Origin of the sequence: Pseudomonas sp. URMO17WK12:I7 (assembly GCF_003269045.1) — a bacterium.
Lineage (GTDB): Bacteria > Pseudomonadota > Gammaproteobacteria > Pseudomonadales > Pseudomonadaceae > Aquipseudomonas > Aquipseudomonas putida_J.
On record NZ_QLTL01000004.1, the window covers coordinates 225,016 to 337,891 of the forward strand.

Genomic DNA, 112,876 nt, shown 5'->3' on the forward strand with positions numbered 1-112,876 from the left:
ATCACCTGCAGCTCGAGGCCGGAGCCGGCGTTAGGGTCGGCAGCTTCCAGGCGCGAAATCTGAAACAGCGCAGCCAACCCGGCGAGCAGCCCCATCAGGGCAAACACCAGCACCTTGTACGGGCGCGGGTCGATACCGGCCAGGCGCACGGCCTCTTCGTTGGTGCCGATGCCGATCAGGTAACGGCCGAACACGGTGCGGGTCAGCACCAGCTGGGCCACCACGATCACCAGCAAGGCGATGATGAAAGCCGGCGAGATGCCGAATGCCACGGGGTTGGAAAACCAGGCGTAGGCGTCGCCGATATAGGCAGTACGCGAGTCGGTGAACTGATAGGCCAGGCCGCGAGCCATCTCCAGCACACCGAGTGAGACGATGAACGAAGGGATGCGCCAGGCCACTGTCACGCCGCCGGTGATACTGCCGGCCAGGGCGGCGACGGCCATGCCGAGCAAGGCTGCGGGCAGCACGCCCCAGCCCCAGCCGAGGATCGCCACACTGACCGTGGATGCCGCCAGGGCCAGCACCGAACCGACCGACAGGTCGATGCCGCCGATGATCAGCACGAAGGTCATGCCCACGGCCAGCACCATCAGGTCTGGGATCTGGTTGGCCAAGGTACTGAAGGTGGCGTACGACCAGAAGTGGCTGCTCAGGAACGAGAACAGCACAATCATCGCCAGCAATGCACCGGCCAGGCCCAGGTAGGTGCCCAGGCCGTAGTAGCTACCGCTGCGGCGCACGGGCGCGCCGCTCGGGGTGTCGAGGGGTGTGGTCTTCATGCATCCATCCTGGGCGCTGCTTCGTGCAGCAAGGCATCACGTTTTTGATAGCCGGCGAAGGCGGCAGCCAGGAGCTGGTCCTGGCTCCAGTGTTCACGGTCGAAGGTATCGATCAGGCGACCGGCAGAGAGGACGGCGATGCGGTCGCAGATCAGCATCAGCTCGCGCAGGTCGCTGGACACCACCACCAGGGCCTTGCCCTGGCGCGCCAGTTCAGCCAGCAGGCCATAGATGTCGAATTTGGCGCCGACGTCGATGCCACGGGTAGGCTCGTCGAACAGCAGCACCTGGCAGTCGCGTTCCAGCCACCGACCGATCACCACCTTCTGCTGGTTGCCGCCAGACAGCTCGCCAACCACCTGTGCCGGGCTGGCACTGCGGATGCGCATGGCGCTGATCTGGCGTTCGGCCAGGGCCCTTTCCGCGTCGCTGTCGAGTACGCCAGCACGCGACACTGCAGGCAGATTACCGAGGGCGATGTTGGCGCTGATCGATTGCGTCAGCAGCAGGCCCTCGCCCTTGCGGTCTTCGGTGATCAGGGCAATACCGGCCTTTACGGCAGCCTTGGGCGAATCGATGGACACCGCTTTGAGTGGCTGGCCGATCTCGATGCTGCCGCTGTCGGCCCGGTCGGCACCGTAGATCAGCCGCAGCAGCTCGGTGCGCCCGGCGCCGATCAGCCCAGAGACGCCGAAGATCTCCCCTGCCCTGACCTGCAGCGACACATCACGCACCTTGTCGCCGCGGCACAGTTTGTCGACCTTGAGCAACGGCGCGCCAATGCTGCGCCGACCCAGGTCGATATGTTCGCCCAGCTCGCGCCCGACCATCAGGTTGACCAGTTCGGCGCTGCTGTAACGCTGAATGGGTTCGTCGCACACCCGCTGGCCGTCGCGCAGCACGACAATGCGCTGGGCCACGCGCTGCAACTCCTCCAGGCGGTGGGAGATGTAGACGATGGCCACGCCGCGCTGGCGCAGGCGCTCAATCTGCGTGAACAGCAACTCCACTTCGCGGGCGGTGAGCATGGCCGTAGGTTCGTCGAAAATCAGCACATGGCAGTCGCCAATCAGGTTGCGGGCGATCTCGACCATCTGCTGATGGCCAATGCCCAGCTCGCCAACCGGGGTGTCTGGGTCGATGGCCTCCAGGCCGACCTGGGCCATGGCAGCCGTGGCCAGCTGGCGCAGGCGCTTCTGGCTGATCCAGCCGAAGCGGCTGGGCAGGTTGTCGAGGAACAGGTTTTCCGCCACGGTCAGGGTCGGCAGCAAGTTGAGCTCCTGCATGACCATGCGCACGCCGAGGCGCTCGGCCTCGCTGCGGCTGGTGGGCGCGTAAGCCTGGCCGCGGTAGGTCATGTGCCCGGTGGTGGGCGTTTCCAGGCCACAAATGAGCTTGGACAGGGTGCTCTTGCCCGCGCCGTTCTCGCCGGTCAGCGCCAGCACTTCACCGGCGCGCAGGGCCAGGCTGACCTCCGCCAGCACTGGCTGGGCGTAGCTTTTGCCCAGCGCGCTGGCGGCAAGCACCACTTCATTGGCCGAAGCAGACATGGCCACTTCTCCTGCTGGGGTCAGGGCTGGGTGATGAGTTCGACCGGGGTCTGGATGACGTTGTCGGCGTCCACGTCCGGCTTCTCGCCCTTGAGCACTTTCAGCGCTGCCTGGATACCGTACACCGCCTGTTGGCTAGCAGCCTGGTCGAGGGTGGCGAGCACGCGGCCATCCTTGAGCATCGGTTTGATGGCATTGATGTTGTCGTAGCCGACCACCTGCACCTGGCCTGCCTTGCCGGCGGCACGCACGGCCGAGACGGCGCCCAGGGCCATGCTGTCGTTACCGGCCAGCAGCGCCTTGAGGTCAGGGTATTCGTTGAGCATGGAAGCGGCGACGGCATTGCCCTTGTCGATCTCCCAGTTGCCGGACTGCACCGAGACGATCTTCATCTTCGCGGCGTCCATTGCATCCTTGAAGCCAGCGGTACGCTGCTGGGCGTTGGTGGTGGTCGGCACGCCCTCGATGATGCCGACCTGGTCACCGGCCTTGAGTTTTTCCTTGGCCAGGTAGTCGCCCACCATGCGCGCGCCTTTGCGGTTGTCGGGGCCGACGAAGGGCACGCTGATGCCCTTGCTCTTGAGCAGTTCAGGGTCCAGGCGGTTGTCGATGTTGATGACGATGACGCCCTGGTCCATGGCCTTCTTCACCGCCGAAACCAGCGCCTTGGAGTCGGCCGGCGCGATCACCAGGGCCTTGGCGCCCGAGTTGACCATCTGCTCGACGATGCGGATCTGTTCACCGGTATCGGTTTCGTTCTTGATGCCGTTGGCAACCAGGTCGAAATCGCCAGGGTGGGCTTTCTGGTAGTCCTTGGCGCCGTCTTCCATGGTACGGAAGAATTCGTTGGCCAGTGACTTCATCACCAGCGCGACCTTGGGTTTTTCCTCTGCGTGGGCGGCAGACAGCGGCATGGCGAGGGACAGCGAGGACATGACGGCGAGCGCCAGCAGACGACCGGGGAACGGCAGCTTCATGAAAGATGACTCCGAATCTTGTGATTTTTATCGGATCGCAAACGTTTGCGTTGCGTAACTATGGAAACAAGACCTGGTTTTGTCAAATCCGTTTCGCTTGCGGGGTCAAGACGCTGCTGGTGCAGATTATCCGGAATTTTTCCGAAAAACCGAACACCTTTTCCTATGCTTGTTCGGGGTTCCGAATGGAATACGCCCTTGTAGGTGCGGCCTTGCGTCGCGAAAGGGCCGCAACGCGGCCCCGGCAATTCAAGCGGCGAAGCTGAAATCCTGGGGGTGCTTCGCACCCCTTTCGCGACGCAAGGCCGCTCCTACACACCTGGCCGCATAGGAGTGGTACGAAACCTGCCTACGCACTTGTGCGACACAGCAACCACCTCATCAGGAAGAGAGAGAACAATAATTATGAATGCTGCACTGAAGTCCTTCGCCCCCAGCGCCCTGGCGCTACTGCTGATCCTGCCCGCCACTGCCTCGGCGAAGGAAGCCGAAACCCAACAGAAACTGGCCAACGTGGTCATCCTCGCCACCGGCGGCACCATTGCCGGCGCCGGCGCCAGCGCTGCCAACAGCGCCACCTACCAGGCCGCAAAGCTCGGCGTCGACAAGCTGATTGCCGGCGTGCCGGAACTGGCCGACCTGGCCAATGTGCGCGGCGAGCAAGTGATGCAAATTGCCTCCGAAAGCATCACCAATGACGATTTGCTGAAACTGGCCAAGCGCGTCGCCGAGCTTGCCGACAGCAAGGACGTCGATGGCATTGTCATCACCCATGGCACCGACACCCTGGAAGAAACCGCCTACTTCCTGAACCTGGTGGAGAAGACCGACAAACCGATCGTGGTAGTTGGCTCGATGCGCCCAGGCACGGCGATGTCTGCCGACGGCATGCTCAACCTGTACAACGCCGTGGCGGTGGCCAGTGACAAGCAATCGCGCGGCAAGGGCGTGCTGGTGACCATGAACGACGAGATCCAGTCGGGTCGCGATGTGAGCAAGTCGGTAAACATCAAGACCGAAGCCTTCAAGAGCGCCTGGGGCCCGATGGGCATGGTGGTGGAAGGCAAATCGTACTGGTTCCGCCTGCCAGCCAAGCGCCACACTACCCAATCAGAGTTCGACATCAAGCAGATCAGCAGCCTGCCGCAGGTGGACATCGCCTACAGCTACGGCAATGTCAGCGACACGGCCTACAAGGCGCTGGCGCAGGGCGGTGCAAAAGCGATCATCCATGCCGGTACCGGCAATGGCTCGGTGTCGTCGCGGGTAGTGCCGACGCTGCAGGAGCTGCACAAGAACGGCGTGCAGATCATTCGCTCTTCCCACGTCAACCAGGGTGGTTTCGTGCTGCGTAATGCCGAACAGCCTGATGACAAGTATGACTGGGTGGTGGCGCATGACCTGAACCCGCAGAAGGCACGGATCCTGGCGATGGTGGCGATGACCAAGACCCAGGACAGCAAGGAGCTGCAGCGGATCTTCTGGGAGTACTGATTCTGGTATGACGTGGGCAGGTGCGCTGCTTGCCCCGGCCCTTTCGCGGCTACAGCCGCTCCTACAGGTACCGCATAACCCTGTGGGAGCGGCTTGCCCGCGAAGAATCCAGCACCGAGCCAGTTGCGAAATATTTTGCCTTGAAATACTGTACGCACATACAGCACAACAAGGAATCGCCCCCGTGGCCAGCACCGACTCCGCAACCGCAAGCAGCTATCAACAACTGGGCCTGCGTATCCAGAAGATCATCAACAACCCCCTCGCCCAGCGCAGCCGCGCCGCACTGATCTTCCGCCAGGAACACGAGTCGCCCGATGACTGGGAAACCCTGCTCGAGGAAATCGCCGAGAACGACAACGTCACCCTCGCCCACCGCGACGATGGCGGCGTGCAGATCTTCTGGACCGTGCCGAAGGAAGATTGAGGCTCAGGCCAGCGCCTGCAGGTAGGCACTGGCCTCGCGGTAACGGGCCAGTCGCGCCAGGTCGGCAGGGCCAGGAACGGGTATGCGCGAGAGATCACTGTTGTCGGCCAGGTCGGCCAGCTTGACGGTACGCGCCAGCGGGTCGCTGCCCAGGCGCACGACGAAGTCATGGTAGCTCTCGCCCTGATGCCGGCTCAGGGCCAGCAAGGCGGCGAGAATCTTCAGGGGAAAGCCCTCTCGGGCCAGATCGGAAACGGTCAGCGTCGTATCTTCGATCACGTCATGCAGCACTGCGACAATGCGCTGCTCTGGCGTGCTGACCCGCATCATCACCCGCAGCGGGTGCAGGATATAAGCCGCTCCACCCTTGTCGTATTGCCCTTCATGTGCTCTGGCGGCCACAGCAATGGCCCGCTCCAGCGTAGACATGAGGCCCTCCCCCGTTTGGCTTGTCTCAGGCCAAGCATAGCCGGGGAAGACTACAGATAACAGTTAGCGCTGCGCACCATGCTGGATGACGACCGAATCGGTACCCAGCTTGGCCATCACCTCAGCCCTGCGCGCGTCGGCTTCAGCCTTGCTCGGGAACGGCCCCATCAACACTACCGGTTTGCCGTCGCGGTATTCGACCGAGGACGGGATACCCTTCTCGATAAGGCGTGCGGTCATGTCGCTCAGCGCGCCCATGTTGGCACCCTGGATCACTTCGACATCCCACCCTTCAGGTGCAGGCTGACCCGCCAGCGCTTCGGCGCGACGCTGCAGATCGGCACCGCCGCAATACTCCCGGATGCGCAGGTTGTTGCCGCCGTCATCGACGATGATTTCGTATTGGCCATCGGCACCTTTGATTGCCACGTAGCTGCGGTAAGCCTCGTACTGGCCAGCATCGTCCTTGCCGCGGACCTGGCCGCAGATGGTGCCCTTGGTGTCGATCCGCACGTTGCCGAACTTGGCGGTCTTGGGGTTGTGCAGGTGCTCGGCAACCTGCTTGTGCACACCCTCGACCTCGTTCTCACAGCCCGCCAGGGCCAGCACTGCCAATACCACTGCCAGTTTGCGCACGCGTGTACCTCCAGATTCGAAGGGGCGGATTCTACCACGGCCGCCCAGGGCACCGCCCGCGACCAAAGGTTACACGCTGCTTCGATGGCAATTCAGAATACAAAAAGGGCGACCCTTTCGGATCGCCCTTTCTGATGCCCGGAAACCGGGGCTTTGTTTGGTAGGCACAATTGGACTCGAACCAACGACCCCCACCATGTCAAGGTGGTGCTCTAACCAACTGAGCTATGTGCCTGTCGTGTGGTGCGCATTCTACGCATTCCAAAAACCCTGTCAACACTTTTTTTCGCGCTAACTCACTGAATCTTAAACTGTTTATAGAGAAGTGCCGACTGGAGGCCAGTAAAGGATTTTCAACAGACGACTAGCGGGTGTTTATTATTATTGATAGCATCGGTACATTCGTTAAAAATATAAAACACAGAGGTTTCTGCAGCATGGCTAACACCCCCTACCCCCAGTCCTACTACGCCGCCTCGGCCAACCCGGTGCCGCCACGTCCGGCGCTGCAGGGTGAGGTGGAAACCGATATCTGCATCATTGGTGCCGGCTACACCGGCCTGTCCAGCGCGCTGTTCCTGCTGGAAAACGGCTTCAAGGTGAGCATCGTCGAAGCGGCCAAGGTCGGCTTCGGCGCATCGGGCCGCAACGGTGGCCAGATCGTCAACAGCTACAGCCGCGACATCGACGTCATCGAACGCACTGTCGGCCCCAAGGAAGCACAGTTGCTGGGCAAGATGGCCTTCGAAGGCGGCCGCATCATCCGTGAGCGCGTGGCCAAGTACAACATCCAGTGCGACCTGAAGGACGGTGGCGTATTCGCCGCCCTGACCAGCAAGCAGATGGGCCACCTGGAGTCGCAAAAGCGCCTGTGGGAACGCTTCGGCCACACCCAGCTGGAGCTGATGGACCAGAAGCGCATCCGTGAAGTGGTCGCCTGCGACAACTACGTGGGCGGCATGCTGGACATGAGCGGCGGCCACATCCACCCGCTGAACCTGGCCCTGGGCGAAGCGGCCGCGGTCGAATCGCTGGGCGGCATCATTTATGAGCAGACCCCGGCCATCCGCATCGAGCGTGGTGCCAACCCGGTGGTGCACACCCCGCAAGGTAAGATCCGTGCCAAGTTCATCATCGTTGCCGGCAACGCCTACCTGGGCAACCTGGTACCTGAGCTGGCGGCCAAGTCGATGCCATGCGGCACCCAGGTGATCACCACCGAACCGCTGGGCGATGAACTGGCCCGCACCCTGCTGCCGCAGGACTACTGCGTGGAAGACTGCAACTACCTGCTCGACTACTACCGCCTGACCAGCGACAAGCGCCTGATCTTCGGCGGTGGCGTGGTGTACGGCGCGCGCGACCCGGCCAACATCGAAGCGATCATTCGCCCGAAGATGCTCAAGGCCTTCCCGCAGCTGAAGAACGTCAAGATCGACTACGCCTGGACCGGCAACTTCCTGCTGACCCTGTCGCGTCTGCCCCAGGTCGGCCGTATCGGCGACAACATCTACTACTCGCAGGGTTGCTCGGGCCACGGCGTGACCTACACCCACCTGGCGGGCAAGGTGCTGGCCGAGGCGCTGCGTGGCCAGGCCGAACGTTTCGACGCCTTCGCCGGCCTGCCGCACTACCCATTCCCGGGTGGCCAGATGCTGCGTGTACCGTTCAGCGCAATCGGCGCCTGGTACTACAGCCTGCGCGATCGCCTGGGTTTCTGATATAAGCAGGCCCAAACTCTTCGCGGTTAAACCCGCTCCCACAGGGACCGCACAAGGTTCAAAACCAGTGCAGTACTTGTGGGCGCGGGTTTATCGAGGCGTCGAACCGCCGCGAAAGGGCCGGCACTGACAACACTATTTGTTCAGGCTACGCACGGCTTGTTTTGCCGCAACCTCCTGGCCCGCCCGGGCCAGTTCGTCGGCAGCCTGCAGCCAACGCTGGCGGTCCACCTGGGCCGGCAGCTGGCGCGGTGGCTGCACCAGCACTGCCCAACTCCCCTCCTTCGCCCACGCCGAGGCAAAGTCGTCGAACGCCATCAGCTGGCGCCGATGCATCCCCGAGCGCAGCAGCACGCGCTTCTTGAAGCTGTCATAGCCGATCAGCACCGCATAACGCGGTTCGCTCCACCACGCCGAGCCTTCCTCGTAACGCAACAGCACCGGATTGCCAGCAGCCACCTGGGCCAGCAAGGCATCCAGCTGCTTGTCCAGCGGGTACACGACCATGCCGTACTCACGCGCCACACGCGGGATACTGGTTTCCAGCGCCTCGACCCCCTTCGGCAGGTTCAGCGGCTTGTCCAGCAACCCGGGGGTAATCGGCGCGCCTTGCTGCGACAGTAGCGCGGCCAGGGCCATCGCCCCGCTGTGGTTGGCATTGCCGCGGTAGAACGGCACGCTGCTGATTTCGACCCGCTGCGGCATGCCCTTGAGGCTGGCAGGTGGTGCGCTGGCACAACCGCCCAGGGTCGCGGCCACCAGGCAGGCGGCCAACAGCTGACGTGGGATGGTCAACCAGCTCTTGCAGGAATGTTGCTCCATGGACACTCGCTTGTTCCGATGCCAGGCAGGCAGCGCCCGGCTCTGGCCACCGATCATAGGGCGCTGCGTTGCGCGGGTATAGTCCGACAAGAGAACGGAACCAATCGGCTTAAGCAATCAACCTTTGGTCAATGGAACGTCACGGGCGGGCAGCTAGACTAAAGCAGTGTCTGGAGGGCAAACCTCAGGTTGCCCAAGAGAAGGAGGCACACATGAGCCTGACCATGGCAATCCTCATGCTGGTAGGTATGTGGCTGAGCGTCGCGGCCGCCATGCTGTGGGGTGTTCTGCGTATCGTGCGGCGTCATTCCCAGCATCACCACCTGCCACCGCAGGCCCCGGCCAAGGCGCAGCCTGTACGCAGGGCACGGCGGCATGCCGGGGTGCATTGAGGTTTCTTCACCTGTATGCGAACGGGGCGCAAAGAGCGCCCCGTTTTTTTTACATCAGCCTTCAGCTGCTTCGCGCTTGAGCCGCGCCCGGCGAGCCAGGATGTTGAGGATCTCGATCACCGTCGAGAAGGCCATCGCCGCATACACATAACCCTTCGGTACATGGGCGCCAAAACCTTCGGCGATCAGCGTCATGCCGATCATGATCAGGAAGCCCAGGGCCAGCATGACCACTGTCGGGTTGTCGTTGATGAAATTGGCCAGCGGGTCGGCAGCGACCATCATGACGATCACGGCGGTAATCACGGCAATGATCATGATCGGCAGGTGCTCGGTCATGCCCACGGCGGTGATGATGCTGTCGACCGAGAAGACGATGTCCAGCAGCAGGATCTGGAAGATCGCTGCAGCGAAGCCCAGGGTAACCGTGGAAGAGACCTTGGCTTCTTCCTTGGCACCGTGCGGGTCGACGTTCTCGTGAATCTCTTTGGTGGCTTTCCACAGCAGGAACAGGCCGCCGGCAATCAGGATCACGTCCTTCCAGGAGAAGGCGTTGCCGAACACCTCGAACACCGGGTCGGTCAACTGCACGATCCAGGCCACGGTGCTGAGCAGGGCCAGGCGCATGACCAGGGCCATGCTGATACCGATACGGCGCGCCTTGGAGCGGTACTCCACCGGCAGTTTGTTGGTCAGGATCGAGATGAAGATCAGGTTGTCGATACCCAGTACCACTTCCATGGCCACCAGGGTAGCCAGGGCGACCCAGGCGGTAGGGCTAGCGGCGAGTTCCAGCAAGTATTCCATTGTTCAAATCCTGCAGCGGCGGTTAGGGTCAGATTTCCTGGGTGTGTGCTTTCTTTTCGGCATCCTTGGGCTTGTGGCCCTCACTGCCGATGGCCTCGCTCAATGCCTGCTGGGCGGCCTTGTTGGTGTCATCGATGGCTTGCTTGGCCGACTGCGCGGCCTGGTCGAGCATCTGCTGGGCAGACTTCTCGGCCTGGTCGCAACCGGCCAGGGTGAACAGCGCCAGGGCCAGCACCAACGGTGTGCCAATGGATTTGAGATGCAGCATGGTGTCCTCGCTTGAAAAATCCCGGCGGCGCGTAGCGCCATGGGGTCGCATTCTAAAGACGCCAATACCTCAGGAAAATTCGTATTTTCAGCGTGTATACTTCGGTTTTTTCGAATCGGGACCTGCGTTCGTGCTCAACTACCGCCAGCTCCACTACTTCTGGGCCGTGGCCAAGACCGGCAGCATTGCCCGCGCCAGCGAACAGCTGAACCTGACCCCACAGACCATCAGCGGGCAGATCAGCCTGTTCGAACAGACCTACGGGCTGGAGCTGTTCCAGCGCGTCGGCCGGCAACTGGAGCTGACCGAGACCGGCCGCCAGACGCTGGTCTACGCCGAGCAGATGTTCCAGATCGGCGGCGAACTGGAGGCCATGCTCAGGGCTGGCCCGCAAGAGCAGATCCTGTTTCGCGTGGGGGTGGCCGATGTGGTGCCGAAGTCGATCGTCTATCGCCTGCTGGCACCGACCATGGAGCTGGACGAGGTGCTACGCATCAACTGCCGCGAAGACAAGCTCGAACGGCTGCTGGCAGACCTGGCGATCCAGCGCCTGGACCTGGTGATTTCCGACAGCCCGATGCCTAGCCACCTGGATATCAAGGGCTACAGCCAGAAGCTCGGCGAATGCGGCCTGAGCTTCTTCGCTACCCCGGCCCTGGCCAGGCAGCATGCCGGCCCCTTCCCCGCCTGCCTGCAGGATGCTCCGCTGTTGATTCCCGGCCCGGAAACCGTGGTGAGCAGCCGCCTGCTGCGCTGGCTGGGCGAGCAACAGGTGCAGCCGAGGATTGTTGGCGAGTTCGATGACAGCGCACTGATGCAGGCGTTCGGGCAGTCGGGCAGTGGCGTTTTCGTCGCGCCCAGCGTAATTGCAGAGGAAGTGTGCCGCCAGTATGGCGTCGAGTTGATTGGCCAGACCGAGGCGGTGCATGAGTCGTTCTATGCCATTTCGGTGGAGCGCAAGGTCAAGCACCCGGGGATCGTGGCGATTACCGAGGGGGCACGGCGGGAGCTGTTTCATTGGTAGTGGTGGCGCCCCGACTTGCCCGCGAAGAGGTCGGACCTGCCCACCAAGGGTCTATGGTAAAATCGCGCCCTTTATGCAAACGCCGAGATACCGCTGTACATGACTCCTGTTTTCCGACTCCTCAACCGCACCAGCCTGGTGACCCAGATCGTCATCGGCCTGGTCGCCGGCATCGCCCTGGCCCTGCTGGCACCTGCCATCGCCCGTGACCTGGCATTCCTCGGCAAAGTGTTCGTCAGCGCCCTCAAGGCGGTCGCGCCGGTGCTGGTGTTCATCCTGGTCATGGCGTCGATCGCCAACCACCGCCACGGCCAGGAAACCCACATCCGCCCGATCCTCTGGCTGTACTTGCTGGGTACCTTCGCCGCCGCCGTGGTGGCTGTGGTCGCCAGTATGCTGTTCCCTTCGCAGCTGGCCCTGAGTACCGGCGAAGCGACGCTCAGCGCGCCGGGCGGCATCGCCGAAGTGATGCAGAACCTGCTGCTTAGCGCAGTCGACAACCCGGTCAACGCCTTGCTCAATGCCAACTTCATCGGCGTGCTGACCTGGGCCATCGGCCTGGGTGTGGCCCTGCGCCACGCCGGCGAAACCACCCGCACCGTGGTCGAGGACCTGTCCAATGGCGTGACCCTGATCGTGCGTGTGGTCATCCGCTTCGCCCCACTGGGCATCTTCGGCCTGGTCAGCTCGACCCTGGCCCAGGCTGGCTTGAGCGCCCTGCTCGGCTACCTGCACCTGCTGGGCGTGCTGATCGGCTGCATGCTGTTCGTGGCGCTGGTGATGAACCCGCTGATCGTGTTCTGGAAGATCCGCCGCAACCCTTACCCGCTGACGTTGCTGTGCCTGCGCGAAAGCGGCATCACCGCGTTCTTCACCCGCAGTTCAGCGGCCAACATTCCGGTCAACCTGGCACTGTCGGAGCGCCTGGGGCTGCATGAGGACACCTATTCAGTGTCGATCCCGCTGGGCGCGACCATCAACATGGCAGGCGCAGCGATCACCATCACCGTGCTGACCCTGGCGGCGGTGCATACGTTGGGCATTCCAGTCGACTTGCCGACCGCCGTGCTGCTGAGCGTGGTGGCGGCGGTTTGTGCCTGTGGTGCTTCGGGCGTGGCCGGCGGGTCGTTGCTGCTGATTCCGCTGGCGTGCAGCCTGTTCGGCATCCCCAGCGAGATAGCCATGCAGGTGGTGGCGGTGGGCTTTATCATCGGCGTGCTGCAGGATTCGGCAGAGACGGCACTGAATTCGTCGACCGATGTGCTGTTCACAGCGGCGGCCTGCATGGCTGAAGATCGTCGCAGCAGTTGAGCTAGCCGGGGCCGCCATGCGGCCCCAATTGCCTTACCTCGCGGCATTACCTACGCTAGTGGCCTTTCCCCAGTAATGAGACAGGGCCATGTCAGAACACGAAACCGCAGGTGAAGGCCGCTTCAGCAGCATCGAGATCCGCATTCTTGGCGCGCTGATCGAGAAGCAGGCCACCAGCCCGGAAAGCTACCCGCTGACCCTCAACGCCCTGGTCCTGGCCTGTAACCAGAAGACCAGCCGCGAGCCGGTGATGAACCTCACCCAGGGGCAGGTCGGCCAGGCCCTGCGCGCCCTCGAAAGCCAGGATATGACCCGCCTGCAAATGGGCAGCCGCGCTGACCGCTGGGAGCAGCGGGTGGACAAGGCCCTGGAGCTGGTACCGGCGCAGCTGGTACTGATGGGCCTGATGTTCCTGCGCGGGCCACAAACCCTCAACGAACTGCTGACCCGCAGCAACCGCCTGCACGACTTCGACGACACCGAACAGATCCAGCACCAGCTCGAGCGCCTGATTTCCCGCGGCCTGGCCCTGCACCTGCCACGCCAGGCCGGGCAACGGGAAGACCGCTATACCCACGCTCTCGGTGACCCGGCGGAAATCGAGGCGATTCTGGCGGCGCGCCAGCAGGAAGGCGGTGCTCGCAGCAGTGGCACCAGCGTGTCGGAAGAGCGTATCGAAGCGTTGGAAGCGCGAATCGCCGCGCTGGAAGCACGCCTGGCCGAGCTGGAAGGCTGAAGGCGCTACTGCTCAGGGTCGGGGAAGTTGCGACAACTCTTGCGCTCGGCCAGCTCCCGCTCTGTCGGGCGCTGGTCGACGAACACGGTGCGGCCGTCGGCGTAGATCTCGAGGTAGCCCCAGTGCAGGTCCTGCTCTTTCTGCCCGGGCTTGGGGGGGACTAGCCACCAGGGTTCGCGGCTGATCAGGGTCATGGGTCAGGTTCCTGAGGGTGTCTGCAGTAATCATAGACACCCTCAGTTTTTGCATTGCTGGTACCGGCCCTTTCGCGGCTAAAGCCGCTGCTACAGGGGAATCACTGCCCATAAGGCGTGCGCTGTACCTGTAGGAGTGGCTTTAGCCGCGAACAGGCCGGTACAGGCTTACGCCGGCGCCGAAGTGCGGATCAGGTGATCGAACGCCGCCAGCGAGGCCTTGGCGCCCTCGCCCACCGCGATAACGATCTGCTTGTACGGCACAGTGGTCACGTCACCCGCGGCAAACACACCCGGCACACTGGTCTGGCCCTTGGCGTCGACGATGATCTCGCCACGCGGCGACAGCTCGACAGTGCCCTTGAGCCAATCAGTGTTCGGCAGCAGGCCGATCTGCACGAAGATGCCTTCCAGCGCCAGGTCATGCACCTCATCGGTGGTGCGATCCTTGTAACGCAAGCCCGTCACTTTTTCACCATTGCCGACCACTTCGGTAGTCAACGCACTGGTGATCACCTTGACGTTCGGCAGGCTGTGCAGCTTGCGCTGCAGCACTGCATCGGCACGCAGCTGGCTGTCGAACTCGATCAGCGTCACCTGGGCGACGATACCTGCCAGATCGATGGCCGCTTCCACACCCGAATTGCCGCCGCCAATCACCGCCACACGCTTGCCCTTGAACAGCGGGCCGTCGCAGTGCGGGCAGTAGGCCACACCACGGGAGCGGTATTCCTGCTCGCCCGGCACATTCATTTCGCGCCAGCGGGCGCCAGTGGCGAGGATCACCGTCTTGGCCTTGAGCGAGGCGCCGCTGGCCAGGCGCACTTCATGCAGGCCGCCGTCGGTAGCCGGAATCAGCGCTTCACCGCGCTGCAGGTTCATGATGTCGACGTCGTACTGCTTGACGTGCTCTTCCAGTGCCGTGGCCAGCTTCGGCCCCTCGGTTTCCTGTACCGAGATGAAGTTCTCGATGGCCAGGGTGTCGAGTACCTGGCCGCCAAAGCGCTCGGCAGCCACACCGGTACGGATGCCTTTGCGCGCGGCGTAGATGGCCGCTGCAGCACCGGCTGGGCCACCACCCACCACCAGCACGTCAAAGGCGTCCTTGGCGTTGATCTTCTCGGCCTGGCGGCTGCCGGCGCTGGTGTCGATCTTGCCAAGGATCTCTTCAAGGCCCATGCGGCCCTGGCCGAACAATTCGCCGTTCAGGTAGATGCTCGGCACCGCCATGATCTTGCGCGACTCGACTTCATCCTGGAACAACGCACCGTCGATAGCCACGTGCCGCACGTTGGGGTTGAGCACGGCCATCAGGTTCAGCGCCTGGACCACGTCCGGGCAATTCTGGCACGACAGCGAGAAGTAGGTTTCAAAGGTGAATTCGCCTTCCAGCGCCTGGATCTGCTCGATCACTTCGGCACTGGCCTTGGACGGGTGGCCGCCGACTTGCAGCAGTGCCAGCACCAGCGAGGTGAATTCGTGGCCCATGGGGATGCCAGCGAAGCGCAGGCTGATATCGGAACCCGGGCGGTTCAGCGAGAACGAAGGGCGACGCGCATCGCTGCCATCCGCGCTGAAGGTAATGAGGTTCGACAGGCCGGCGATTTCCACCAGCAGGTCGTGTAATTCGCGGGACTTCGCGCCGTCGTCGAGGGAGGCAACGATCTCGATCGGCTGGGTGACCCGCTCCAGGTAGGTTTTCAGTTGCGATTTAAGCGTGGCGTCCAACATACGGGCGATTCCTTTTTCAAAACTCGGATACAAAAACGCCCAGGCGCGTTCGCCCGGGCGTTCTTACGGGGCGGTGGGTACTTCAGCTTTGGCGGCTGCGCACCGCCCGCCACTGGCGCATGACCGGATTTTCGTTCGAGAAGTGCCTGCGCGGGATGGTCGTTGCGCAGGCGCTTATCGGGCGAAAATTTAGATCTTGCCGACCAAGTCCAGGGAAGGAGCGAGAGTAGCTTCACCTTCTTTCCACTTGGCCGGGCAGACTTCACCTGGGTGAGCGGCAACGTACTGGGCAGCCTTCACCTTGCGCAGCAGTTCGGCTGCATCGCGGCCAACACCACCGTCGTTCAGTTCGACGATCTTGATCTGACCTTCCGGGTTGATCACGAAGGTACCGCGATCCGCCAGGCCGGCTTCTTCGATCAGGACGTCGAAGTTGCGCGAGATGACGTGGGTCGGGTCACCGATCAGTGGGTACTGGATCTTGCCGATGGTGTCCGAAGTGTCGTGCCAGGCTTTGTGGGTGAAGTGGGTGTCGGTCGAAACACCGTAGATTTCCACGCCCAGCTTCTGGAACTCGGCGTAGTTGTCGGCGAGGTCACCCAGTTCGGTCGGGCAGACGAAGGTGAAGTCGGCCGGGTAGAAGAACACGACGGACCACTTGCCTTTCAGGTCGGCTTCGCTGACCTGAACGAACTCGCCCTTGTGGTAGGCGGTGGCGTTGAACGGTTTGACCTGGCTGTTGATGATTGGCATGAGAGACGCTCCTTCATGGGGTTGGAATCAGTTGATGGAGAGAATCCTAACCGCTGGTCCCCGTAAAGGCTCATTGGCAAAGCTCATGCTTGTGATTGGTTTTGGCTATAACCGCACATATTTAATAGAAGGGAATGGGCTGAGCAAACGATGTCGACGATGGCGCCGTGCCCTGTAGGAGCGGCCTCGTGTCGCGAAAGGGCCGCATAGCGGCCCCAGCAACATCAGCTTTGACGCCGATATCCTGGGGCCGCTATGCGGCCCTTTCGCGACACAAGGCCGCTCCTACAAAGGCACAGCGCCAGGCTTGATCAGCGGGTGACGGTGCGCATGGTGACAAACTCTTCGGCAGCGGTCGGGTGCACGCCGATGGTCTCGTCGAACTGCAACTTGGTCGCGCCAGCCTTCAAGGCAACACCCAGGCCCTGGATGATTTCGCCGGCATCCGGGCCGACCATGTGGCAGCCCAGCACCTTGTCGGTCTCGGCATCCACCACCAGCTTCATCAGGGTCTTTTCCTGAATGTCGGTAAGGGTCAGCTTCATGGCGCGGAAGCGGCTTTCGAAGATCTGCACCTTGTGCCCAGCTTCCAGTGCCTGCTCTTCAGTCAGGCCGACGGTACCGATCGGTGGCTGGCTGAACACGGCAGTCGGGATGTTCTGGTAATCCACCGGGCGGTATTGCTCAGGCTTGAACAGCCGCCGTGCCACGGCCATGCCTTCGGCCAGCGCCACCGGGGTGAGCTGCACGCGGCCGATCACGTCGCCAATGGCGAGGATCGACGGTGCGGTGGTCTGGTACTGCTCGTCGACGCGGATGAAGCCGCGGGCGTCCAGCTCCACGCCGGTGTTTTCCAGGCCCAGGTTGTCGAGCATCGGGCGCCGACCGGTGGCGTAGAACACGCAATCGGCGATCAGCTCGCGGCCGTCCTTGAGGGTGGCTTTCAGGCTGCCGTCGTCAAGCTTGTCAATGCGCTGGATGTCGGCGTTGAACTGCAGGTTCAGGCCGCGCTTTTCCAGCTCTTCCTTGAGGTGGGTACGCACCGAGCCGTCGAAGCCGCGCAGGAACAGGTCACCGCGATACAGCAAGGTGGTATCGGCGCCCAGGCCCTGGAAGATGCCGGCGAATTCGACGGCGATGTAACCACCGCCGACCACCAGCACGCGGCGCGGCAACTCGTTGAGGTAGAACGCCTCGTTGGAGGTGATGGCCAGTTCCTTGCCCGGAATGTCCGGCACCTGTGGCCAGCCGCCGGTGGCAATCAGGATGTGCTCGGCGCTGTAGCGCTGGCCGTCCACTTCCACTTCATGGGCGCCGGTGATGCGGGCATGGCCTTGCAGCAAGGTGACGCCGCTGTTCACCAGCAGGTTGCGGTAGATGCCATTGAGGCGCTCGATCTCGCGGTTCTTGTTGGCAATCAACGTGCCCCAGTCGAAGTGGCCCTCTTCCAGGGTCCAGCCGAAGCCTGCGGCCTGTTCCAGCTCATCGGCGACATGGGCGCCGTACACCAGCAGTTTCTTAGGCACGCAACCGACGTTGACGCAGGTGCCACCCAGGTAGCGGCTCTCGGCCACTGCCACTTTTGCACCGAAGCCCGCAGCGAAGCGCGCCGCACGCACACCGCCGGAACCGGCGCCAATCACGAACAACTCAAAATCGTAGGCCATGTATTCACTCTCCTAGGCAGGCGCCCAGCATACCGCCGTTGCCCGCCGCAAACAAAAAAGCCACCCCGAAGGGTGGCTCCTTGAACCCGCATGGGCGTATCAGTACGCCTTGCCGGCCTTGTAGAAGTTCTCGAAGCAGAAGTTGGTCGCCTCGATGTAGCCTTCGGCGCCACCGCAGTCGAAACGCTTGCCCTTGAACTTGTAGGCGATCACATCGCCATTGGCAGCCTGCTTCATCAGCGCATCGGTGATCTGGATCTCGCCGCCTTTGCCTGGCTCGGTCTGTTGGATCTTGTCGAAGATGTCCGGGGTCAGGATGTAGCGACCAATGATCGCCAGGTTCGACGGTGCATCTTCCGGCTTCGGCTTTTCGACCATGGAGGAGACGCGGAAGATACCTGGCTTGATCTCTTCACCGGCGATGACGCCGTACTTGTTGGTTTCCTGCGGGTCGACTTCCTGGATGGCGACGATCGAGCAGCGGTATTTCTTGTACAGCTCGACCATCTGCGCGAGCACGCCGTCGCCTTCGAGGTTGACGCACAGGTCGTCGGCCAGCACCACGGCGAACGGCTCGTCACCGATCAGCGGGCGGCCGGTCAGGATGGCGTGGCCCAGGCCCTTCATTTCGGTCTGGCGGGTGTATGAGAACGAGCACTCGTCGAGCAGGCGACGAATACCGACCAGGTATTTTTCCTTGTCGGTGCCCTTGATCTGGTTTTCCAGCTCGTAGCTGATGTCGAAGTGGTCTTCCAGGGCGCGCTTGCCGCGACCGGTGACGATGGAAATCTCGTTCAGGCCAGCATCCAATGCTTCTTCAACGCCATACTGGATCAGTGGCTTGTTGACCACCGGCAGCATTTCCTTGGGCATGGCTTTGGTAGCAGGCAGGAAGCGAGTGCCGTAACCGGCTGCCGGGAACAAGCATTTCTTGATCATAAACATCCTTAAACATAGGCGAGGCCTGTGGAATTCGGCGCAGTCTAATCAGGCGGCATGCAGCTTACAATGCCCTTCCTGTGACGACAGTTGCCATCATAGAGATAACCCAGTGTAGATAGTTCCAAAAAGTTCGTGAAAATCCCGTCATCCGGCCCCTGCGCGGCAGCCGCGAAAAGGCCGGCGCAACGTGCTTTCAGCGACCGCTGCCCTGCCCGACCAGCACCCCGTCTACCTGCTGGCCATACAGGTTGACGCCGTCGTTGGCGTGGAACTTCAGCCGTGTCTTCTCGATGGAACCGTCCACCAGGCGCGGGTCCTGGGGGCGCTCGTGGCGGTTCACCCAGGCGGCCACGTCCCAGGCTTGCTGATCGCTCAGGCTGCCCGGCTTGCCCAGTGGCATGTTGTACTTGATGAAGGATGCGGCGGTATTGATCCGGTGCATGCCTGCGCCCCAGTTGTAGGAGTCCTTGCCCCAGAGTGGCGGCATCACATACTCACCGGCCACCTGCTGCCCCTCGCCGTTGTCACCATGACAGATGGCGCACTGTTCGCGGTAGACCTGCTGGCCGCGCTTGAAGTCGTAGCCGCCTTTTGGCTGTGGCACCTCGGGGTAGCCGCGACCGGCGATTTCCACACCGGTGGGCGCCTTGGTCGAAAGCCAGTAGGCGTAAACCGACAATGCGGTCATCTGCGGGCTGTCGGCAGCTGGCGGATTGCCATTCATGCTGAACTGGAAGCAGCCCTGGATGCGCTCGGCAAAGGTATTCACCTTGTCGTTCTTCTTGCGGTAGGCCGGGTACATCGGATAGGCGCCCCACAGCGGCGCTGAATGCGCCAGGCGGCCCTGGTCGAGGTGGCAATTGCTGCAGTTCATGCCATTACCTACGGCCTCCGGCATCAGTCGGCGGGTATCGACGAACAGCGCGTGCCCCTCGCGGACCATCTTGCCAAAGGCATTGTCCGGCAGCTCGCTTTCGGCGGGCGGTGCGAACTGTGGCGCGGCCTGGGCACCGGGGACCTTGAGTTGCGACTGGTCCTCCATGGCGATGGGTGCCTGATTGGCTAAGGTATTGCTCGCAGCCAGCAGCAGTAACGTTGGCAACAGGGTTCTCATGGCTTGACCTCCGGGCTGGCGGGTTGGGCGAAGTACTCGGCAATCGCCTTGACTTCGGCGTCGGTCATGGCCTTGGCCACGCCTGCCATCAACTGGTTGGGGTCATTGCTGCGGCTGCCATCGCGCCAGCCGTTGAGCTGTGCCATCAGGTAGGCAGCAGGCTGCCCGGCCAATGGTGGGAAGTGCTCACCGACGCCGCTGCCGCCTGGGCCATGGCACTGCACGCAACCGGGGATCTGCCGGCTCCAGTCACCATAGAGGGCCAGGCGCTCGGTGGGGTTGCCTGCGATCTGCTGGCGGCGCAGGTCTGGGGCAGGATCACCAGGCAGCCCGGCCAGGTAGTGGCTGACGGCCTCGATCTCATCGGTGCTGAGGGCTTTGGCCAGCGGCGCCATGACCGGCTGTTGGCGGCTGCCATTGCGCCAGTCATGCAATTGCTTGCTCAGGTATCCGGCCGGCAGGCCAGCCAGGCGGGGGAACCCTGCGGCGGCAACCCCTTTGCCGTCTGGACCATGGCAACCCAGGCAGGCCATGGCGGCGGGGTTGACCCCACCCTGGGTAAAGATTTTCTGACCATCGGCGGCATGCGCCGCGGGCCAGGCCAGGATCAGCAGGCTGCCGATCACGACGCGACTCAACGGTGTCATCACGAATCTCCATTTCTTTTGTTATAAGCTTAGGCTTAAAAAACATAAGCAAATGGATACTAGCCCTGTAAGGGAATTCGCAACAACGCTCAAGCCGACCAAGTGATGGCTATTAGCCTTTTAACCGAGCATCCGTTGAGCCAGATCAACTACCAGAGATGCACGCGGTCGTCGCCTCGCGTACATCACCCGGGCGCAGCGGAAAATTGTTCATGCGCTCATGCAGCTTGATACTGCTGCCGCTGCCGCGTTTGTGGATGTCGAGCAGCGCTGCCGGCCCGGAACCTGCCGTGAGCTTTTGCGGCACGATCAGACGCACGCCATCATCTCGTTGCTCCTCCACCAATGGGTCACGGCTTTTGGCCAGGTGCGCCTTGATGCAATCGGCATATTCGCGCGGCGTCTTGCCAGACATGACATCCATGGTTTCATGGGATTGCTCAAGTTCCGACACGCTGACACAACCACCCAGCGCAAGGAGCAACGCCGCCACCGTCCACTTCATTTGACGCACCTCGAATGACAAGAGAGCGTAGGACAACAACCAGGCAGTTTTGCTCCCCGTCTTGGCCGTTTTATCTGCCTGGTGCCATCAGGCGCGGCAGCGTAAGCCGACATCGTGGTATCTTTCGCGTTTGCAGAACCAATCCTTGCGGAGCACCCCATGAAATTCGTACACCAGCGCGAGCACCTCAACGAGGACGATATCGTCGTCATCGAGTGCTCCCAGCGCTGCAACATCCGCCTGATGAACGACGCCAATTTCCGCAGCTTCAAGAACGGCGGCCGGCACACCTACCACGGCGGCCACTTCGAGCGCTTCCCGGCCAAGATCACCGTACCCAGCACCGGTTTTTGGAACATCACCATCGATACCGTGACCAGCCGCCCGATCTCGGTAACGCGCAAACCGACCCTGACCCACAAGATCAAGATCATCCGCCGCTCGTCGTCGAAACTCGGATAAGGCCCACCATGACCCAGAACATCAAATACGTCATCAAGTACAAGCTCGACGGCCAGCGCCGCTGGGACTTCGCGGTGATGGCAGACGCCTCCCACGAACAGGCCATGGAAGCCCTGCGCAAGATCCACGGCGAAGACGCCGAGAAGATCAGCGACATCCAGGTGAGCAAAGCCCTGTAAGGCAGCAGCAACAAGGAGAAGCGCATGAGCAACTGGCCCGACCGTCGTATCCTCGATCTGCTGGGCATCGAGTTGCCCATTCTCCAGGCGCCAATGGCCGGTGCCAGCGGTTCGGCCATGGCGATTGCCGTGGCCAGCGCGGGGGGCCTGGGCGCCCTGCCCTGCGCCATGCTCAGCGGCGAGCAGCTGCGTGGCGAGATCGAAGCGTTTCGCGCCGCCTGCCCTGGCCTGCCACTGAACCTGAACTTCTTCTGCCACCAGCCACCAGCCCCCGACCCCGAGCGGGACGCCCGCTGGAAGCAGGCATTGAAGCCGTACTACGCCGAAGTCGGCGCCGACTTCGCCGCGCCTACGCCCGTTTCCAATCGCGCCCCCTTCGATGAACAGAGCTGCGTGCTGGTCGAGCAATTGCGGCCGGAGGTGGTGAGCTTTCACTTCGGTTTGCCGCAAGCAGCGCTGCTGCGGCGGGTAAAGGCCAGCGGTGCCAAGGTGCTGTCCAGCGCCACCACGGTAGAAGAAGCGCTGTGGCTCGAAGCCAACGGCTGCGATGCGATCATCGCCATGGGCTATGAAGCCGGTGGCCATCGCGGCATGTTCCTCAGCGACGACATCACCAGCCAGATTGGCACCTTCGCCCTGGTGCCGCAGATCGCCGATGCGGTGCGATTGCCGGTGATCGCTGCTGGCGGCATCGGCGACCATCGTGGCCTGGTGGCGGCCCTGGCACTGGGCGCCAGCGCGGTGCAAATCGGCACGGCCTACCTGTTCTGCCCGCAAGCCAAGGTCTCCCCTGCCCACCGCCGGGCATTGGACAGCGCACCGGCCAGCGACACAGCGTTGACCAACCTGTTCACCGGGCGCCCGGCGCGTGGCATCAACAACCGCATCATGCGCGAGCTGGGGCCGATGAGCGAACTGGCGCCGCGCTTCCCGCTGGCCGGCGGCGCCCTGATGCCACTGCGGGCAATTACCGATGCCCAGGGCAACAGCGATTTCAGCAACCTGTGGTCGGGGCAGGCATTGCGCCTGGGCCGGCATATGCCGGCCGAGCAACTGACCCGGGAGATTGCCTCAAAGGCATTGGCGCAGATTGCTCGATAAGGTTTTCATCCAGTGCCGGCCTCTTCGCGGCGGTTCGACGCGAAGAGGCCAGCACTGCCAATACCTGACTCCCAGGTTATAACTCCTCCTCCAGCCCCTTCCCGACAAATGGCTTATCGCTATATAGTTCACACCATAACGATAACCACCTCAAGGAGCTGTCTTCATGCGTATCCGCCCGTTCCACCTGGCCGCCCCTGCCCTGGCCAGCCTGATCTCCCTCAACAGCGCCTGGGCCGACGAGGTGCAGGTCGCAGTCGCGGCGAACTTCACCGCGCCGATCCAGGCCATCGCCAAGGACTTCGAGAAGGACACCGGCCACAAACTGGTCGCCGCCTATGGCGCCACCGGGCAGTTTTACGCGCAGATCAAGAACGGCGCGCCGTTCGAAGTGTTCCTCGCTGCTGACGACAGCACCCCGAAGAAGCTGGAAGAGGAAAAGGAAATCGTCCCGGGCTCGCGCTTCACCTACGCCACCGGCACCCTGGCCCTGTGGTCGGCCAAGCCGGGCTACGTGGACAGCAAGGGTGAAGTGCTGAAGAAAAACCAGTTCCAGCACCTGTCAATTGCCAACCCCAAAGCCGCGCCTTACGGCCTGGCCGCCACTCAGGTACTGGACAAGCTGAAGCTGACCGAGGCCACCAAGAGCAAGATCGTCGAAGGCCAGAACATTACCCAGGCCTTCCAGTTCGTCTCCACCGGCAACGCCGAACTGGGCTTCGTTGCCCTGTCGCAGGTCTACAAGGATGGCAAGGTGACCGAAGGTTCGGCCTGGATCGTGCCCGCCAACCTGCACGAGCCCATCAGGCAGGACGCGGTCATCCTCAACAAAGGCAAGGACAACGCTGCCGCCAAGGCCTTGGTCGACTACCTGAAAGGCCCGAAAGCGGCTGCGGTGATCAAGTCCTACGGTTATGAAATCTGATGCCACTGGACGCCAGTGACTTCGGCGCCGTCTGGCTGACCATCAAACTGGCCAGCCTGACCACGTTGATCCTGCTGATCGTCGGCACGCCCATCGCCTGGTGGCTGGCGCGCACACGCTCTTGGCTACGCGGGCCGGTGGGCGCGGTGGTGGCGCTGCCACTGGTGCTGCCGCCGACGGTGATCGGCTTCTATCTGCTGATCGCCCTCGGCCCGCACGGCTGGCTCGGCCAGGCGACCCAGGCATTGGGCCTGGGTACCGTGGTATTCAGCTTCACGGGCCTTGTGATCGGCTCGACGGTGTACTCCATGCCGTTCGTGGTGCAGCCGCTGCAAAACGCGTTCGCGGCCATCGGCCAGCGCCCGCTGGAAGTGGCCGCGACCCTGCGCGCCAGCCCCTGGGACACGTTCGTCCACGTGGTGCTGCCACTGGCCCGCCCCGGTTTCGTCACCGCCAGCATCCTCGGCTTTGCCCACACTGTGGGTGAGTTCGGCGTGGTGCTGATGATCGGTGGCAACATCCCCGACAAGACCCGTGTGGTCTCGGTGCAGATCTTCGATCACGTCGAGGCCATGGAATATTCGCAAGCTCACTGGCTGGCCGGTGCCATGCTGGTGTTCTCGTTCCTGGTGCTGCTCCTGCTTTACGCTGGGCGCCGTAGCAAGGCAGGCTGGAGCTGAAATGACCGGATCCATTGTGGCGCGCCTGCAACTGGCGCGCGACGACTTCACCCTTGATGTCGACCTGCAACTGCCCGGGCGCGGCATCAGCGCGCTGTTTGGCCACTCCGGCTCGGGAAAGACTTCGTGCCTGCGCTGCCTGGCCGGCCTGGAGCGGGCGGCCAGTGCGTATATCGAGGTCAACGGTGAGGTCTGGGAAGACAGCGCCCGTGGCCACTTCCTGGCACCGCACCTGCGCCCGGTGGGCTACGTGTTTCAGGAGGCCAGCCTGTTCCCCCACCTGTTGGTGCGCGGCAATCTGGAGTTCGGCTGGCGGCGCATTGCCGTGGCCGAGCGCAAGGTCAGCCTAGACCAGGCATGCCAACTGCTGGGCATCGGCCACCTGCTCGAACGCAAACCGGCCACCTTGTCGGGCGGCGAGGCACAACGGGTCGGCATTGCCCGGGCATTGCTCAGCAGCCCGCGGCTGCTGTTGATGGACGAGCCGCTGGCGGCGCTCGACGGGCCACGCAAGCGGGAGATCCTGCCGTACCTCGAACGCCTGCACGACGAGCTGGATATCCCGCTGGTGTATGTCAGCCATGCCCAGGACGAAGTGGCGCGGCTGGCCGACCACCTGGTGCTGCTGGAGCAAGGCCGGGCCATGGCCAGCGGGCCAATCGGCGAGACTTTGGCCCGCCTTGACCTGTCACTGGCCCAGGGCGAGGACGCCGGGGTTGTCTTCGAGGGCGTCGTCGTCGGCCATGATCCGCACTACGACCTGCTCGACCTGCGCCTGCCCGGCAGTGACGCGCCGCTGCTGCGCATCGCCCATCCGGCGCACAGCATGGGCAGCACCTTGCGGGTCAAGGTCCAGGCCCGTGATGTGAGCTTGGCTCTGCGCGCCGACAGTACCTCTAGCATTCTCAACCGCCTGCCGGTGCGGGTGCGCGAAACGCGCCCGGCGGACAACCCGGCGCATGTACTGGTGAGCCTGGATGCCGGCGGCAATGCCTTGCTGGCACGCATCACCCGCTTCTCGGCAGACCAGCTTGACCTGCACACGGGCCAGGCGCTGTTCGCGCAAATCAAGTCGGTGGCCCTACTGGGCTGAGCATCATCGAAGCGGCTGTTGTCCATTGATCAATGACCTGATCGAGGCCTGCCGCCGATGCTCGACTGCCCTTTGCCACCCAGCCTGCACTATGTCGACGACAGCCAGCCGGGCCTGACCCGGCGTCGCTGGCGCGACCGCTTCATCTACCTCGACGCCCAGGGGCAGCGCGTGCGCGACAGCGAAACCCTGGCGCGCATCGCCGCGCTGGTGATCCCGCCGGCCTACACCGATGTGTGGATTTGCAGCGACCCGCAGGGCCATCTGCAAGCCACCGGCCGCGACGCTCGCGGTCGCAAGCAGTACCGCTACCATACCCAGTGGCGCGAACTGCGTGACCAGCACAAGTACGGGCGCATGCTGGCCTTTGCCCAGGCCCTGCCAAAACTGCGCGCGCAACTGCAAGTGCACCTGGCCCGCCCGGGCCTTGATCGAGAGAAAGTCATGGCGCTGGTGGTGAGCCTGCTCGACCACACGCTGATCCGCATCGGCAACCAGCGCTACCTGCGCGACAACAAGTCCTATGGGCTGACCACCTTGCGCAATCGCCACGTTCAGGTACAGGGCAGCACCGTGCGCTTCCAGTTCCGCGGCAAGCGCGGCGTGGAGCACACCGTCACGCTGCGTGATCGACGCCTGGCCAACCTGCTCAAGCGCTGCCTGGAGCTGCCCGGGCAGGCGCTGTTCCAGTACCTGGACGACGACGGCCAGCGGCACAGCATTGGTTCCAGCGACGTCAACCAGTACCTGCAACAGCTGACCGGCGCCGATTTCACCGCCAAGGACTACCGCACCTGGGCCGGCAGCAGCCTGGCGCTGAGCCTGCTCAGGCCGCTGGCCTGGGAGCCGGAGAGTGAGGCCAAACGCCAGGTCGCGAGCATCGTCAAACAGGTGGCTGCACGCCTGGGCAATACCCCGGCGGTGTGCCGGCGCTGCTATATCCACCCTGCCGTACTTGAACATTATGCCCTTGGGCGCCTGGCCGACTTGCCTGGGCGCCGCGTACGCAAGGGATTGGATGCCGAAGAGGTGGCCTTGTTGCTGTTTCTTCAGGCCTTGGAAGCAAAATCAGATGATTGAGCCGAACTATGCAGCCCATCATGCAGAGAAATTTCCCATTAAGGCCGAAGCCCCCTATTCTTGCCATCGAGCACCTTCGCCGACACGCTTAACAGCATTTACCTCGGCACCTGCGACTAAAGACACGCAACAGAATTTGTCTTTCGGGGAATTACTATCCGCCGAAAGCGTCTTTAATGAGAAGGAAGAGGGACAAGCTCCCACCGTTGCGGCCCAATGGCCCGACGGTTTTCTACATCACCAAGGAGAACTACATGCTGATACTCACCCGTAAGGTTGGCGAAAGCATCGTCATCAACGATGACATCAAAGTCACCATTCTGGGCGTAAAAGGGATGCAGGTGAGGATTGGCATCGATGCACCAAAGGATGTTCAGGTGCACCGTGAAGAGATCTTCAAGCGCATCCAGGCCGGCAGCCCGGCTCCGGAAAAGCACGACGACCAACACTGACCTGAGCGCCTCGCTTCAAGCCGCACGGACGCGCTTGATCGAATGGCCGGCGCAAGCCGTTACCTGAACCTCAGGTGCCGAGCAGCTCGCGCACCTTGGCGATCAACTTGTCCATGTCGAACGGCTTTTCGAACACTGCAGCGAACAGCTCGGGGCGCCCTTGGCTGGCCTGGGCGCCGCTCATGAGGATCACCGGCAAGTCAGGCAGCTCCAGTTCGTCGCGAATCGCCCGCACCAGTTCCTCACCATTGAGTACCGGCATCATGTAGTCGGTGATCACCAAGTCCACACGCTTTTCCTTCAGTGCCTCCAGGGCCTTGCGCCCGTTGCTCGCCTTTTCCACCAGAAAACCTTCGTCCTCCAGAGCAAAGCCGAGGATATCGGCGATCAGGTATTCGTCATCGACGATCAGGATTGTGTTCATCGGCAGGCTCCCTCAGCCACCCCCTTGCGGCACAGGAGTACCCGAAAGCACGCCGCTGGCACCCTCGAACGCCTTGCGCAGGCTGATGCCCTGCGGCCCGATATGCAGCTCGTGCAACGCGGGGTCGTGATGACTATCACGCACTTTCAGGATCGACAGCATGCGCCGCAACTGCGAGTCCAGCTCGACGAAGCGCATCAGCATGAGGTTGTCGACGATGCTCGACAGGTCCGGCGCCGGGGCGGTGATTTCCGATCCGAAGAGATCGCGCATTTCCCAGGTGAGCATGACGCTGACATCTCGCGCCCGCAGTTCGCCTGCCAAGGCCCGGAAGAACGCATTGAGCCGCGCCGGGTCGGTCGCCAGGCGGCTGAATGCCCCCAGGCTGTCGATCAGTACGCGCTTGCTGCCCTGCTGCTCGACATGCTTGAGCAAACGCGCGCCGACCTGGTCCAGCAGGCCTTCGGTGGTCGGTTGCCAGCACAGCTGCAACGCACCCGTCCGTTCCTGAGCGGCAAAGTCGTAGCCCAGTGATGCAGCCTTGAGCCGCAGCCTGGCGGGCGTTTCGTAAAAGCCAAAATGCAAGGCCGGCTGCTCGGCGCTGGCTGCCGCCAAAAACGCCAGGCCCAAGGAGGTCTTGCCGATCCCCGAGGGCCCCATCAGCAGGCTCACCGAGCCCTGCGTCAGGCCCCCGCCCAGCATTTCGTCCAATGCTGCGACACCCGTGGACACCCGGCTCGTGGAGGCGGAGCCCAGATGGCTGGGGTGACTGTATAGCGCCTCCAGACGCGGATATACGTGCATCCCTGATTCATCAATCAGGCACTCGTGACGCCCGGACAATGCCCCGCTGCCCCGCGTCTTGCGCAACTGCACGTGGCGCACCGCTCGGCTACCAACCAACTGCTCGCCCAGCTCGATCACGCCATCGACCATGGTGTGTTCCGGGCTGTTGTCATCCAGCCGGGCACTGGTCAGCAATAGCACGGTACAACCGGCAAAGGCCGCATGCCCCTGCAGTTCCGAGACGAACTTCTTGGTATCCAGGGCAGTTTCCGCGCGCACCCGAGCATTGAGCACACCGTCGACGATCAGCAGGCTGGCCTGTTGCCTGCCGATTTCCTGGCGCAGCAACTTGACCACTGCATCGAGCCCCTCCTGTTCCAGGGTATCGAAGGCACTGACGAACTGGATCTGGTCACCTATCAGGGCCGGGTCGAAGAACTCGAGGGTCGACAGGTACTGGAACAAGCGCTCGTGGGACTCGGCGAGCAAAGTCGCCACCAGCACCTTGCCACCGTCGCGCACATGGCTGCAGGCCAACTGGTTGGCGAGGATGGTCTTGCCCGCTCCGGGCGGCCCCTGAACAATATAGGAAGCACCCGCCACCAGGCCGCCCTTGAGCAGCGCATCGAGCCCTTCGATCCCCGTGACCAGCCGCTTGAGTGCCTGCACCATGGTAGCTACCTGTCGTCTTGTGCGCCCGAACTGGGCTGATAGGCCGGCAGATACAGGCGCATGCACGTGCCTTGGCCGAGCCTGCTGTCGACACTGATGGCGCCATTGCTCTGCTTGGCAAAGCCATAGACCTGGCTAAGGCCAAGGCCAGTGCCCTTGCCGAAAGGCTTGGTTGTGAAGAATGGCTCGAAGATCCGCGGCAGTACCTGAGGGTCGATACCGTCCCCGCTGTCACGGATTTCGAAGCATACGAATGTGCCGTGCAGCCCCTCCACCTCGCCCGCCAGCTCCAGCGCGCAGACCGCCAGGCCTATTGTGCCGCGCTCGCCGATCGCATCACGGGCATTGAACAGAAGATTGAGCAGCACCATCTGCAATTGCCCGGTATCCACCTCGATCAGCGGCAGATCGGGCTGCACGTTCTCCTGCAGTACGATTTCACGCGGCAAGGCGTGCTCCAGCAAGCCACGCGTGGACTCCAGCAGCTTGGTCGGGGCGATGAGCGAGACATCGAGCTGCCGGTAGCGGGCGAAACTGAGCAATTGCTGGGTCAGCTCGGTGCCGCGCTGACCGGCATCGAGAATATGCTCGAGCATGCGCAGCACCCGCGCCGGGTCTTGGCTGGCCTGCGCCAGGCGCGCCGAGTTGATGATGATGGTCAGCAGGTTGTTGAAGTCATGTGCCAGGCCACCGGTGAGCTGGCCCAGCGCCTCGAGCTTCTGCGCCTGGAACAGCTGGGCCCGCACGGCGTCGAGCTGCAGCGCAGATTCGCGCCGATCGGTAATATCACGGGTGACCTTGGCCAGCCCGACGATTTGCCCTTGTTCGTCGCGGATCACATCGAGCGCGGCCAGGGCCCAGAACTGCGTGCCGTCCTTGCGCACACGCCAACCTTCGTCCTGTGCCACGCCCTGCTCCAGAGCCTGCTTGAGCAGGCGCTCCGGGCGCGCTTCGGCGCAATCCTGCGAGGTGAAGAACAGCGAGAAATGCTGGCCGATGACTTCTTCGGCGCGGTAGCCCTTGATCCGTTGGGCACCTGCGTTCCAGGACACTACATGGCCGGTGGGGTCGAGCATGTAGATGGCGTAATCCACCACAGATTGCACCAGCTGCTCATAGCGGCTGGCGGGCATGACAGGGTGATCGATGCAGTCGGCTGAAACCATGCAAACTCCACAGGCACAGCGAAAGGGGCCTGATTAGCTTAGCCAAGCGTACTCTTCTGCAACAGCGCACGCTGTAACAGATTATCAACGCTCAGGTTCGATCAACACCGGGCTGACACGCCGCGGCATCGCCACTTTCAGCAGCCACAGGCCCACCACCATGATCAGGCCGCCACCTGCCAGCGCCATCAAGCGCTGCGGTTGCGGGTGTTCGGCATCGAAACCGAGCATCAACAGGTAGCCACCGAGGCTGATCAGGCTGAGGTACAGAAAAGCGCCCACCAGCAAGACCTGCGCAAACAACAGGCGCCAGCACCACCGAGGGCGGACAGTGCGCCCGGGAACAGCCTGAGACATGGCTCAGCACCCGTTGGATCCAATAAGGTGGGCAACAGTGGCTTAATGATAGCAAGGTGTCAATTACCCATTCGATCGACCCCCTCATGCCTTTGATCATGGGTGCTGCAATTCACCTCATATAAATGACCTCCACCTCTTTACAGGCGTGTCCGAACAGCCAGGCTCGAGACATGAGCGATGAAGATCGGTTGAGAATACGCCAGGAGTTGGCAGTACCTATTATCAAAGCACTGCATGAGTGAATGTTGGCCCAGCGCGACCTGGCGCCCAACGGATCAGCCACGGCCAAAGCTCTCGACTACAACAGCCGGAACGCTGTGTAGCGCTAACGCGCCACCTGGACGATTGCCGCCGTCGATTTGATGGACGGGAAGGTCCGTGGCCGATTGATTGTCGACGTAAACCGCTAGATCGGCTACCTCACACTCGGCAAGCGCCCCTACTTTGGTTGGATCGGTTTACGACAGCCAGGCCAAATAGCGGCGCGTGCTCTTCCAACCACGGGTGCAGCTAATCACGATAGTACCGGAGGTCATCCAGGGAGCCCATAGGGCCGATGTAGCTATCGTAGGCCTTCGTATAATCGCCAATAGTGCTTTTAGCACGCGTAGCTTTATTAGCAATCATTGATTTAGCCTCATTAACAGTAATGCTTTCCCCCAGATCCTTTTATATGCGCCTCAACCAAAATCACATCGCGGTTAGCGTAGGTCTTTTCCGCAACCGCTCTAATAACGGGTCGTTTCGTAGACGTGTAGTCGAAGACGTCAATCTTGCGCCGCTGATCGTTGCCGTTGACCTTTCGGATGACATAAAAGGTTTTTCCACCGGCTTTAGTGACGCGTACAGCTAGGCCTTTTGTATGAGTGTCATACACATAAATCTCAGACTTACCCTCCGGGCAAGCCAGGTTTCTAAGCGCATCCTTGGTAAAATTGATCTTCAATGCCACGCCCACACTCCTTCCCATCGTCTAAACCGTTGATTTCCGCATGATTTTCGTGTCTAATCGCGTTCTTAACATCGCGCCCCGATGGTGAAATTGGTAGACACATCGCACTTAAAATGCGCCGCCGAAAGGTGTGCCGGTTCGAGTCCGGCTCGGGGCACCACGAAACACCCCCCTCCCTCGCAATACCAAGCCGTCAGCGCCACACACCCACTGATCTGTCTTTCATGCCTCAGCTATGTGGGCCTTCACATGCCTTGAGGCTGCCTAAATAACGATCAATGCATCCCACTCGATAGCTTGGTAGCTCTTGTGGTAGCTGGCTTGGTAGCTACGCCGGCAGCTCAACTCAGCTTCCAACAGGCCTGCTCAGCCCTCACAAGCCCTCGGCGCGGTGCGATACTCACCTCAAGGCCTTGATTTTCAGAGCTTTCAGCTCAAGCAAGCCAAGCTCAGCTCTTGTAAGCGGAGCGTTGGGCAGCATGACTTGAAATCTGTCGGCGTGAGCCTTGCGGGTTCGAGTCCCGCCACTCGCACCAAACTTCTTCGAAAAGGCGCACTTGCGGCGCCTTTTCGCTGCTCGGCAGCAATTCTCTGCGCAACTGCTAGAGTGGAGTTTGTCTACATCCACCGGTATGCCGCCATGCGCTACTCCTTGTTCGATGGTCAACGCGACATCATCCTGCTGCTTGCCCGCGTGCTGCTCATGATCCTCTTCGTCCTATCGGGCTGGGCCAAGCTCACCGGCTTCGAAGGCACAGTCGGCTACATGACCTCGCTCGGCGCGCCTGCGCCGATGCTGGCGGCAGCGGTTGCGGTGATCATGGAATTCATCGTAGGCATCCTGCTGATCCTGGGCTTCTACACACGCCCGCTGGCCTTCCTGTTCGCCTTGTTCGTGCTGGGCACTGCGCTGCTTGGCCATCCATTCTGGAACATGGTCGACCCGGAGCGTGCCGCCAACATGACCCAGTTCCTGAAAAACCTCAGCATCTGCGGCGGCCTGCTGGCGCTGGCAGTCAGTGGCCCAGGGCGCTTCTCGATCGACGGGCGCTGATTCAGTCGTCCAGGTCGTCGTGCCAGGCTGGGTGATCGCGCTCTTCGTCATCAAGATCATCCAGCAACTCTTCGTCCTCCTCGACTTCGTCCTCGGCGCCTTGGGCGTCAGCTTCAGGGGCGAAGTCCTCATAGAGGAATTCGTGATCAAGCAGATGATCGTGCTCGGGTTCGTGCAGGTCGTCTTCGTCGCGCATGGTGGCTCCTGAAAATTTGGCACGCCTGTATAGGCGCATCGTAGGTCGCGGTCAATGGGGCAAGGTTAATGCTGACTTAACCGACCGGCCTCAGGCTCAAATCTCTCCCTTCAAAACGTTCATTGCCCGCCTTCATGGCGGGCTTTTTTTGCTCATGGAGGTTGCCGACACACCTTCAACGTGAAATTCACGAGTTCATCACAAGCACTGCGGCACTCTGACACTGCTCCGTACGTTCTTTAGACCCGCCACTGGTTGGCGGGTTTTTCTTTTTCCGGGTACAGGAAATGTGTACGAAAAGTTGTCGCATCACTTGCCTTCGCACACGCGAACGAGGCCGCCATCGCAAGAAAACCTGAGCAAAGCCCGGCCCTGAGCCGGGCTTTTCTTTGGCGGCTACCCACAGACCCAAGCCTCTTTCTTACCCGTCATCACGCTTTACGCAATTCCAGGGGTTGAAAAAAGATCGGTCAGAGATACTGTATATCCATACAGATAAAGCCTATTCACCGCGCTTCAAATCATCCGCCTGCGCATTCACGAGTGCCCAACCGGATGCGGAGGAACGCATCAGGGTTGGAAGGCAATCGTGCCAGGCCAATGATTTTATCGTCAGGAGCATTTATGACTGTAAACATCAGCAATCTAACGATCGCTACCCCAGTGGCAGTCTCTTCAACGAACCCCGTCGCACTTGAGCTCAACGGCGCCGAAGCGATCGCCCAGTACCCGAGCGTGGTGAAAGTGCTCAGTGACGGGTCGATCCAGTTTTCGGCACCGACCAAAGGGGCTTCAAGCAAGAGCACCCACAGAACGCGTTGCGAGTGGTCCGAGACACAGAACTGGACGCTAGGCAGCGCCCCCGATCACTGGAATCGCCAGACCATGGCGCTGACCAAGGTCAACTCGGCGCAAAAGGTGGTGATCAGCCAGATGCACGTCAGGGGGGATGACAGCCCGCCGGTGAAGGTGTTCTGGAACAAGGGCAACATCACCCTAGGCTTCCGGGCGTCTTACAACCAGACCAACCCGGTGAACAGCACCCTCTTGCAGGGCGTGCCACTCGGCACAACGTTCGACGTGATCATTCACGCCACCGCTGCGGGCGTGGTGAAGGTGACCGCCAGGTGCAATGGTGTGTCCAGAACCTCAAGCGAACTGCAGCTTGATGACACCTGGGATTCGCGCCTGCTCGAGTTTCATGGCGGGATCTACAACCAAGTGGACTACACCGACGCGACGCCGGCCACCGATGGCTCTGTGTGCATCATCAGCGAACTGTCGCTAAGCCATGGCTGAATGCCGCGCAAAATGAAAAACCCCGCAGATTTTCATCTGCGGGGCTTTCGAATGGTGGAGGCCGAGGTCGGAATCGAACCGGCGTAGACGGATTTGCAATCCGGAGCATAACCACTTTGCTACTCGGCCTCAAAGTTCGGATCTAGCTGCTTACGCTTCGCTATCTCCTTGAAACACCGCACCTTTTCAAAGTTTGCTGCGTTTCGATGGGCGCCATTATGTCTGCATTCCTTCAACCTTGCAACCCCCTGAACATAAAAAAATTTCAGTGGGTTCAAGGTGTTAGCGCAAGCGACCGAGTTTGCTCCACAACCCAACCACTGCATTCTCAACAGTGCCGCTGGCCGCCATGCCGATACGCTCCTGCAAGCTCTTGCGCTCGGCGTAGTGCAGGTGGAACAGATTGGCCGTGCGGGCGCGGTCACTGAGGTATTCGTCACTGGTCTGCAGCTCATCGACCAGCTTGCGGTTCAGTGCGGCAACGCCGAGCCAGACCTCACCGGTGGCCACCTCATCGATGTGCAACTGCGGGCGGTAGCGGGACACAAAATCCTTGAACAGCTGATGGGTGATGTCCAGGTCTTCCTGAAACTTCTCCCGGCCCTTCTCGGTGTTCTCGCCAAACACGGTCAGGGTACGCTTGTACTCGCCGGCAGTCAGCACTTCAAAGTCGATGTCGTGTTTCTTCAGCAGGCGGTTAACGTTGGGCAACTGTGCCACCACACCGATCGAACCCAGCACGGCAAACGGTGCACTGACAATCTTCTCGCCGATGCACGCCATCATGTAGCCGCCGCTGGCCGCGACCTTGTCGATGCACACGGTGAGCGGGATGCCAGCCTGGCGGATGCGCGCCAGTTGCGAAGCCGCCAGGCCATAGCTGTGCACCAGGCCGCCGCCGCTTTCCAGGCGCAACACCACTTCGTCACGTGGGGTGGCCAGGGTGAGCAGGGCGGTGATCTCGTTACGCAGGCTTTCGGTAGCGGAGGCCTTGATATCGCCATCGAAATCGAGCACGAACACCCGGCCCTTCTCATCGGCCTTGCCCTTTTTCTGCTGTTTTTCCGCCTTGGCCTGCTGCTTGCGCAGGGCCTTGAGCTGAGCTTTGTCGAGCAGGCCGCTTTCCAGGCGCTCGCGCAGCTCTTTATAGAATTCGTTGAGGCGGGTGACCTGCAACTGCCCACCGGCCTTGCGCCGCCCCTTGCCACGCAAACCGGCGATGGCGGACAACACCACCAGGATGGCTATCACCAGGGTGGCGGTTTTGGCGAGAAAGCTTGCGTATTCTGCAAGAAACTCCACGTTGACTCCTTATGAACCTGCGCCCAGATCGGCGCGAAACTGTTGCAAGCATACCGTTGCGCCCGTGCCCTCGCCAGCCGAGGTAAACGCTGGCAACACAGTTCAAACAACCTTTTCAAACGCTTGTATGTTTTTTCGTTGACAGCCTGTGTAGCGCATCCTAACCTCGCAGCAACCTTCAACGCCGGATACCTCAGTGGGCAATCTCTACCTGATCCGACATGGCCAGGCCTCCTTCGGTGCAGACGACTACGACGTCCTCTCCCCTGTCGGTGTGCGCCAGAGCCAGGCCCTCGGCGAACATCTCGCCCAGCTCGGCCTGCGCCTGGACCGCTGCGTGGCCGGTGACCTGCGGCGCCAGCAGGACACTGCCCGGCACGCGCTGCAGGCGCTGAGCACAGGTGGTTGCGCGGTGCCGGCCATTGAGACCGACCCGGCCTTCAATGAGTTCGATGCCGATGGCGTGATCCGCGCCCTGCTCCCCGGCCTGTTGGCCGATGAGCCGCACGCCCGGGATATCCTGCGCAACGGCGCGCAAAACCGCAGCGAGTTCCAGCGCCTGTTCGCGCTGATGGTGCAACGCTGGCACGCTGGTGAACATGCCGATGACGGCCTGGAAACCTGGCAAGCGTTCACCGACCGGGTCGAAGCCGGCTTGCAGCGTGTACTGGGCAGCGCTGGCAGTGGCGACAACATCGCCGTGTTCACCTCCGGCGGCACCATTGCCGCCCTGCTCCACCTGATTACCCGAATCACCCCCAGCCAGGCCTTTGCGCTGAACTGGCAGATCATCAACACGTCGCTAAGCCAGCTGAAGTTCCGCGGCCGCGACGTGGCACTGGCTTCCTTCAACAGCCAAGCACATGTGCAGCTGTTGAGGGCGCCGGAGCTCATCACCTACCGTTGAGCCCGGCCCATAGTGTCCCTGCGGACGCGACTATCACTTAACAAGGAAAACACCATGAGCGATGTAGCTAAAGCCGTCGAGGCGATGAAAGCAAAATTCAACCCAGCTGCTGCGGCTGGCCTGGACCTGGTGTTCGGCTTCAACATCACCGACGAAGACAAGCACTATGCGCTGCTGGTCAAGGACGGTACCTGCGAGATCCAGGAAGGTGAAAACCCGGATGCCAACTGCACCCTGGTACTGGACAGCGAAACCCTCAAGGGCATCGTCAGCGGTGAAACCGACGGCATGCAGGCCTTCATGGGCGGCAAGCTGCGCGTCGAAGGCGACATGATGCTGTCGATGAAACTCAGCGAGCTGTTCCCTTCCTGAGTGATGGGCACAACCCATGATGAGAAAACCGAAGCCTGACCGGCTTCGGTTTTTTTTTGCCCGGCATTCGGTGCAGTGATCGACCAGCAACACCCTCACCTATATGGCACTTGGCACGCTTGTTCCACAGCGCCCTGGCCATTAGATTAGCCAATAGTCCTTGCGCCACATAATAAGGAAAACGCATGACGCTTACCGACCAGTCCACCCAGGTACGCCCCGGCGAAGAACTCGACGCGGCCGTCATCGATCCTTACCTGAAGGGCCATATCGCCGGCCTTGATGGCACCCCGAGCATCAGCCAGTTCCCTGGCGGCGCGTCCAACCTCACCTACCTGGTCAGCTACCCAGGCCGCGAGTTCGTGCTGCGCCGCCCACCGTTCGGCCAGAAGGCCAAGTCGGCCCATGACATGGGCCGCGAGTTCCGCATCCTCAACCAGCTCAACAGCGGCTTCCCGTATTGCCCCAAGGCCTACGCCCACTGCACCGACGAGACGCTGATCGGCGGTGAGTTCTACGTGATGGAGCGAGTGAAGGGTGTGATTCTGCGTTCGGACATCCCGCCCGAGCTTGGCCTGGATGCCAGCCGCACCGAAGCCCTGTGCAAAAGCTTCATCGACCGCCTGGTCGAGCTGCATCAGGTGGATTACCGCGCTTGTGGCCTGGCTGACCTGGGCAAGCCAGAAGGTTATGTGCAGCGGCAGATCGAGGGCTGGACCAGCCGCTACGAGAAAGCCCTGACTCCGGATGCCCCCCGCTGGGAGAACGTGATCGCCTGGCTGCGCGAGAAGATGCCGGCCGACCACCCGCGCCCGGGTATCGTGCACAACGACTACCGCTTCGACAACGTGATCCTCGATGCCGACAACCCCATGCGCATCATCGGCGTGCTCGACTGGGAGATGGCCACCATCGGCGACCCGCTGATGGACCTTGGCAACAGCCTGGCCTATTGGATTGAGGCGAGCGACCCGGCACCCGTGCAGCTGATGCGCCGCCAGCCAAGCAACGCCCCGGGCATGCTCACGCGCCGCCAGTTCGTCGACTACTACGCCGAGCGCGCTGGCATCCGCCTGGACAACTTCGATTACTACTATTGCTATGGACTGTTCCGCCTGGCCGGTATCGTCCAGCAGATCTACTTCCGCTACTACCACGGCCAGACCCAGGACAAACGCTTCGCCCAGTTCATTCACATGAACCGGTTGCTGGAGCAAATGAGCCTGCAGGTTATCGGCAAGTCCACGCTCTGACGCCAGACAACAAGGAAAACAGCATGTCCAAGACCCAACTGTTCGACCTCGACGGCAAGATTGCCTTCGTCTCCGGTGCCAGCCGCGGCATCGGTGAGGCCATTGCCCATCTGCTGGCCCAGCAAGGTGCCCACGTGATCGTCTCCAGCCGCAAGCTGGAAGGCTGCCAGCAGGTGGCCGACGCCATCACCGCGGCAGGCGGCAAGGCCACGCCAGTAGCCTGCCATATCGGTGAGATGGAGCAGATCCAGCAGGTGTTTGCCGGTATCCGTGAACAGTTCGGGCGCCTGGACATCCTGGTCAACAACGCAGCCACCAACCCACAGTTCTGCAACGTGCTCGACACCGACCTGAGTGCCTTCCAGAAGACCGTCGACGTGAACATTCGCGGCTACTTCTTCATGTCGGTGGAAGCCGGCAAGCTGATGCGCGAAAACGGTGGCGGCAGCATCATCAACGTGGCCTCGATCAACGGCGTTTCGCCGGGCCTGTTCCAGGGCATCTATTCGGTGACCAAGGCTGCGGTGATCAACATGACCAAGGTGTTCGCAAAAGAGTGTGCGCAGTTCGGCATTCGCTGCAATGCCTTGCTGCCAGGCCTGACCGATACCAAGTTCGCCTCGGCGCTGGTGAAGAACGACGCCATCCTCAATGCCGCGCTGCAGCAGATCCCGCTCAAGCGGGTGGCCGACCCCAAGGAAATGGCCGGTGCCGTGCTGTATCTGGCCAGCGACGCTTCCAGCTACACCACCGGTACCGCACTGAATGTCGACGGTGGTTTCCTGTCCTGATCAGAGCTTGAGGGCCCTTTCGCGGGTGAACCCGCTCCCACAGGTTCTGTGTGGTTTTGTGGGAGCGGGTTTACCCGCGAAGAGGCCGGTAGCGCAAAGACATTACAGGCAGGTCGCCGCTGCTGCACGGCGCTGCAAGGCCATGCCGTCATTCTTCTGCGCGTAGTAATCCACCCGCGTTCCGCCCGCCTGCGGATAGACATCGACGAACGACTCCGCCTCGCGGGTGTAAACAGTCAACCCGCCCTGCTTGCGCGGCTGCAGATAGCCACTGGCATCGTCGCCGAACACATCCTCCTTCTGCCAGCTGAACTGGATGCACTGGGCCACCTGTTCCGGCGCCTTGCGCGAATCGAGCTGGGCCGTCGGCTTGCCACCGCGCGCCGCATCCATGGTCGCGCTCGCGCAACCGACCAACACCAGCGCCGCAGCCATCGGCAGAATTGCTCGCATGTTCCATCCTCGGGGCAAAAAGAAAGCGACTCTAGCATTGCGAATGAATTGTCCCAAGCGGGCCGCTGTCGCAGATAGGGAATGCAACCAAGGAGAGCCCCATGCAAGCCAGACACCTGTTACCTGCACTGCTGATTGCCAGCCTGCCCGCGCTGAGCTTCGCTGCCCCCTCGGCAGAAGAGAGCATCAAGGCGCCCGAAACCCACAACCGTGAACTCAAGGTCGGCGACAAGGCCCCCGACCAGTACAAACGCGATGACCAGGCCATCAGCGACTGGAAAGCCAAGGGGCTGCCCGCCCCGGAAAAGGAAAGCCACTGGGTGCGCATGGGTGAGCATTATGTGCTGATCCAGATCACCAATGGCGTGGTGCTGGCGATCCATCCCGTGTCCTGAAGCCACCCGTCGTTGGGCCTGAGCTGATCCACTCCCGCCGTGCAAGCATGCCACTCATCGCTCGCACGGCATTTTTTTGCCCGCCGGGGAAACCAAATGGATCGATCCCAGTCTGAGTGAGTGCCCCGTAAACTTATGCGGATCAAGGACCTATATACAGATGACCCGCTTTGCAAGCTTTTCGCTGATCGCCGCCTTCCTGCTTTTGTCGGGCTGCTATCACGACCACTACCGTGATGACGGTGGCTGGCGCGATGACGACCGCGGCCACCGTCACCACCACCGGCATGATCGCGACGATGACGACGACCGCCAATGGCGCGGTGACCGTTACGACCGCTGACGCGTCTCCCCTACCCTGACCCGCCGCCCGACCGTGCGGCAACTTAACCTGATGATTCCTTTGAGGTTCAAATCATGCGTCTGACTCTGCCTTCCATTGCCCTCGGCCTGCTGCTGTGCCAGGGCGCTTTCGCCGGTGACGGTACTGCCGCCATTGGCGGTGGCCTGGGTGGTGTGCTGGGCAACGTGGTTGGCCAGCAACTCGGCGGCCGCACTGGCGCGGCCATCGGCGCCGGTGTCGGCGGCGCAGCCGGTAGTGCGGTAGGCGCGAAGAAAGGCAACCGTACCGAAGCTGCCATCGGCGGTGGCCTGGGCTCGGCTGGTGGTTCGCTGCTGGGCGGCGCAGTAGGTGGCAAGACCGGCTCCACCGTCGGTGCCGGCCTGGGCGGTGCAGCCGGTGGTGCCCTGGGCAACCACCTGGGCGACAACGGTGGTAGCAAGAAGCACCGCCATCACCGCCATCACTGAGTAATGACAGTAAATAGGGCCGCATCTTGCGGCCCTTTTCTTTTGTGCCAGGGTGCAAACACTGCAGCACATCAACACCACCTTCACCGCAAGCTGCCACACTGACTGCTACTGTCTTCCGTGCCCCTTTGAGTGAAGGAACACCCCCGCCCCATGAACCAGGAACTGCTCTGGGTCCTCGGCCTGCTGGCTGTCGTCGTCGTCCTCTTCGTCATCAACCGCCCGCGCATGGACGTGGTCGCCTTGCTGGTGATTCTCGCCCTGCCGCTGTCGGGCATCCTTACCGTGGAACAGGCCCTGGCCGGTTTCAGCGACCCCAACGTGGTGCTGATTGCCGCGTTGTTCGTGATCGGCGAAGGCCTGGTGCGCACCGGCATTGCCTACCGCATTGGTGAATGGATGAGCGAACGGGCCGGCAACAGTGAGGCCCGCCTGCTGGTGCTGCTGATGGTTTCGGTGGCCGGGCTGGGTTCGGTGATGAGCTCGACCGGCGTGGTGGCGATCTTCATCCCCGTGGTGCTGAGCATTGCCGCACGCCTGAAGCTTTCGCCCAGCCGGCTGATGATGCCGCTGAGCTTCGCCGGCCTGAGCAGCGGCATGCTCAGCCTGGTAGCCACGCCACCCAACGTGGTGGTGCACAGTGAACTGGTACGCCATGGCGCGCCCGGCTTCAGCTTCTTCAGTTTCACCCCGTTCGGCCTGGTGGTGCTGGTACTGGGCATCGGTTACATGCTGCTGACCCGCCACTGGCTCAATGGCGAAGTGCGCAAGGACGGCCGTGTGGAAAGCCGCCGCACGCTGCTCGACCTGGTGCTCGATTACAAGCTCAATGGCCGCGAACGGCGCCTGCGCATTCGCCCGCACTCGCCACTGATCGGCCATACCCTGGGCGAACTGGAGCTGCGCACAAAGCACGGCGCCAACGTGATCGGCATCGAACGCCAGCACAAGTTCACCACCCGGGTGATTGCCGCAGACTCGAACACCGTGCTGCACCAGGGTGATGTGCTGCTGCTCGACCTGTTCGCCAACCGCGACGACCTGCGCACCCTCTGCCAGACCATGCAGCTGGAGCCGTTGCACTTCAAGGCGGCCTACTTCATCGATCAGTCTCAGGAGCTGGGCATGGCCGAAGTATCGCTGCCGCCGGGCTCGCAACTGATCGGCAAGAGCATTCTGGAGTTGGCCTTTCGCACCCGCTACGACCTCAACGTGGTCGGCCTGCGCCGCGAACAGGCGGCCATCGACGAGCAACTGGTTGAAGAGAAGCTGCGCCTGGGCGATACGCTGCTGGTGGTCGGCCCGTGGAAGGCCGTGCGCCAGTTGCAAAGCCAACCCAAGGACTTTCTGGTGCTGAGCCTGCCGGCCGAAATCGACCAGGTTGCGCCAGCCCGTACCCGCGCGCCGTATGCCCTTGTGAGCCTGGCGGTGATGGTCGGGCTGATGGTCAGCGGCGCCGTGCCCAATGTCATCGCCGCGCTGATCGGCTGCCTGCTGATGGGCGCCGGGCGCTGTATCGACATGAACAGCGCCTACCGGGCCATTCACTGGCAGAGCCTGGTACTGATCGTCGGCATGCTGCCATTCGCCCAGGCGCTGCAGAAAACCGGCGGCATCGACCTGGCCGTGGGCGGGCTGGTCAGCCTGCTGGGCGGCGCCGGGCCGCTGGCCATGCTGGCCTGCCTGTTCACAGTAACGGCTGTCATCGGCCTGTTCATTTCCAACACCGCCACCGCCGTGCTGATGGCGCCGGTAGCAATCAGCACGGCAACGCAACTGGGCCTGTCGCCCTACCCGTTCGCCATGACCGTGGCGCTGGCGGCATCGGCGGCGTTCATGACGCCAGTCTCGTCACCGGTCAACACCCTGGTACTTGGCCCTGGCCAGTACCGTTTTGGCGACTTCGTCAAGATCGGTGTGCCCTTCACTGTACTGGTGATGCTGGTGACCCTACTGATGGTGCCGTGGTTCTTCGGCCTGTAAGCAATCTGGCAAGGAATAGAGGCTATTTGCCACCAATTTGCACGATTACGGCAGATTGACATCAAGCACCCCGTGCCAACACACTGACGCGTCAACGCCCCAGGTGCTCATTGCCGTTGTCCTGGATTTCGTTTCCGCTTGTCGGTCGAGCCTATGGTATTTCCAGCACATTCGCGCTTTTTGCCCTATATCGCCTTGTTCGGCCTGACCTTTGCCCTGACCCTCGGCGGCATCCTGGCTCGGCCTATCGAATCGTTGTCGCTGTTCTGGCCAGTCAATGCGGTGCTGGCCGGCGTACTCTTGCGTTATCCACGCCAGGCCAACCTCATGGGCTTTAGCCTGGTGTGGCTGGCGATGGTCGTAGCCGACCTGGCGTGCGGCAGTGCCTGGGCACCCGCCCTGTGGTTCAACCTGTGCAACCTCGGCGTAGTGGTGACGGTGTGGTGGCTGCTGTCACGCCTGCCCCGCCTGCATCGGCGCATGCGCACTCCGCACGGTGTGCTCAGTGTGTTCGGCGCCTGCGCTGCAGGTGCCGTGGTGGCCGCCAGCATGGCCTGTGCAATGGCCGCTCCGTGGTTCGAAAAGTCGCTGCAGGCCACCTGGCTGGCCTGGTTCAGCGAACAGTTCTCGACCAGCGTGCTGGTGCTGCCGATCCTCCTTACCGCCCCCTCGGCTCGCGCCCTGGTGCGCAGCGGCGCCCAGGCCATCCGCCTGGCTCCCTTGCTGGTGCTGCTGGCTTCCCTGGCGTTCAGCATCGCTTTCGGCGGGCCAGGCGCCATTGCGTTTCCGATTGCCGCACTGCTGTGGTGTGCCTGGACGTACTCGCCGTTCCTGGTGTCCTTGCTGACGCTCACCGCCGGCAGCACGCTGATCGTGGCCGTGGCGCAGAACCTCATGCACTTCAGCGTGCCGCAGAGCGAACCCGGGGTCACCACACTGATGTCGGCACGCCTGGGTATCGCCATGCTGGTTCTCGGGCCACTGGTGGTGGCCTGTGTCAGCCAGGCCAATCGCAGCCTGCTGGCGCGCCTGGCGCACCAGGCCACCATCGACCACCTCACCGGCCTGCTCAGCCGAAGTGCCTTCAGCCGCCGCGCCAATGCCCTGCTCGAGAGCCGCCAGCAACACGCCCAAGGGCTGCCGCTGACCCTGATGATGCTCGACATCGATCACTTCAAGTCGATCAACGACCGCCATGGCCATGCGGTAGGTGATCAGGTGTTGCGCCAGTTCGCCCGCACACTGCAGGACCACTTACACGACGAAGAACTGCTCGCCCGGCTGGGCGGCGAGGAATTCGTGTTGGTGCTCCCGGGGCTGGCGCCGGAGCGGGCCGAGTTCACCGCCGAACGCCTGCGCCGTGCCGTGCAGGACCTGCACCTGGCCCAAGGCGATGACCGCCTGCAAATCACGGTCAGCATCGGCGTCGCCGGCTGCGCAGCAGACGAAGCCGCCCCCAGCCTGGACGAACTGCTGGCGCGCGCCGACCAGGCGCTGTACCGGGCCAAGGCACAGGGCCGCAATCGCGTCGAGCAGGCCGAGCCGCAGCGCCAGGTGATCTGACTTCAGCCCATCAACAAGTCCCAGGACAGTTTGGCAATCAGTACGCACAGCAGGATCAGGAACAGCCCGCGCACGAACCCGGCGCCCTTGCGCACTGCCAGCCAGGTCCCGGTCAAGGCGCCGAGGATGTTGCACGCGGCCATCGGCAAGGCGATGGCGTACAGCACATTGCCCGATGGCACGAAGAACACCAGGGCCGCCAGGTTGGTGGCAATGTTGACGACCTTCGCCGACGCCGAGGCATGCAGGAAATCGAGGGCGAAGAAGCGGATGAACAGGAAGATCAGGAAGCTGCCGGTGCCCGGGCCGAACAAGCCGTCATAGAAACCGATCGCCCCCCCGATCAACACCGCCAGGCACTGCTCCCGGCGGCCGATTTTCGCCGGTTTGTGCAAAGTGCCGAAGTCTTTCTTGCAGAAGGTGTAGATCGCCATCAGCACGATCAGCACCAGCACTGCCGGGCGCATTACGCTGGGAGGCACCAGCGAAACAGTGGCCGCCCCCGCGAACGACATGATGAAGGCGCTGACTGCCGCCGGCACGATAAGGCCCCAGTCCAGGGTCACCTTGCGAATGAACGAGCGTGCAGCAAACGCCGTACCGCACACCGAAGCCAGCTTGTTGCTGCCCAGCAACGCTGCCGGTTGCGCCGTGGGCAGTACGTTGAACAGCGCCGGGATCTGAATCAGCCCGCCGCCGCCGACAGCGGCATCGATCAGGCCGGCAGCGAAAGCGAACAGGGAAAGTACGGCGATATCCATCATGGCGCGGTTCCAGGCAGTGAAGACAGACTGCAAGGCTAATCAAAGCGGCGCGCTTGTGTTGAAATGCCATATTGCAACAACTGCAACAAGGAACCCTCCATGGCTTTGAACATGCTGCGCGAAATCCAGGCCTTCGTCAGTGTTGCGCACAAGCGCAGCTTTGTTGCCGCCGCACGCGCCCTGGGCCGCTCACCCAGCGCGGTGACCCGTGCGGTACAAACCCTGGAAGACAACAGCGGGTGCAAGCTGCTTAACCGCAACGCCAACGCCGTGAGCCTCACCGAAGCCGGTGAGCGCCTGCTGCCCCATGCCGAACGCTTGCTGGATGTGCAACGCGACGCAGCCGATGAACTGGCCGCGCTCTCCGGCAGTGCGCAAGGCTGGGTGCGCTTTGCCGCGCCGCAACTGCTCGGCGAGCATGTATTGCCTGGCGTGCTGGCCAGCTTCAGCCAGCGCCACCCACAAGTGACCCTCGACGTGCAATACAGCGACGCAGCCCTCGACCCCTTGCACGGCAAGCTGGATTTCGTGATACGCGGCGCCTTTCCCCAATCGAGCGAACTGATTGGTTATCCATTGTGGCGCTACCACCGCCATCTTTATGCCAGCCCGGCCTATATCGCCCGAGCCGGCATGCCCGAGCAGCCCGAGCAGCTGGACAGGCACGCCCTGATCCTGCATACCGCCCCGCGCATCCTCAAAGCCTGGCACTTCTGCCGCGACGGTCAGATCACCAGCTTGCGCCCGCATCCACGCTTGCGTCTGGGCTCTGGTGACGCGGTGTATCACAGTACCCTGGCCGGTGCCGGCATCGCACGGCTGGCCGACTGGGTGGCAGAAGCGCAGGTGAAGGCAGGGCGCCTGGTACGGGTGTGCGCAGATTACCGGCTGACCTCAAGCACAGGGCAGGACCCTCAGATGCATGCGGTATACCCCTCCGGCGAGCTACCCGCCCGGGTACGCGAACTGCTGCTGGCCTTGCGCCAGGCTGGCGAAGCCGCCTTTGAACGGGCGGGCTGAACGCTGTTCAAATTCTGCTCAATTTAACAGAGCCCGCAAATGGCCTGGCCTCCAGCATTTTATCCACAGACCTACCCACGTTTTTTGTGGACAGATTTCCCTAAGCAATGAAGGACTTATCGCACCGTCAGCAGCGCAACATTCGCCGCCTTGACCAGCTCGATCCATTCCTGCGCGCTGATCACCCCAGACTGCTCCAGAGACTCGGCACAGCGCAGTGCCTGATCGTATTGATCCTCTTCGAGGATGCCTTCGCTGAGATAACGGCTACGCCACTCCAGCATGGCTGAAGTGCCCTTCTTGCATTCCATCTATGTACAGACTCCCAAGGCAAAAGACTGGGATCGCTATGTACGACCCATTATGACGCAGCGGGAGACTACACGAGGCTTTTACACTTGAGAACGACTTGCACCTACCGCTAGTCAGCGGTATGGCCGGGGAGAACTGCCAGAATCAGGCAGGAATCTGGCCCATCTAGCGAGGTAGACGGGCCGGAGGGCGTAAGGAGAGTCAGCTTGGCGGAATGGTGCCGAGCAGGCCGATCAGAACGGTCAACAGCAGAAAGCCACCCAGAAACAGCGCGAGCTTGCCCATCGGAACCTCTTCAATGTGATAGCAGGGACGAAGAGCATTGTCGGCTTGAGGCTGATACGGTTACAGATTCAGGTTCGAGGAAAAAAAGCGGATCAGATGAGGCGGCGCCCCTCCCTTGACTGCCCCTGGCAGCAGTTCGCCAGAGACAGAATGCGCGCCCGACAGACGGAAAACGCAGCCATTTGCGCCGCACGGCAAGTTGTAACATTCAGTTTCATCTTCCCGACCCACAGTAGCCAGCCCAACGCATCCGATCGAGGCTACTTCCGTGTTGCAACGTCTGTTCTGTTCCGTGTCCCTGCTTACCCTGGCCATTTCCGCTGCGCATGCCGCCGACACACTCGACACGCCGCGCCTGGCCGGCATGGACAACTTCCGCGACATCGCCGGCACCACCAGCGCTTACACCACCAGCCATGATGGCGTCATGCGCGCCGGGGTGTTCTACCGCTCCAATGCCCTGACCCCGTCAGCAGCCGACCTCACCGTCCTCAACGGCCTGGGTATCAGCGATGTCTACGACCTGCGCACCCCCAGCGAAATCGCCAGCACACCCGACACCCTGCCGGCCGGCGCCCGCTACACCAACATCGACATCATCGGTAGCACCCCCTCCGGCTCGAACATCACCAACATCTCGTTCACCAGCGCTGCCCAGGCGCGGGCCATGATGCAGGAAACCAACCGCGCCTTCGTCAGCGATGCCGGCATGCGCGGGCAGTTCAGCGTGCTGTTCAACGAACTGGCCAGCGCTGACGGCGCAGCGCTGTTCCATTGCACCGCCGGCAAGGACCGCACCGGCTGGACTGCCGCGGTGCTGCTGAGCATCGCCGGGGTCGACGACGCGACCATCATGAGCAACTACTTGGCCACCAACGACTACACCGCCGCCCGTGTCGCAGCGACGCTGGCGGCCATGCCGGCGAGCATGGCCGAGGTCTACGCGCCGCTGCTCGGGGTCGAAGCCAGCTACCTGCAAGCAGGCCTGGATGAAGTCACTGCCGCCTACGGCAGCATGGCTAACTACCTGAAACAGGGCCTGGGGCTGTCGCAAGAAACCATCTACGTGCTACGCGGCAAGATGGTGCGCTACGCCACCCTGCCCGGCGAAGCCGGCCTGCTGGGCAACGCCGCTGCCGGTGCACAGCTACTGCGCCAGTTGCAGGACACCTCGCTGTCGGGCAGCTATAGCGCCTACAACTACTACCTGCAGTCGGCCATCGACGCCGGTACGCTGGGCGGTGTCGAGTCGACCGTGGGTGGGCAGGTGCATGCCGACGCCGCCAGCTACCTGCTACGCCAAGGGGCGATGATCGACCGTGCGGCCGCGCCCTTTGCCGATGGCAGCGACCTCAAGGTCGGCCAGGCGCGTCTGTGGAGCACCGCACTGGCCGGCTACCTGGGCACCGATGGATCGCCCCACACCGCCAGCAGCAACGAGCACAGCCAAGGCCTGATGGTCGGGCTGACCCAGCGGTTCTCCGAACAGCTCAGCGCCCATGCCGGTTTCGGCTACAGCAACGGTAAGGTCGGCGGTGCCGGTGGCGAGGCGGACACCGACCTGACCTTCCTCAGCCTGGGTGCGCGCTTTGCGCCGAATGGCCTGGAACAAGGTTTGTTCATCGATGCCGATGCCAGCGCCGGTTGGCTCGACTATTCGAGCAAACGCGAACTCGGTGGCGGCCTGGGCACGGCCAAGGGCGACAGCCACGGTACCCTGGCAGGAGGCAGCCTGGCACTGGGTTATCGCCTGCCCACCGGCGCCCTCGTGCTGGAGCCGAGCCTGGGGCTGCGGGTCAGCCGCGTGGACCTCAACGGTTTCACCGAGAAAGGCAGCGAACTGGCGTTGCAGGTAGATGACCTGAAAGAAACCCGACGCGCCGCCGTGGCCAACCTCAAGGCCTCCTTCGCGCCGGTGGCCATGGGCAGCTGGCAGCTAGTGCCGGGGGTCGAAGTGGGTTACGAGCATGCCCTGGGTGATCATCAGGTCGACAGCGAAGGTCACTTGCTGGGGCTGGATATCAAACAGCGCGCGGCCTTCGACAACCGCGACCAGTTCATTGGCGGCGTGAACCTGATGGCCAACCTCGGGGCACTGAGCGTCGGGGGCGAGGTGGCAGCCATGGGCGGGGGCGACAGCCATGGTGTCAGTGGCAGCCTGAAGGCCAGCTACGCATTCTGAAGATTTCAGGGGCTGCACAGCGGCCCCACTATCGGCGATCTCGCCGCATATCTGCGGGATTGAGCCCGAATGCCAACTTGAAATACTGGGCAAATCGCCCGGCATTGCTGAAACCATGGCGCAAGGCAACCTCTGCCACAGACCCTCCCTCCCCGCGCGCCAGTACTTCGCGCGCCTGCTCCAACCGCACCTGCCGCTGATAGCCAACGATCGACGTCCCGGCAAAACGCCGGAAGCCATCCTGCAACGCCCGCAGGCTGACATTGGCCATCCCCGCCAACTCGCTGACACTGACCTGGCTGGCGGGGTGCTCGCGCAGATAAGCCATGGCCACCTTCACATGGCGCGGTGCAATTGCCGGTGCCGGGTTGTGCAGCGCCTCGCTGTAGTTGTGCGGCCAGGTTTCGAGCAGCGCGTCGACCAGCATCTCCTGCAAGCGCACAGGCATCAGCAGACCGGTGCTGATCAGCTGGTCGAACTCGGTACCGGTTGCCAGTTCGAGCAAGGACCGGATCCCCTGAAACGCCGGATGGCTCAGGTCTACCTGCGGCGCAAAGCGAATCGGCGCTGGCAATGGCTGTTCAAGCAAGGTCGAAAGGCGCTCGGTAAACGCACCGCGGCGGATCGACATGCCGCACTGGGCGTGACCCTCGGTGATGCGCACCGAGCGGATGTCGAGCTTGTCCACCGCCAGGCCGACCTGGGCACCGCCGATCGACTCGCCGCGGTGGTCGAAGATGATCTTGCCCGCAGTGGGCAGCACAAAGGTGATTTCGTCCTGCGGCGCCGGCAGTACGATGGTGAAGTCGCCCTGATACTGCATGCGCCGCACACTCATGCCGTCGAAGCGGCCATAGACACCACCGATGGCGATGCCCTCGCCCAGCGGCGGCATGTCGGCATACAGGTTGCCGTACAGTTGCGTGAACAAAGCAGCGAACTCGTCGCTGCGCATGTCGCAGGAACGCAGCATGAACTGCTTGCGGGTCGTGCCGGAATACACCGTGTCGCACACCTTGTGCCACGAAAGGGGACCGGAACACTATCAGCCACGCATGACGGGCGCATGACACCTGCCTCAGCCCAGCCAGCGCACCAAGGCAAAACCGGCGAAGGTCATCAGCAACGAACCCAGCACATGGGCCGAAACCGGGGCGGCCGCCCAGCTGTAGCGGCCATGCATGAGCATCGACAGCACTTCGGCGGAAAAGGTCGAGAAAGTAGGTGGCCGCAGGCCTCACCTTCTTCGGTTTGATGCTGTCGTGGAAGCCGGCGCCGGAGACACGGTCACTGAACCTTCAACAGGCTGCGGCGCTGAGCTGAAAGCGCGGTGTGAGTGTTATCGGGTTCGCCTGAGTTTCTCTGCTTTCAAGCGCCGATAAAGGGCCATTAACGGCCGCAGCATGGCCAGCCGGTCAAAGATCGACAGCGCATGCAGGTCGGTACGCGAAGGCCTTTGGTAACCCAGGTTCCAGGTGAAGTAGTAGGCCTGGATGTTCTTGTCGGTATGGATGAGCGTATTGAGGGCCGCATCATAGTGCATCGGCCCGCCGTCCGGGTGCCCGGGCGGGCGCTGCAGAATCTGCGCGAGAAAGTCCCGCAGCTTGCCCACGCTCTTGCCATTCACCGCATAGAAGTGCGCCAGGTGTATGGGGCGGTCGACCGGCGTCCAACGCGGGGTGTCCGAGTTGCCTTCACACGAATGCCCAAGGTAGGCAATGTCCCAATCCAGGCTTTGCAGGGCCTCGATGGCCTTTTTGCCATATGGGCCAATGCGCCTGGAAAACTGGATGTCGTCTTCCATGATCAGAATGTTTTTCACATTCAGGCGCATGGCTTCTTCCAGTATGTGCAGGTGGCTCATGAAGCAGCCTCGCACGCCTGCACTGGGGAAGCCCTCCTGTACCGTGGGCGTCACCGCTGGGAAAAAGCCGATCTTCTCATCATCGATCTGGAAGCCGTTACGTGCGAATTCGGCTTCGGTCTCTACGCGGCGGTCCGTTCTGGACGGGATATTGATGATTCTCGTTCGATCAAAGTAGTCGATCACATTCATCTTTCAGGTCCTTGGTACAGCCGATCAGAACAACGGGGATTGCAGATGCACAGGCTGCTCAGGCGAACAGTTGGCTGATGAACTGGCCACACAGGGCGCCGAACACCATGACCGGCAGCACCATCAGCTCGCGCTTGATACTCAGCATGCCCAGCTGGTGGCTGGTCTTGAAGATCAGGAACAGCGTGAAGAAGGTATGCAGGGCCACGCCCCAGAGCGCGTAGGTCACTCCGCCAATGGCCAGCAGCAACGGCATCAAGGTGAACAGCGCAACCACCCGGATGATATTGTCCATGGCCATGTATTTGGTCAGCCCCAGGGCCATCCATATCTGTTGAGTCAGGCCATAGCGCAAGGTGAACAGCGACAACGACAGAATCGCCATCATCTGCCCGGCGTCCTGATACCGTGCGTCATAAAGCCAATGGATGATCAGCGGGCTGGCGGTGAACAGGAAGCCACAGGTAAACAGGGTCAGCACATCGAACATCAGCCTGAAGCGGAAATACAGGCGGCGCAGGCGCTCCATGTCGCCACTCCTGGCCGCCTCGCTGAAGGCCGGCAACGCCACTGCCCCGGCCAGCCGCTGCAGGCTGAGCTGGAAGGCCGCAAGAATACCCACGGCAATCGAATACACCCCCAGCTGCGCCACTGTCATGCTGCCGCCGAACCAGATACGGTCGCCTTGCATGGCCAACACGCCAACGGCGGAAGACAGGAACACCCAGCGGCCATAGTTGACAATCTCGCGCAGCGCCGCCGGATCCCACTGCGGGCGGTCCCTGTGGCCCGGGAACATCACATGGCTGAGCACCGTGGTGACCAAAGTGCTGACCAGGCCTGCAGCCACCAGGGCCCAGATGGAACGGGTGAGGTAACCGATCACCAGCATCACTACCAGGCCGGCGATTTGCGAAATGAGCTCGACCAGCACCACTTTCTTCTGCTGGAAGGTACGGATGGCCACGTCGATCTTGGTCGACTGGAAGGCGAAGATGATCGCGAAAAAGCCGGTAACGGCCAGCACCGCGGGTAACTCCGGGGCGGCGTAGGTGGAGTGCGCTGGCCACACTTCGAAGTGCTGGGAAACCCATGAGGCCAGCGCCACCAACTGCATCACGACAAACAGCCCAAGGCCGCGAATGATCTGCAGCGACCAGACGGTATTGAGGAACAGCGGCTCGTCACCGCGCGGGCTTTGAATGATGTTTTGCCGCAGGCCCACGTCGGACAGCAGCAGCAGCAACACCGACACCGTAGTGGCAATGGCCATGAGGCCGAACATCTCGGGCAGCAGCAGGCGAGTGATGATCAGGTTGCCGCCCAACCGAATGACCTGGGAGGCCACGATGGACCCGATATTCAACGCCCCGGCCAACAACACGCGCTTGCGAAGACTTTGCGAGGACGACAGATCGATCGTAGACATGGCACCCACTGATCCGGTTTTTTTAAGACGTTACTATAGTCGCAATCTGCCACGTTGCTATTGCACCCGTGTGCGTCAGATGTTTGTTCCAATTGTTTTAATCCGCTTAGCAGGGTGAACAGTGACGTTGAAGAGGCGCTCGCGCACACGATTGCGCCTCACTTTTTGTCAGACATTCCTACCCCGCACAATGCTATATTGCTAGCATTGAACCAGCCAGTTACCCCCTGACCGCCTGGTTAGCGACTCGCACGGAAGGCCCCGGCGCACGAACCGCCCGCAAGAGAAACCGGAATCTCCATCAGGTACTGACGTGAAGCGTGACATCCACCTCGTTGTTCTTCTGCTGTTGGTCATTGGTTGTTCGCTTGCATCGCTGACGCTGTGGAAGGTGATGGCCTCCCGCGAGCAAGCGCTGGCAGAGGTCAACATCCATGGCCTGAACCTGACCCAGGCGCTATCCACCTATTCTGAAGGCATCGTGCGGCAGAGCTCACTGCTGTTGCTCGGTCTGGTCGAACGCCTGGAAACCGAGGGCAGCGGGCCTGCGCAGATCGAACGCCTGAGCCAACTGGTCAGCCGTCAGCAGCCCTTGATGCCGCAATTGAGCGGCATCACCATTTATGCCAAGGATGGACGCTGGCTGATGTCGTCCAACCGCCCAATCCCCTTGAACGCCAACAGCAGCGATCGAGCCTACTTCATCCACCACCGCGACGATCCATCCCCGGAGCCCTTTATCGGCCTGCCCATCCGTAGCCGTGCCAACCAGGAATGGGTGATCACCATCAGCCGGCGCTTCAACGACGCCCGCGGCGAGTTCGCCGGCGTCGTGGCCGTGACGCTTGGGGTGGAGAACTTCCTGCGCCTGTTCGGCCAGATCGACGTGGGCCATGACGGCGCCATCGGCCTGTCGTACACCGACGGCGCAATGCTGGTGCGCTACCCCTTTCGGGAGCAGGACATGGGGCGCAACTTCTCGAAGTCGCCCATCTACGCCAAGTACCTGGTCGACCAATCGGTGGGCACCGCCTCGTTCACCTCAAGCCTGGATGGCGTGGAGCGCCTGTATGCGTTTCGCAAGAGTGACAAGCTCCCGCTGGTGACGACGGTCGCGCTAGGCAAACGCGAGGCACTGGCGGCCTGGCAGTTCGAGGCGATGCTGTCGTTGCTGGTGGTTTCCGGGCTGCTCGCGCTGACCGGAGCCATTGGCGGCTTGCTGATTCGCGCCATGCGCCGACGCGTCGCGGTAGAAGGTGAACTCAGAGCGGCGCAACAGCAGTTGCTCGACAGCAATCAGCAGCTTGAACGCCAGGCGATGCACGAAGCGCTGACCGGGCTGGCAAACCGGCGCTGCTTCGACGAGGTTCTGGCCGAGGAGATCCAAAGAGCGCGGCGAAACGGGACAACACTGTCATTGCTGATGATTGATATCGATCATTTCAAACGCTACAACGACAGCTACGGGCACCCCGCTGGGGACGCCTGCCTGCAGCAGGTTGCCTACCTGCTCTCGACCTGCATCCGACGCCCTGGCGACCTGCTGGCACGCTATGGGGGTGAGGAAATGGCAATTATTCTGCCCGCCACCGACAGCGACGGCGCAGTCGCCGTCGCCCGGCTGATAATCGAGCGCCTGGCCTTGGAACCTATCGCTCACCAAGACAGTCCTTTCAGACAGGTGACCGCCAGTATTGGCATCGCCAGCGCGGCTGGAACGGCCACTGAAAGCTGGCTATCGCTGCTTGAACGCGCCGACCAGGCGCTGTACACCGCCAAGGAAACAGGCCGCAATCGCCTGCATGTCGACTGAGCGAGGCTTGCGGTGACGTGCTCCACCTCTCTGGCCATCGAGATCCCTGCTTGGACACTTCGCCGCTGAACAGATCACATCAACGTGCACTCGATTGGCTGAACTTCTTTCTCGCCGACGTGCGCGATGGCCTGGGGCCTTATCTGGCGATCTATCTTCTGGCCGTGCACCATTGGCAACCGGCGAGCATCGGCCTGGTGATGACGCTGGCCGGGGTTACCGCACTGCTTGCGCAGACCCTGGTCGGCGCGCTCATTGACACGACACCGGCCAAGCGTGCGATCGTGGTGATCGCCGCGTTGCTGGTGACCGGCAGCTGCCTGTTGCTACCGTTGATCTCGACATTCGGGCTGGTGGCCATCACCCAGAGCATCAGTGCACTTGCAGGCTCAGTGTTCGCCCCGGCGATTGCCGCCATTTCGCTTGGCATCACCGGCCCCAAGGCCTTCACTCAACGCGTTGGGCGCAATGAAACCTTCAATCACGCCGGAAACGCCTGCTCAGCGCTCCTGGCCGGCGGCCTGGCCTACCTGTACGGCCCGGTGGTGGTGTTCTACCTGATGGCCGTCATGACCGTGGCCAGCATCATCGCGGTCAGTCGTATTCCGGCAGCGGCCATCGATCATGAAGTTGCACGCGGCCTGTCCCCTACGCGATCGGGCGAAGTCCACCCGGCCGCGCTTCGCCTGCTGCTGCGCAACCGCACGCTGCTGTTGTTCGCTGTTTGCTGCGCCCTCTTCCACCTGGCGAATGCGGCGATGCTGCCGCTGGTGAGCCAGAAGCTGTCACAAGTCAACCTGAGCCTGGCGACGCCCCTCACCTCCGCCTGTATCATCGCGGCGCAGCTGGTCATGGTACCGATGGCACTCCTGACGGGTGCCAAGGCCGAACAATGGGGGCGCAAGCCATTTCTGCTGGCAGGCTTTCTCATCCTGCCGCTACGCGGCGCGCTCTACGTGGTGTCCGACAACCCATTCTGGCTGGTCAGCGTGCAACTGCTGGACGGCATTGGCGCGGGGATCTTCGGTGCGCTGTTCCCCATCGTGGTCAAGGACCTGACCGAGGGCACCGGGCGCTTCAACGTCAGCCTGGGTGCGCTGACTGCAGTGTTTGGCCTGGGCGCCGCGCTGAGCCCAGGGATTGCCGGCCTGGTGGTGCAGGTGGCCGGTTACGATGCCGCGTTCCTGACCCTCGCCGCCATCGCTGCAGCTGCGTTTCTTCTGGTACTGATCGCCTTCCCGGAAACCCAACCCCGCTTGAGCGCCACGCCCTCATCCGCTGGACACTGAACGAACCATGCTTACGTCCCATACCGCGCTGATCATCTGGGCCGTGGCCGCCTTGGCCACCTGCGGCGTCATCCTGCGACCCTGGCGAATACCTGAATACGTCTGGGCCATGGGCGGCGCACTGCTGCTGACCGGGCTGGGACTGATCCCGCTGCGCTCCGCCCTGGCGGCCATTGCCGAAGGTGGCGATGTGTACCTGTTCCTGATCGGTATGATGGTACTGGCCGAACTGGCACGCCAGGAGGGGTTGTTCGACTGGCTGGCCAGGTACGCGGTACGCCATGCACGGGGCTCCGGGCAACGGCTGTTCGACCTGGTGTTCGTGGTGGGCACGCTGGTCACCGTGTTCCTGTCCAACGATGCGACCGCTGTGGTTCTGACCCCAGCGGTGTACGCGGCCTGCCGGGCGGCCAAGGCCGAACCGCTGCCCTATCTGTTCATCTGCGCCTTCATCGCCAATGCCGCCAGCTTCGTGCTGCCGATCTCCAACCCCGCCAACCTGGTCGTATTCGGCAGCCAGATGCCGCCGCTTCTGGACTGGCTCAGGCAGTTCACCTTGCCGTCGCTGGCAGCCATCGGCCTGACCTACCTGGTATTGCGCATCACCCAACGCCAGCAAATTCGTCAGCCCCTGGCCCCGGTCAGCGATCCACAGCCTTTGCCCCACGGCGCCCGCCTGTGCGCCGTGGGCCTTGTACTGACCGGCGCACTGCTGCTGACGGCTTCGGCGCTGGACACGCCACTGGGCCTGCCCACGTTCTGTGCTGGCGTCGCCACCACCGGGCTGATCCACCTGCGCCAGCGATGCAGCCCGATGCCGGTGCTCAGGCATGTGGCCTGGGGCGTGCTGCCACTGGTGGCAGGCCTGTTCGTGCTGGTCGAAGCCGTGGCACAGACAGGGGTCATCGAGCAATTGGCCCATGCCCTGGCCGCTCTGGCCCGGCACTCGCCCACCAAGGCCAGCTGGGCTGCAGGCGCGGGCGTCGCCGTAGCCAGCAACCTGATGAACAATTTGCCGACCGGGCTGATCGCCGGGGCCATGGGGCATCTCGTCGAGCTGCCTGGCCAAACGACGGCGGCGCTGCTGATTGGCGTGGACCTGGGCCCAAACCTGTCGATTACCGGGTCACTGGCAACCCTGTTGTGGCTGGTGGCCATCCGCCGGGAGGGCGAGCACGTCAGTGCATGGCGCTTCCTGCGCCTTGGCGTGCTGGTCATGCCGCCAGCGCTGGTGGCAGCACTGTGGGTGCTGGCACTCCGGGCGTGATTCGGTTGCAGGGTCGCCGATGGAGCCTGGCCGGCCTTTCATCACGCGCGCCCCTGCTCCACTGCAATACAGCATCCGGATCCTGATATTTTCAGCTGAAACGAAAAAAGGCCCCGAAGGGCCTTTTTTCACGACTTGCAGACTTCAAGCGAACTCTGCAGATCTTTATTTGGAGCGGGAAACGAGACTCGAACTCGCGACCCCGACCTTGGCAAGGTCGTGCTCTACCAACTGAGCTATTCCCGCGTCGTGATGGGTGCCATTCTAGCGATATCTGAAACGGCGTCAACCCCTTGATTCAAAAAAGTTTTATTTTTGCTCTGAGCCTTCGCGCAGGTGCGGCCAGGCGGCCAGCAGGTAGTGCACCATCGACCACAAGGTCAGCGCAGCTGCCACCAGCAGCAGGCCGTAGCCCAGCACCACCCAGAAGCTCACCACCGGCGGGTTGGCCAGCAGAATAACCAGCGCCAGCATCTGCGCCGCAGTCTTCCATTTGCCGAGGCTGGAAACTGCCACATGCGCCCTCGCCCCCAGTTCGGCCATCCACTCGCGCAGCGCCGACACGACGATCTCGCGGCCGATGATCACCGCTGCCGGCAGGGTCAGCCAGAAGTTGGCGTGTACCTGAACCAGCAGCACCAAGGCCACCGCCACCATCAGCTTGTCGGCTACCGGGTCGAGGAAGGCGCCGAACGGGGTGCTCTGCTGCAGGCGACGCGCCAGGTAGCCGTCCAGCCAGTCAGTGGCGGCCGCGATAGCGAACACCGTGCTGGCGGCCATGTAGCTCCAGTGATAGGGCACATAGAACAGCAGGATGAAGATCGGGATGAGCAGGACGCGTAGAACGGTGAGCAGGTTTGGAATATTCATCGGTACGACTGGCTGCGGGTTGAGCCCGGCATTCTACTCGCTATGCAGGCTGGCATAAATCGACTCGGCAAGCTTTTTACTGATGCCGGGGGCTTTGGCGATCTCATCGATGCTGGCACGGTTGAGCTCCTGCAGGCCGCCGAAGTGTTTCAGCAAGTCGCGGCGGCGCTTGGGCCCTACCCCGGCAACGTCTTCCAGGCTCGATGTGCGGCGGGCCTTGCCACGCCGGGCACGGTGACCGGTGATGGCAAAACGGTGGGCTTCGTCGCGGATCTGCTGGATCAGGTGCAGCGCCGGGTTGTCGCCCTTGAGGGTGAACTCATGGGCCACGTCGTTGAGATACAGGGTTTCGAAGCCGGCCTTGCGGGTCACGCCCTTGGCCACGCCGAGCAGGGTCAGGTCGGTGAAGGCCAGCTCTTGCATCACTTCGCGGGCCATGTTCAGCTGGCCCTTGCCACCGTCGACCAGCAGCACGTCGGGCAGTTTACCTTCACCGTCCTTGATGCGCCCATAACGGCGGGTCAGGGCCTGATGCATGGCCGCATAGTCGTCGCCTGCGGTGACGCCTTCGATGTTGAAGCGCCGGTAATCCGACTTGATCGGGCCTTCGGGGCCGAACACCACGCAGCTGGCTACCGTGGCTTCGCCGCTGGAGTGGCTGATGTCGTAGCACTCAAGGCGCTGCGGCACTTCATCCAGGCCCAGCACATCGGCCAGGGCCTCGAAGCGTGCGGCCATGTGCTGGCGGTTGGCCAAGCGGGCATTGAGTGCCTGCTCGGCATTGGTCACCGCCAGTTGCTGCCAGCGTGCGCGGGTGCCGCGTACGCGATGGCTGATGGTCAACTCGCGACCGCGCAGGCTCTGCACGGCTTCGGTAATGGCCGCGAAGTCTTCGTGCACCACATTGACAATCAGTTCGCCGGGCAATTCGCGCTCGGCATTGCCCAAGTAGTACTGCGACAGGAATGCGGCCATGACTTCGGCCACTTCCTCCTCGATGCCCACCTGCGGGAAAAAGTTCTTGCTGCCCAGCACCCGGCCGCCGCGCACGCTGATCAGGTGCACACAGGCACCGCCTGGGTTGACGAAGGCAGCCACCACATCGACGTCGCCGGAGCCACCTTCGATGTACTGCTGGTCCTGAACCCGGCGTAACAAGGCAATCTGGTCGCGCAGTTCGGCGGCCTTTTCGAAATTGAGGGCCATGGCGGCCTTTTCCATGGCTTCGTTGAGTTCGTTACCCAACTGCTGGCTGCGCCCTTCGAGGAACATCACCGAGTGGCGCACGTCCTCGGCATATTCCTCGGCCGTGACCAGCTGGGTGCACGGGCCTTTGCAGCGCTTGATCTGGTACTGCAGGCACGGGCGGGTGCGATTGGCGAAATAGCTGTCTTCGCACTGGCGCACGGAGAAGGCTTTCTGCAGCAGGCTGAGGCTCTCGCGAATGGCGCCAGCACTGGGGTATGGCCCGAAATAACGCCCCTTGGCTTTCTTTGCCCCACGATGAATCCCAAGGCGAGGGAATTGGCCATCCGACAGGAACACATACGGATAGGACTTATCGTCGCGCAGCAGAATGTTGTACGGCGGGCGCCACTGCTTGATCAGGTTCTGCTCGAGCAGCAGCGCCTCGGTCTCGTTGGCGGTGATGGTGGTTTCAACCTGGGCAATACGCCCCACCAGCGCGGCAGTTTTCGGCGCCAGGCCAGTCTTGCGAAAATAGCTGGCCAAGCGCTTCTTGAGGTTCTTGGCCTTGCCCACATAGAGCAGCCGCGCCTCGGCGTCGAACATCCGGTATACGCCCGGGCGACCACTGCAGGTCGCCAGGAACGCGCTGGCATCAAAGACTTGTGACATGAGGGTTTACAGGCTTGCGTCAACCATACCGTGGCGAACGGCCAGCAACGTCAGTTCGACGTCGCTGGTGACCGAGAGTTTTTCGAAGATCCGATAGCGGTAAGTATTGACGGTCTTGGGCGACAGGCACAACTTGTCGGAGATGATCTGCACTTTCTGGCAGCCGACGATCATCAGGGCAATCTGGATTTCCCGCTCCGACAGCGCATCGAACGGCGAGCCCTGGGGCTGAAACGACTTCAACGCCAGCTGTTGGGCGATCTGCGGGCTGATGTAGCGTTGGCCGGCAAAGGCCAGGCGAATGGCCTGAACCATTTCGTCCAGCCCTGCGCCCTTGGTCAGGTAACCGGCGGCACCGGCCTGCATCAGGCGGGTGGGGAACGGGTCTTCTTCACATACTGTTACAGCCACCACCTTGATGTCGGGGTGGCTGCGCAACAACTTGCGGGTGGCTTCGAGACCGCCGATCCCAGGCATCTTCACGTCCATCAGCACGACGTCAGGCTTCAGTTCCCGGGCGAGCTTCAGCGCCGATTCGCCCGAGTCCGCCTCGCCCACCACCTGCAGGCCATCGATATCGGCCAGCATGCGAGTAATACCGGTTCGAACCAGATCGTGATCGTCGACCACTAGGACCCTAATCAAGCAGACACCTCGTCAACAGGGCGATTGGATCCCGCCACCTTAACAAAATTTTTCATGACGGACCTAGCGTAAAACTTCCTACAGAAACGTCTGACGCTCATGACGCGACTGGCGCGTCACCTCAAAGCCACCGCCCTCACTCACCAGGCGCCCCATCAAATGCCACATTGCCGCCTTGTCGGCCGCCGGCAAACGCCGAAATGCGCCCAGTAGACCCGTTTCATCCGCAGTGAGGCTTTCCAGCGGTGCCGGCGTACGCACCCCGCTGAGCACATAAAGCGCATCCACACCGCGGGTCGCCAGCGCTGCCAGGTAGTCCGCCCGCGGCGTGCGCTCACCGCTTTCGTACTTGCCCTGGGCGTTGGGCTCGACGCCGCCGATGTCACCGAATACCCGCTGGGTCATGCCCAGCCGTTCGCGCTCTTCCCGCAGTCGTGGACCGAGTCCTTTCATATGACGTTTCTCCTTTTTCCTTTGCCGTCATGGGGCCCGCTCACAATCCTGTAAGCAGTTGCAGACTGTGCAGTCACTATGCCCATCACCGGCCAGCGTCGCAAGCCAGTATTGCGCCACTACCACACCCCTGCGAGGCCTTGATTGACAGGGCGTTTCACGCGCCAGCGGTGCAAACCTGTGCACGCAAAACGGGAAAAATCGGCAAAACGCCATGCGCTTGGCGCCACTTTATTGCCATATGTGCAGTTATCATTTTTTTGACGCCTAACTAACAACAACTTTAACTCATTGATTTTTAACGGTTTTTAAACTTTAACAGAGAGGATGTAAGTTATTTTCAAACAAGGGAATATCAAAGCTTGCAATACAAATAAAAACACCCTTAGGCTGTAATAAGACCACTAAGAAACAGCCTGCAACGCCACTTCCGAGCGCGGCTTACTTCTGCGCGTCTGCCATTTCGACAACTTCATGAACGATGTATCTCGGCCGGCTTTGCCGTGCCCCAGGGAGAGGGATCTATGAACATCAGTATCTTTGGACTTGGCTATGTTGGCGCGGTCTGCGCGGGCTGCCTGTCGGCCCGCGGCCATCACGTGCTGGGGGTGGACATTTCCCCGGCGAAAATCGAACTGATCAACCAGGGCAAGTCGCCGATCGTCGAGCCGGGCCTGGAACAGCTGCTGCAAGATGGCATCAGCAAGGGCCGACTACGCGGCACCACCGACGTACAAGCGGCGATCCTCGCCACCGACCTGTCGCTGCTGTGCGTCGGTACCCCCAGCAAGAAGAACGGTGACCTGGACCTGGTGTACATGGAAGCGGTCTGCCGGGAAATCGGCACCGCCCTGCGCGACAAGGCCAGCCGCCATACCGTGGTAGTCCGCAGCACCGTGTTGCCAGGCACCGTGAAGAACGTGGTGATCCCGATTCTCGAAGATTGCTCGGGCAAGAAGGCCGGCGTCGACTTCGGTGTTGCGGTCAACCCGGAGTTCCTGCGCGAGAGCACAGCGATCCAGGACTATGACTTCCCGGCCATGACCGTGATTGGCGAACTGGACAGCCAGTCAGGCGACCTGCTCGAGTCGCTTTACGGTGAACTCGACGCGCCGGTGATCCGCAAGACCATCGAAGTTGCCGAGATGATCAAGTACACCTGCAACGTCTGGCACGCCACCAAGGTCACCTTCGCCAACGAAATCGGCAACATCGCCAAGGCTGCCGGCGTCGATGGCCGCGAGGTGATGGATGTGGTCTGCCAGGACCACAAGCTCAACCTGTCGCGCTACTACCTGCGCCCGGGCTTCGCCTTTGGTGGCTCGTGCCTGCCCAAGGATGTACGCGCCCTCACCTACCGGGCCGCCAGCCTGGATGTGAAAGCACCACTGCTTGACTCGCTGATGCCCAGCAACGCCTCGCAGGTGCAGAACGCCTTCGACCTCATCGAGCGCCAGGACAAACGCAAGATCGCCCTGCTCGGCCTTGCCTTCAAGGCCGGCACCGACGACCTGCGGGAAAGCCCGCTGGTGGAGCTGGCCGAGCGCCTGATCGGCAAGGGCTACCAACTGCACATCTTCGACGAGAACGTCGAGTACGCCCGGGTGCACGGGGCCAACAAGGAATACATCGAAGCGAAGATCCCGCACGTTTCGTCGCTGCTGCACAGCGACCTGCAGCAGGTGATCGATGACGCCGAGGTGATCGTCCTGGGCAACAACGACCCGCGCTTCGCCAGCGTCCTGCATGCCGACCACGGCAAGCAAGTGATCGACCTGGTCGGCTTCATGCCCGGCCTGAGCGACAGCCGCACCCAAGGCATCTGCTGGTAACCGAGAAGGGCCTCACCACGCCCCACCCGCCACAGGCACGCGCCTGGGCGGCGTGGCGCGCGGGCACCGCCAAAAAAGGAGTCAAGGCGACATGGATCGACAGCAACCACCCTTCGTGGCACCCGGCTACCTGCGCGCAAGCGCCAGCTTCTTCGGCTGGGCGTGCCTCGCCGGGCTGATCGCGCTGGCGTCGGAAATGGTCGCGCCGCAGTACCTGGACCCGAACCACCACCTGTTCATCTTCATCATCGGCACGCTGGGCATGTGGCGCTATGGCAACGCCATCGTCCATTACCTGCGCGGCATGTACTTCCTGCACTGGAAGTTCCCGCGCCTGCGCCGGCAGGTCGAGCGCCTGGGCGATGCAGCGCTGCCCTCGCACATGTTCATGGTGGTGACCAGCTTCCGCATCCCCACCATGACCACCTTCAAGGTCTACCAGTCGGTGTTCCAGGAAGTGCAACGGCTGAAGGTGCCGTGCACGGTGATCGCCTCGATCGTCGAGAAAGGCGACGAGACCTTCATCAAGGACATCATGCGCAACGAGGTCAAGGACCGCGACGACATCAAGCTGGTGATCGTCCGCGCCCGCGGCACCGGCAAACGTGACGGCCTGGCCCATGCCTTCCGCGCGCTGTCGCGGCAAATGCCGCTGAGTGATGCGGTGGTCGGCGTGGTCGACGGCGACACCATGATGCTGCCCGGCTGCGTCGAGCGTGCGGTCAAGCTGTTCGCCGTGCTGCCGGACGTGGGTGGCCTGACCACCAACGAATTCTGTGAAGTCGAAGGCAGCCGCTGGATGCGTCAGTGGCACTCGATGCGTTTCGTCCAGCGCCACATCAACATGTGCTCGATGGCCCTGTCGCACCGGGTGCTGACCCTGACCGGGCGGCTGTCGTTCTTCCGCGCCGAAGTGATGACCGACCCCGAGTTCATCCGCGACGTCGAAGCCGACTTCCTCGAGCACTGGCGCCTGGGCCGCTTCCAGTTCCTCACCGGTGACGACAAGTCGAGCTGGCTGAGCCTGATGCGCGCCGGCTGGAACACCTACTACGTGCCCGACAGCCACACCCTGACCGTCGAGCACCCGCCCAGCGACAGCTTCTGGATTGCCACCCGCCAGCTGATGTTCCGTTGGTACGGCAACTCGCTGCGGCAGAACTTCCGCGCCACCGCGCTGCTCGGCCGCGCCCGCCTGGGGCTGTTCACCCTGTACGTGCTGTTCGACCAGCGTGTCTCGATGTGGACTTGCCTGATGGGCCTGACCGCCTCGGTGGTGGCCGGCCTGGTGTTCGGCATCCAGTACCTGCTGGTGTACCTGTTCTGGGTGCTGATTTCACGCAGCCTGGTGACCGTGCTGTTCGTCTTCGCCGGCCACCCGGTCAGCCCGATGTACCCCTTCGTTCTTTATTACAACCAGATAGTCGGTTCGCTGATGAAGGTCTACGCGATGTTCCACATGGACCAGCAAAGCTGGACGCGGCAGAAGACCACCCTGGCCACTGGCAGCGTCGACTTCGACGCCAGCCTCAACCGCTGGTCCTCGAAGGCGATGCTGTGCTCCTCGATCGCCATCTTCTTCGGGGTCATCACCGTTCTCCTAGAGCTCTCGCAACGTTAAGGAAAGGCGCCTGCATATGAGTACCACGAACATTCCCGCGGCCCCGGGCAAGACAGCGGCCAATATCGTCCACGAAGCGGTCGACGAGCGCCAGTATGTGCGCACCCGAATGAACGCGCGGGTGCGCCTGGCCAGTGCCGGCCAGCCCCCGTTCGAAGTGGCCCTGCAGGATATTTCCCTGGGTGGACTGGGCCTGAGCCATGACGCTCCGCTGAAAGTCGGCACCCTGTACGACGCCTCGATCCGCCTGCGCCTGAACCAGGTCGACCTGAACATCGACAGCAAGATCCGTATCGTCTCCCAGCGCGGCAGCGATGTAGGCGCACAGTTCGTCGAGCTCGACGCACAGAAGCGCGACATCCTGCGCTACCTGATCAGCGCCTACATGTCGGGCGAAATCGCCGACATCAATGGCCTGTTCAATGTGATGCAGCGCGAGAACTACATCAAGGAGCGCAAGCACAAGTACGCCAGCGCACGCACCCCGGGCGCGCGCCTCAAGGCCATGGCCGGCACCTTGCTGTACACCGCCGCCGGCGTCGCCGCGCTGGCCTTCGTCGGCTACAAGGGCTACCTGCTGTTCTTCCGCATCCCGGCGCTGCAGGCCCAGGTGGCGGCCAACGCCCAAGTCATCAGCATGCCCGACAACGGCTATGTGAAGTACCTGCTGCCCGCCGGCGCCACCGACGTGCAGGCCGGCCAGCCGCTGGCCAGCATTTCCACGCAGCTGGCTACCAGCTTCACCAGCCCGGCCGACATGAAGGCCGTCGCCGACCTGTCGCCGGGCGACCTGCAGACCCTGCTCGGCCGGGCCACCATCGAAACGGTGATCAACAGCCCGTGCGACTGCCAGGTCTACTACCCGAGCCAGCGCCTGGACGGTTACGGCTACAAGGAAGCCCCGCTGATGCACCTGCTGCCCAAGGACCAGGGCCTGTTCGTGCGCGCCAACGTGCCCTTCGACAAACTCGCCGATGTCGACCGGGTGAAGTCGGTGGACATGCAGGTGTTCGGCCTCGACCAGCATTACAGCGGCAAGGTGGTCGATGCGCGTGTCGATGAGGTCAACCGCAACCTGGCGTTGACCATCCAGCCCGACAGCCCGCTGCCGGCCGATGCCTACCAGAAAGCGGTGGCGGTCGACCTGTTCCTGGGCCTGCCGTTCGGCGCAGCGCGCTAAGCGGCCGAGGACGATGACGCCATGACCGTGAACATGCCCCCCCGCCTGCTGCTGGCCGGCCTGGCCCTGGCCTGTGCCAGCACGGCCAGCGCCGGGCAGAGCCTGGAACAGATCCGCTACGCGCTGTACAAGGACCCGTCGGCCGAAGTCACCAGCGACCTGCGCGAGCTGGCTGGCCGTGGCGACCTGGCCAGTACCTTGCTGCTTGGCGATGTGCTGGCCGGGCGCGAAGACGCCAGCCGCGCGGAAGTGGTGGCGCTTTATCAGAAGGCCTTTGCCGACGGCCATGGCATGGTCCCGGCACTGGCTTCGCTGGCCCGCCTGATCGACCGCACCCCGAGCCTGCGCGAGGCGCAACGGCCCTGGATGGCGCAAGCACTGACGCGCTACCCGGCCAACCTCGACCCGCGCAACACCAGCACCACGCTGGAAGTGTTCCTGACCTACCCGGAGCTGGTCGACACCGCACAGGCCGCCCAGCTACTGGCCCTGTACCAGCAAGCCTGCCTGCTCAACTGCCGCCCCGAGCTGTACCACGCCGTGCTCGCCGAACGCCAGGGTGACCGTGCCGGCGCCGAGCGCTGGTATCGCCAGGCGGTGCGCGTGGACGTGCGTGCCCTGGACCGCTACTACGCCTTCCTTGGCGAGCAGCAGGACCGCCTGTTCCCGCCCTTCGCCGACCAGCTCGAGCCTGAGCGCGAACAGTTGCCAGTGGAAATCATCCACCGCATCGCCGCGCTGCTCGACAGTATCACCAGCGTGCAGCGCGCCGAACAGGAAGCCGACCGCTACGAGAGCCAGGCCAGCGCGCCCGGCGCCCAGAAGCTGCCGCCAACCGCCGAACAGCTGGCCCGCGAAAAAGCCCAGAGTGACGCCCTGAACCTGGCCACCGCCCGCGTCCAACGCTGGCGCGATGTGGCCGTGGCCCGTGGGTTTGTGCCGGCCATGGTGTCCAAGGCCAACTACATGATCTCCAACCCGACCGAGCACAACGCCGAGGAAACCCAGGCGCTGATCGACCAGGTGCGCGAACGCGAACCGACCCGGGCCAAGGCGCTGCAGGCGCAGTTCTACATGGTCAACAACTGGCTGACCCTGGACCCGGACAAAGCCCGCGCGCTGATCGACGAACTGCGTGCCAGCGGCTACCCCGGTGCCGGCCTGCTGCTGGCCGAGTACTACAGCAAGGGCGTCGAGGACCAACCCGACCAGGAAAAGGCCCTGGCACTGTTCCAGGCCGAAGCCGACAAGGGCAACACCGCCGCCTGGTACCGCATGGCCACCCTGCACGCCTACGGCCGTGCCCTGTGCCACGACCCGGTCAAGGCCTACACCTACGCCCGCGTCGCCCTCGACCTGGGTGAACGCGGCGCGCGCAGCCTGATCAAGCGCCTGGAAAAGACCCTGCCGAAGGATGACATCGAGCGCGCCCTGGCCGCTCGCAACGGGCTGTACAAGGAGGCCACCCTGTGAAAGCGCACCACCCCCTGTTCGGCGCCCTGCTGGCCCTGGCACCGTTGCCGGCGGCCTTCGCCGTAGAAGAAATCACCGGCCCCGAAGCCGACAGCAACGAACCGGTGCGCGTCGCCACCCTGGATGGCAGCGAGCCGGTGATCACTTCGGAAGTGTTCAACAAGCTGACCGTGCAGACCGGCTACGGTCCTGAGGACTCCCAGGTCGGTAGCGACCGCGAGACGTTCTACAGCCTGCGCTACGAGCCGTCGTTCGCCTGGTACTCGCCAGAAAAGCGCTGGGCCAAATGGATGGTCTACGGCCGCCTGTGGCTGAACTACGACTCCAGCCAGTCGAGCAACCTGACCAACGAAGCCAGCAACAGCAACGAACGCGAGCAGCCCGAAGGCTGGTACGCCGAACTGCGCGAGCTGTACGTCAAGCGCAACCTGATCGGCGACGACCCGCGCTTCTCGGCCTCGTTCGGCCGCCAGCGCTTCTATGACGACTACGGCATCTGGTGGGACGACAGCCTCGAATCGCTGCGCTTCAACTACCAGGACACCTTCTCCGAGGCGTTCTTCGCCGTCGGCCAGAAGTTCCACAACTACAACACCGACGTCAACCGCCTGGCCGACAGCGAGGAGCGCACCACCTACCTGATGGGCCAGTACGCCTACCGCTGGAGCCAGAACAACCAGGTCGGTGTGCGCCTGATGCACGAGAACGACCACAGCGGCCACGACGCCGACGACCGCTACGACTTCAAGGGCATGCGCTACGGGCTGTTCTTCAAGGGCGACAACCTCGCCTACCCGGTGCTCAGCGACTACCACCTGGAACTGGCAGCGCTGGACGGCAAGATGGACAACACCGACGGCAACGGCGTCACCACCACCGGCCACGGCAGCAAGGGCTGGGCGGTGCTGGGCGAAGTCGGCAAGCGCTTCGACAGCCTGCCATGGACGCCACGCCTGGCGCTGCGTGGTGGCCTGACCGACAAGCCCAGCGATGAAAACGATGGCTTCCGCCTGAACACCATCCAGTCCGACCGCATCACCCGCAGCGGCTCTTACAGCACCCGCCTGACCAGTTCGTTCGTCGCCCTCGACCTGCGCAACCTGAGCTACTACGGCTTCGCCGTGGAAACCCGCCCCACCCCGCGCAGCGCGCTGGACCTGCGGGTGACCCAGCTCGACCTGCGCGATGCCGACGGCACCTTGCCGATCCGCATGAATGGCGACCAGCGTGCCGAGCGTAACCGCGCCATCAACCAGGGCAGCAACGGCAACGGGCGCAACGTCGGGCAGATGGTCGACCTCAACTATTACTGGAAGATGTTTCCGGTGGCTATCGATGGCAAGCACCTGGACGTCAACGCGCTGGTCAGCGCCAGTTACCTCAATGCCGGCAGTGCATTGGCAACCGGCGACGACTACCAGCTGAGCGTCGGCGTGGTGATCAGTTACTAAGGAAGGGCCGTGCCATGATCTTCGCCTCCAATGTGTTCCTGTTCCTTTACCTGCCGCTGTTCCTGGCCGTGTATTTCCTGGCCAAGGCGCAGTGGCGCTCCACGGTGATCGTGGCCGCCAGCTACATCTTCTATGCCTGGTGGCGACCGGACTTCCTGCTGTTGTTCGTCGGCATCACCTACTGGAACTACTGGTTCGGCCTGCGCATCAAGGCACGCCTGGACGCCGGCAACAAAACCATGGCCTTGCGCCTGCTGTGGCTCGGCGTGGCCGGCAACCTGGCGACCCTGGGCTACTTCAAGTACGCCAACTTCGGCGCCGAGGTGCTGGCCATGCTGCTGGCGCCGCTGGGTATCAACACCTGGACGCTGGAGAACATCTTCCTGCCGCTGGGCATTTCGTTCTACGTGTTCCATGCCCTGAGCTACATCGTCGACATCTACCGCAAGGACGCCACGCCAACACGCAACTTCATCGACTTCGCCGCCTTCGTCGCGCTGTTCCCGCACCTGGTGGCCGGGCCGATCCTGCGCTACAGCCAGCTGGCGCCACAGCTGCGTGAACGCACTCACTCGCTGGAACTGTTCTCGCTGGGCGTGTGCCGCTTCATGCTCGGTTTCATCATGAAGGTGCTGATCGCCGACCGCCTGGCGCCGATCAACCTGCTGTTCGTCAGCGAAGGCACGCTGCAGTTCAGTGATGCCTGGTTCGGCCTGGTGATCTCGACCCTGCAGCTGTACTTCGACTTCGCCGGCTACAGCCACATGGCCCTGGGCCTGGCGCTGATGATGGGCTTCCGCTTCCCGGAGAACTTCAACCAGCCGTATGTAGCGCAGAGCATCACCGAGTTCTGGGCACGCTGGCACATGACCCTGGCGCATTTCCTGCGCGACTACGTGTACTTGCCGCTGGTGCGCAAGCGCGTGGCCGGTGCGATGCCGGCGCTGGTCTGGACCATGTTGCTGTCGGGCCTGTGGCACGGCGCGAGCTTCGCCTTCATCTGCTGGGGCCTGTTCTTTGGGGTGGGCATGGTGCTCGAACGCAAGTTCAACCTGGCGACCAAGGTCGGTGCGCCCTACCGCCTGACCCGCAACCTGCGCACAGGCCTGCTGATCGTGTTGAGCATGCCGCTGTTCTTCACCATGGATCTTCGCCACAGCATCGACATCTACAAGGCGCTGTTCGGCTTCAACGGCTTCGGCTCGCTCGAGCTGTACGTGCTTGGCGCCTCGAAGATGGCCATGGCCTTTGCCCTGGTGGCGCTGGCCTGGCTGGTACTGGCCGGGATCAACAACTTGCGCTTCTACGCCGGCAACAAGGAAGGCTATTTCATGCGCCATGTCGGCGCGCTGCACAGCGTGCTGCTGTGGGGGGGCTTCTTGCTGGCGCTGAGCAGCCTGGCAGCCAACTCGTTCTCACCCTTCCTGTATTTCCAGTTCTAGGAGCGTGCCATGTACCCGGTGATGAATTCGGCCAGCAAGGCCAATGGCATTCTGTTCGTGGTGGTGCTGGCGGCGATGTTCGTCTATTCGCTGCCACCGGTGTTCAGCTTTGCCCGCACCTCGACCGACACCTGGAACCTGTTTGTCGACGGCAAGCTGCTGCGCAAGTTCGAGCAGGCCTACGACAAGCGTTTCTTCCTGCGCGAGCCGTCGGTGCAACTGTGGGCCGATGCCCAGTTCCACTTGTTCGACGAAGGCACCAAGGGCGTGGTGCTGGGCAAGGATGGCTGGCTCTACACCAACCAGGAATACCGCGTGCCCAACGACCTCGAAGCCAACCTGGCGAGCCAGCTGGAGCAGATCGCCAAGGTTCGCGCGCAACTGGCCGAGCATGGCAAGCAGCTGGTGATCCTGCCGTTGCCGATGAAGCTGGATGTGTACGCGGCGCATGCCCAGCACGCTTTCGACCCACGGGTGGCCAGCCTCTACGACCACTTCGTCGGCGAGCTGCAAAGCCGCCAGCTGGACGTGGTGCCGCTGCGCGGGGCATTCCTCGCCAACCTCGAAGGCCCGCAACTGTTCCTCAAGTCCGACACCCACTGGAGCCCGGAAGGGGCACGGCTGGCGGCATACGAACTGGCACGCCAGCGCCCGCAACTGCTGGGTGACCAGGTGTACGTGTCACGCAAGGCCGGTGAGAAGAGCGTCAAGGGCGACCTGATGAACTATATCCAGTTCGACCATGCCCGCCTGGCGCCGCAGTTCGGCCCCAACCCTATCGCCCTGTACGAAACCCTCAAGGCCACGCAAGGCGCCGACGACCTGTTCGCCGAAGAAGACCAGAGCCTGCTGCTGGTCGGTACCAGCTACAGCAAGATCGACGACTGGAACTTCGTCGGCTTCCTCAAGGAGGCGCTCAACCGCGACTTGCTGAGCATCGCCGTGGAAGCCCGCGGCCCGTTCGAAGCCATGAACCAGTTCCTCGCCAGCGACCAACTGGCCAACACGCAGATCGATACCGTGGTCTGGGAATTCCCCCTGCGCACCCTGCTCGCCCATCGCCCCGGCTCGCTCAGCCGCAGCGCTGCGCCCCAGCATTTCTGACGATTCAAGGAGAGCCTGATGAAACTTACTTCGCTGTTCACCGCCATCGCCCTGGCCACTGCCAGCCATGCCACCCTGGCCGCCGAAGGCAACGCCGACCTGTATGACGCCGTAGCCCCGGCCGACTCGGCATTCGTGCGGGTGCTGAACCTGTCCGACAGCAACATCGACGTCAGCCTCAGCGGCAAGGTCAACCCGCAGCGGGTCGCTGCCGGCCAGCTCAGCGGCTACCGCTTCACCCCCGCCGGCCCGCACAAGATTGCCGTCGGCGGCAAGTCGATCGAACCGCAGCTCAAGGCCAATGCCGCCAGCACCGTGGTCTACGACGGCAAGCAACTGAAGCTGATCAGCGACAAGTACGTCAACGAGCCGAAGAAGGCGCAGATCGCCTTCTACAACCTGACCGCCAACCAGGCCGCGCTGAAGACATCCGATGGCAAGCACGAGGTGGTCGGAGCGCTTGGCAACGGCGAGACCGGCACGCGCATGGTCAACGAAATCAAGATCGACTTCGCCGCCTACCAGCAAGACACCAAGGTCGCCAGCTTCGACGAGCAGTTTCTCAAGAAAGGCCGCTCGTACAGCTACGTGCTGCTGCCGGGCAACCGCAGCATGACCCTGGCCAACAGCATCGACCCGACCGAGTGATGAATGCCCTGCAAGGATGAATGGCACATGAAGACCCTTGTACCTTTTGGCCTGAGCGCTGCCCTGGCCTTGTTCAGCCTGCCAGGCCTGGCCGCGCAGCAGGCCCAGGCGAGCAAGCCAGGTTGCGAGAACCTGCAGTGCATGGTTTGCCCGGCAATGAGCGACCCGCAACGCTACACCGAAGGGCGCATGAAGCTGATGCGCGAAATCGTGCCTGGCAAGGACCGCTGGCTGTTCCGCTCGGTCGTCGACCTGACCAACGACTTCGGCATCCCCGCCCCGATGCGCCCGGAGTTCGCCCGCCTGATGCAGGCCTTCGAACGCCAGGGCATTCATGTGGCCATGGCCATCCAGCCGACCCGCGGCCTGATGCACCGCGACAAGCTGTTCGCCGACCAGTTGCACGGTTTCGACTACGCCCGCGCCAGCAACAGCCTTGCCGCCTACCTCGGCCAGCTGCGCCAGGGCGGCGCAGTGGTGGCGCCGATGATGCAGCTGGTACAGCAGCCGCCCAAGGGCGAGTACTTCTTCCGCCGCGACCACCACTGGACGCCTACCGGTGCCGAGGCCACGGCGAAACTGATGGCTGAAGAAATCCGCCGCCAGCCGTTCTATGCCGGGCTCACCAAGAAGGAGTACCGCACCGAGCCAGGCGTGATGGTGCCCAAGGACGGCACGATGAACCTGGCGATGAGTTCGCTGTGCGGCAACAACTATGGTTTCCAGTATGTCCGTGGCTACCAGACCATCCCGGTGGCCAGCGGTGGCGACGCGCTGTTCGACGAAGCGCCGGACCCGGAAGTGATCCTGGTCGGCGACAGTAACGCCGCAGCCCGCGAAGACGAGAGCAAGCAGTTCAACTTCGATGGCTACCTGAAGCAGTACCTGAACGTCGACATTCTCAACTACGCCCTGCCCGGGGTCGGTGAAGATGGCTCGCTGCTGGAGTACCTGCTGTCCAGCGACTACAAGCCCAAGGCGCCGCCCAAGCTGATCGTCTGGGAACTGCCGGCCAACTACCGGCTCGACTCGCCGTTGATGTATCGCCAGCTGGTGCCGGCAGTACAGGGTGGTTGTGCGGCAAACAAGGAGGTGCTCGGCGCGAAGCTGCAACGCCCGCCCTTGAAGGTGGGTGAGCGCATCGAACTGCTGAGCAATGCCGGCAGTGGCCGCCAGGCGCTGTCGAAGGGGTTTCTCGACATTCGCCTGAGCGACAAGAACGTCAAGGACTTCTACATCATCGTCTACTACGACAACGGTGCGCGGGACAAGGTGTGGTTCCGCCGTGAGGCGGCGGTCACCGGCGGGCAATACTACCTGGAGCTGAGCAAGGCACCGGAGTTTGCCGGGGCCAATCTGTTGTCGGTGTTCATGGAGCCGACCAAGGCCGGCACTGCGGCGACCGCTGTGGAGACGCGCCTGTGCCTTTGAAGAATGTATTGCCAAGCCTGGGGCTGTTGTGCAGCCCTTTCGCGACAATAGGCCGCGCCTACCAGGCACCGCAATCGCCTGTAGGCGCGGCCTTGCGTCGCGAAAGACGCGCAACGCGCCCCCAGAATGCTGCACTGCTGCTCGCCATGGCGCTGTTAATCCCCCAGGCCCAGGCAGCGCAATCCATCTGGCCCCCCCACAGCACTGCACAGTCGGCCATGATCGCCGACTACCGCACCCTGGTCTGCACCAAGGAGCCACCCGCGCCCTACACCGGGAGCCTGCGCCTGGAAAGCAAGTACGACCAGCGCGATGCCAGCAAGTCGACCCTGCGCAGCAGCCCCGACGCCGACAGCGAACGCATCGGCAAGCACGTCAAGGAGTTCGTCGGCGGCCTGATCTACGCCAGCAAACGCTTCCAGCGCGCCAAGAAACCCCAGGACGCCAACATGGCCCTGGCCTGCCAGGACCAATGGCTGCAACACTGGGCCGAAGCCGGCGCCCTGCTGAACCCCGATGCCAGCGGCACCGGCATGGCCGCGCGTAAATGGGCACTGGCCGCCATGGCCGGTGCCGTGCTGCTGACCCAATCGGCCAGCGACGGCAAGCTGCACCTGAGCGAAGCGCAGCGCAAGTGGTTCACCCGCCTTGGCGAGCTGGTGATCCGCGAGTACGACCCACGCCGCAGCGCCAGCGGTGTGTACTTCAACAACCACGACTACTGGGCGGCCTGGGCCGTGGCCGCCACCGGCATGCTGGTAGGCCGCGACGACTTCATCCAGTGGGCCGACGGCAACCTGCGCCGTGGCCTGGCCCAGGCCGTGCGCGCCAACAACGGCAACTACGCCTACCTGCCACTGGAAGTGGCGCGCAGCAAGCTGGCTGCCAACTACAGCCAGTACGCCCTGGTGCCGCTGGTGCTGCTGGCCGAATCGGCGCGCGCCAACGGCCTGCCCTGGAGCCACGAAGACCAGCAGACCCTCGACCTGCTGGCCAACTTCGCCGCCCGCACGGTGCTGGCCCCAGACGACCTGCCCGAACTCAAGGGCCAGTCCCAGGCGGATGTGGCCCCGTACAAGATGGCCTGGCTGATCCCGTTCCTGCAGCGCAACCCCGGCCATGCGCTGGCGCGCCAGCTGTACGACAGCGAAGACGGCGAGGTGGACAACTACAGCCAGCTCGGCGGCCCGATCAAAGCGTTCTACCCCCCACTGCCCGGATCAAGGAGCTGACCCATGGCTGCCCTCGCCCGCTTTTCCCTCACCTGCCTGGCCGCCCTGTGCCTGGCAGGCACTGCCCAGGCCGCCAGCCAGGCGCTGCCGGTCAACCAGACCGTAGACACCCTGCCCAGTGAGCAACGCCAGCTCAAGGCTGACCAGTTGCGCCAGCAGGTGCGCCAGGCCGTGGCGTTCCAGCAGGCCGAACGGCAACGCCCGGCTGGGCGCGCCAGCGTCAGCCTGCAACCGATGTTCTCGTCCCAGGCCGGCAGCTGGCCGTTCGAGCCATTCGTCAACAACGGCCTGTTCCGTGCCATCGCTGGCTACCAGGCACACCACCCGCAGGTGGTGATGTTGCGCGGCGGCAGCATCACCCTGGCGCAGTTGCACGATGCACTGAACGACCCACGCATCCTCAAGCGCTACAAGGATGGCTACCTGCTCAGCTACCCGCTGATGATCGGCAGCGATGCCGGGCTGGTACTCGAAGGCACCAGCCTGTACCTGTCGACGTTCGCCGGCACGGCGCTGATCAACCAGGGCTGGCTTGGGCTGAACCAGTCCAGCCTGCAGAGCATGGCCGGCGACAAGCCGGGCAGTACCGACCGCGCCTGGCGGCCCTTTGTGGTGGCCTGGGCTGGCAGCCATACCCAGGTGCTCGGCTCGACGCTCAAGCGCCTGGGCTACAACGCCAACCTCTCGCGTGGCCTGAGCACCGCCTTGAGCACCCAGCAGGCGGCCAGCACCCGACCGGCCACGGTGATCATCCGTGACAGCCAGTTCAGCGAGATGTCCAGTGCCGTGGAACTGCAGCACAGCCAGGCGACCATCACCGGCAGCCAGTTCGAGCAATCGCAGCAGTACGCCATCGATGTGCAGAACAGCCAGGTCAAGCTGCAGGGCAACCAGCTGCGCGGCATCGACAACAACAGCGGCGTGCGCTTGAGGGGCCAGACCCGCGCCCTGGTAGAGGGCAACCTGATCCTCGGTGCGGCCAAGGCCGCCATCGAAGTCAGCGAGCAACAGGGCGCGGTGCTGCTGGCTGGCAACCGCATTGGCGACAGCCGTGGCAATGGCATCCAGTTGCGCAACCTGGCACCTACCGCAGCGGCGCCGCTGGTGATCGACGACAACCTGCTGGCCAGCAGCCAGGGCAGCGCGGTGGATGCCAGCGAGGTGGGCGCCGTTGCGCTGCTCGACAACCGCATCGGCAATACCGCGGAATATGCCGTCAGCCTGCGCAATGCCACGCCGCTGGCCGGGCCGCTGGTGCTCAGCGGCAACCGCCTGGGGCAGGTCGGGAAAGCGCTGGTGCGGGTGGAGGGTGTGCGGGATGTGCTGCTGGGGGGCAACAGCTTCGATGGCAAGCCATTGCTGCAGAACCTGTTGATCGGCGACTTGTTGCCGCTGCAGGGGCAATTGCTTGAGGCCACTGTTCGTCAGGGTGAGACTGTGCGGGTGAGGCAGCAGTGACCTGGCTCTTGCAGTGACTTCACCGGCTTCTTCGCGGGTAAACCCGCTCCCACAGGATTATCATAGGTCTGGATGCTGTGATGTACCTGTGGGAGCGGGTTTACCCGCGAAGAGGCCAGTACAGGTCAACCGATGGCCCGCTGCATCCTCACAAAGCAATCATCCTCCCCCATCTCGACAAATCCATGGCGCAGGTACAGCTGCCGCGCCGGGTTGCTCTTGAACACCATCAACCTCAACAACGGCAGCCGCCGCTGCGCCGCCCATTCGGCCAGCATTTCCAGCACCTGGCTGCCCACCCCTCGCCCACGCTGCTCCGGCACCAGGTGCAATTCGCGGATGAACAAGGCCTGCCGGTCCTGGCTGAGGCTGCAGAAACCCAGCACGACGCCCTCCTCCACCACCAGCCACTGCTCGCGCCAGCCCCAGGCTTCGTCGAATGCGTCCTCGACCCACAACAGGTCGAACTCGCGGTAATAGGGCAGCATCGCCCGCCGCGTCAGGTCGCGGGCAAAGGTGCGATAGGCATCGCTCGCGGTGATCAGCTCAACGGGCATAACACACCGGCGAGCTGCCTGGGCCGCGCCGCTCCAGCTCGTCTTCCAGCCAGGCCGCCAGCACCTGGGCATTGTTGTGCTCGCTGTCCTTGCCGGCGTACAGCAGGGTCAGGTTGCCTTTGGCCGCGAGGTCCAGCAGCGGGTACCAGTGTTCAGGGTGCGCCGCCAGTTCCTGCTGATAGCGCTGGGTGAAGGCGGCGAAATCCACCTCGCCATGGTGGAATGCCTTGCGCAGATCAGTAGATGGCGCCACCTCGCGCAGCCATTGCCCGTGCAGTTCGTCCTTGCGTGTGTTGCGCGGCCACAGGCGGTCGACCAGCACGCGCTGGCCATCATCCTTCTCTTGCGCGTCGTAGACACGCTTGCAGCGAATCATGGGGTTCTCCTGCCTTTACCGTCTGTCTTGAGCCTAGGTAATTCATTGACCGAGGTCACGTCCAGTCGGGGAATAGTTTCTATGCTCAGAGCCACCCTCGCCGACGCCAATCGGAGCCCCCATGGCAACCCCGTCCCTGGCCAGCCAGCAGCCACTGGCCCACAGCGATTCCCGCCCACAGCTTTCGCACAAGCCCGGGCGCGCCACCCTCGTACTGTTCTTCGGCCTGCTGCTGGCCGGTATCGCCTACACTGCCTGGAGCCTCAAGCAGGACGTGACCGCCAGCGACACGGTGGTCACCACCGTCACGCCGTTTCTGCTGTTGGGCCTGGCACTGCTGATTGCCCTGGGCTTCGAGTTCGTCAACGGTTTCCACGACACCGCCAACGCAGTGGCCACAGTGATCTACACCCACTCGCTGCCAGCGCCGGTGGCGGTGGTCTGGTCCGGGTTGTGCAACTTCCTCGGCGTGCTGCTTTCCAGCGGCGCGGTGGCGTTCGGCATCATCGCCCTGCTGCCGGTGGAGCTGATTCTACAGGTCGGCTCCACGGCGGGCTTTGCCATGGTCTTCGCCTTGCTGCTGGCAGCCATCATCTGGAACCTCGGCACCTGGTGGCTGGGGTTGCCGGCATCCTCCTCGCACACGCTGATCGGCTCGATCATCGGCGTCGGCGTGGCCAACGCACTGATGCACGGGCGTGACGGCACCAGCGGGGTCGACTGGGCCCAGGCCAGCAAGGTCGGCTATGCCCTGCTGTTTTCGCCACTGATCGGCTTCGCCTGCGCAGCCCTGTTGCTGCTGGCACTGCGCGCACTGGTCAAGCGCAAAGAGCTGTACCAGGCGCCGGAGGGCCGCACGCCGCCGCCATGGTGGATCCGCGGGATTCTGATCCTGACCTGCACCGGCGTGTCGTTCGCCCATGGTTCCAACGACGGGCAGAAAGGCATGGGCCTGATCATGCTGATCCTGGTGGGCACCCTGCCGATGGCCTATGCCCTGAACAAGACCATGCCCAGCGAGCAGGCGCTGCAGTTTTCTGCGGTGGCCGAGGTGACCCGCCAGGCGCTGGTACGCACGGCCCCCGGGCCGACCCCCGGCGACCCGCGCCAGGTGCTGACCGCGTTCATCGCCGAGCCCAAGGCCAGCCCGCAGCTGGTGCCGGCGCTGGCTGAGCTTACCGGCCTGATCGGTGACCAGGTCAAAGGCTACGGTTCGCTGCGCAGCGTGCCGGGCGAGGCCATGGCCAACGTGCGCAATGACATGTACCTGACCAGCGAAGCCATCCGCCTGATCGAGAAAAATCAACTGGTGGCGTTGGACGCCGATACCCGCAGCCATGTGCAGCTGTTCAAGAACCAGCTGGACGACGCCACCCGCTATATCCCGCTTTGGGTCAAGGTGGCGGTGGCCATCGCATTGGGCCTGGGCACCATGGTCGGCTGGAAGCGAATCGTGGTGACGGTGGGCGAAAAGATCGGCAAGACCCACCTGAGCTATGCCCAAGGTGCTTCGGCGGAAGTGGTGGCCATGTGCACCATCGGTGCGGCGGACATGTTCGGGCTGCCGGTGTCGACCACCCACGTACTGAGCTCCGGGGTGGCCGGGACCATGGTCGCCAACGGCTCGGGGATTCAGCAGCGGACCCTGATCAACCTGCTGATGGCCTGGGTGCTGACCCTGCCGGCGGCGATGCTGCTGGCCGGGAGCCTGTACTGGCTGCTGAACCAGATCTTCTAGGCTGAAATGCGAGTCTTGTAGGAGCGGCCTTGCGTCGCGAAAGGGGTGCGAAGCGCCCCCCTCAGGATTCAGCTCCGCCGCAAGTATCGCCGGGGCCGCTTTGCGGCCCTTTCGCGACGCAAGGCCGCTCCTACAGAGGTCAGTGTTGCCTGATCAGGCGGGGATTTTCAGGCCACGCTGCACTGCTGGTCGCTCGAGGAACTTCGCCAGCACACGCTGCACTTCCTTGAATTCGTCGAAGCCCACCAGATCGCGTGCGTTGTAACGCTCCACCAGGTTGCGCACCCAAGGGAAAATGGCAATGTCGGCGATGCTGTATTCATCGACCATCCACTCGCGCCCTTTCAGGTGCCGGTCCAGCACACCCAGCAAGCGCTTCGATTCGTTGACGTAACGGTCGCGCGGACGCTTGTCTTCGTATTCCTTGCCGGCAAAGAAATGGAAGAAACCGACCTGGCCGAACATCGGCCCGATGCCGCCCATCTGGAACATCAGCCACTGCAGGGTCTGGTAACGCTGGGCCGGGTCCTGGCTCAGCAGCTGCCCGCTCTTTTCTGCCATGTACTGCAGGATCGCCCCCGACTCGAACAGCGGCAACGGTTGCCCGCCCGGGCCATTGGGGTCGAGGATCGCCGGGATCTTGTTGTTGGCGCTGAGGGCGATGAATTCCGGGCTCAGCTGGTCATCGTTGTCGAAGCTGACTTTGTGCGGTTCATAGGCCAGGCCGATCTCCTCCAGCATGATCGACACCTTGACGCCGTTGGGCGTGGGCAGCGAGTACAGCTGCAGGCGTTCGGGGTGCTTCGCGGGCCATTTACGGGTGATGGGGAAAGCGCTCAGATCGGTCATGGTCAACCTTGGCCTTGGGAATGGACTTGTCACTCTAGAGACATCCCGCGCGGCTGACCATCACCGGCCGTTGATCAGCTGGCCTGGCTCAGCTGGCTTGGCCATGCGCCTTGAGCTTGAGCTTTTCGGTGTCTACCCGCACGAACACCGAGTCGGCGCTGACCGTCAGCACATCGCCGGCCCAAACCTCGCAGATGACCCGGGTCTTGCGCCCGACTTCACCTTCCACACGCGCCTTGAGCAGCAGCTCCACGCCCATCGGGGTGGGTTTGAGGTAATTCAGCCCAAGGCTGCCGGTGACACAATCGATGCGTGGCAGGCTGCCCGCTTCACGGCCTTCGGCGCGGTAGTGGTAGGCCATCGCGGTCCAGTTCGAATGGCAGTCGACCAACATGGCCAGCAGGCCACCATAGACCAGGCCGGGCCAGCCGATGAAGGTGCTGTCGGGTGAATGCCGGCACAACAGGTGAATGCCGTCGGCATCCCAGTGGCTTTGCAGGTGCAGGCCGGACGGGTGGGAGCAGCCACAACCAAAGCAAGTACCTTCGGGGGCGGCCAGGGCCTGGAGAGAAAGAATCGGGTCGTTCATACGCTGCCTGTGCTTGTTGGAATGGGGGCGCGAAACGCCCCCATTAAAGCAGAAGCTCAAGCCGGCTGGGCAACCACCTTGCTGCCTCTCTGGGTCAGTGACACCAGCAGGATGAACAGGGTCACGCCGGCAGTCATCAGCGTCTCGTAGCGGTAGGCATCGCTGAACAGCATGTAGCCCAGGACCATGACGATGGTGCCGATCACCAGCCAGGTCAGCCAGGGGAACAGCCACATCTTCAGCTCCAGCGGCCGCCCTTCACGCTCGGCACGGGCGCGCATGCGCAGCTGCGACACGGCGATCACCAGGTACACCAGCAAGGCGATGGCGCCAGTGGTAGACAGCAGGAAACCGAACACCTTGCCCGGCAGTACATAGTTGACGAAGCAACCGACGAAACCCGCCAAGGTCGAGAGGATCACTGCCACGGTCGGCACGCCAGCGCCGGAAATACGCTTGGTCATGCTCAACGCCTGACCACGGGCACCCAGCGAGTAGAGCATCCGCGAAGCGGTGTAGAGGCCGGAGTTCATGCAACTGGTCACCGCCACCAGCACCACCAGGTCGACCAGCAACTTGGCCCCAGGCACGTTCAACACTTCCAGCACACGCTGGAACGAGCCCACCGCTTTGAGGCTTGGGTCGTTCCAGGCCACCAGCGACACCACCAGGAAGATCGACGCCAGGTAGAAGATGGCGATGCGGTACACCACCAGATTGGTGGCGCGGCGGATCTTGTCTTTCGGGTTGGCGGTTTCGTCGGCGGCAATGGTGACGATCTCGGCACCGAAGAACGAGAAAATGGTGATCAGCACGCCACCGAGCACGGTGCCGAAACCGTTGGGCATGAACCCACCGTTGTCCCACAGGCGGCTGATGCCGGACACCTCGGCCAGCGGCCAGAAGCCGAACACAGCCAAGCTGCAGACCCCGATGAAGGCGATGATCGCGACCACCTTGACCAGCGCGAACCAGTACTCGAACGCGCCGAAGTTCTTCACGCTGACCAGGTTGGTGCCCGACAGCACGACCATGATCAGGAAGGCGAACAGCCAGGACGGCACGCCAGGGAAATAGGCATGCAGGATATCTGCACCGGCAATGGCCTCGACCGGAATGATCAGCACCCAGAACCACCAGTACAGCCAACCGATGGTAAAGCCTGCCCAGGGGCCGATGGCCTCCGAGGCGTAGGTGGAGAACGAACCGCTGTTGGGGTTGGCGATGGCCATTTCGCCAAGCATGCGCATCACCAGCAGCACCAGCAGGCCGGTCATTGCATAGGAGATGAGAATGGCCGGGCCCGCAGTGGCGATGGCGTTGGAAGACCCGATGAACAGGCCGGCACCGATGATGCCGGCAATGGAAATCATGGACACCTGACGCGAGGTCAGACCGTGCTGCAAGGAACGCTGTTTGTTGTTGTGTAGCGAAGCCATGAAGAACCCTCGAATGGGTCGGCCGGCGTGCGGCGCATGTGCCGTCGACGGCTGAAAAGTTGGAGCAGAATTCGGGTAGGTCGTATTGCTCGTTGTTGTTGTTTTATGTCGCCGGTCGCGCATTTGCCTCCTCTTCGCCCTACCGGTTGTAATCGTTGATCGGGGTCAGTATTAATCTATAGGGCGAGGTCAACAAACGACCTTTTCGAAGCACATGATTCCGGTATGGAATGAACTTCTTCCTTTTTTTGCTCGGTACGCGCCTGCCATGTCCAAACGCCTGATGCCCTCGACCACCGCCCTGCAGTGCTTCGAAGCCGCCGCCCGGCACCTGAGCTTCACCCGTGCGGCACAGGAGCTGCACCTGACCCAGAGCGCCGTGAGCAAGCAGGTGGCGCAGCTCGAGGACATGCTCTCGCATTCGCTGTTCCAGCGTATTCGCCGGCGCCTGCACCTGACCCCGGCGGGGGCGCTGTACCTCAACGAAGTGAACAAGATCCTCACCCAGATCGACATTTCCAGCCGCTACATCCTCAGCTACGGCGACGAGACCGAGGTGCTGCGCATCGCCACCCAGCCGACCTTCGGCGCGCGCTGGCTGGTGCCCAGGCTCAAGGGCTTTGGCGAGCGCCACCCGCGCATTCACCTGGACATCCGCAACGAACTGGAGCCGTTCGACCTTGTACAGGCCAAGGCCGATATCGCCTTTTTCTTTGGCCAGGGCACGTGGCCGGGGGCCACTTGCATCGAGCTGTTCAGCGAGGAAGTGGTGCCGGTGTGCGCGCCCGGGCTGCTGGCCCGGCACCGCTTCGACAGCGCCGAGGCGCTTACCGAACACCGGCTGCTGCAGTGCGCATCACGCCCGGAAGCCTGGCACGAGTGGTTCCTGGGGTTGGGCCTGCACAGCCAGAACAGCTACCACGGGCCGCGCTTCGACACGTTCTACCTGTGCATCCGGGCGGCTATCGCCGGCTGTGGCATCGCCCTGATTCCGCGCTACCTGGTGGCTGAAGAACTGAGCGAAGGAAAGCTGGTGGTGGCCTGGGACCACCCACTGGCGAGCAATGGCCGGCATTTCATCGCCCATGCCGAGCACGCCGCCGAAGTGCCCAAGGTCAAGGCCTTCGTGCAGTGGATTCGCGAACGGGTGGCTGAGGGAGATTGACGTCGCCTGTTCTGGCCTCTTCGCGGGTAAACCCGCTCCCACAGGGTTAGCGAAAGATTCAAGTCTTGTGCAGGGAGCGGGTTTGCCCGCGCAGGGGCCAGTTCATGAATCTGAGGAATGACCGCAATCGAATAATTCGTTTGCGGAATATGACTGCGGCGCGCTTGGATATTAAGAAACTCGAACAAGGTCCGCGTGCCCATGAATCTGGAAAGTATCAGTCAATCCATCGCCATCGTTCATCCGATCACACTTTCCCATGGCCGCAATGCCGAAGTCTGGGATACCGACGGCAAACGTTACATCGACTTTGTCGGCGGTATCGGCGTGCTCAACCTGGGCCACTGCAACCCGGCCGTGGTCGCAGCGATCCAGGCCCAGGCCAGCCGCCTGACCCACTACGCCTTCAACGCCGCCCCCCACGGCCCGTACCTGGAGCTGATGGAGCGCCTGCGCCAGTTCGTCCCGGTCAGCTACCCGTTGGCCGGCATGCTCACCAACAGTGGCGCAGAAGCTGCGGAAAACGCCCTGAAGGTCGCCCGCGGCGCCACCGGCAAACGCGCCATCATCGCCTTCGACGGTGGTTTCCACGGCCGCACCCTGGCCACCCTGAATCTCAACGGCAAGGTCGCGCCCTACAAGCAGCGGGTCGGTGAACTGCCGGGGCCGGTGTACCACCTGCCCTACCCCAGCGCCGACACCGGCGTCACCTGCGAGCAGGCGCTCCAGGCCATGGACCGCCTGTTCAGCGTCGAGTTGGCGGTAGAGGACGTGGCGGCGTTCATCTTCGAACCGGTGCAAGGCGAAGGGGGCTTCCTCGCCCTCAACCCGGCGTTTGCCCAAGCGCTGCGGCGCTTCTGCGACGAGCGCGCAATCCTGATCATCATCGACGAGATCCAGTCCGGCTTCGGCCGCACTGGCCAGCGCTTTGCCTTCCCGCGCCTAGGGCTTGAACCGGACCTGCTGCTGCTGGCGAAAAGCATCGCCGGCGGCATGCCGCTGGGTGCAGTGGTCGGGCGTCAGGATTTGCTGGCGGCATTGCCCAAGGGCGGCCTGGGGGGCACCTATTCGGGCAACCCGATTGCCTGCGCGGCGGCGCTGGCGAGCCTGGCACAGATGACCGACGAGAACGTCGCCACCTGGGGTGAACGGCAGGAACAAGCGATCGTTGCACGCCACCAGCGCTGGAAGGCCTCGGGCCTGAGCCCGTTCATCGGCCGCCTGACCGGCGTGGGCGCCATGCGTGGCATCGAGTTCGTCAATGCCGATGGCAGCCCGGCCCCGGCGCAACTGGCCAAGGTAATGGAAGCGGCGCGAGCCAAGGGCCTGCTGCTGATGCCAAGCGGCAAGGCGCGGCACATCATCCGCCTGCTGGCACCGCTGACTATCGAGGCCGAGGTGCTCGAAGAGGGGCTGGATATCCTCGAGCAGTGCCTGGCCGAGCTGGAATGAGGCTTAAAGGCCCAGTTCCTGCGGGGTGAGCATGTCAGACTCGAAGGCAATCCAGCCGCCTTCGAGTTCGGCGTGGCCGTTGACGATCGGGCCGTAGTAGGTCAGGCCATTCTCCAGGGTCACGCAGATGTGCGTGGCCGACTTCTCGGGGGCCGCGAGCGTACCGACGAAATGCACCTTCTTCAGGGTTTCGGTCACCGCTTCCAGACCCACGCGCATGTTGGGGTTTTCCGAGGCCTCGGTGTCACCGCCACGGTCTTCGGCGCTGATGGTCACGGTGGCGGTGTACGGGTACTTGGTGCTCAAGCGGGGTTACCTCGAAAAAGGGTTGGGCGTGTTAAGGCGCGTAGAGTACGGCAGGTGATCTCTATTGTCTCTACTGGCCTCTTCGCGGCGGTTCGACGCCTCGATAAACCCGCTCCCACAGAGATTGCACATTGCTCAAGGTACGCACACTGACTGTGGGAGCAGGTTCACCCGCGAAAGGGCCAGACCTGCAACAGGTGATCTGTAGAGCCCGATCTGTTAGGGTGCCCGCCGATGCACGCCACACCACACGAGGACACCTGAGTGAGCGCCGAAGAACCCCTGATCGCCGACCTGTTCGAGGTCGACAAACGCCTGACCCTCAAGCCCGTCGTGGACTTCAACAGCTACCTGCGCAGCGCCTTCGGTGAAGGCCCGTGCCGCTGCTACCGCTGCGCCGAAGGCAGCGACGACAACAGCTACAGCCATGCACACAACTTCACGTTCGAAGGCCGCCCGTGGCACCGCCGCTTTGCCAGCACCGCCGGCAGCGACGTCGCCCAAGTGCTGAAAAAGGCCTGGCTGTCTTACACCAAGGCCGACCTCAGCCTGATCGGTGCGCTGGACCTCACCACCCTCAAGACTTTCACCGAAGCCGCCCTGCACCAGCGCCTTCTGGCTCTGCTGCCGGCCAGCGGCCTGGCCCGCGAAATCGACGGCCAATGGATGCTGCAAGCCCAGGCCGACTGACGGCCCGGCGGTCAGGCAGGATTCCCCCGCTCTGCTACCGTGGGAGAATCCGTATCGCCGCAGGTAGTCCGCCATGGCCCGTACAACGCCCATCGAGCTGTACCGCAATATCGGCATCGTCGCTCACGTGGATGCTGGCAAGACCACGACCACCGAACGCATCCTGTTCTACACCGGGGTCAACCACAAGATGGGCGAGGTGCACGATGGCGCCGCGACCATGGACTGGATGGCCCAGGAGCAGGAGCGCGGCATCACCATCACCTCCGCGGCGACCACGGCCTTCTGGCAAGGCTCGACCAAACAGTTCGCCGACAAATACCGCTTCAACATCATCGACACCCCCGGCCACGTCGACTTCACCATCGAGGTGGAGCGCTCGCTGCGCGTGCTCGATGGCGCGGTGGTGGTGTTCAGTGGTGCCGACGGCGTCGAACCGCAATCCGAGACGGTCTGGCGCCAGGCCAACAAGTACCACGTGCCGCGCCTGGCCTACATCAACAAGATGGACCGCCAGGGTGCCGACTTCTTGCGCGTGGTCAAGCAGATCGACAAGCGCCTGGGGCATCACCCGGTACCGATCCAGCTGGCCATCGGCAGCGAGGAGAACTTCATCGGCCAGATCGACCTGGTGAAGATGAAGGCGATCTACTGGAACGATGCCGACAACGGCACCAGCTACCGCGAAGAAGAGATCCCCGCCGAGCTTCAGGCGCTGGCCGACGAATGGCGCGCGCACATGATCGAGGCTGCAGCCGAGGCCAATGACGAGCTGACCGAGAAGTTTCTCGATGGCGAGGAACTCAGCGTCGAAGAGATCAAGGCCGCCCTGCGCCAGCGCACGATTGCCAACGAAATCGTCCCGACCATCCTGGGTTCTTCGTTCAAGAACAAGGGTGTGCCACTGATGCTCGACGCGGTGATCGACTACCTGCCTGCCCCGTCGGAAATCCCGGCGATCAAGGGCACCGACCCAGACGACGAAGAAAAGCACCTGGAGCGCCACGCGGACGACAAAGAGCCCTTTTCTGCCCTGGCTTTCAAGATCGCCACCGACCCCTTCGTCGGTACCCTGACCTTCGCCCGGGTGTATTCAGGCGTGCTCAGCTCAGGCAACGCCGTGCTCAATTCGGTAAAAGGCAAGAAGGAACGCATCGGCCGCATGGTGCAGATGCACGCCAACCAGCGCGCAGAGATCAAGGACGTGTGCGCCGGCGACATTGCCGCCCTGATCGGCATGAAGGACGTGACCACCGGCGACACCCTCTGCGACATCGACAAACCGATCATCCTTGAGCGCATGGACTTTCCCGACCCGGTGATTTCGGTGGCCGTCGAGCCAAAGACCAAGGGTGACCAGGAGAAAATGGGCATCGCCCTGAGCAAGCTGGCCCAGGAAGACCCGTCGTTCCGGGTGCGCACCGATGAAGAAACCGGCCAGACCATCATCTCGGGGATGGGCGAACTGCACCTGGACATCATCGTCGACCGCATGCGACGCGAGTTCAACGTCGACGCCAATATCGGCAAGCCGCAGGTGGCCTACCGCGAAAAGATCCGCAACACCTGCGAGATCGAGGGCCGCTTCGTCCGCCAGTCTGGCGGGCGCGGTCAGTATGGCCACTGCTGGATTCGCTTTGCTCCCGGCGATGAAGGCAAGGAAGGCCTGGAGTTCATCAACGAGATCGTCGGGGGCGTAGTGCCACGCGAGTACATACCGGCAATCCAGAAAGGCATCGAGGAGCAGATGAAGAACGGCGTGCTGGCCGGTTACCCGCTGATCAACCTGAAGGCGGCGGTGTACGACGGCTCCTACCATGACGTCGACTCCAACGAAATGGCCTACAAGATCGCCGCGTCCATGGCCACCAAGCAGCTGTCGCAGAAAGGCGGTGCGGTGTTGCTGGAACCGGTGATGAAGGTCGAGGTGGTGACGCCGGAGGAGTATCAGGGCGACATCATGGGTGACTTGAGCCGGCGCCGCGGCATGATCCAGGATGGCGACGAGACGCCGGCGGGCAAGGTGATCCGTGCCGAAGTGCCGCTGGGCGAGATGTTCGGCTATGCCACCTCGATGCGCTCGATGACACAGGGGCGTGCAAGTTACACGATGGAGTTCACCCGCTATGCCGAGGCACCGGCGAGCATTGCCGATGCCATCGTCAAGAAGAACCGCGGGGAGCCTTGAACCCCACACGCCCTGCAGGAGCGGCCTTGTGTCGCGAAAGGGCCGCGCAGCGGCCCCAGGTCTTCAGTCATGCAGCAGAGATTGTCGGGGGCGCTGCGCGCCCCTTCGCGACACAAGGCCGCTCCTGCAAAGATCGCGTCCGCTGGCCTCAGTGCTGCTCGCCAGCCCGCTTCAGCAGCTTCTTGCAGCGCTCTGACAGGTGCACCACGCGCAAATGCTTGCCTGCCTTGGCATAGCGTTCACGCAAGGTCTTCAGCGCCGCAATCGCCGAATAATCGACAAAACTCAGGTGCCGGCAATCGAGGGTGACCTTGGCCGGATCACCCGCCGGGTCAAACTGGTTGAGAAACGGCGCGGTCGAGGCAAAGAACAGCGTGCCATGCACCTGGTAATGCTTGCACCCTTCCCCGTCCTCGTGGCTGTCGGCGTAAAGCTCGCGGGCATGCTGCCAGGCGAAGTTGACCGCCGCGATGACGATGCCGAACAGCACCGCAGTGGCCAGGTCGGTGAACACCGTCACCACCGTCACCGCGATGATCGCCAACACATCGCTCACCGGCACCTTGTGCAGCACCCGCAACGAGGCCCAGGCAAAGGTCTGCTGAGCCACCACGAACATCACCCCGACCAGTGCCGCCAACGGAATGCGTTCGATCAGTGGCGACAGGAACAGCACGAACAGCAGAATCATCACCCCGGCTACCACGCCCGACAGCCGGCCACGGCCGTTGGAACTGAGGTTGATCACGGTCTGCCCGATCATCGCGCAGCCGCCCATGCCGCCGCACAGGCCGGAAATCATGTTGGCCGCGCCCAGGGCCACGCATTCGCGGTCCGGGTAGCCGCGGCTCTCGGTGATCTCATCGGTGAGGTTGAGGGTCAGCAGGGTTTCCAGCAGGCCAACCATGGCCATCAGCACCGCGTAGGGGGCGATGATCTTCAGGGTTTCCAGGTTCCACGGCACTTGCGGCAGGGCCACCTGCGGCAGGCCACCGGCGATGTGCGCCATGTCGCCGAGGGTGCGCGTTGGCAGGTCGAACAGGTACACCAGCACGCCAACCCCAAGGATCGCCACCAGTGCCGGCGGCACCGCGCGGGTCAATTTTGGCAGCCCATAAACCACCAGCATGGTCAGCGCCACCAGGCCGAGCATCAGGTACAGCGGTGCACCACTGAGCCAGTGTTCGCCATCCTTGAAGTGCTCGAGCTGGGCCATGGCGATGACGATCGCCAGGCCGTTGACGAAGCCGAGCATCACCGGGTACGGCACCAGCCGCACCAGCTTGCCCAGACGCAGCAGGCCGAACAGGATCATCACCACCCCGCCCAGCAATACCGTGGCCAGCAGGTATTGCACACCGTGTTGCACCACCAGGGCGACGATCACCACCGCCATGGAACCTGCAGCCCCGGAGATCATGCCCGGGCGGCCGCCGAACAACGCCGTCAGGGTGCAGATGATGAAGGCGCCATACAGCCCCATCAATGGGTTGAGATGGGCCACCAGAGCAAAGGCGATGCATTCGGGCACCAGGGCAAACGAGGTGGTCAGGCCGGCGAGCAGGTCGGCACGTAGTCGGGCGGGTTTCATGGGCATCCTGTGGTGCAGTCCAAGCGGACGGTACGAAAAATCAAGGGCCGCGATGTTACGGAATTTGTCTGGCAGCGGCCACCGCAAGGCGTGTCATCGGCGCGTGCGGGTCAGCCACTGCGCCATCGATGCATCCTCCAGGGCGTACTCGCCGCGGTTGGCCTTCCACACCAGCTCCTTCTCGCGCAGGGCGTCCAGGGCCTTCTGCACGTTGGGCGTGCTGGCATTGGCTTCGACGCGGGCCTGCTCCAGCTTGCGCGCCACATCGAGCAAGGTCTGCTCGGTGAACGGCGAGAACGGCTGCCGGCCCTGGGCGCGCTCGGCCATGATCTCAAGCACCGCCTGCTGCAAGGGCGACAACTCATTCCAGGCGCTTTCGTAATCACTCCACACGCCGGCCTGGTGATTGAGCGCGCCGGTGCGCAGCAACTCACCCAGGTTAGCCGCCTCGCCCAAGCCGACGCTGACCTCGGCCAGCAACGTGTTGAGCATTTCAGGCCGCCGCCCCACCAACTCGAAGGCGTATTCCAGGTCCGCGGCCTTGAACTGGTTGCTGTCGGCCAGGCGGCGGTTCCACAGCTCAGTGATGAAGCCGACATACTCGCGCCCAAGCAAGGGGAACGGGGTAATGCTGGCACCGAAGAAAGGCTGCTTGCTCTTGAGCACCAGATTGGCGAGCTTGTCGCGGCTGGAACCTGTGAACACCAGGCGCAGGCCGTCCGGGCGGTCACCCCGGTTCAGGTGGTCGCGTGCGGCCTTGAGGGCGAACATGGCATTGAGGCCTTCCTCACTGTTCAGGGCGTGCTGCGCTTCATCGATGATCAGTACCACCATCTGCCCTGACACCTGGTGCAGCACCGCCAGCGCCTGAGCCAGGGTAGTGCCCGCGGGCAATTGTGGACGGGTGAAGTCCCAACTGAGGGTGCGCAGCAGGTTGATCTTGTCTATGCCGGCTTTTTTCGCCGCCTTGGCCAGTGCACTCTCGAAGCCGCCAAGCGCGGTGCCGATCGCGCCGCTGATCAGGTCTGCCGGGGCTGCGTCGCGGTCCGACCACAGGTCGACATACACCGGTAGCCAGCCACGCTGCACACACTCGGGAATGAAGTCGTTGTTGAGGAAGGTACTTTTACCGGTACGCCGAGGTGCAGCCAGGAACATCCCCGAACTGTAATCGACCAGCGATTCGCCGGCCAAATCCTGGGCCAGGGCCTTGGCCAGTTGCTCACGGCGCAGGAGCGGACGGGAGGGCGACATGCCATTATCCTCAATTATCTGGATGACTATAATTTATAGCCTACAAGATAAAAACCGATAAAACACCCGGCTTTCATTCAGCCGCAGCATGCAAACAAGCAGCTGTGATCCAGGCCCGGCAAACTCCTGACAAATTTGCCATCATGTTGATTCCACCTGCGGAGAACATGAGCATGCCGCTACGCCCCCTTTTCGCCTCGCTGCTACTGGCCGCCAGCCTCACTGCCCAGGCCGCCACCGAGGTGGTGCCCTTGCAGCATCGCAGCAGCGCCGAGCTGTTGCCCGCCGCCCAAGCCTTCATTGGCCGCGACGGCACCGTCAGCGCCTTCGAGAACAAGCTGATCGTCAACGCCAGCCCCGAACGCATCGACGACCTGCGCGCCCTGCTGCAGCAGCTGGACACCGTTCCCAAGCGCCTGCTGATCAGTGTCGACAACAACGACAGCAACTACCAGGACAACCGCGGCAACGGCCAGGTCATTCGCTATGGCACCAGCAACCGCGAAGGCGGCTTGCAGCAGATCCAGGCCAGCGAAGGCCAACCGGCACTGATTCAGGTCGGCCAGAGCATCCCGATCACCAGCACCAGCACCGACGGCTACGGGCGCATCCAGAGCAACACCGAATACCGCAATGTGACCCAAGGTTTCTACGTCACGCCAAGCTTGAGCGGGGATACGGTTCGCCTGCAAATAAGCACCAATAATGACCGAATCAGCCAGGAACGTGCCGATGTAGTGAAAGTGCAAAGTACCGACACGACAATCAGCGGAAGGCTCGGCGAATGGATCACCCTGGCCGGCCACAACCAGCAGAGTCAAGCCGACCGTAACCCGTCAAGCCGTACCTACAGCACGCAACGGGGTGAAAACATGACTTTGCGTGTCAAAGTCGACCTTCTGGACTGATCCCAGGCAATTCAAGGCCTCGACCAAAGGCCTTGAAACTGACTGCCAAGTCGCATTAGACCAAGGATGTAGTAAGTTAGAAAAAGCACTACAAAACATTTGACAGGGTGTTTTTCCCAAGGGCATGATGGCCTCGCTCCCGCTAATCAGGGGCCCTGGCAAGGGCCTTCGAGGCGTACTCCTTCCACCCCTGGAGGCACCTCGTGTCTATACGGCCCACAAGGCGGTTCGACGGGATTGCGACTGCAACGAAGAAGTTGTCCCGAGGGACGGAAGCGCATCACCGCAGTTCTGGCAATCGCGTAGCACCGCAGCAAGGCAACCACGAGCCGACCTGCCGGAGCACACTTGCGCCTGGCCTGCACCTCCTTCCCCTTCGAGCCTTCGCGTTCGCCGCCGCACGCCCCCCGAACAGGACAGCCGCCAGGTCCCTGATCTGCCCCGAGCATCAGCACAATTAACCCAAGATCGATGCGACGAGGTTTATTTCCATGGCACTGACACGCGAACAGCAAATTGCAGCCCTCGAGAAAGACTGGGCCGAGAACCCGCGCTGGAAAGGCGTGACCCGTACCTACACCGCCGCCGATGTCGTTCGCCTGCGTGGCTCCCTGCAGCCGGAGCACACCCTGGCTCGCCTGGGCGCAGAAAAACTGTGGAAGCTGGTCACCCAAGGTGCCCACCCGTCCTTCCGCCCAGAAAAAGATTTCGTCAACTGCATGGGCGCCCTGACCGGTGGCCAGGCAGTGCAGCAGGTCAAGGCCGGCATCCAGGCCATCTACCTGTCCGGCTGGCAAGTGGCCGCCGACAACAACTCGGCCGAGTCCATGTACCCAGACCAGTCGCTGTACCCGGTCGACTCGGTACCGACCGTGGTCAAGCGCATCAACAACTCGTTCCGCCGCGCCGACCAGATCCAGTGGAAAGCCGGCAAGAACCCGGGCGACGAAGGCTACATCGACTACTTCGCGCCGATCGTGGCTGATGCCGAAGCCGGTTTCGGTGGCGTGCTGAACGCCTACGAGCTGATGAAGAACATGATCGAAGCAGGCGCCGCTGGCGTGCACTTCGAAGACCAGTTGGCCTCGGTGAAAAAATGCGGCCACATGGGTGGCAAGGTACTGGTACCTACCCAGGAAGCCGTGCAGAAGCTGGTGGCCGCGCGCCTGGCTGCCGACGTATCGGGTGTGCCAACCATCATCCTGGCCCGTACCGACGCCAACGCCGCTGACCTGCTGACCAGCGACTGCGACCCATACGACCAGCCGTTCGTGATCGGCGAGCGTACCCGTGAAGGCTTCTACAAGGTGCGTGCCGGCCTCGACCAGGCCATCGCCCGCGGCCTGGCTTACGCCCCGTACGCCGACCTGATCTGGTGCGAGACCGCCAAGCCGGACCTGGACGAAGCCCGCCGCTTCGCCGAAGCGATCAAGAAGGAATACCCGGACCAGATCCTGTCGTACAACTGCTCGCCTTCCTTCAACTGGAAAAAGAACCTTGACGACGCAACCATCGCCAAGTTCCAGCGCGAACTGTCGGCCATGGGCTACAAGCACCAGTTCATCACCCTGGCCGGCATTCACAACATGTGGCACGGCATGTTCAACCTGGCGCACGACTATGCCCGCAACGACATGACCGCCTACGTGAAGCTGCAGGAGCAGGAATTCGCCGACGCCAGCAAAGGCTACACCTTCGTGGCGCACCAGCAGGAAGTCGGCACCGGCTACTTCGACGACATGACCACCGTGATCCAGGGTGGCGCTTCGTCGGTAACCGCACTGACCGGTTCGACCGAGGAAGAGCAGTTCCACTGATAGTGGGGTGCTGATGCAGGAAGGCCCGGGGCTTGCAAAAGCCCCGGGCCTTCCTTTTGGGGCTACGCAAGACCTGTAGGAGCGGCCTTGCGTCGCGAAAGGGCTGCGCAGCAGCCCCAGTTCTTGAGCAAAAGCGTCGAGTGCCGGGGCTGCTGCGCAGCCCTTTCGCGACGCAAGGCCGCTCCTACAAGGATTGCAGCCAACCTGGGAGCAGCAAAAACCGGGATCAAGTCTATGCTTGTGGCAGCACAGCAGCAAGGATCGCCCATGCCCCGCCCAAGCCACCTGATCGTCATCGCCCTGGCCGCCGCTTCTCTCTATATATATGCACTGGCCAGCGACAACACCGTGCTCGGCCTGCTGGCCAAACCCGTCCCGGTACTGGCCCTGATCGCCTGGCTGCGCAGCGCCCCCGCCACATCCTATCGCCGCGGGATCAGCGTCGGCCTGGCTTTCTCGGTGCTCGGCGACATTCTTCTGGCCATCCCCGCTGACCTGTTCGTGTTCGGCCTGGCCGCCTTCCTTTGCGCCCACCTCGCCTACCTGCGCGCCTATTGCGGCCTGACTTTACGCCCCGCCCTGCCCGCACTGCTGTCGAGCGCCATCATCGGCATCAGCCTGTTCAGCGTGCTTGCCAGCCATGGCCTTGGCCCGCTGCTGCTTCCGGTGTCGGTCTACGCATTGGCGATCAGCGCCATGCTCTGGCGGGCCCTGGCCTGCGGTGGTATCGCCGCGCTCGGCGCCTGCCTGTTCGTGTTCTCTGACAGCCTGATCGGCATTGACCGCTTCGTCAGCCCGTTCGCTGCCGCGCCCTACGTGATCATCCTCGCCTACTGGCTTGGCCAATGGGCGATTGCTTCATCCGTTCGCCATGGCTCAACCGATAAAGTATTGACCCAGAGCGGTGCGCGCGGTGTCGGAAGCTGCTAGAACAGGACTATTTCGCATTTGCAAGTAGGGCAAGCCCGTAAATGAACTTTACAAGGCACAGAACAGACGAATTAGAAGGCATCAGCTCAAATGATATCAATTATCATTACGAAGTTTGTCATTCGTTACCCGTGGCAAGAAACATAATTAACAAAACCGCATGCAATGCCCGAATATCAAGGCTTTCAGCCAGTTAGGAGCGGGTTTTGTTCTAAATCCTACGAATAAATTTGCAACGGAAATTTTACTTGCACCGGGTTTACCCATAAAATCAGCGCGATTGATTCAGCTGCGACATTTGGTCACTGCACCTGCGACACCACGTCGCCGCTCTACTTATTTCAGACTGCAGAGCTGGGTCTCTGTATAAGGATCTCTAGCATGTCCGATTCGGCAGGACTCATCGCCCACAACTGGGGCTTTGCCATCTTCCTTCTGGGTGTCGTCGGCCTGTGTGCCTTCATGCTCGGCCTCTCCAGCCTGCTCGGTAGCAAGGCTTGGGGCCGTGCCAAGAACGAACCCTTCGAATCCGGCATGCTGCCCGTCGGCACCGCCCGCCTGCGCCTGTCCGCCAAATTCTATCTGGTCGCGATGCTGTTCGTGATCTTCGATATCGAAGCCCTCTTCCTGTATGCATGGTCTGTGTCCGTCCGCGAAAGCGGCTGGACCGGATTCGTCGAAGCACTCGTTTTCATAGCAATTCTGTTGGCTGGTCTTGTCTACCTTTGGCGCGTCGGGGCCCTTGACTGGGCTCCCGAAGGTCGCCGCAAGCGGCAAGCGAAGCTGAAACAATGAGGCTTTGGCAATGCAATACAATCTCACCAGAATCGATCCGGATGCGCCCAACGAGCAATACCCGGTAGGTGATCGGGAAACCGTCACCGACCAGTTGCTCGAGGACCAGGTCCACAAGAACATCTTCATGGGCAAGCTTGAAGATGTGATGCGTGGCGCGGTCAACTGGGGTCGCAAGAACTCCCTCTGGCCGTACAACTTCGGCCTGTCCTGCTGCTACGTGGAAATGACCACGGCCTTCACGGCACCCCACGACATCGCCCGCTTCGGCGCCGAAGTCATCCGGGCCTCGCCGCGTCAGGCCGACTTCATGGTCATTGCCGGTACCTGCTTCGTCAAAATGGCGCCGATCATTCAGCGCCTGTACGAGCAGATGCTCGAGCCCAAGTGGGTCATCTCCATGGGTTCGTGCGCCAACTCCGGCGGCATGTACGACATCTACTCGGTCGTTCAGGGGGTCGACAAGTTCCTCCCCGTGGACGTCTACGTGCCTGGCTGCCCGCCGCGCCCTGAGGCTTTCCTGCAAGGCTTGATGCTGCTGCAGGAGTCGATCGGCCAAGAACGACGCCCGCTTTCCTGGGTGGTTGGTGATCAAGGCATCTACCGTGCCGAGATGCCAGCCCAGAAAGACCTGCGTCGCGAACAGCGCATTGCGGTAACCAACCTGCGCAGCCCCGACGAAGTCTGATCCAGCGACCTGCCGCCCGCTCCCGAAGGAGCCGGCGGCCTGGCTTCATTCTTAACGCTGACCCAAAGCGACCGAGACCATGACAGCGGACAACGCTATTTTCATTCCGCCCTACAAGGCTGACGACCAGGATGTGGTCGTCGAACTGCACAACCGTTTTGGCGCCGACGCATTCGTCGCCCAGGAAACCCGCACCGGCATGCCCGTGCTGTGGGTCAAGCGCGCCCAGCTCAAGGAAGTGCTCAGCTTCCTGCGTGGCGTCGCCAAGCCTTACAGCATGCTGTACGACCTTCACGGCGTCGACGAACGCCTGCGCACCCAGCGCCGCGGCCTGCCAGCTGCCGACTTCAGTGTGTTCTACCACCTGCTGTCGGTGGAACGTAACAGCGACGTGATGATCAAGGTGTCGCTCAGCGAAGGCGACCTGAACCTGCCAACCGTCACCGGCATCTGGCCAAACGCCAACTGGTACGAGCGCGAAGTCTGGGACATGTTCGGCATCGACTTCGCCGGCCACCCACACCTCAGCCGCATCATGATGCCGCCGACCTGGGAAGGTCACCCGCTGCGCAAGGACTACCCGGCCCGTGCCACCGAGTTCGACCCCTACAGCCTGACCCTGGCCAAGCAGCAGCTTGAAGAGGAATCGGCGCGCTTCAACCCGGAAGCCTGGGGCATGAAGCGTCAGGGCGCCAACGAGGACTACATGTTCCTCAACCTCGGCCCCAACCACCCTTCGGCCCACGGTGCCTTCCGTATCGTCCTGCAGCTGGACGGTGAAGAGATCGTCGACTGCGTACCGGACATCGGCTACCACCACCGTGGTGCCGAAAAAATGGCCGAGCGCCAGTCCTGGCACAGCTTCATCCCTTACACCGACCGTATCGACTACCTCGGCGGGGTGATGAACAACCTGCCGTACGTGCTCGCGGTCGAGAAGCTGGCCGGCATCCAGGTGCCCCAGAAGGTCGACGTGATTCGTATCATGCTGGCCGAGTTCTTCCGTATCACCAGCCACCTGCTGTTCCTGGGTACCTACATCCAGGACGTCGGCGCAATGACCCCGGTGTTCTTCACCTTCACCGACCGCCAGCGCGCCTACACCGTGATCGAAGCGATCACCGGTTTCCGCCTGCACCCGGCCTGGTACCGCATCGGTGGCGTCGCCCACGACCTGCCGCGCGGCTGGGACAAGCTGGTCAAGGACTTCGTCGAATGGCTGCCCAAGCGCCTCGACGAGTACACCAAGGCTGCCCTGCAGAACAGCATCCTCAAGGGCCGTACCATTGGCGTTGCCGCGTACAACACCAAGGAAGCCCTGGAGTGGGGTACCACCGGCGCCGGCCTGCGCGCCACCGGTTGCGACTTCGACCTGCGTAAAGCCCGCCCTTACTCCGGCTACGAAAACTTCGAGTTCGAAGTACCGCTGGCCCACAACGGCGATGCCTATGATCGCTGCATGGTCCGTGTCGAGGAGATGCGCCAGAGTATCCGCATCATCGACCAGTGCCTGCGCAACATGCCGGAAGGCCCGTACAAGGCGGACCACCCGCTGACCACGCCGCCGCCGAAAGAGCGCACCCTGCAGCACATCGAGACCCTGATCACGCACTTCCTGCAAGTCTCGTGGGGCCCGGTCATGCCGGCCAACGAGTCGTTCCAGATGATCGAGGCCACCAAAGGCATCAACAGTTACTACCTGACGAGCGATGGCGGCACCATGAGCTACCGCACCCGGATCCGTACCCCGAGCTACCCGCACCTGCAGCAGATCCCTTCGGTGATCAAAGGCAGCATGGTCGCCGACCTCATTGCGTACCTGGGCAGTATCGACTTCGTTATGGCTGACGTGGACCGCTAAGCATGAACAGCACGCTTATCCAGACAGACCGTTTCGCCCTGAGCGAAACCGAGCGCTCGGCCATCGAGCACGAAATGCATCACTACGAGGACCCGCGCGCGGCGTCCATCGAGGCTTTGAAGATCGTCCAGAAGGAACGTGGCTGGGTGCCGGACGGCGCCATCCATGCCATCGGCGAAGTGCTGGGCATCCCGGCCAGCGACGTCGAAGGTGTGGCCACGTTCTACAGCCAGATCTTCCGTCAGCCTGTTGGCCGCCACATCATCCGTGTGTGCGACAGCATGGTCTGCTACATCGGTGGCCACGAATCCGTGGTCAGCCAGATCCAGAGCGAGCTGGGTATCGGCCTCGGCCAGACCACCGCGGACGGGCGCTTTACCCTGCTACCGGTGTGCTGCCTGGGCAACTGCGACAAAGCCCCGGCGCTGATGATCGATGACGACACCTTCGGTGACGTGCAGCCGGCTGGCGTTTCCAAACTGCTGGAGGGTTACGTATGACCATTACTTCCTTCGGCCCGGCCAACCGCATCGCGCGTTCGGCCGAAACCCACCCGCTGACCTGGCGCCTGCGTGATGACGGCGAGCCCGTCTGGCTGGCCGAGTACACGTCGAAGAACGGCTATGCCGCCGCGCGCAAGGCGCTGGCAGACATGTCCGCTGACGACATCGTGCAAAGCGTCAAGGACTCTGGCCTCAAGGGCCGTGGCGGTGCAGGCTTCCCCACTGGCGTGAAGTGGGGCCTGATGCCCAAAGACGAATCCATGAACATCCGCTACCTGCTGTGCAACGCGGACGAAATGGAGCCGAACACCTGGAAGGACCGCATGCTGATGGAGCAACAGCCCCATCTGCTGGTCGAGGGCATGCTGATCAGCGCCCGCGCCCTGAAGGCCTACCGTGGCTACATCTTCCTGCGTGGCGAGTACACCACCGCGGCGAAGAACCTCAACCGTGCCATCGATGAAGCCAAGGCCGCAGGCCTGCTGGGCAAGAACATCCTGGGCAGCGGTTTTGACTTCGAGCTGTTCGTGCACACCGGTGCCGGGCGCTACATCTGCGGTGAAGAAACCGCACTGATCAACTCGCTGGAAGGCCGCCGCGCCAACCCGCGCTCCAAGCCGCCCTTCCCGGCCGCCGTTGGTGTGTGGGGCAAGCCGACTTGCGTGAACAACGTCGAAACCCTGTGCAACGTGCCAGCCATCGTTGCCAACGGCAACGACTGGTACAAGTCGCTGGCCCGTGAAGGCAGCGAAGACCACGGCACCAAGCTGATGGGCTTCTCCGGCAAGGTGAAGAACCCGGGCCTGTGGGAACTGCCGTTCGGCGTCACCGCCCGCGAGCTGTTCGAAGACTACGCCGGCGGCATGCGCGATGGCTTCAAGCTCAAGTGCTGGCAGCCAGGCGGCGCCGGTACCGGTTTCCTGCTGCCCGAGCACCTCGACGCACAGATGTACGCCGGTGGCATCGCCAAGGTCGGCACCCGTATGGGTACCGGCCTTGCCATGGCGGTCGACGACAGCGTCAACATGGTCTCGCTGCTGCGCAACATGGAAGAGTTCTTCGCACGCGAATCGTGCGGCTGGTGCACCCCATGCCGTGACGGCTTGCCGTGGAGCGTGAAGATGCTGCGCGCACTGGAGAAAGGCCAGGGCCGCGCCGAAGACATCGAGACGCTGCTGGGGCTGGTCAACTTCCTCGGCCCAGGCCGTACCTTCTGTGCTCACGCACCAGGTGCCGTCGAGCCATTGGGCAGCGCCATCAAATACTTCCGGTCCGAGTTCGAGGCCGGTGTCGCCCCAGCAAGCGCTGCCGACACCCTGCGCCCTAACCTGGCCAAGCCGATCGTGGTCGGCGCATAACAAGATGATTAAGCGGGTGGTCCGTGCCACTCGCCAGCTTGCCGGCAGGCCCGATTCGTTCGCGGCGTGTCGCAAGCTCACCGATTTCCATTAGCCACGCCCGCTCACGCGGGCCAACGAAGAACTTTGAACAATGGCCACTATCCACGTAGACGGCAAAGCGCTCGAAGTCAACGGTGCAGACAACCTGTTACAGGCTTGTCTGTCGCTCGGCCTCGACATCCCTTATTTCTGCTGGCACCCGGCGCTCGGTAGCGTCGGCGCCTGCCGGCAGTGTGCGGTCAAGCAGTACACCGACGAGAACGACACCCGTGGTCGTATCGTCATGTCCTGCATGACCCCTGCCTCCGACGGCACCTGGATCTCCATCGACGATGACGAGTCCAAGGCGTTCCGCGCCAGCGTCGTCGAATGGCTGATGACCAACCACCCGCACGACTGCCCGGTGTGCGAGGAAGGCGGTCACTGCCACCTGCAGGACATGACGGTAATGACCGGCCACAACGAGCGCCGCTACCGTTTCACCAAGCGTACCCACCAGAACCAGGACCTCGGCCCGTTCATCGCCCATGAGATGAACCGCTGCATCGCCTGCTACCGCTGCGTGCGTTACTACAAGGACTATGCCGGTGGTACCGACCTGGGCGTGTACGGCGCCCACGACAACGTGTACTTCGGCCGCGTCGAAGACGGCGTGCTGGAAAGCGAGTTCTCCGGCAACCTGACCGAGGTCTGCCCGACCGGCGTGTTCACCGACAAGACCCACTCCGAGCGCTACAACCGCAAGTGGGACATGCAGTTCGCCCCAAGCATCTGCCACGGCTGCTCCAGCGGCTGCAACATCAGCCCGGGTGAACGCTACGGCGAACTGCGCCGGGTCGAAAACCGCTTCAACGGCTCGGTCAACCAGTACTTCCTGTGCGACCGCGGCCGCTTCGGCTACGGCTACGTCAACCGCAAGGACCGCCCGCGCCAGCCACACTTGGCCGACGGCACCAAGCTGGGCCTGGACGCTGCTTTGGACAAGGCCGCCGACCTGCTGCGCGGCCGTACCATCGTCGGCATCGGCTCGCCACGCGCCAGCCTCGAAAGCAACTACGGCCTGCGTGAGCTGGTCGGCGCCGACTACTTCTACTCCGGTATGGAAGAAGGCGAACTGGCCCGCGTGCGCCTGGCACTGAACGTGCTGAACAACAGCCCGCTGCCGGTGCCGACCCTGCGCGACATCGAAGACCACGACGCCGTGTTCGTGCTCGGTGAAGACCTGACCCAGACCGCTGCCCGTGTGGCGCTGTCCGTGCGCCAGGCCACCAAAGGCAAGGCCGAGGCCATGGCCGAAGCGATGAAAGTGCAGCCTTGGCTGGACGCCGCCGTGAAGAACATCGGCCAGCACGCACTGTACCCGCTGTTCATCGCCTCGCTGGCTGAAACCAAGCTGGACGACGTCGCCGAAGAATGTGTACACGCCGCCCCGGCCGACCTGGCCCGCATCGGTTTCGCCGTGGCCCACGCCATCGACCCGAGCGCACCGGCTGTTGCCGGCCTGGACGACGAAGCCAAGGCCCTGGCCCAGCGCATCGCCGACGCCCTGGTCGCGGCCAAGCGCCCGCTGGTGGTTGCCGGTACTTCGCTGGCCGACCCTGCGCTGATCGAAGCCGCCGCCAACATCGCCAAGGCCCTGAAGCTGCGCGAGAAGAACGGCTCGCTGAGCCTGGTGGTGCCTGAGGCCAACAGCCTGGGCATGGCCATGTTGGGTGGCGAGTCGGTCGATGCTGCGCTGGACGCCGTCATCAGCGGCAAGGCCGACGCCATCGTCGTGCTGGAAAACGACCTGTACGCCCGCGTACCAGCTGCCAAGGTCGATGCAGCCCTGGCCGCGGCCAAGGTAGTGATCGTCGCCGACCACTCCAAGACCGCCACTGTCGATCGCGCCCATCTGGTACTGCCGGCGGCCTCGTTCGCCGAAGGCGACGGTACTCTGGTCAGCCAGGAAGGCCGCGCCCAGCGCTTCTTCCAGGTGTTCGACCCGCAGTACCTGGACAGCAGCATCCTGGTTCACGAAGGCTGGCGCTGGATGCACGCCCTGCGTGCCACCTTGCTGAACAAGCCGGTCGACTGGACCCAGCTGGACCACGTCACCAGCGCCTGCGCCGAAGCCGCGCCGCAACTGGCCGGTATCATCAACGCCGCCCCAAGCGCCGCGTTCCGCATCAAGGGCATGAAGCTTGCCCGTGAGCCGCTGCGCTACTCGGGCCGTACCGCCATGCGCGCCAACATCAGCGTGCACGAGCCGCGTACGCCGCAGGACAAGGACACCGCGTTCGCCTTCTCCATGGAAGGCTACTCGGGCTCGGCAGAACCGCGCCAGCAGGTGCCGTTCGCCTGGTCGCCGGGCTGGAACTCGCCGCAAGCCTGGAACAAGTTCCAGGACGAGGTCGGTGGCCACCTGCGTGCCGGTGACCCGGGCGTTCGTCTGATCGAATCGCAAGGTGATCGCCTGAACTGGTTCAACGCCATCCCCGGCGCGTTCAACCCGGCCCGTGGCACCTGGACTGCGGTACCGTTCTTCCACTTGTTCGGCAGCGAAGAAAGCTCCTCGCGCGCCGCCCCGGTGCAAGAGCGCATCCCGGCCGCCTACGTCGGCCTGGCCAAGTCCGAAGCCGACCGCCTGGGTGTCAACGACGGCGCGCTGCTGAGCCTGAACGTGGCCGGTGTGGCCCTGCGCCTGCCGCTGCGCATCAATGAAGAACTGGGCGCTGGCCTGGTTGCGTTGCCCAAAGGCCTGGCCGGCATTCCGCCTGCCATCTTCGGTGCATCCGTCGAAGGTCTGCAGGAGGCAGCACAATGAGCTGGTTCACCCCCGAAGTGATCGATGTGATCCTCACCGTGGTCCGGGCCGTTGTGGTCCTGCTTGCGGTGGTGGTCTGCGGCGCGCTGCTCAGCTTCGTCGAGCGGCGCCTGCTGGGCTGGTGGCAGGACCGTTACGGTCCGAACCGCGTCGGCCCGTTCGGCATGTTCCAGATCGCTGCCGACATGCTGAAGATGTTCTTCAAGGAAGACTGGAACCCGCCCTTCGTCGATCGCATGATCTTCACCCTGGCGCCGGTCGTGGCCATGAGTGCACTGCTGATCGCCTTCTGCGTAATCCCGATCACCCCGCTGTGGGGCGTCGCCGACCTGAACATCGGCCTGCTGTTCTTCTTCGCCATGGCCGGCCTGTCGGTCTACGCGGTGCTGTTCGCCGGCTGGTCGTCGAACAACAAGTACGCCCTGCTGGGCAGCTTGCGTGCCTCGGCACAGACCGTATCGTACGAAGTGTTCCTGGGCCTGGCGCTGATGGGCGTGGTGGTGCAGGTGGGTTCGTTCAACATGCGCGACATCGTTGAATACCAGGCACAGAACCTGTGGTTCATCATTCCGCAGTTCTTCGGCTTCTGCACCTTCTTCATCGCTGGCGTCGCCGTGACTCACCGTCACCCGTTCGACCAGCCAGAAGCGGAGCAGGAACTGGCCGACGGCTACCACATCGAGTACGCCGGCATGAAATGGGGCATGTTCTTTGTCGGTGAGTACATCGGCATCATCCTCATCTCGGCGCTGCTGGTGACCCTGTTCTTCGGCGGCTGGCACGGCCCGTTCGGCATCCTGCCGCAACTGTCGTTCCTGTGGTTCGCCCTGAAGACCGCGTTCTTCATCATGCTGTTCATCCTGCTGCGCGCCTCGATCCCGCGCCCACGCTATGACCAGGTGATGGACTTCAGCTGGAAGTTCTGCCTGCCGCTGACCCTGATCAATTTGCTGGTGACCGCTGCGATCGTGCTCTACAACACGCCAGCCGTCGCGGCCCAGTGAGGATTTGACCCATGTTCAAGTATATCGGCGACATCGTTAAGGGCACCGGCACCCAGCTGCGCAGCCTGGCAATGGTGTTCTCCCACGGGTTCCGCAAGCGCGACACCCTGCAGTACCCCGAAGAACCTGTGTACCTGCCGCCGCGCTACCGCGGCCGCATCGTCCTCACCCGCGACCCCGATGGCGAGGAACGCTGCGTAGCGTGCAACCTCTGCGCGGTGGCCTGCCCGGTCGGCTGCATCTCGCTGCAGAAGGCCGAAACCGAGGACGGCCGCTGGTACCCGGAATTCTTCCGCATCAACTTCTCGCGCTGCATCTTCTGTGGCCTGTGTGAAGAGGCGTGCCCGACCACCGCGATCCAGCTGACTCCGGATTTCGAAATGGCCGAGTTCAAGCGTCAGGACCTGGTGTACGAGAAAGAAGATCTGCTGATCTCCGGCCCCGGCAAGAACCCTGACTACAACTTCTACCGTGTTGCGGGTATGGCAATCGCTGGCAAGCCGAAGGGCGCTGCACAGAACGAAGCCGAGCCGATCAACGTGAAGAGCTTGCTCCCATAAGGACAGAAAGATGGAATTCGCTTTCTACTTCGCATCCGGGATCGCCGTGGTCTCCACCCTTCGGGTGGTGACGGGCACCAACCCCGTGCACGCCTTGCTTTACCTGATCATCTCGCTGATTTCCGTAGCGATGATCTTCTTCGCCCTGGGTGCGCCGTTCGCCGGCGCCCTGGAAGTGATCGCCTACGCCGGCGCCATCATGGTGCTGTTCGTGTTCGTGGTGATGATGCTCAACCTCGGGCCGGCTTCGGTCGCCCAGGAGAGGGGCTGGCTCAAGCCCGGCATCTGGGCCGGGCCGGTGATCCTTGCCGCCCTGCTGCTGCTGGAGCTGCTGTACGTGCTGTTCGTCTCCCCTAGCGGCGCGGCCATCAGCGGTACCACCGTCAGCCCGAAAGAAGTGGGTATCAGCCTGTTCGGCCCGTACCTGCTGGTGGTCGAACTGGCATCGATGCTGCTGCTGGCTGCAGCCGTCACCGCCTTCCACCTGGGCCGCAACGAGGCGAAGGAGTAAATCATGGGTGCTATCCCTCTCGAGCATGGTCTGGCAGTCGCCGGCATCCTGTTCTGCTTAGGTCTGGTTGGCCTGATGGTCCGCCGCAACATCCTCTTCGTGCTCATGAGCCTGGAAGTCATGATGAACGCCTCTGCCCTGGCGTTCATCGTCGCCGGTGCCCGCTGGGTCCAGCCCGACGGCCAGGTGATGTTCATTCTGGTGATCAGCCTGGCAGCCGCCGAGGCCAGCATTGGCCTGGCGATCCTGCTGCAGCTGTATCGCCGCTTCCACACTCTCGACATCGATGCTGCCAGTGAGATGCGCGGATGAACCTTCTCTTCCTGACTTTCGTCTTCCCCCTCGTCGGCTTCCTGCTGCTGTCGTTCTCGCGCGGGCGGTTCTCGGAGAACCTGTCCGCCCTGATCGGCGTCGGCTCGGTGGGCCTCTCGGCCGCCACCGCTGCCTACGTCATCTGGCAATTCAACGTCGCCCCGCCTGAGGGCGGCGCGTACAGCCAGCTGCTGTGGCAGTGGATGTCGGTGGACGGCTTCGCGCCGAACTTCACCCTGTACCTGGACGGCCTGTCGGTGACCATGCTTGGCGTGGTGACCGGTGTCGGTTTCCTGATCCACCTGTTCGCGTCCTGGTACATGCGCGGCGAAGCCGGTTACTCGCGCTTCTTCTCGTACACCAACCTGTTCATCGCCAGCATGCTGTTCCTGATCCTCGGCGATAACCTGCTGTTCATCTACTTCGGCTGGGAAGGCGTGGGCCTGTGCTCGTACCTGTTGATCGGTTTCTACTACAGCAACCGCAACAACGGTAACGCGGCACTCAAGGCGTTCATCGTCACCCGGATCGGCGACGTGTTCATGGCCATCGGCCTGTTCATCCTGTTCGCCCAGCTGGGTACCCTGAACGTGCAGGAACTGCTGGTGCTGGCACCGCAGAAGTTCCAGGCTGGCGACACCTGGATGGTGCTGGCAACCCTGATGCTGCTGGGTGGTGCGGTCGGTAAATCGGCCCAGCTGCCACTGCAGACCTGGCTGGCCGACGCGATGGCAGGCCCGACGCCGGTTTCGGCACTGATCCACGCGGCAACCATGGTAACTGCGGGCGTGTACCTGATCGCCCGTACCAACGGCCTGTTCCTGCTGGCGCCGGACATCCTGCACCTGGTCGGCGTCGTCGGTGGCGTGACCCTGGTACTGGCCGGCTTCGCCGCGCTGGTGCAGACCGACATCAAGCGTATCCTCGCCTACTCGACCATGAGCCAGATCGGCTACATGTTCCTGGCCCTGGGCGTGGGTGCCTGGGACGCGGCGATCTTCCACCTGATGACCCACGCCTTCTTCAAGGCCCTGCTGTTCCTGGCCTCCGGTGCGGTGATCGTTGCCTGCCACCACGAGCAGAACATCTTCAAGATGGGCGGCCTGTGGAAGAAACTGCCACTGGCCTACGCCAGCTTCGTGGTGGGTGGCGCTGCCCTGGCAGCCCTGCCGATCGTGACCGTGGGCTTCTACTCCAAGGACGAAATCCTCTGGGAGGCCTTCGCCAGCGGTAACACCGGCCTGCTGTACGCCGGCCTGGTCGGCGCGTTCATGACGTCGCTGTACACCTTCCGCCTGATCTTCATTGCCTTCCACGGCGAAGCGAAGACCGAAGCCCATGCTGGCCACGGCATCAGCCACTGGCTGCCGCTGGGTGTGCTGATCGTGCTGTCGACCTTCGTCGGCGCCTGGATCACCCCACCGCTGGCAGGCGTACTGCCAGAGAGCGCCGGCCATGCCGGAGGCGAAGCCAAGCACGCGCTGGAGATCACCTCGGGTGCCATCGCCATCGCCGGTATCCTGCTGTCGGCCATGCTGTTCCTCGGCAAGCGCCGCCTGGTCAGCGCGATCGCCAACAGTGGCATCGGTCGCGTCCTGTCGGCTTGGTGGTTCGCCGCCTGGGGCTTCGACTGGATCTACGACAAGCTGTTCGTCAAACCTTACCTGCTGATCAGCCACATCCTGCGCAAGGATCCGGTTGACCGCAGCATCGGCCTCATCCCTCGCATGGCTCGCGGCGGCCACGTCGCCATGAGCAAGACCGAGACCGGTCAGCTGCGCTGGTACACCGCTTCTATCGCCGTTGGCGCAGTGCTGGTACTCGGCGCTGTAGTAGTGGCAGCGGTATGACCATGAACTTTGCGAACCTTGCGACTCTGCGAAAGGAAACGAACCCGTCATGATTTTGCCTTGGCTGATCCTGATCCCCTTCATCGGCGGCTTCCTGTGCTGGCTGGGTGAGCGCTTCGGCGCCACCCTGCCGCGCTGGATTGCACTGCTGACCATGTCCCTGCTGCTCGGCATCGGCCTTTGGCTGTGGGCTCACGGCGACTACACCCTCGCCCCTGCTCCGGGCGCCGAGCCTGCCTGGGCCCTGGAATACAAAGTCCAGTGGATCCAGCGCTTCGGCATCAGCATCCACCTGGCCCTCGATGGCCTGTCGCTGCTGATGATCCTGCTCACCGGCCTGCTCGGTGTGCTGTCGGTACTGTGCTCCTGGAAAGAAATCCAGCGCCACGTCGGCTTCTTCCACCTCAACCTGATGTGGATCCTTGGCGGCGTGGTCGGTGTGTTCCTGGCCCTGGACCTGTTCCTGTTCTTCTTCTTCTGGGAAATGATGCTGGTGCCGATGTACTTCCTCATCGCGCTCTGGGGTCACAGCTCGGCAGATGGCAAGAAGACCCGGATCTACGCGGCGACCAAGTTCTTCATCTTCACCCAGGCCAGCGGCCTGATCATGCTGGTAGCGATCCTTGGCCTGGTGCTGGTCAACTACACCAACACCGGGGTGATCACCTTCAACTACAGCGACCTGCTCAAGGCCGACCTGCCGGCCGGTACCGAGTACCTGCTGATGCTGGGCTTCTTCATCGCCTTCGCGGTGAAGCTGCCGGTGGTACCGTTCCACTCCTGGCTGCCTGACGCTCACGCCCAGGCACCGACCGCAGGTTCCGTGGACCTGGCCGGTATCTTGCTGAAGACCGCGGCCTACGGCCTGCTGCGCTTCGCCCTGCCGCTGTTCCCGAACGCCTCGGCCGAGTTCGCGCCGATCGCCATGACCCTGGGCCTGATCGGTATCTTCTACGGTGCCTTCCTGGCCTTTGCGCAAACCGACATCAAGCGCCTGATCGCCTTCTCCAGCGTCTCGCACATGGGCTTCGTGCTGATCGGTATCTACTCCGGCAGCCAGCAGGCCCTGCAAGGCGCGGTGATCCAGATGCTGGCCCACGGCCTGTCGGCTGCCGCGCTGTTCATCCTGTCCGGCCAGCTGTACGAGCGCCTGCACACCCGTGACATGCGTCAGATGGGTGGCCTGTGGCACCGCATCGCCTACCTGCCGGCCATCAGCCTGTTCTTCGCGGCGGCATCGCTGGGCCTGCCAGGCACCGGCAACTTCGTCGGCGAGTTCCTGATCCTGATCGGCAGCTTCGTGCATGTACCGTGGATCACCGTGATCGCCACCACCGGCCTGGTGTTCGGTTCGGTTTACTCGCTGATCATGATCCACCGTGCCTACTTCGGCCCAGCCAAGTCCGACACCGTGCTGGCCGGCATGGACGGTCGCGAGCTGATCATGGTCCTCGGCCTTGCCGGGCTGCTGATCCTGCTGGGCGTGTATCCACAGCCGTTCCTCGACACCTCTGCCGCCACCATGAGTGGTGTGCAGCAGTGGCTCGGTTCCGCTTTCACTCAACTCGCTTCGGCCCGGTAAGAGCGCTATGGAATTCACCACTCAACACTTCATCGCATTGGCGCCGATGCTGATCACCACCCTCACCACGGTGGTGGTGATGCTGGCGATCGCCTGGAAGCGCAACCACTCGCAGACCTTCCTGCTGTCCACCGTGGGCCTGAACCTGGCCCTGCTGTCGATTCTGCCGGCGCTGAAAGTCGCGCCACTGGCGGTCACCTCGCTGGTTACCATCGACAAGTTCGCCTGCCTGTACATGGCGATCATCCTGGTTGCCACGCTGGCCTGCGTCACCCTCGCCCACGCCTACCTCGGTGAAGGCTCCAAGGGCTTCCCGGGCAACCGTGAAGAGCTGTACCTGCTGCTGCTGATGTCCGCCCTCGGTGGCCTGGTGCTGGTCAGCGCCAACCACCTGGCCGGCCTGTTCATCGGCCTGGAGCTGCTGTCGGTACCTGTCTATGGCCTGGTGGCGTATGCCTTCTTCAACAAGCGCTCGCTGGAAGCCGGCATCAAGTACATGGTGCTGTCGGCCGCCGGCTCCGCCTTCCTGCTGTTCGGCATGGCCCTGCTGTACGCCGACGCTGGCAGCCTGACCTTCGACCAGCTGGGCAAGGCCCTGGCCACTACCAGCATGCCGAGCCTGCTGGCCCAGCTGGGCCTGGGCATGATGCTGGTCGGCCTGGCCTTCAAGCTGTCGCTGGTACCGTTCCACCTGTGGACCCCGGACGTGTACGAAGGCGCCCCGGCGCCGGTTGCCGCGTTCCTGGCCACCGCCAGCAAGGTTGCCGTGTTCGCCGTGGTCGTGCGCCTGTTCATGCTCTCCCCTGCTGCCAGCAGCGGCGTACTGAGCACCGTACTGGCCGTGATTGCAGTCGCCTCGATCCTGATCGGTAACCTGCTGGCGCTGACCCAGAGCAACCTCAAGCGGCTGCTCGGTTACTCGTCCATCGCCCACTTCGGCTATCTGGTCATCGCCCTGGTTGCCAGCAAGGGCCTGGCCATGGAAGCCATGGGCGTGTACCTGGTCACCTATGTGATCACCAGCCTCGGCGCCTTCGGTGTCATCACCCTGATGTCCTCGCCTTACGGCGGCCGTGACGCCGATGCACTGTACGAATACCGCGGCCTTTTCTGGCGCCGTCCGTACCTGACTGCGGTACTGACCGTGATGATGCTGTCGCTGGCAGGCATTCCGCTGACCGCTGGCTTCATCGGCAAGTTCTACATCATCGCCACCGGCGTCGAGTCGCAGCTGTGGTGGCTGGTCGGTGCGCTGGTGATCGGTAGCGCCATCGGCGTGTATTACTACCTGCGCGTCATGGTCACCCTGTACCTGGTCGAGCCGAACCTGCGTCGCCACGACGCCCCACTGAAGTGGGAACAGCGCACCGGCGGCGTGATGCTGCTGGCCATCGCCATTCTGGCCTTCGTCCTGGGTGTGTACCCGCAGCCGCTGCTGGACCTGGTTCAGCACGCTGGCCTGCAACTGCTCGGCTGATCGCAGCTTAAGTAAAAACACCCCGCACATGCGGGGTGTTTTTTTATCTGTGCCTGGTGGCCGCCTGCGAAGGCTTTCCCAAACGCGGGCGACTCGGTGCCCCCTCATCACGTGCCAAAGCCGACTTGCGCAATTCCTTGCCGGCAGATGGCAGCTGTACTTCCGGGTTGGGCATGCCACTGGGTGAAAGTTCGTGGGTCATTTCAAACTCCGCCCTCACCGACCAGCCGCAAGCCTCATTGATACATTGCAAGTAGGCAACGCGCAAAAAGATATGCCGACCCTCACTGGTGCGAATGCGCATACGGCTGTTGCAGTGCGGGCAGACCAGTTTGTAAGTACTCACACAACATACCTGCCAGCGCTGCTTGAAAAAATTAGCCGTAAGAAAAGGCCGCCAGTGTGCTGCGTATTAGCTACGGTCATAGAAAGGTTTTTCATCAAAGTACTTCTCATGCCAAGATATCTCCTCAAATCGAATGGCTAGTATTCATAACGAGTATTTTAAGCCCAGAGAATGTCGTTAAACCAGTCATGGATATTTGTTATGAATAGCCAATTGCTTACACCGGTGCTGGCGCGCCTGAAGCTTCTTACCGGCTCCGAGACCGACGTTCAGTTGGCAAGAGCCATGAAAGTCAGCCCACAGACACTGAGCAGCTGGAAAGTTCGCGACAGCATTCCATATTCACTTTGCGTAGACCTGGCCAGTCAGCATGGCTGCTCGCTGGATTGGCTCCTCCTGGGTAAGCAAGATGACAGCCTTGCTGTGCAAAGCCAGAACGACTGGGAGAGCGACATGCTCGGCCGCCTGCGCGAGCTTTCCCACACAGACCGCCAGTCGGTACAACTGCATATCGAGGACAAGCAACGTATCCGTCAGCTCGAGCGACAACTGCAGGATCTGGCCAAGCGCAGCTCTGCGGCACAATAACGTCAGCCTCGGCGGCGCCAGCGCTGGATGACCTCGCGCAGGTCCACCGAGTCCAGCCATACCAGCACCTTCAAGGTAATCGGTATAACCACTACCGCAGCGGCAAAGGCGGCCATGCCACGCGACAACATCGGCGCCAGCGCATGCAGCAGTGGCTCGAACAGGTAGCCGACCCCCAGGGTCAGGAATACCAGCAAGACCTGCTTGCGGGCCGACAGGCGCCTGCGAGATACGATGATAAGTCGATCCCGGGCGGCGCTCACCAACAGTGCCCCCAACAGTGCGCCGAACAGGGCCCTGCCCTCGGTGTCCAGCAATTCGTAGAATGCAGCGATGGCGGCCTCCACCAGATAGGACTCATCCATGCTCAGTCCCTCCGCCCGCTGCCGGCCCTGCCTGCAGGTTGAGCCTCACTGCAGCCGCGATGAAATATCGGTAGCAGACCGACAGGGCCCGTCCGCTGGCATGACCTGCGACATCTTCAAGGCGCCGGTAACCACGGCTACGCAGTGCAATGCGCCAGCTCGCGAACTCTCTGGCGGCATCTATCGCGGCGCAGCGCATGGCCAATGCGAGGCGAGCCTCACTGACATTTTCGTCAAGGTGCAGGCGTTCGCGTAACACATTCAGTTCGATGCGTGGCCAGAATGGATCGTGACAATCGGGAAACCGTGAAGCCTTGGAAAAAGGCGCGATCCGTGATTGCGGGGTCAGGTGACCATCATGCATATCGCCCCTCACTGCTCGGCCAGCATGCCGTAGCGAATGGCTTTGATGACGGCCGCGACACGTGTGGGAACATCGAACTTGCGCAGCAAGTTGGCCACATGGAAATTCACTGTCGACTCTTTGCACTGCAGAATCTGGCCGATTTCCCATGAAGTCTTGCCATAGGCGCACCACAACAGCACTTGCTGCTCTCGCGGTGTCAGGTAAATCGGCGCTTCGGTATGGCTTTCAGGTGTCCGTCGCATATTGGTTTCCATCACTGAGTTCCCAAGTAGTCGCCAGTTGTGGCAGCGCAGCGTGCTGCCGCTGTGTAGGGCCCACCTTACGGATGCCAGCCGTGCCCACTCCAGCGATGCAACTTGTAAAGAACCGTCCTACACATCCGTTCAACACGACGTACGCATGAAAATCTCAATTGTTCGTGCTCTGGCAGGATCTTCGCTCGTCACAACGCGGTTGCCTGTCTGCCAATCGCCTGGAGTTGTACGATGCGTCCCGTTTTACCCTTCTCGTCTTACCTTGGCCTGCTGGCCATGTTCACGGTCAGCCAGCAAACTGCGGCAGCGCCTGCCGTTGAATTGGGCCAGGTGCTGATCAACGATGAAGAACAAAGCGAACTGAACGACGCCCGCGAACGCCTGCGTGCGGTGCCAGGCGCCACCAACCTGGTGGACATGCAACGCGTCGGGCAAGGCCGGGTCGCCAGCAATCAGGACGTCTTGGCCTATCAGCCCGGCGTGTTCGCTCAGTCGGCGGGCAACGATGGCATCAAGCTGTCGATCCGCGGCTCGGGTATCAACCGAGCCCCTGGCGCCCATGGCTCCGGGGTATACACGATGTTCGACGGCCTGCCGCTGACCGGCCCCGGCGGTACGCCCTACGAGCTGTTCGAACCGCTATGGCTGAACCGGGCCGAAGTGTTGCGCGGGGCCAACGGCTTCGACCAAGGCTCGCTGGCCCTGGGTGGGTCAATCAATTATGTGACCCACACCGGCTACGACGCCGCGCCCTTGCAGGTGCGCTACGAGGTCGGCAGCCGCGGTTACCAGCACCGCCACATCAGCGCGGGGCAAGTGCTGGGCAACCTCGACTACTACGTGGCCCTCACCGACTCGGAGTACGACGGCTACCAGGCGCATAGCAGCGGTAGCGCGAAAGGCATCGCCGCCAACGTCGGCTACCGCTTCAACCCGAACCTGGAGACGCGCTTCTACCTGCGTTACCGGGAAACCGAAAACGACCTGGCCGGGCGCTTGACCAAGGAGCAGATCAAGCACGACCCTCGCGCTGCCAACCCGGGCTACCTGTCGCGCAACGACAGCCGCCCGCAACCGGGTAGCACCTGGGTGGGCAACAAGACCACGTTCTACCTCGACGACGACTCACGCCTGGAGGCCGGGCTGGTCTATCACGACTACCCGATGGACTTGCGCGAGGGTGCCATGCGCCTGAAGGTGGCCTACGCCGATGCCAGCGGCACACTGAACTACTTCCGTCGCGACACCTTGTTCGGCCACGAGAGCAAGACCACCATCGGCTGGCGCACCACCAAGCACCTGCCCAACAGTGGCGCCTCGCAGTTCTCGCGGGTCAACGATGTAGTCGGCGCACGCACGCGTGACTTCACCTATCAGGGGTCGGACACCGTGTTGCATGTGGGCAACGACCTGGAGCTGATCCCTGACCTGTGGCTGACCACCGGGTTGGCGATGATCTACACCCGTCGTGAAAGCGATGTCACGTACCCTGCCGATGGCGGCAAGGTAAGCCAGCATGACTGGGACTATGCGCCACGCATTGGCTTGCGTTACGACCTTCGCCCGGACCTTCAGGTTTATGGCAACCTCAGCCGTTCGGTGGAGCCACCGCATCCGTGGTCCCTGGTCTGGAGCGCGCCGGTCACCAACCAGCCCATGAAGATGCAGAACCAGACCGCCACCACCCTGGAACTGGGCGCCCGCGGCGATTCGGCGCTGGGGCGTTGGGACCTGGCCTGGTACTACTCGCAAGTGCGTCATGAACTGCTGAACGTCGAGGTCGTGCAAGGCTTGCCGTTCAAGGAGTTCAACGCCAGCCCCACCGTGCACCAGGGCGTCGAAGCCGGCCTGGAAAGCAACCTCTGGGAGCAACCCGGCACGGGCAAGCTGAGCCTGCGCCAGGCTTACACCTTCAGCGACTTCCATTACCGCGACGACGACACGTTCGGCGACAACCGCCTGCCCGGCATCCCCATGCACTATTACCAGGCCGAACTGCGCTACGACTGGCCGAGCGGTTTCTACGCCGGGGTCAACACGCAGATGGCGTCGAACGTGCAGGTTGACTACGCCAACAGCTACCACGCCGATGCCTATGCTTTGCTCGGTGCGCGCCTGGGCTGGAACTCGCCGAAACAGGACTGGCAAACCTGGCTGGACCTGCGCAACCTGACCGACAAGCGCTATGCCGCTACGGTGACGCCGGGGTACAACGACGCCGGGCAGGATGTTGCCCGCTCGACACCGGGTGAAGGCTTTGGCGTTTACGCCGGCGTTTCGTACAGCTTCCGTTGACGCAGCGGCTCAGGACGGCAACTGCACCTGGGGTTTGGTCGCGGCGAAAATCGCCCAGCTGGAGACGAACAGCGCCGCTATCAACGGCCCGATCACGAAGCCATTGAGCCCGAATACCGCCAGCCCGCCCAAGGTGGACACCAGAATCAGGTAATCGGGCATGCGCGTGTCCTTGCCCACCAGGATCGGCCGCAACAGGTTGTCCACCAAGCCGATCACCAGTACCCCGAACGCCGTCAGGATCACCCCTGGCAAAATCGCCCCGGTGAGCAGGAAGTACGCCGCCACCGGCGCCCAGACGATCCCCGCCCCCACCGCCGGCAACAGCGACAGGAACGCCATCAGCACGCCCCACACCAGCGCACTGGGGATATCCAGCACCCAAAAGATCAAACCACCCAGCGCACCCTGGGTAATGGCCATCAGGACATTGCCCTTGACCGTGGCCCGCACCACACGGCTGAACTTCAGTTGCAAGCGGCGCTTCTGGTGCTCCGGCAGCGGTACCGCAAGACGTACCCGGCGGGCCACGTCGGCGCCTTCGCGGAGGAAGAAGAACAGCAGGTACGTCATGATGCCGAAGCTCACCAGGAACTCGAAGGTGCCCTGGCCAAAGTTGAAGACCTGGCCGGCCAGCACCTGGCTGCCCTGGGTGGCCCATTTGGTGATCTTGTCGCGCAGCCCGTCCAGGTTGCCCATGCCCATGGTGT

At 62.7% G+C, this 112,876-nt stretch carries 111 protein-coding genes, 4 tRNA genes and 2 pseudogenes (2 of these 117 running past the window's edge); 68 read left to right on the forward strand and 49 right to left on the reverse strand.

Going from position 1 to position 112,876, the window contains the following annotated elements:
• The 3 genes in view from H040_RS07040 to H040_RS07050 are tightly spaced (at most 20 nt apart) and all read right to left on the reverse strand, a layout consistent with a single transcriptional unit that may run on beyond the window.
• On the reverse strand, nt 1-782 hold the 5' portion of the coding sequence (locus H040_RS07040) for an ABC transporter permease (RefSeq protein WP_027920512.1). 214 nt of this gene lie to the left of the window's left edge; the window shows 782 of its 996 coding nt (coding positions 1-782); it begins with the start codon at nt 780-782; the stop codon falls past the left edge of the window.
• Nucleotides 779-2,332, reverse strand: a complete 1,554-nt coding sequence (locus tag H040_RS07045; protein WP_027920513.1) for a sugar ABC transporter ATP-binding protein — start codon at nt 2,330-2,332, stop codon at nt 779-781. The genes H040_RS07040 and H040_RS07045 overlap by 4 nt, the downstream gene beginning before the upstream one ends.
• Nucleotides 2,333-2,352: 20 nt before the next feature.
• Nucleotides 2,353-3,309, reverse strand: a complete 957-nt coding sequence (locus H040_RS07050) for a sugar ABC transporter substrate-binding protein (protein ID WP_027920514.1) — start codon at nt 3,307-3,309, stop codon at nt 2,353-2,355.
• Nucleotides 3,310-3,714: 405 nt separating this feature from the next.
• On the opposite strand from H040_RS07050, the gene H040_RS07055 reads away from it, so the two are divergent.
• Nucleotides 3,715-4,803, forward strand: a complete 1,089-nt coding sequence (locus tag H040_RS07055) for an asparaginase (protein ID WP_027920515.1) — start codon at nt 3,715-3,717, stop codon at nt 4,801-4,803.
• 184 nt (nt 4,804-4,987) lie between these two features.
• Entirely contained in the window at nt 4,988-5,230 is a 243-nt protein-coding gene (locus H040_RS07060; RefSeq protein ID WP_027920516.1) for a DUF1654 domain-containing protein, read from the forward strand.
• A 3-nt stretch (nt 5,231-5,233) separates the two neighbouring features.
• On the opposite strand, the gene H040_RS07065 is transcribed toward H040_RS07060, so the two are convergent.
• The 3 genes from H040_RS07065 to H040_RS07075 all read right to left on the reverse strand — a co-directional run bounded on the left by H040_RS07065 (nt 5,234) and on the right by H040_RS07075 (nt 6,530).
• Entirely contained in the window at nt 5,234-5,659 is a 426-nt protein-coding gene (locus tag H040_RS07065; protein ID WP_027920517.1) for a GTP pyrophosphokinase, read from the reverse strand.
• 63 nt (nt 5,660-5,722) lie between these two features.
• Nucleotides 5,723-6,295: an SPOR domain-containing protein gene (locus H040_RS07070; protein ID WP_027920518.1), complete on the reverse strand. Its 573-nt coding sequence runs from the start codon at nt 6,293-6,295 to the stop codon at nt 5,723-5,725.
• A 158-nt stretch (nt 6,296-6,453) separates the two neighbouring features.
• Nucleotides 6,454-6,530, reverse strand: a tRNA-Val gene (locus H040_RS07075).
• A 202-nt stretch (nt 6,531-6,732) separates the two neighbouring features.
• Here H040_RS07075 and H040_RS07080 point away from each other — a divergent pair.
• Nucleotides 6,733-8,016: an NAD(P)/FAD-dependent oxidoreductase gene (locus tag H040_RS07080; RefSeq protein ID WP_027920519.1), complete on the forward strand. Its 1,284-nt coding sequence runs from the start codon at nt 6,733-6,735 to the stop codon at nt 8,014-8,016.
• A gap of 135 nt (nt 8,017-8,151) precedes the next feature.
• Here the strand turns inward: H040_RS07080 and H040_RS07085 are convergent, their stop codons facing one another.
• Nucleotides 8,152-8,895 carry a peptidase C39 family protein gene (locus H040_RS07085; RefSeq protein ID WP_027920520.1) on the reverse strand — a complete coding sequence of 248 codons (744 nt, stop codon included), beginning with the start codon at nt 8,893-8,895 and terminating at the stop codon, nt 8,152-8,154.
• Between the two features lie 155 nt (nt 8,896-9,050).
• Here H040_RS07085 and H040_RS07090 point away from each other — a divergent pair, with 155 nt between their 5' ends.
• Nucleotides 9,051-9,230, forward strand: a complete 180-nt coding sequence (locus tag H040_RS07090) for a hypothetical protein (RefSeq protein ID WP_027920521.1) — start codon at nt 9,051-9,053, stop codon at nt 9,228-9,230.
• 54 nt (nt 9,231-9,284) lie between these two features.
• Here H040_RS07090 and H040_RS07095 read toward each other — a convergent pair whose 3' ends face one another.
• Both H040_RS07095 and H040_RS07100 read right to left on the reverse strand, forming a co-directional pair.
• Complete coding sequence (locus H040_RS07095; protein WP_016391529.1) at nt 9,285-10,037, reverse strand: TerC family protein; 753 nt, start codon at nt 10,035-10,037, stop codon at nt 9,285-9,287.
• Nucleotides 10,038-10,065: 28 nt separating this feature from the next.
• Nucleotides 10,066-10,305 carry a hypothetical protein gene (locus H040_RS07100; RefSeq protein ID WP_027920522.1) on the reverse strand — a complete coding sequence of 80 codons (240 nt, stop codon included), beginning with the start codon at nt 10,303-10,305 and terminating at the stop codon, nt 10,066-10,068.
• Nucleotides 10,306-10,435: 130 nt separating this feature from the next.
• Here H040_RS07100 and nhaR point away from each other — a divergent pair, with 130 nt between their 5' ends.
• The 3 genes from nhaR to H040_RS07115 all read left to right on the forward strand — a co-directional run bounded on the left by nhaR (nt 10,436) and on the right by H040_RS07115 (nt 13,376).
• Nucleotides 10,436-11,329, forward strand: a complete 894-nt coding sequence (nhaR, locus tag H040_RS07105) for a transcriptional activator NhaR (RefSeq protein WP_027920523.1) — start codon at nt 10,436-10,438, stop codon at nt 11,327-11,329.
• 99 nt (nt 11,330-11,428) lie between these two features.
• Nucleotides 11,429-12,640: a serine/threonine transporter SstT gene (sstT, locus tag H040_RS07110; protein WP_027920524.1), complete on the forward strand. Its 1,212-nt coding sequence runs from the start codon at nt 11,429-11,431 to the stop codon at nt 12,638-12,640.
• Between the two features lie 88 nt (nt 12,641-12,728).
• Nucleotides 12,729-13,376 carry a YceH family protein gene (locus tag H040_RS07115; RefSeq protein ID WP_027920525.1) on the forward strand — a complete coding sequence of 216 codons (648 nt, stop codon included), beginning with the start codon at nt 12,729-12,731 and terminating at the stop codon, nt 13,374-13,376.
• Nucleotides 13,377-13,381: 5 nt separating this feature from the next.
• Here the strand turns inward: H040_RS07115 and H040_RS07120 are convergent, their stop codons facing one another.
• From H040_RS07120 to H040_RS07155, 8 genes are all read right to left on the reverse strand, one after another.
• Nucleotides 13,382-13,570: a hypothetical protein gene (locus H040_RS07120; RefSeq protein WP_027920526.1), complete on the reverse strand. Its 189-nt coding sequence runs from the start codon at nt 13,568-13,570 to the stop codon at nt 13,382-13,384.
• Nucleotides 13,571-13,738: 168 nt separating this feature from the next.
• Complete coding sequence (gene ahpF, locus H040_RS07125; RefSeq protein ID WP_027920527.1) at nt 13,739-15,301, reverse strand: alkyl hydroperoxide reductase subunit F; 1,563 nt, start codon at nt 15,299-15,301, stop codon at nt 13,739-13,741.
• A gap of 189 nt (nt 15,302-15,490) precedes the next feature.
• Complete coding sequence (ahpC, locus tag H040_RS07130; protein WP_004375926.1) at nt 15,491-16,054, reverse strand: alkyl hydroperoxide reductase subunit C; 564 nt, start codon at nt 16,052-16,054, stop codon at nt 15,491-15,493.
• 311 nt (nt 16,055-16,365) lie between these two features.
• Nucleotides 16,366-17,721: a glutathione-disulfide reductase gene (gene gorA, locus H040_RS07135; RefSeq protein WP_027920528.1), complete on the reverse strand. Its 1,356-nt coding sequence runs from the start codon at nt 17,719-17,721 to the stop codon at nt 16,366-16,368.
• A 99-nt stretch (nt 17,722-17,820) separates the two neighbouring features.
• On the reverse strand, nt 17,821-18,660 hold the full coding sequence (galU, locus tag H040_RS07140) for a UTP--glucose-1-phosphate uridylyltransferase GalU (protein ID WP_027920529.1): 840 nt from the start codon (nt 18,658-18,660) through the stop codon (nt 17,821-17,823).
• 196 nt (nt 18,661-18,856) lie between these two features.
• On the reverse strand, nt 18,857-19,777 hold the full coding sequence (locus tag H040_RS07145) for a c-type cytochrome (RefSeq protein ID WP_027920530.1): 921 nt from the start codon (nt 19,775-19,777) through the stop codon (nt 18,857-18,859).
• Nucleotides 19,774-20,424 carry a c-type cytochrome gene (locus H040_RS07150; protein WP_027920531.1) on the reverse strand — a complete coding sequence of 217 codons (651 nt, stop codon included), beginning with the start codon at nt 20,422-20,424 and terminating at the stop codon, nt 19,774-19,776. The genes H040_RS07145 and H040_RS07150 overlap by 4 nt, the downstream gene beginning before the upstream one ends.
• A gap of 145 nt (nt 20,425-20,569) precedes the next feature.
• Complete coding sequence (locus H040_RS07155; protein ID WP_027920532.1) at nt 20,570-20,929, reverse strand: hypothetical protein; 360 nt, start codon at nt 20,927-20,929, stop codon at nt 20,570-20,572.
• Between the two features lie 159 nt (nt 20,930-21,088).
• Between H040_RS07155 and H040_RS07160 the strand changes: the two genes are divergently transcribed.
• From H040_RS07160 to csrA, 8 genes are all read left to right on the forward strand, one after another.
• Complete coding sequence (locus H040_RS07160; RefSeq protein WP_027920533.1) at nt 21,089-21,391, forward strand: DUF1883 domain-containing protein; 303 nt, start codon at nt 21,089-21,091, stop codon at nt 21,389-21,391.
• Between the two features lie 8 nt (nt 21,392-21,399).
• The gene (locus H040_RS27460; protein WP_165837353.1) at nt 21,400-21,570 is read left to right on the forward strand and encodes a hypothetical protein; all 171 of its coding nucleotides are present in this window, start codon (nt 21,400-21,402) and stop codon (nt 21,568-21,570) included.
• A gap of 24 nt (nt 21,571-21,594) precedes the next feature.
• On the forward strand, nt 21,595-22,671 hold the full coding sequence (locus H040_RS07165) for an NAD(P)H-dependent flavin oxidoreductase (RefSeq protein ID WP_027920534.1): 1,077 nt from the start codon (nt 21,595-21,597) through the stop codon (nt 22,669-22,671).
• 166 nt (nt 22,672-22,837) lie between these two features.
• Nucleotides 22,838-23,596, forward strand: a complete 759-nt coding sequence (gene modA / locus H040_RS07170; protein ID WP_027920535.1) for a molybdate ABC transporter substrate-binding protein — start codon at nt 22,838-22,840, stop codon at nt 23,594-23,596.
• The gene (gene modB, locus H040_RS07175) at nt 23,596-24,276 is read left to right on the forward strand and encodes a molybdate ABC transporter permease subunit (protein WP_027920536.1); all 681 of its coding nucleotides are present in this window, start codon (nt 23,596-23,598) and stop codon (nt 24,274-24,276) included. Before modA ends, modB begins: the two co-directional genes overlap by 1 nt.
• 1 nt (nt 24,277) lies before the next feature.
• A complete protein-coding gene (gene modC / locus H040_RS07180) occupies nt 24,278-25,369 on the forward strand; it encodes a molybdenum ABC transporter ATP-binding protein (RefSeq protein WP_027920537.1) in 1,092 nt (363 codons plus the stop codon).
• Between the two features lie 57 nt (nt 25,370-25,426).
• On the forward strand, nt 25,427-26,449 hold the full coding sequence (locus H040_RS07185) for a DNA topoisomerase IB (protein ID WP_027920538.1): 1,023 nt from the start codon (nt 25,427-25,429) through the stop codon (nt 26,447-26,449).
• Between the two features lie 254 nt (nt 26,450-26,703).
• Complete coding sequence (gene csrA / locus H040_RS07190) at nt 26,704-26,901, forward strand: carbon storage regulator CsrA (RefSeq protein WP_012315047.1); 198 nt, start codon at nt 26,704-26,706, stop codon at nt 26,899-26,901.
• 70 nt (nt 26,902-26,971) lie between these two features.
• Here csrA and H040_RS07195 read toward each other — a convergent pair whose 3' ends face one another.
• The 4 genes from H040_RS07195 to H040_RS07210 all read right to left on the reverse strand — a co-directional run bounded on the left by H040_RS07195 (nt 26,972) and on the right by H040_RS07210 (nt 30,306).
• Entirely contained in the window at nt 26,972-27,325 is a 354-nt protein-coding gene (locus H040_RS07195; RefSeq protein ID WP_027920539.1) for a response regulator, read from the reverse strand.
• A gap of 12 nt (nt 27,326-27,337) precedes the next feature.
• Complete coding sequence (locus tag H040_RS07200) at nt 27,338-28,783, reverse strand: ATPase domain-containing protein (RefSeq protein WP_027920540.1); 1,446 nt, start codon at nt 28,781-28,783, stop codon at nt 27,338-27,340.
• Nucleotides 28,784-28,788: 5 nt separating this feature from the next.
• The gene (locus H040_RS07205; protein WP_027920541.1) at nt 28,789-29,949 is read right to left on the reverse strand and encodes a two-component system sensor histidine kinase NtrB; all 1,161 of its coding nucleotides are present in this window, start codon (nt 29,947-29,949) and stop codon (nt 28,789-28,791) included.
• 84 nt (nt 29,950-30,033) lie between these two features.
• The gene (locus tag H040_RS07210; RefSeq protein WP_027920542.1) at nt 30,034-30,306 is read right to left on the reverse strand and encodes a hypothetical protein; all 273 of its coding nucleotides are present in this window, start codon (nt 30,304-30,306) and stop codon (nt 30,034-30,036) included.
• Nucleotides 30,307-30,467: 161 nt separating this feature from the next.
• Here H040_RS07210 and H040_RS07215 point away from each other — a divergent pair.
• A pseudogene (locus H040_RS07215) lies at nt 30,468-30,655 on the forward strand (IS66 family transposase); the annotation flags it as partial.
• A gap of 294 nt (nt 30,656-30,949) precedes the next feature.
• Here the strand turns inward: H040_RS07215 and H040_RS07220 are convergent.
• On the reverse strand, nt 30,950-31,261 hold the full coding sequence (locus tag H040_RS07220) for an Arm DNA-binding domain-containing protein (protein WP_027920543.1): 312 nt from the start codon (nt 31,259-31,261) through the stop codon (nt 30,950-30,952).
• A gap of 75 nt (nt 31,262-31,336) precedes the next feature.
• Between H040_RS07220 and H040_RS07225 the strand changes: the two genes are divergently transcribed.
• Both H040_RS07225 and H040_RS07230 read left to right on the forward strand, forming a co-directional pair.
• Nucleotides 31,337-31,421: transfer RNA gene (locus H040_RS07225), tRNA-Leu, on the forward strand.
• Between the two features lie 480 nt (nt 31,422-31,901).
• Entirely contained in the window at nt 31,902-32,315 is a 414-nt protein-coding gene (locus tag H040_RS07230; RefSeq protein WP_027920544.1) for a DoxX family protein, read from the forward strand.
• Nucleotide 32,316: 1 nt separating this feature from the next.
• Here the strand turns inward: H040_RS07230 and H040_RS07235 are convergent, their stop codons facing one another.
• The gene (locus H040_RS07235) at nt 32,317-32,511 is read right to left on the reverse strand and encodes a hypothetical protein (RefSeq protein ID WP_027920545.1); all 195 of its coding nucleotides are present in this window, start codon (nt 32,509-32,511) and stop codon (nt 32,317-32,319) included.
• Between the two features lie 624 nt (nt 32,512-33,135).
• Between H040_RS07235 and H040_RS07240 the strand changes: the two genes are divergently transcribed.
• The gene (locus tag H040_RS07240) at nt 33,136-33,810 is read left to right on the forward strand and encodes a polysaccharide lyase family 7 protein (RefSeq protein ID WP_027920546.1); all 675 of its coding nucleotides are present in this window, start codon (nt 33,136-33,138) and stop codon (nt 33,808-33,810) included.
• Nucleotides 33,811-33,865: 55 nt separating this feature from the next.
• Here H040_RS07240 and H040_RS07245 read toward each other — a convergent pair.
• Together H040_RS07245 and sohB are read right to left on the reverse strand one after the other, a co-directional pair.
• Nucleotides 33,866-33,939: transfer RNA gene (locus tag H040_RS07245), tRNA-Cys, on the reverse strand.
• A 153-nt stretch (nt 33,940-34,092) separates the two neighbouring features.
• The gene (gene sohB, locus H040_RS07250) at nt 34,093-35,112 is read right to left on the reverse strand and encodes a protease SohB (protein ID WP_027920547.1); all 1,020 of its coding nucleotides are present in this window, start codon (nt 35,110-35,112) and stop codon (nt 34,093-34,095) included.
• A 196-nt stretch (nt 35,113-35,308) separates the two neighbouring features.
• Between sohB and H040_RS07255 the strand changes: the two genes are divergently transcribed.
• From H040_RS07255 to H040_RS07270, 4 genes are all read left to right on the forward strand, one after another.
• Complete coding sequence (locus H040_RS07255) at nt 35,309-36,019, forward strand: histidine phosphatase family protein (RefSeq protein ID WP_027920548.1); 711 nt, start codon at nt 35,309-35,311, stop codon at nt 36,017-36,019.
• A gap of 54 nt (nt 36,020-36,073) precedes the next feature.
• Nucleotides 36,074-36,391 carry an SCP2 sterol-binding domain-containing protein gene (locus tag H040_RS07260; protein ID WP_027920549.1) on the forward strand — a complete coding sequence of 106 codons (318 nt, stop codon included), beginning with the start codon at nt 36,074-36,076 and terminating at the stop codon, nt 36,389-36,391.
• 185 nt (nt 36,392-36,576) lie between these two features.
• Nucleotides 36,577-37,644 carry a phosphotransferase family protein gene (locus H040_RS07265; protein WP_027920550.1) on the forward strand — a complete coding sequence of 356 codons (1,068 nt, stop codon included), beginning with the start codon at nt 36,577-36,579 and terminating at the stop codon, nt 37,642-37,644.
• A gap of 23 nt (nt 37,645-37,667) precedes the next feature.
• Nucleotides 37,668-38,435 carry an SDR family oxidoreductase gene (locus tag H040_RS07270; protein WP_027920551.1) on the forward strand — a complete coding sequence of 256 codons (768 nt, stop codon included), beginning with the start codon at nt 37,668-37,670 and terminating at the stop codon, nt 38,433-38,435.
• 102 nt (nt 38,436-38,537) lie between these two features.
• Here H040_RS07270 and H040_RS07275 read toward each other — a convergent pair whose 3' ends face one another.
• Nucleotides 38,538-38,888, reverse strand: coding sequence for a hypothetical protein (locus H040_RS07275; RefSeq protein ID WP_027920552.1), 351 nt, complete (start codon nt 38,886-38,888; stop codon nt 38,538-38,540).
• A gap of 101 nt (nt 38,889-38,989) precedes the next feature.
• On the opposite strand from H040_RS07275, the gene H040_RS07280 reads away from it, so the two are divergent.
• The 5 genes from H040_RS07280 (at nt 38,990) to H040_RS07300 (ending at nt 43,639) form a co-directional block, all read left to right on the forward strand.
• Entirely contained in the window at nt 38,990-39,283 is a 294-nt protein-coding gene (locus tag H040_RS07280) for an RcnB family protein (RefSeq protein WP_027920553.1), read from the forward strand.
• 160 nt (nt 39,284-39,443) lie between these two features.
• Nucleotides 39,444-39,626 (forward strand): hypothetical protein, encoded by a 183-nt coding sequence (locus tag H040_RS07285; protein ID WP_027920554.1) that lies wholly within the window; start codon nt 39,444-39,446, stop codon nt 39,624-39,626.
• A gap of 74 nt (nt 39,627-39,700) precedes the next feature.
• A complete protein-coding gene (locus H040_RS07290; RefSeq protein WP_027920555.1) occupies nt 39,701-40,093 on the forward strand; it encodes a glycine zipper domain-containing protein in 393 nt (130 codons plus the stop codon).
• A 153-nt stretch (nt 40,094-40,246) separates the two neighbouring features.
• A complete protein-coding gene (locus H040_RS07295) occupies nt 40,247-42,076 on the forward strand; it encodes an SLC13 family permease (RefSeq protein ID WP_027920556.1) in 1,830 nt (609 codons plus the stop codon).
• A 138-nt stretch (nt 42,077-42,214) separates the two neighbouring features.
• The gene (locus H040_RS07300; protein ID WP_027920557.1) at nt 42,215-43,639 is read left to right on the forward strand and encodes a GGDEF domain-containing protein; all 1,425 of its coding nucleotides are present in this window, start codon (nt 42,215-42,217) and stop codon (nt 43,637-43,639) included.
• A 2-nt stretch (nt 43,640-43,641) separates the two neighbouring features.
• On the opposite strand, the gene H040_RS07305 is transcribed toward H040_RS07300, so the two are convergent.
• A complete protein-coding gene (locus H040_RS07305; protein WP_027920558.1) occupies nt 43,642-44,403 on the reverse strand; it encodes a sulfite exporter TauE/SafE family protein in 762 nt (253 codons plus the stop codon).
• Between the two features lie 99 nt (nt 44,404-44,502).
• Between H040_RS07305 and H040_RS07310 the strand changes: the two genes are divergently transcribed.
• The gene (locus H040_RS07310) at nt 44,503-45,423 is read left to right on the forward strand and encodes a LysR family transcriptional regulator (protein WP_027920559.1); all 921 of its coding nucleotides are present in this window, start codon (nt 44,503-44,505) and stop codon (nt 45,421-45,423) included.
• Between the two features lie 116 nt (nt 45,424-45,539).
• Here H040_RS07310 and H040_RS07315 read toward each other — a convergent pair whose 3' ends face one another.
• Entirely contained in the window at nt 45,540-45,734 is a 195-nt protein-coding gene (locus H040_RS07315) for a hypothetical protein (protein ID WP_027920560.1), read from the reverse strand.
• Nucleotides 45,735-46,288: 554 nt separating this feature from the next.
• Between H040_RS07315 and H040_RS07325 the strand changes: the two genes are divergently transcribed.
• Nucleotides 46,289-48,202 carry a tyrosine-protein phosphatase gene (locus tag H040_RS07325; protein ID WP_027920561.1) on the forward strand — a complete coding sequence of 638 codons (1,914 nt, stop codon included), beginning with the start codon at nt 46,289-46,291 and terminating at the stop codon, nt 48,200-48,202.
• Between the two features lie 28 nt (nt 48,203-48,230).
• Here the strand turns inward: H040_RS07325 and H040_RS07330 are convergent, their stop codons facing one another.
• Nucleotides 48,231-49,205, reverse strand: a complete 975-nt coding sequence (locus tag H040_RS07330; protein ID WP_027920562.1) for an AraC family transcriptional regulator — start codon at nt 49,203-49,205, stop codon at nt 48,231-48,233.
• A gap of 224 nt (nt 49,206-49,429) precedes the next feature.
• Here H040_RS07330 and H040_RS27665 point away from each other — a divergent pair.
• Nucleotides 49,430-49,525, forward strand: a pseudogene (locus H040_RS27665) (hypothetical protein); the annotation flags it as partial.
• Between the two features lie 16 nt (nt 49,526-49,541).
• On the opposite strand, the gene H040_RS07340 reads toward H040_RS27665, so the two are convergent.
• Nucleotides 49,542-50,258: a glycosyltransferase family 25 protein gene (locus H040_RS07340; RefSeq protein WP_027920563.1), complete on the reverse strand. Its 717-nt coding sequence runs from the start codon at nt 50,256-50,258 to the stop codon at nt 49,542-49,544.
• A 58-nt stretch (nt 50,259-50,316) separates the two neighbouring features.
• Complete coding sequence (locus tag H040_RS07345; RefSeq protein ID WP_027920564.1) at nt 50,317-51,687, reverse strand: oligosaccharide flippase family protein; 1,371 nt, start codon at nt 51,685-51,687, stop codon at nt 50,317-50,319.
• A 313-nt stretch (nt 51,688-52,000) separates the two neighbouring features.
• On the opposite strand from H040_RS07345, the gene H040_RS07350 reads away from it, so the two are divergent.
• From H040_RS07350 to H040_RS07360, 3 genes are read left to right on the forward strand one after another with little or no spacing between them, the layout of a single operon-like run.
• Nucleotides 52,001-53,500, forward strand: a complete 1,500-nt coding sequence (locus H040_RS07350) for a sensor domain-containing diguanylate cyclase (RefSeq protein ID WP_027920565.1) — start codon at nt 52,001-52,003, stop codon at nt 53,498-53,500.
• A 50-nt stretch (nt 53,501-53,550) separates the two neighbouring features.
• Nucleotides 53,551-54,789 (forward strand): MFS transporter, encoded by a 1,239-nt coding sequence (locus H040_RS07355; RefSeq protein WP_081784342.1) that lies wholly within the window; start codon nt 53,551-53,553, stop codon nt 54,787-54,789.
• Nucleotides 54,790-54,796: 7 nt separating this feature from the next.
• A complete protein-coding gene (locus H040_RS07360) occupies nt 54,797-56,056 on the forward strand; it encodes an arsenic transporter (RefSeq protein WP_027920567.1) in 1,260 nt (419 codons plus the stop codon).
• Between the two features lie 170 nt (nt 56,057-56,226).
• On the opposite strand, the gene H040_RS07365 is transcribed toward H040_RS07360, so the two are convergent.
• The 5 genes from H040_RS07365 to H040_RS07385 all read right to left on the reverse strand — a co-directional run bounded on the left by H040_RS07365 (nt 56,227) and on the right by H040_RS07385 (nt 59,881).
• A tRNA-Gly gene (locus H040_RS07365) sits at nt 56,227-56,302 on the reverse strand.
• Between the two features lie 63 nt (nt 56,303-56,365).
• Nucleotides 56,366-56,926, reverse strand: a complete 561-nt coding sequence (gene pgsA, locus H040_RS07370) for a CDP-diacylglycerol--glycerol-3-phosphate 3-phosphatidyltransferase (RefSeq protein ID WP_027920568.1) — start codon at nt 56,924-56,926, stop codon at nt 56,366-56,368.
• A 33-nt stretch (nt 56,927-56,959) separates the two neighbouring features.
• Entirely contained in the window at nt 56,960-58,783 is a 1,824-nt protein-coding gene (gene uvrC, locus H040_RS07375) for an excinuclease ABC subunit UvrC (RefSeq protein ID WP_027920569.1), read from the reverse strand.
• A gap of 6 nt (nt 58,784-58,789) precedes the next feature.
• Nucleotides 58,790-59,428 carry a response regulator transcription factor GacA gene (gene gacA / locus H040_RS07380; protein ID WP_027920570.1) on the reverse strand — a complete coding sequence of 213 codons (639 nt, stop codon included), beginning with the start codon at nt 59,426-59,428 and terminating at the stop codon, nt 58,790-58,792.
• Between the two features lie 78 nt (nt 59,429-59,506).
• On the reverse strand, nt 59,507-59,881 hold the full coding sequence (locus tag H040_RS07385; RefSeq protein ID WP_027920571.1) for a helix-turn-helix domain-containing protein: 375 nt from the start codon (nt 59,879-59,881) through the stop codon (nt 59,507-59,509).
• A 524-nt stretch (nt 59,882-60,405) separates the two neighbouring features.
• Here H040_RS07385 and H040_RS07390 point away from each other — a divergent pair.
• From H040_RS07390 to H040_RS07440, 11 genes are all read left to right on the forward strand, one after another.
• Nucleotides 60,406-61,713 carry a nucleotide sugar dehydrogenase gene (locus H040_RS07390; protein WP_027920572.1) on the forward strand — a complete coding sequence of 436 codons (1,308 nt, stop codon included), beginning with the start codon at nt 60,406-60,408 and terminating at the stop codon, nt 61,711-61,713.
• A gap of 91 nt (nt 61,714-61,804) precedes the next feature.
• Nucleotides 61,805-63,334, forward strand: coding sequence for a glycosyltransferase (locus H040_RS07395; protein WP_027920573.1), 1,530 nt, complete (start codon nt 61,805-61,807; stop codon nt 63,332-63,334).
• 16 nt (nt 63,335-63,350) lie between these two features.
• A complete protein-coding gene (locus H040_RS07400; protein WP_027920574.1) occupies nt 63,351-64,514 on the forward strand; it encodes a PilZ domain-containing protein in 1,164 nt (387 codons plus the stop codon).
• Between the two features lie 33 nt (nt 64,515-64,547).
• Complete coding sequence (locus H040_RS07405; protein WP_256208124.1) at nt 64,548-65,987, forward strand: tetratricopeptide repeat protein; 1,440 nt, start codon at nt 64,548-64,550, stop codon at nt 65,985-65,987.
• Nucleotides 65,984-67,438: an alginate export family protein gene (locus tag H040_RS07410; protein ID WP_027920576.1), complete on the forward strand. Its 1,455-nt coding sequence runs from the start codon at nt 65,984-65,986 to the stop codon at nt 67,436-67,438. The genes H040_RS07405 and H040_RS07410 overlap by 4 nt, the downstream gene beginning before the upstream one ends.
• Before the next feature lie 14 nt (nt 67,439-67,452).
• The gene (locus H040_RS07415) at nt 67,453-68,880 is read left to right on the forward strand and encodes an MBOAT family O-acyltransferase (protein ID WP_027920577.1); all 1,428 of its coding nucleotides are present in this window, start codon (nt 67,453-67,455) and stop codon (nt 68,878-68,880) included.
• A gap of 9 nt (nt 68,881-68,889) precedes the next feature.
• Complete coding sequence (locus tag H040_RS07420) at nt 68,890-69,984, forward strand: alginate O-acetyltransferase (protein ID WP_027920578.1); 1,095 nt, start codon at nt 68,890-68,892, stop codon at nt 69,982-69,984.
• A gap of 18 nt (nt 69,985-70,002) precedes the next feature.
• Entirely contained in the window at nt 70,003-70,632 is a 630-nt protein-coding gene (locus H040_RS07425) for an alginate O-acetyltransferase AlgF (protein ID WP_027920579.1), read from the forward strand.
• A 27-nt stretch (nt 70,633-70,659) separates the two neighbouring features.
• A complete protein-coding gene (locus H040_RS07430) occupies nt 70,660-72,063 on the forward strand; it encodes an alginate O-acetyltransferase AlgX-related protein (protein WP_027920580.1) in 1,404 nt (467 codons plus the stop codon).
• 146 nt (nt 72,064-72,209) lie between these two features.
• Nucleotides 72,210-73,295 (forward strand): polysaccharide lyase, encoded by a 1,086-nt coding sequence (locus H040_RS07435; protein WP_050437258.1) that lies wholly within the window; start codon nt 72,210-72,212, stop codon nt 73,293-73,295.
• A 3-nt stretch (nt 73,296-73,298) separates the two neighbouring features.
• Nucleotides 73,299-74,753: a right-handed parallel beta-helix repeat-containing protein gene (locus H040_RS07440; protein ID WP_081784343.1), complete on the forward strand. Its 1,455-nt coding sequence runs from the start codon at nt 73,299-73,301 to the stop codon at nt 74,751-74,753.
• 125 nt (nt 74,754-74,878) lie between these two features.
• On the opposite strand, the gene H040_RS07450 is transcribed toward H040_RS07440, so the two are convergent.
• Nucleotides 74,879-75,310: a GNAT family N-acetyltransferase gene (locus tag H040_RS07450; RefSeq protein WP_027920582.1), complete on the reverse strand. Its 432-nt coding sequence runs from the start codon at nt 75,308-75,310 to the stop codon at nt 74,879-74,881.
• Nucleotides 75,300-75,686, reverse strand: coding sequence for a DUF488 domain-containing protein (locus H040_RS07455; protein ID WP_027920583.1), 387 nt, complete (start codon nt 75,684-75,686; stop codon nt 75,300-75,302). The genes H040_RS07450 and H040_RS07455 overlap by 11 nt, the downstream gene beginning before the upstream one ends.
• A 121-nt stretch (nt 75,687-75,807) precedes the next feature.
• On the opposite strand from H040_RS07455, the gene H040_RS07460 reads away from it, so the two are divergent.
• Nucleotides 75,808-77,424, forward strand: a complete 1,617-nt coding sequence (locus H040_RS07460; RefSeq protein ID WP_027920584.1) for an inorganic phosphate transporter — start codon at nt 75,808-75,810, stop codon at nt 77,422-77,424.
• A 153-nt stretch (nt 77,425-77,577) separates the two neighbouring features.
• Here H040_RS07460 and H040_RS07465 read toward each other — a convergent pair whose 3' ends face one another.
• The 3 genes from H040_RS07465 to H040_RS07475 all read right to left on the reverse strand — a co-directional run bounded on the left by H040_RS07465 (nt 77,578) and on the right by H040_RS07475 (nt 80,301).
• The gene (locus H040_RS07465) at nt 77,578-78,273 is read right to left on the reverse strand and encodes a glutathione S-transferase N-terminal domain-containing protein (protein ID WP_027920585.1); all 696 of its coding nucleotides are present in this window, start codon (nt 78,271-78,273) and stop codon (nt 77,578-77,580) included.
• 88 nt (nt 78,274-78,361) lie between these two features.
• Complete coding sequence (locus H040_RS07470; RefSeq protein ID WP_027920586.1) at nt 78,362-78,862, reverse strand: PaaI family thioesterase; 501 nt, start codon at nt 78,860-78,862, stop codon at nt 78,362-78,364.
• 56 nt (nt 78,863-78,918) lie between these two features.
• On the reverse strand, nt 78,919-80,301 hold the full coding sequence (locus tag H040_RS07475; RefSeq protein ID WP_027920587.1) for an amino acid permease: 1,383 nt from the start codon (nt 80,299-80,301) through the stop codon (nt 78,919-78,921).
• 268 nt (nt 80,302-80,569) lie between these two features.
• Between H040_RS07475 and gcvA the strand changes: the two genes are divergently transcribed.
• Nucleotides 80,570-81,466: a transcriptional regulator GcvA gene (gene gcvA / locus H040_RS07480; protein WP_027920588.1), complete on the forward strand. Its 897-nt coding sequence runs from the start codon at nt 80,570-80,572 to the stop codon at nt 81,464-81,466.
• A gap of 201 nt (nt 81,467-81,667) precedes the next feature.
• Entirely contained in the window at nt 81,668-82,918 is a 1,251-nt protein-coding gene (locus tag H040_RS07485) for a 2-aminoadipate transaminase (RefSeq protein WP_027920589.1), read from the forward strand.
• Between the two features lie 3 nt (nt 82,919-82,921).
• On the opposite strand, the gene H040_RS07490 is transcribed toward H040_RS07485, so the two are convergent.
• Nucleotides 82,922-83,224, reverse strand: a complete 303-nt coding sequence (locus H040_RS07490; protein ID WP_027920590.1) for a hypothetical protein — start codon at nt 83,222-83,224, stop codon at nt 82,922-82,924.
• A gap of 264 nt (nt 83,225-83,488) precedes the next feature.
• On the opposite strand from H040_RS07490, the gene H040_RS07495 reads away from it, so the two are divergent.
• Together H040_RS07495 and fusA are read left to right on the forward strand one after the other, a co-directional pair.
• The gene (locus tag H040_RS07495) at nt 83,489-83,914 is read left to right on the forward strand and encodes a hypothetical protein (protein WP_027920591.1); all 426 of its coding nucleotides are present in this window, start codon (nt 83,489-83,491) and stop codon (nt 83,912-83,914) included.
• A gap of 73 nt (nt 83,915-83,987) precedes the next feature.
• A complete protein-coding gene (fusA, locus tag H040_RS07500; protein WP_027920592.1) occupies nt 83,988-86,102 on the forward strand; it encodes an elongation factor G in 2,115 nt (704 codons plus the stop codon).
• A gap of 148 nt (nt 86,103-86,250) precedes the next feature.
• Here the strand turns inward: fusA and H040_RS07505 are convergent, their stop codons facing one another.
• Both H040_RS07505 and H040_RS07510 read right to left on the reverse strand, forming a co-directional pair.
• Entirely contained in the window at nt 86,251-87,693 is a 1,443-nt protein-coding gene (locus H040_RS07505) for a SulP family inorganic anion transporter (RefSeq protein WP_027920593.1), read from the reverse strand.
• A 93-nt stretch (nt 87,694-87,786) separates the two neighbouring features.
• On the reverse strand, nt 87,787-88,947 hold the full coding sequence (locus H040_RS07510; protein ID WP_027920594.1) for a hypothetical protein: 1,161 nt from the start codon (nt 88,945-88,947) through the stop codon (nt 87,787-87,789).
• A gap of 143 nt (nt 88,948-89,090) precedes the next feature.
• Between H040_RS07510 and H040_RS07515 the strand changes: the two genes are divergently transcribed.
• The 16 genes from H040_RS07515 (at nt 89,091) to nuoN (ending at nt 107,951) form a co-directional block, all read left to right on the forward strand.
• On the forward strand, nt 89,091-89,855 hold the full coding sequence (locus tag H040_RS07515; RefSeq protein WP_177326724.1) for a secretin N-terminal domain-containing protein: 765 nt from the start codon (nt 89,091-89,093) through the stop codon (nt 89,853-89,855).
• Between the two features lie 491 nt (nt 89,856-90,346).
• Nucleotides 90,347-91,672 carry an isocitrate lyase gene (gene aceA / locus H040_RS07520; protein WP_023534769.1) on the forward strand — a complete coding sequence of 442 codons (1,326 nt, stop codon included), beginning with the start codon at nt 90,347-90,349 and terminating at the stop codon, nt 91,670-91,672.
• Between the two features lie 267 nt (nt 91,673-91,939).
• Nucleotides 91,940-92,602, forward strand: a complete 663-nt coding sequence (locus H040_RS07525) for a lysoplasmalogenase (RefSeq protein ID WP_027920596.1) — start codon at nt 91,940-91,942, stop codon at nt 92,600-92,602.
• Nucleotides 92,603-92,983: 381 nt separating this feature from the next.
• On the forward strand, nt 92,984-93,397 hold the full coding sequence (locus H040_RS07530) for an NADH-quinone oxidoreductase subunit A (protein WP_027920597.1): 414 nt from the start codon (nt 92,984-92,986) through the stop codon (nt 93,395-93,397).
• 10 nt (nt 93,398-93,407) lie between these two features.
• Nucleotides 93,408-94,085, forward strand: a complete 678-nt coding sequence (locus tag H040_RS07535; RefSeq protein WP_027920598.1) for a NuoB/complex I 20 kDa subunit family protein — start codon at nt 93,408-93,410, stop codon at nt 94,083-94,085.
• 79 nt (nt 94,086-94,164) lie between these two features.
• Nucleotides 94,165-95,946: an NADH-quinone oxidoreductase subunit C/D gene (gene nuoC / locus H040_RS07540; protein WP_027920599.1), complete on the forward strand. Its 1,782-nt coding sequence runs from the start codon at nt 94,165-94,167 to the stop codon at nt 95,944-95,946.
• A 2-nt stretch (nt 95,947-95,948) separates the two neighbouring features.
• On the forward strand, nt 95,949-96,446 hold the full coding sequence (nuoE, locus tag H040_RS07545) for an NADH-quinone oxidoreductase subunit NuoE (RefSeq protein ID WP_003251433.1): 498 nt from the start codon (nt 95,949-95,951) through the stop codon (nt 96,444-96,446).
• Nucleotides 96,443-97,807, forward strand: a complete 1,365-nt coding sequence (gene nuoF, locus H040_RS07550; RefSeq protein ID WP_027920600.1) for an NADH-quinone oxidoreductase subunit NuoF — start codon at nt 96,443-96,445, stop codon at nt 97,805-97,807. The genes nuoE and nuoF overlap by 4 nt, the downstream gene beginning before the upstream one ends.
• Before the next feature lie 133 nt (nt 97,808-97,940).
• A complete protein-coding gene (nuoG, locus tag H040_RS07555) occupies nt 97,941-100,655 on the forward strand; it encodes an NADH-quinone oxidoreductase subunit NuoG (RefSeq protein WP_027920601.1) in 2,715 nt (904 codons plus the stop codon).
• Nucleotides 100,652-101,659: an NADH-quinone oxidoreductase subunit NuoH gene (gene nuoH, locus H040_RS07560; RefSeq protein WP_027920602.1), complete on the forward strand. Its 1,008-nt coding sequence runs from the start codon at nt 100,652-100,654 to the stop codon at nt 101,657-101,659. Before nuoG ends, nuoH begins: the two co-directional genes overlap by 4 nt.
• 11 nt (nt 101,660-101,670) lie before the next feature.
• Nucleotides 101,671-102,219 (forward strand): NADH-quinone oxidoreductase subunit NuoI, encoded by a 549-nt coding sequence (gene nuoI, locus H040_RS07565; protein WP_016488223.1) that lies wholly within the window; start codon nt 101,671-101,673, stop codon nt 102,217-102,219.
• Between the two features lie 10 nt (nt 102,220-102,229).
• Nucleotides 102,230-102,730, forward strand: a complete 501-nt coding sequence (gene nuoJ, locus H040_RS07570) for an NADH-quinone oxidoreductase subunit J (protein ID WP_027920603.1) — start codon at nt 102,230-102,232, stop codon at nt 102,728-102,730.
• Nucleotides 102,731-102,733: 3 nt separating this feature from the next.
• Nucleotides 102,734-103,042, forward strand: coding sequence for an NADH-quinone oxidoreductase subunit NuoK (gene nuoK / locus H040_RS07575; protein ID WP_008096201.1), 309 nt, complete (start codon nt 102,734-102,736; stop codon nt 103,040-103,042).
• A complete protein-coding gene (nuoL, locus tag H040_RS07580) occupies nt 103,039-104,892 on the forward strand; it encodes an NADH-quinone oxidoreductase subunit L (protein WP_027920604.1) in 1,854 nt (617 codons plus the stop codon). The genes nuoK and nuoL overlap by 4 nt, the downstream gene beginning before the upstream one ends.
• Nucleotides 104,893-104,941: 49 nt before the next feature.
• Nucleotides 104,942-106,474, forward strand: a complete 1,533-nt coding sequence (nuoM, locus tag H040_RS07585; RefSeq protein ID WP_027920605.1) for an NADH-quinone oxidoreductase subunit M — start codon at nt 104,942-104,944, stop codon at nt 106,472-106,474.
• Nucleotides 106,475-106,481: 7 nt separating this feature from the next.
• The gene (gene nuoN, locus H040_RS07590; RefSeq protein ID WP_027920606.1) at nt 106,482-107,951 is read left to right on the forward strand and encodes an NADH-quinone oxidoreductase subunit NuoN; all 1,470 of its coding nucleotides are present in this window, start codon (nt 106,482-106,484) and stop codon (nt 107,949-107,951) included.
• A gap of 43 nt (nt 107,952-107,994) precedes the next feature.
• On the opposite strand, the gene H040_RS07595 is transcribed toward nuoN, so the two are convergent.
• On the reverse strand, nt 107,995-108,297 hold the full coding sequence (locus H040_RS07595) for an ogr/Delta-like zinc finger family protein (RefSeq protein ID WP_081784344.1): 303 nt from the start codon (nt 108,295-108,297) through the stop codon (nt 107,995-107,997).
• 201 nt (nt 108,298-108,498) lie between these two features.
• Here H040_RS07595 and H040_RS07600 point away from each other — a divergent pair, with 201 nt between their 5' ends.
• Complete coding sequence (locus tag H040_RS07600) at nt 108,499-108,885, forward strand: helix-turn-helix domain-containing protein (protein ID WP_027920607.1); 387 nt, start codon at nt 108,499-108,501, stop codon at nt 108,883-108,885.
• A 2-nt stretch (nt 108,886-108,887) separates the two neighbouring features.
• Here H040_RS07600 and H040_RS07605 read toward each other — a convergent pair whose 3' ends face one another.
• The 3 genes from H040_RS07605 to H040_RS07615 are packed head-to-tail and all read right to left on the reverse strand — an operon-like array spanning nt 108,888 to nt 109,871.
• Nucleotides 108,888-109,250, reverse strand: a complete 363-nt coding sequence (locus H040_RS07605; protein ID WP_027920608.1) for a hypothetical protein — start codon at nt 109,248-109,250, stop codon at nt 108,888-108,890.
• A complete protein-coding gene (locus H040_RS07610) occupies nt 109,243-109,614 on the reverse strand; it encodes a head completion/stabilization protein (protein ID WP_081784345.1) in 372 nt (123 codons plus the stop codon). The genes H040_RS07605 and H040_RS07610 overlap by 8 nt, the downstream gene beginning before the upstream one ends.
• Before the next feature lie 8 nt (nt 109,615-109,622).
• Nucleotides 109,623-109,871, reverse strand: a complete 249-nt coding sequence (locus tag H040_RS07615) for a response regulator transcription factor (RefSeq protein ID WP_027920610.1) — start codon at nt 109,869-109,871, stop codon at nt 109,623-109,625.
• Between the two features lie 231 nt (nt 109,872-110,102).
• Here H040_RS07615 and H040_RS07620 point away from each other — a divergent pair, with 231 nt between their 5' ends.
• Nucleotides 110,103-112,166, forward strand: coding sequence for a TonB-dependent receptor family protein (locus H040_RS07620; protein WP_027920611.1), 2,064 nt, complete (start codon nt 110,103-110,105; stop codon nt 112,164-112,166).
• 9 nt (nt 112,167-112,175) lie between these two features.
• Here H040_RS07620 and H040_RS07625 read toward each other — a convergent pair whose 3' ends face one another.
• Nucleotides 112,176-112,876, reverse strand: partial view of an AI-2E family transporter gene (locus H040_RS07625; RefSeq protein ID WP_027920612.1) — the 3' portion only. 364 nt of this gene lie beyond the right edge of the window; 701 of the gene's 1,065 nt are visible here — the last part of the coding sequence; its start codon lies beyond the right edge, outside the window; it ends in the stop codon at nt 112,176-112,178.

Bases quoted from the DNA above. Each gene is read 5' to 3' on its own strand.
- H040_RS07045 (WP_027920513.1), bottom strand. From the start codon at position 2,332: ATGTCTGCTTCGGCCAATGAAGTGGTGCTTGCCGCCAGCGCGCTGGGC.
- H040_RS07050 (WP_027920514.1), bottom strand. From the start codon at position 3,309: ATGAAGCTGCCGTTCCCCGGTCGTCTGCTGGCGCTCGCCGTCATGTCC.
- H040_RS07055 (WP_027920515.1), top strand. From the start codon at position 3,715: ATGAATGCTGCACTGAAGTCCTTCGCCCCCAGCGCCCTGGCGCTACTG.
- H040_RS07065 (WP_027920517.1), bottom strand. From the start codon at position 5,659: ATGTCTACGCTGGAGCGGGCCATTGCTGTGGCCGCCAGAGCACATGAA.
- H040_RS07080 (WP_027920519.1), top strand. From the start codon at position 6,733: ATGGCTAACACCCCCTACCCCCAGTCCTACTACGCCGCCTCGGCCAAC.
- H040_RS07085 (WP_027920520.1), bottom strand. From the start codon at position 8,895: ATGATCGGTGGCCAGAGCCGGGCGCTGCCTGCCTGGCATCGGAACAAG.
- H040_RS07090 (WP_027920521.1), top strand. From the start codon at position 9,051: ATGAGCCTGACCATGGCAATCCTCATGCTGGTAGGTATGTGGCTGAGC.
- H040_RS07095 (WP_016391529.1), bottom strand. From the start codon at position 10,037: ATGGAATACTTGCTGGAACTCGCCGCTAGCCCTACCGCCTGGGTCGCC.
- H040_RS07100 (WP_027920522.1), bottom strand. From the start codon at position 10,305: ATGCTGCATCTCAAATCCATTGGCACACCGTTGGTGCTGGCCCTGGCG.
- sstT (WP_027920524.1), top strand. From the start codon at position 11,429: ATGACTCCTGTTTTCCGACTCCTCAACCGCACCAGCCTGGTGACCCAG.
- H040_RS07115 (WP_027920525.1), top strand. From the start codon at position 12,729: ATGTCAGAACACGAAACCGCAGGTGAAGGCCGCTTCAGCAGCATCGAG.
- H040_RS07120 (WP_027920526.1), bottom strand. From the start codon at position 13,570: ATGACCCTGATCAGCCGCGAACCCTGGTGGCTAGTCCCCCCCAAGCCC.
- ahpF (WP_027920527.1), bottom strand. From the start codon at position 15,301: ATGTTGGACGCCACGCTTAAATCGCAACTGAAAACCTACCTGGAGCGG.
- ahpC (WP_004375926.1), bottom strand. From the start codon at position 16,054: ATGCCAATCATCAACAGCCAGGTCAAACCGTTCAACGCCACCGCCTAC.
- gorA (WP_027920528.1), bottom strand. From the start codon at position 17,721: ATGGCCTACGATTTTGAGTTGTTCGTGATTGGCGCCGGTTCCGGCGGT.
- galU (WP_027920529.1), bottom strand. From the start codon at position 18,660: ATGATCAAGAAATGCTTGTTCCCGGCAGCCGGTTACGGCACTCGCTTC.
- H040_RS07145 (WP_027920530.1), bottom strand. From the start codon at position 19,777: ATGAGAACCCTGTTGCCAACGTTACTGCTGCTGGCTGCGAGCAATACC.
- H040_RS07150 (WP_027920531.1), bottom strand. From the start codon at position 20,424: ATGACACCGTTGAGTCGCGTCGTGATCGGCAGCCTGCTGATCCTGGCC.
- H040_RS07155 (WP_027920532.1), bottom strand. From the start codon at position 20,929: ATGAAGTGGACGGTGGCGGCGTTGCTCCTTGCGCTGGGTGGTTGTGTC.
- H040_RS07160 (WP_027920533.1), top strand. From the start codon at position 21,089: ATGAAATTCGTACACCAGCGCGAGCACCTCAACGAGGACGATATCGTC.
- H040_RS27460 (WP_165837353.1), top strand. From the start codon at position 21,400: ATGACCCAGAACATCAAATACGTCATCAAGTACAAGCTCGACGGCCAG.
- H040_RS07165 (WP_027920534.1), top strand. From the start codon at position 21,595: ATGAGCAACTGGCCCGACCGTCGTATCCTCGATCTGCTGGGCATCGAG.
- modA (WP_027920535.1), top strand. From the start codon at position 22,838: ATGCGTATCCGCCCGTTCCACCTGGCCGCCCCTGCCCTGGCCAGCCTG.
- modB (WP_027920536.1), top strand. From the start codon at position 23,596: ATGCCACTGGACGCCAGTGACTTCGGCGCCGTCTGGCTGACCATCAAA.
- modC (WP_027920537.1), top strand. From the start codon at position 24,278: ATGACCGGATCCATTGTGGCGCGCCTGCAACTGGCGCGCGACGACTTC.
- H040_RS07185 (WP_027920538.1), top strand. From the start codon at position 25,427: ATGCTCGACTGCCCTTTGCCACCCAGCCTGCACTATGTCGACGACAGC.
- csrA (WP_012315047.1), top strand. From the start codon at position 26,704: ATGCTGATACTCACCCGTAAGGTTGGCGAAAGCATCGTCATCAACGAT.
- H040_RS07195 (WP_027920539.1), bottom strand. From the start codon at position 27,325: ATGAACACAATCCTGATCGTCGATGACGAATACCTGATCGCCGATATC.
- H040_RS07200 (WP_027920540.1), bottom strand. From the start codon at position 28,783: ATGGTGCAGGCACTCAAGCGGCTGGTCACGGGGATCGAAGGGCTCGAT.
- H040_RS07205 (WP_027920541.1), bottom strand. From the start codon at position 29,949: ATGGTTTCAGCCGACTGCATCGATCACCCTGTCATGCCCGCCAGCCGC.
- H040_RS07210 (WP_027920542.1), bottom strand. From the start codon at position 30,306: ATGTCTCAGGCTGTTCCCGGGCGCACTGTCCGCCCTCGGTGGTGCTGG.
- H040_RS07230 (WP_027920544.1), top strand. From the start codon at position 31,902: ATGCGCTACTCCTTGTTCGATGGTCAACGCGACATCATCCTGCTGCTT.
- H040_RS07235 (WP_027920545.1), bottom strand. From the start codon at position 32,511: ATGCGCGACGAAGACGACCTGCACGAACCCGAGCACGATCATCTGCTT.
- H040_RS07240 (WP_027920546.1), top strand. From the start codon at position 33,136: ATGACTGTAAACATCAGCAATCTAACGATCGCTACCCCAGTGGCAGTC.
- H040_RS07260 (WP_027920549.1), top strand. From the start codon at position 36,074: ATGAGCGATGTAGCTAAAGCCGTCGAGGCGATGAAAGCAAAATTCAAC.
- H040_RS07265 (WP_027920550.1), top strand. From the start codon at position 36,577: ATGACGCTTACCGACCAGTCCACCCAGGTACGCCCCGGCGAAGAACTC.
- H040_RS07270 (WP_027920551.1), top strand. From the start codon at position 37,668: ATGTCCAAGACCCAACTGTTCGACCTCGACGGCAAGATTGCCTTCGTC.
- H040_RS07275 (WP_027920552.1), bottom strand. From the start codon at position 38,888: ATGCGAGCAATTCTGCCGATGGCTGCGGCGCTGGTGTTGGTCGGTTGC.
- H040_RS07280 (WP_027920553.1), top strand. From the start codon at position 38,990: ATGCAAGCCAGACACCTGTTACCTGCACTGCTGATTGCCAGCCTGCCC.
- H040_RS07285 (WP_027920554.1), top strand. From the start codon at position 39,444: ATGACCCGCTTTGCAAGCTTTTCGCTGATCGCCGCCTTCCTGCTTTTG.
- H040_RS07290 (WP_027920555.1), top strand. From the start codon at position 39,701: ATGCGTCTGACTCTGCCTTCCATTGCCCTCGGCCTGCTGCTGTGCCAG.
- H040_RS07295 (WP_027920556.1), top strand. From the start codon at position 40,247: ATGAACCAGGAACTGCTCTGGGTCCTCGGCCTGCTGGCTGTCGTCGTC.
- H040_RS07305 (WP_027920558.1), bottom strand. From the start codon at position 44,403: ATGATGGATATCGCCGTACTTTCCCTGTTCGCTTTCGCTGCCGGCCTG.
- H040_RS07310 (WP_027920559.1), top strand. From the start codon at position 44,503: ATGGCTTTGAACATGCTGCGCGAAATCCAGGCCTTCGTCAGTGTTGCG.
- H040_RS07315 (WP_027920560.1), bottom strand. From the start codon at position 45,734: ATGGAATGCAAGAAGGGCACTTCAGCCATGCTGGAGTGGCGTAGCCGT.
- H040_RS07340 (WP_027920563.1), bottom strand. From the start codon at position 50,258: ATGAATGTGATCGACTACTTTGATCGAACGAGAATCATCAATATCCCG.
- H040_RS07345 (WP_027920564.1), bottom strand. From the start codon at position 51,687: ATGTCTACGATCGATCTGTCGTCCTCGCAAAGTCTTCGCAAGCGCGTG.
- H040_RS07360 (WP_027920567.1), top strand. From the start codon at position 54,797: ATGCTTACGTCCCATACCGCGCTGATCATCTGGGCCGTGGCCGCCTTG.
- pgsA (WP_027920568.1), bottom strand. From the start codon at position 56,926: ATGAATATTCCAAACCTGCTCACCGTTCTACGCGTCCTGCTCATCCCG.
- uvrC (WP_027920569.1), bottom strand. From the start codon at position 58,783: ATGTCACAAGTCTTTGATGCCAGCGCGTTCCTGGCGACCTGCAGTGGT.
- H040_RS07385 (WP_027920571.1), bottom strand. From the start codon at position 59,881: ATGAAAGGACTCGGTCCACGACTGCGGGAAGAGCGCGAACGGCTGGGC.
- H040_RS07390 (WP_027920572.1), top strand. From the start codon at position 60,406: ATGAACATCAGTATCTTTGGACTTGGCTATGTTGGCGCGGTCTGCGCG.
- H040_RS07395 (WP_027920573.1), top strand. From the start codon at position 61,805: ATGGATCGACAGCAACCACCCTTCGTGGCACCCGGCTACCTGCGCGCA.
- H040_RS07400 (WP_027920574.1), top strand. From the start codon at position 63,351: ATGAGTACCACGAACATTCCCGCGGCCCCGGGCAAGACAGCGGCCAAT.
- H040_RS07405 (WP_256208124.1), top strand. From the start codon at position 64,548: ATGCCCCCCCGCCTGCTGCTGGCCGGCCTGGCCCTGGCCTGTGCCAGC.
- H040_RS07415 (WP_027920577.1), top strand. From the start codon at position 67,453: ATGATCTTCGCCTCCAATGTGTTCCTGTTCCTTTACCTGCCGCTGTTC.
- H040_RS07420 (WP_027920578.1), top strand. From the start codon at position 68,890: ATGTACCCGGTGATGAATTCGGCCAGCAAGGCCAATGGCATTCTGTTC.
- H040_RS07425 (WP_027920579.1), top strand. From the start codon at position 70,003: ATGAAACTTACTTCGCTGTTCACCGCCATCGCCCTGGCCACTGCCAGC.
- H040_RS07430 (WP_027920580.1), top strand. From the start codon at position 70,660: ATGAAGACCCTTGTACCTTTTGGCCTGAGCGCTGCCCTGGCCTTGTTC.
- H040_RS07435 (WP_050437258.1), top strand. From the start codon at position 72,210: ATGGCGCTGTTAATCCCCCAGGCCCAGGCAGCGCAATCCATCTGGCCC.
- H040_RS07440 (WP_081784343.1), top strand. From the start codon at position 73,299: ATGGCTGCCCTCGCCCGCTTTTCCCTCACCTGCCTGGCCGCCCTGTGC.
- H040_RS07450 (WP_027920582.1), bottom strand. From the start codon at position 75,310: ATGCCCGTTGAGCTGATCACCGCGAGCGATGCCTATCGCACCTTTGCC.
- H040_RS07455 (WP_027920583.1), bottom strand. From the start codon at position 75,686: ATGATTCGCTGCAAGCGTGTCTACGACGCGCAAGAGAAGGATGATGGC.
- H040_RS07460 (WP_027920584.1), top strand. From the start codon at position 75,808: ATGGCAACCCCGTCCCTGGCCAGCCAGCAGCCACTGGCCCACAGCGAT.
- H040_RS07465 (WP_027920585.1), bottom strand. From the start codon at position 78,273: ATGACCGATCTGAGCGCTTTCCCCATCACCCGTAAATGGCCCGCGAAG.
- H040_RS07470 (WP_027920586.1), bottom strand. From the start codon at position 78,862: ATGAACGACCCGATTCTTTCTCTCCAGGCCCTGGCCGCCCCCGAAGGT.
- H040_RS07475 (WP_027920587.1), bottom strand. From the start codon at position 80,301: ATGGCTTCGCTACACAACAACAAACAGCGTTCCTTGCAGCACGGTCTG.
- gcvA (WP_027920588.1), top strand. From the start codon at position 80,570: ATGTCCAAACGCCTGATGCCCTCGACCACCGCCCTGCAGTGCTTCGAA.
- H040_RS07485 (WP_027920589.1), top strand. From the start codon at position 81,668: ATGAATCTGGAAAGTATCAGTCAATCCATCGCCATCGTTCATCCGATC.
- fusA (WP_027920592.1), top strand. From the start codon at position 83,988: ATGGCCCGTACAACGCCCATCGAGCTGTACCGCAATATCGGCATCGTC.
- H040_RS07505 (WP_027920593.1), bottom strand. From the start codon at position 87,693: ATGAAACCCGCCCGACTACGTGCCGACCTGCTCGCCGGCCTGACCACC.
- H040_RS07510 (WP_027920594.1), bottom strand. From the start codon at position 88,947: ATGTCGCCCTCCCGTCCGCTCCTGCGCCGTGAGCAACTGGCCAAGGCC.
- H040_RS07515 (WP_177326724.1), top strand. From the start codon at position 89,091: ATGTTGATTCCACCTGCGGAGAACATGAGCATGCCGCTACGCCCCCTT.
- aceA (WP_023534769.1), top strand. From the start codon at position 90,347: ATGGCACTGACACGCGAACAGCAAATTGCAGCCCTCGAGAAAGACTGG.
- H040_RS07525 (WP_027920596.1), top strand. From the start codon at position 91,940: ATGCCCCGCCCAAGCCACCTGATCGTCATCGCCCTGGCCGCCGCTTCT.
- H040_RS07530 (WP_027920597.1), top strand. From the start codon at position 92,984: ATGTCCGATTCGGCAGGACTCATCGCCCACAACTGGGGCTTTGCCATC.
- H040_RS07535 (WP_027920598.1), top strand. From the start codon at position 93,408: ATGCAATACAATCTCACCAGAATCGATCCGGATGCGCCCAACGAGCAA.
- nuoC (WP_027920599.1), top strand. From the start codon at position 94,165: ATGACAGCGGACAACGCTATTTTCATTCCGCCCTACAAGGCTGACGAC.
- nuoE (WP_003251433.1), top strand. From the start codon at position 95,949: ATGAACAGCACGCTTATCCAGACAGACCGTTTCGCCCTGAGCGAAACC.
- nuoF (WP_027920600.1), top strand. From the start codon at position 96,443: ATGACCATTACTTCCTTCGGCCCGGCCAACCGCATCGCGCGTTCGGCC.
- nuoG (WP_027920601.1), top strand. From the start codon at position 97,941: ATGGCCACTATCCACGTAGACGGCAAAGCGCTCGAAGTCAACGGTGCA.
- nuoH (WP_027920602.1), top strand. From the start codon at position 100,652: ATGAGCTGGTTCACCCCCGAAGTGATCGATGTGATCCTCACCGTGGTC.
- nuoI (WP_016488223.1), top strand. From the start codon at position 101,671: ATGTTCAAGTATATCGGCGACATCGTTAAGGGCACCGGCACCCAGCTG.
- nuoJ (WP_027920603.1), top strand. From the start codon at position 102,230: ATGGAATTCGCTTTCTACTTCGCATCCGGGATCGCCGTGGTCTCCACC.
- nuoK (WP_008096201.1), top strand. From the start codon at position 102,734: ATGGGTGCTATCCCTCTCGAGCATGGTCTGGCAGTCGCCGGCATCCTG.
- nuoL (WP_027920604.1), top strand. From the start codon at position 103,039: ATGAACCTTCTCTTCCTGACTTTCGTCTTCCCCCTCGTCGGCTTCCTG.
- nuoM (WP_027920605.1), top strand. From the start codon at position 104,942: ATGATTTTGCCTTGGCTGATCCTGATCCCCTTCATCGGCGGCTTCCTG.
- nuoN (WP_027920606.1), top strand. From the start codon at position 106,482: ATGGAATTCACCACTCAACACTTCATCGCATTGGCGCCGATGCTGATC.
- H040_RS07600 (WP_027920607.1), top strand. From the start codon at position 108,499: ATGAATAGCCAATTGCTTACACCGGTGCTGGCGCGCCTGAAGCTTCTT.
- H040_RS07605 (WP_027920608.1), bottom strand. From the start codon at position 109,250: ATGGATGAGTCCTATCTGGTGGAGGCCGCCATCGCTGCATTCTACGAA.
- H040_RS07610 (WP_081784345.1), bottom strand. From the start codon at position 109,614: ATGCATGATGGTCACCTGACCCCGCAATCACGGATCGCGCCTTTTTCC.
- H040_RS07615 (WP_027920610.1), bottom strand. From the start codon at position 109,871: ATGGAAACCAATATGCGACGGACACCTGAAAGCCATACCGAAGCGCCG.
- H040_RS07620 (WP_027920611.1), top strand. From the start codon at position 110,103: ATGCGTCCCGTTTTACCCTTCTCGTCTTACCTTGGCCTGCTGGCCATG.